Consider the following 115,343-nt stretch of genomic DNA (forward strand, 5'->3'; position numbering starts at 1 on the left):
TTATGGCCAAGATTTTTCCTAAACTTGAAAAGGCTGGACTTGTTGTAGCACAAGAAGGTGTTCGCGGCGGATATTTACTGGCCCAATCTGCTCACGAAATCAGTTTTTTAGATATTGTGAATGCAATTGAGGGTGAAAAACCACTTTTTGAGTGTCAAGAAGTTCGTGGTAAATGTGCAGTCTTTAACAATACCCCACCCGATTGGGCAACCAGTGGTGTGTGTGCAGTTCATGCAGTTATGCTACAGGCTGAAAAAGCCATGCGAGATGCTTTAGGTGCACATACACTTGGTGATATTGCAGATCGTTTTGGCCGTTATGCACCCGATGTATTTTTTAGTGATGTAAATGGCTGGATCAATGAACGCATTGAAGGAAGAACAGCAAAAATGCGGAAAAGTAAGATATCACGGGATACACCGCCAGACTAATGAGCTGAAAGGGTCTCAAATCCTAGAGCAATAACACCCCTTAATCGTTTTAAACGCCTTCTTAGATTTTTCGGACAGTCAGAGAAAGGATTCGCTCACCCAAAATTTGGGAGTGAGCTAGAACTTGTATGTCCGAAAAAATCGATCAAAAGGATAATCAAATGAGTAAGCGTATTATTATTGCAGGTTCTGGTTTTGCTGGTTTATGGGCTGCACTTGCCGCACAACGGGCAATTCACTTGGCTTCCCAACAACAAAACATTGAAGTGATAATGGTTTCCCCTAGTCCAAATGTGGATATTCGTCCTCGTCTTTATGAAGCTGTACTTGAAAATATGTACCCTGATATTTCAGAAGTATTAAGCGTAGTTGACGTTAAATATGTGGCTGGCTGGGTAAATGAAATTGATGCTGCTGCCCAAAATCTTGTAATTACCACAACTCAAGGCGATAAACAGACTTTAAGCTATGACCGTTTTATTCTGGCAACTGGAAGCACCACGTTTATGCCGCCTATACCAGGTCTTACCGAGTATGGATTTAGCGTAAGCACATTAGAAGATGCGGAAAAATTAGATCAACATCTTAAAAACTTAGCCCATAAACCTGCAAATGCAGCACGTAATACTGTAGTTGTTGCTGGTGGCGGCCTGACTGGGCTTGAAACCGTGACTGAAATGCCTGAACGTCTGCGTAGCATTTTAGGTGAAACTGATATTCGTGTGGTTTTAGTCGATTCATCAGCAGAAATTGGTGCAGCATTGGGTGATGAAGCTGCGGCTGTCATTCGTGAAGCTCTCGACGAACTCGGTGTGGAAGGTAAAGCTGAGCTACGCGTTACTGCACTTGATGCTTCTGGCGTAACACTTTCTAACGGCGAAAGAATTGAAGCAGAAACTGTTATTTGGACTGCAGGCATGCGAGCAAACTCACTTACCTCTCAAATTGCAGGTGAAAAAGATAATTTAGGTCGTATTTTAGGTGATGCTTATTTACATGCACCTGAAGCAAAAAATATTTTTGTGACTGGAGATACAGTCAAAGTTCCAACTGACGATTTAGGTAATTTTAACGTAATGTCGTGTCAGCATGCGATGAGCCTAGGCCGTGTAGCGGGTTATAATGCTGCCGCAGAACTGGTTGATTTACCATTACACGCTTATAGTCAGCCGAAGTATGTGACTTGTGTTGACTTAGGTCCATGGGGAGCGCTTTATACTGAAGGATGGGATCGAAAAGTTCAATTTGTGCGTCACGAGGCGAAAAAAATTAAACAAGAAATTAATACTGTATGGATTTATCCGCCAGTTGCAGATCGTGAAGCAATTTTTGCAATAGCAAACCCTGATTTTGTGATTGTTCCTTAATATTAGGTTTTCTAGAACAAACTCCTTGATTTACCCCCTAAAAGCAAAACCAGCGACGGCTTTGCTTTTAGGGGTTATTCTTTAGTCATTAGGTATGACTTTCTAACTCTTCTATTATCGTCAAAGCTATTTTTTAGCAGAAAACGAGATCTGTCCTGTAATTTCAGAATATAAGGAAATCATAATTCTGGTATGTAATACCACACTGATCTTATTAAACTTTTCTCTATTCTAAATTAGAAGCTTTAGTTCATAAACTTAATTTACGATTAGTGCTTTGCTTACTTCCCGATAAAATTTTGGTGTCACATTCGTCCAGCGTTTAAATGCACGTGAGAAATGAGAAATATCAGCATAGCCCAAACGATCCGCCACCTCTTGAATAGATAACTTTGGCTGTTTTAATAAATGCTCAGCATGTTGTCTACGCACCTCTGCCAATAATGTCTGAAACGTTGTTTGTTGCTGTCCTAGCTGCCTTTGTAATGATCTCTCTGAAATATGCAGTTTTCCTGCAATTTGTTTGATTGATAAAAAACCATCCTGTTCGTCATAAATCATGGCTTTAATCACAGCATCCAGACGATCCTTCCTCATTCTTTTTTGTGCCAGTTTCTGAGCATCTTGCTGGCATTGTTGTCTGCTTAAACGTGCAAGCAACGGATCTGAGGTTTTTAACGGTATACCCAAACATTCTTTCTTAAAAATCAGGCAATCTGCTTCCGCAGCAAAATCCACGCTTAAATACTTATTCGGATGGATATTTCTATAAAAATCAGGTTTATCTTGCTGAAACTTATAGCGAATCTCCAAATTAACTTGAGCCAGACTCTCCAGAATCTGTGCGAATCCAAATATCAAAAAGCAAATCGCGTGTGGATTCAATCGCTCTGGTCGTAATGGCTGAGAAAAATATAAGTACGCCATTTCGCCGTCAATCTTAAGTCTAGGCTTAAAAACGGCGCAATGTAGACCAATAAATTGCTCTAAAATCTCTATCGCTTCCGATAATGTCTGTGCTGCGGTTGCAGCGATTCCCACATTACCATAACAAGATGCTCGCATGTCCTGAGCAAGATATAAACTCATTGCAGGTTCCTTGGTTAAGGTCGCCGCTTTTTCGAGTAAATAATTGAAAATATTCATATCTACATACCAGAACGGAGCTTCAAGTTTTTGCACCTGAATACCTGTACCTGCCAGCATTTGCTCAGGAGAAATATTCCATTTTTTCACCACATCGATCAATAAGTTGACATAGCTTCCTGGTAATTCTGGGCTCATTCTTATGTTCTCATTACATGAATTTGGCGTGAAATGGTAAATATTGGCAGCTAATGAACTATGCCAGTTTTAAGCATTTCGGCATAGTTCATTTATCTAAAATATATTGATTAATGTGATATCCCAATGAATATACTGATTGTGCATGCTCATCCAGAAAACTTGTCATTTACCAGTGCACTCAAGGACAAGGCACAAGAAACTTTTGAAAAACTCGGCCACAACGTTGAAATCTCTGATCTGTATGAGATGAATTTTAATCCAGTTGCATCTCAAGATGATTTTCAAAGCTTAAACCAGCCTGATTACCTGAATTATGCTTTGGAACAACGCCATGCATTTAAACAGCAGCAATTTTCACAGGATATTCAGACTGAAATTGAAAAAGTACAACGTGCAGATCTACTCATTTTGAGCTTTCCCTTATACTGGACTTCGGTACCAGCCATTTTAAAGGGCTGGATTGATCGTGTATTTGTCTCTGGACTGTTTTATGGTGGCAAACGCTTTTACAACCACGGCGGCATGCGTGGCAAAAAAGCCATGCTTTGTTTAACTTTGGGTGGCCGTGATCACATGTTTGGTGAAAACACTATTCATGGGCCAATTGAGCATTATCTTTCATCCATCCAGCGTGGCACGTTGGCCTATGCGGGATTTGAAGTTCTACCGCCCTTCATTGCCTATCACGTACCTTATATCAGTCACGAAGCCCGACAAAAACTGTTAACTGATTTTGAAAGCCACATCACTCAGCTTGACCAGCTAAAAGCACTCGAATTTCCATTACTCGAAAATTTTGATGACAAGATGCATCCATTAAAATAAATAGGCCATAAAAAAAACTGCTATGCGTACCCCAACGTCATAGCAGTTTTTATCTATAGAATGGCTTTAGTTTTTGTGCTGTAGCTTATAACACTCATCTAAAGCCAATTCGTAATAGGCCAGACCTTCCTGAGCAGCCAGAAAAGCCTTTTGTTGTAGTACAGGATCTTTATCACATAAACGCTTAATCAGTTCCATCGCCTCATACGGATGCAAATCATCATAATGTGCATGTGCTCTTAACCACGCTAAAGAACGTTTATTGATATTCACTTCAGGATGCTGGGTATAAACCTGTATTCCTTTATACACCTGAATAGTCCAGTCGCCTGTTGCCCATTCAATTGCGAGATTGGTCGCAGCAATACTTTCAGCCAGCGTGCCTCGGAAGTTGACATCCCATAAAAAGTGATTTACTGCGTTCATGGCCACAGGCGGTTTGACATTGTTGAGCATCTCAACCGTCAGACCAAATCCCCCTGCCCAGTCCTGATACCAATTCAAATGCCGTTCTTCCACCTTGATATTCTGGATCAGCCAGTCTCGGGTTTCAGTTACTCCATCCAGTTCAAATGAGGTTGCTTTCGCCAATGATCCAGCCATATAAGACGGAAAATGAGCCACCAAGGGATAGAAATTCAATAAGGCTGAACGAAAACATTCCAGACTTAATGAACCATTTGCCATATCCATAAATAATGGATGTTTACTCACTCTTTCTTTCGAAGGTAACAGGTCATCCCAGAACTGTTGCGCCCATTCGGAGTGAGGTGTGATTTCTAGTTTTGTTCCATATTGATTCATAGCAGTCATTGCGATGCATCCTATTTCGTATGACTTAATTCAACCATTGACCATGATTGATGCTTTTTTATAAATTGTATCTCAATGCCACCAAGATACAATCGATTGCCGTTTAATTTGTAACAGCTTTTTATTTCTTGAATCTAATTTAAGCTTGAATCATTATATTAGGCAATGCTTATTATTTAAAAATTAATATTTTTTTTATAATCTAATACACATTCTATTTAAATCAGTGTAACGTAGTAAAAAAATAATCCCTATTTTGACATTTATAAGAACATTTTTGGGAGTGGTGAGAGATAAGATGAAGTTGAAAGCTTCCAATATATTGGGACAAGAACAAATCGACTTGTTAATTTCTCGCGGGCTAAATTTAGTTTGGTTTCCTAAAGAATTAGAAGTGATCTATCGTGATCAGTACAGAAATGAGGCTGCGCATGAGTTTCGTTATCGCGCCCCTATTATTTTAGGTTTATATCTATTTCTAAGCTTCGGTATCTATCAGGTTCTACCTACAGATCTGCGTATCACCTGGATGGCAACCTACGGATGGGTTGGGATCATTATTACCTTGGCATGGATGCTGTCTTTCCTGCCGATGATGAATAAATGGTTTGACCACTATGTCTGTATCGGCTCCATGGGCGCTGTCGCTATTTCGTTTACGATCATTAACGTACTGGAACAAGGACAAAATAACGTTCTGTTCCATGCCGCCATGATGTATGCCGTTGTGATCATTTACGGTTTCGTCGGTATGCGCTTCTATACAGCGATTATTGCGGGCTGGGTGGGCGGTTTGATCGGGATTATTGCCAGTACATGGCTCAGTGGTGCCATCGACTGGACATTCCTGAACCGTACCTATACCTTCAGCAGTTTTCTGGGGATGGCGCTTGCTTATGCAACTGATCGGCAACACCGTGAAAACTATCTGCAAAACTGCATGATCGAACTCAACCGTTTAGAACTGATGCGACAAGCCCAACAACTGTCGATTCTCTCTCAACAGGATGCTTTAACAGGTCTGGCAAATCGCCGTTATCTGGATGAGGTGCTTGAGAATGAATGGAAACGTGCGACACGGCATGGACTGCCAATCACCATCATGATGATCGATATCGATTTCTTTAAGCTCTATAACGATACCTTGGGGCATATTCAGGGTGATCAGTGCTTACGGCGCATCGCGATTATGCTTGGTTCTATCGCCTCACGCAGTGGCGATCTTGCTGCACGCTATGGTGGTGAAGAGTTTCTGTTACTGTTTGCCATGACGGATCGTGAACAGGCCTTGGTTCAGGTACGCAGACTCATGGAGCTCATCAGTAATATCGGGATTGCTCACCCAAGAAGCCATGTATCCAAGCAAGTCACTATTAGTGTGGGTGTTGCCACCATGACGCCAAGTCTAAATGACAGTCTATCCGAGTTTATTGCGCAGGCCGATCATGCGTTATATATTGCGAAAAGTAATGGTCGAAATCAGTATCATATTGCGACATCAGATAATATGATTTCTGAAACTTTATAATTGATTAACTATTATTGAATGAATGTTAAATTAATTTAATTTTATTCTATTTAAAATGTGATCTAAGCCACACATATAATAAATTATCCGTGTGGCTTAATCTTTTTTATATTAGGGTTCGATTGGCTTAAATGGTGCAACCACATCGGCATTTTGAGCACGATGTCTTAAAAAGTGATCCATTAACACAATCGCCAACATCGCTTCAGCAATCGGCGTTGCACGTACACCCACACACGGATCATGACGACCTTTGGTTAATACATCAGTATTTTCACGTTCAATCGTAATGGTTTTACCTGGTGTGGTAATACTTGCAGTCGGTTTCAATGCAATCGCAACACGAATCGTTTGACCACTCGAAATCCCACCTAAAATACCGCCTGCATGATTGGCAAGGAAACCGTCTGTTGTCAGCTCATCACGAGTTTCATGACCAAACTGCCCAGCAACAGCGAAACCATCACCAATCTCAACGCCTTTAACCGCATTGATGCTCATCATCGCATGGGCAATATCTGCATCTAAACGATCAAATACAGGTTCACCCCAGCCGACAGGTACTTTTTCAGCCACAATTTCAAGTTTTGCGCCACAACTGGTGCCTTGCTCACGTAAAGCAGTGACCAGCTGTTCAAAACGCGGAACAGCATCAACATCACCACAGAAAAATGGATTATTCGGTACTTCCGCCCAATCCAGTTTTTCTGCAACTTCATTACCAATTTGAGTAACATGGCCACGAATATCAATGCCAAATTTTTCAGCAAGATACTTCTTGGCAATCGCCCCCGCAGCAACACGCATTGCAGTTTCACGCGCGCTTGAACGACCACCACCACGATAGTCACGGAAGCCGTATTTTTGCGTATAGGTATAATCAGCATGGCCTGGACGGAATGTTTGAGCAATATTGCCGTAATCTTTTGATTTCTGATCTGTATTACGAATCAACAAACCAATCGATGTTCCTGTCGTTTTACCTTCAAAAACACCAGAAATGATTTCGACTTGATCTGGCTCTTTACGTTGCGTTGCAAACTTTGATGTCCCCGGTTTACGGCGATCAAGATCTTTTTGCAAATCAGCTTCACAAAGCTCAAGACCAGGTGGCACCCCATCGACAATTGCCATCAAGCCAACCCCATGTGACTCACCACATGTTGTCACTCGAAACAGTTGCCCAATACTATTCCCTGCCATGTTTCATCGCCTCTTAATTTTGAACGGATTGCTGAAATAATTCTTTATAACGACGGCATTGTTCAGCAGTTAAGGCAAAAATACCAGAACCACCTCTCTGGAAAGTCAACCAATGGAAATCAACCGTGTTGAAGTTCTGGCGCATTGCCCACTCAGAATTACCTACTTCAATCACGATTAGACCATCTTCAGTCAAATAATCAGCCGCTTGAGCTAACATTTTACGAACCAGATCCAGACCATCCTGACCAGCAGCCAACGCAAGCTCAGGCTCATGCAAGAATTCTTCTGGTAAATCCGCCATATCTTCAGCATCCACATACGGCGGATTGCTCACGATCAGGTCATATTGATTCTCAGCAGGAATTTTTGAGAATAAATCAGATTCAAGTAAAGCCACCTGATATTGCTTGTCATGATGCTCGGTATTAATTGAAGCGACTTCTAACGCTTCTTTTGAGATATCCGTTGCATCTACTTCTGCATCTGGATAAGCATAAGCCAATGCAATTGCGATACAACCTGAACCTGTACACATATCAAGAATGCGTTGCGGTGTTTTTGGATTATTATTTTCTGGTAAGTTGTTTAACGCTTCCAGCATACGACCATTCTCATCTAGGCAGTATGGTGCAAAACGCTGTTCAATCAACTCGGCAATGGGTGAACGAGGAATCAGTACACGCTCATCGACATAGAATGGCTTATTGAAGAAATAGGCCAAGTTCAATAAATACGAGGTTGGAATACGGTCATTGATACGACGTTCTAATAAACTTAAGAATTCTGCTTTTTCACTTGGCAGTAACTTCGCATCCAGAATCTCAGCGTCGGCTTTCCACTCAAGTGAAAGTGTTTGAAGTACCAATGCAGAGCTTTCTGCAAAATAATCTTGAGTCCCTTGACCTAAGTGTGCGTCATATTGACGAAGTGCGGTTACCCCAAAACGAACAAAATCTCGAATGGTTACTAAATTTTCAGCCGCTTCTTGTAAATGTTCAGGGCTGATTGTAGGTCGCTCCACTTAGGCGTCTCCAAAAGTGCTAATTGCAAAACGCTTTATTCTAACGGGATTAGGCAAGATTTAACAATAAAAAAACCGCCTCTCTACAAGAAGCGGTCTTTTAAAGCATTAACTTGGGTAAAAAGCTTATAGTCCTAATTTTTCAGCGACATAGTCTGAGTCTTTATCACCACGACCCGAAAGGTTGACCACGATCTTGGTATTCCTATCCATTTTAGGTGCTTCACGTAACGCCCAAGCCACCGCATGTGAACTTTCCAACGCAGGTACAATACCTTCCACCCGTGAAAGGGTCATAAATGCATCTAAACATTCTTGATCGGTCGCCGTTTCATATTGCACACGTCCCAGTTCTTTCAGGAAACTATGTTGTGGCCCCACACCGGGATAATCCAGTCCTGATGCAATCGAATGCACAGGTAAGGGTTCACCTTGCTCATCCTCTAGCACATAACACGCCATGCCATGAATCTGTCCCGGTTTACCCAAGGTCAGCGTTGCAGAGTGCTTATCGGTATCCAAGCCATGACCTGCTGGCTCTACACCCACCAGTTTGACATCAGTTTCGTTTAAAAATGCGGTAAATGCACCAATCGCATTCGATCCACCACCGACACAAGCCACCACATAATCTGGATTCTGTCCAAAACGTTCATTGGATTGAGCTTTGATTTCATTGCCAATAATTGACTGAAAATCTCGAACCATTTTCGGGAAAGGATGTGGACCAACGACTGAACCAATCGCATAGATATAGTTTTTCGGATCTTTTAAATATTCCTCAAAGGCACTATCGACTGCATCTTTTAAGGTTGCTGTGCCTTGAGTCACTGAAACCAGTTTTGCACCCAGAATTTTCATTTTAACGACATTGGGATGCTCTTTTTCGATATCCACTTGTCCCATATGAATTTCACACGGAATACCCACCAATGCACAAGCAGTTGCTAAAGCGACACCATGCTGTCCTGCACCTGTCTCAGCAATAACCTTCGTTTTACCCATGTATTTGGCAAGTAGCGCTTCGCCTAAGCAGTGATTGATCTTATGCGCACCAGTATGGTTCAGGTCTTCACGTTTTAAATAAATCTGTGCGCCACCCAATTGTTGAGATAAACGCTTGGCATGAAATAATGGACTTGGACGACCCACATAATTTTTAAATAAATCGTTCAGCTCATCTTGAAACTCGGCGGTATGGCGAATCTCTTCATAAGCCGCATTAATCTCATCCATCGCCTCTTTTAAGTGAGGAGGAATGAACTGACCGCCAAAATTTCCAAAGAAACCTGCTTCATTGGGTAAAGCTACCCCATTGATTTGATGTTCCATCATTATTCCTGTTTTTATAAAGTTGTTGTCTTCATATAAATATTAACGCGATAAGTAGCGCGTCATGTCTTCGATACCTTTCAGCGTCATCGGAAACATATGATTTTCAAAAATGTCTTTAATCCAGTTAATAGTTTGGGTGTAATGCCAATAGCCTTCCATTTCCGGATTCAGCCAAGCGGTTTTATCAAAATGCTGACGTAAACGTCTCAGCCACACTTCACCCGCCTCATCATTCATATACTCTACCGAGCCACCAACTGACTTTAACTCATACGGTGCCATACTGGCATCACCCACCACAATGACGCGATAATCACGTCCATACGTATGGAACAGATCCCACGTATTCATACGGGTTGCGCTACGGCGATGGTTGTCTTTCCAGACATAATCATACAGGCAATTATGGAAATAGAAGTATTCGAGGGTTTTAAACTCTGATTTGGCCGCACTGAATAGCTTTTCGCATTCAGCAATATAGGCATCCATCGAACCGCCAACATCAAACAGCATCAACACTTTAATGCGGTTACGACGCTCAGGCACCAGTTGTACATCCAGAATACCCTGTTTGGCTGTTTCACGGATAGTACCATCGACATCTAGCTCTTCAGCAGCTCCTTGACGGGCAAACTTACGTAAACGGCGTAAAGCGATTTGCATTTGGCGGGTTCCCAGAACCTGATCATCATCCAGATTCTGGTATTTACGCTGTTCCCATACTTTCACCGCAGAACGTTTACGCCCTGGGCCACCAATACGAACACCTTCAGGATGATCACCAAACGCACCAAAAGGCGAAGTACCACCTGTGCCAACCATACGATTGCCACCCTGATGTTTCTTATGCTGTTCACGTAAACGTTCTTCCAGCATTTTCATCAGTTCTTCGAGCGAACCCGCTTTTTGCAATTCCGCACGTTGCTCAGGCGTTAGATGCTTTTCCAACAGTTCAAGATCAAACCAGTCTTTGGGTAATTTGTGAACTTGTTTCAGCAATTCATCTAAATCAAAGGTTTCAATGCCATCAAAGTAATCTTTCATGGCACGATCGAACTTATCAAAGAAGCGTTCATCTTTGACTAAAACTGTTTTAGCCAATTGATAGAACTCTTCCTGATCTGCAAACACAAGACCTGAAGCTACTGCCTGATTAAGATCAATGAGCTCACGTGTTGTTACAGGTACGCCATATTTGCGTAAGGTGTAAAACAGTCGCACAAACATTGCTAAGTACTCTTAACGGCGTGACATAAAGGCTAAACGTTCAAGCAATTGCACATCTTGTTCATTTTTAATCAAGGCACCGTACAACGGTGGAATGGCTTTAGATTTATCATGATTACGCAATACATCTTCAGGCATATCATCTGCCATCAACAAGCTTAACCAGTCAATCAGTTCAGAGGTTGATGGTGGCTTCTTCAAATTCGGGATTTCACGTAATTTAAAGAACACCTGCAATGCTTCACTCACCAATGTATTGGAAATACTTGGAAAATGTACAGCAATGATATCGCGCATGGTCGCTTCATCAGGGAACTCGATATAGTGGAAGAAGCAACGGCGCAAAAAGGCATCTGGTAATTCTTTCTCATTATTCGAGGTAATAATCACGATTGGGCGTTGTGTCGCAGTAATGGTCTCGCCTGTCTCATACACATAGAACGACATTTTATCGAGTTCATGCAATAAGTCATTTGGGAACTCAATGTCTGCTTTGTCAATTTCATCAATCAACAGAACACAACGCTCCTCACTGGTAAATGCTTCCCACAATTTACCGGGCTTAATATAGTTTTTAATGTCGTAGACACGATCATCACCCAACTGACTATCACGCAAACGCGAAACCGCATCATATTCATACAAACCTTGCTGGGCTTTGGTGGTCGATTTGATATGCCAGGTAATCAGCTTTAAACCCAGACTTGCAGCCACTTGTTCTGCAAGCAAAGTTTTACCTGTACCCGGCTCACCTTTGACCAGCAATGGTTTTTGTAGAGCACGTGCAGCTTTCACTGCAAGTTTTAAGCTATCGGTCGCGATATATTGATCTGTACCAGCGAAGTGTTGTGTATCAGCAGACATTTAAAAACCTTATTTTTCTATATTTAACTTAGTATCTAAACTGAACGTGCAGTTTTATTTGCAGTGTATTTTGACCAGCAGAAGCCAATCAGTAGCCCTGTACCAATGACAAATAAAATCAATGATAGATTTGACCAGATCAAGACATGTTCTTTAGTGAGCACACCAAAAAGCAAGCCAAAAATTGCAGGTGCAAGGGCTGAATTTGGACCTTCTGAAATGGTTGGCGTTGCAAGAACTGCAAAAGCCACGATCCACAGGATTCCACCAATTGGATTTGGCAGGCGTGACATCAAACGATACCAGCACCACAATGCAATTAGCGTCCCCGTAACATAAACAATGATCGCTACATTTTCTTCAGGAAACTGATCCAGTACCGAAAGAATGTTCGACCAAATTGCTGTTAAAGTTTCAAGCACCGCGTAAGCCCTCTGGTTCTACCGCATTTGGATTGATCAACCCTTCTGGCGGCATTTGAATGAAGAAGCCTTTGGTATTTAATGAGTCTATAACATGTAAAACGTTTGCACGTGCAAGTTTTCGCTCATTATGAAGTTCTAAATGCATCACAAACGTGGCTTTGCCAAACGCATGTAAAACGCTTTCTGGAACACCTTCAAATGGGTTCTCTTGTTCCTTGTCATCAGGATAATTTGGACGAGCAATATACATATACATTTCATCTTTCTTGCTCGATCTATAAATATCGCAGTGCATGTTTACTCACATCTATTAACAATCAAAGACAGCATACATGAAAATAAAAATGGATACATTAAGGATTGTTAACGCCAGAGTCGTCTTTTCAATCCCTTGTACGCCAAGCAACTTCTAGTCATAAAATCAACGTGCCATAATTACAGCCTAAAGCTGATGTGAAATGTGATATGCAACAAAACAAATATGATGACCCGCACTTCTTCAACGAATATTCAAAAATGCCCCGCTCGCGCGATGGACTCAGTGCGGCTGGAGAATGGTCTGCCTTTAAAGCCCATCTTCCAGAACTCAAGAACAAGAGGATTCTGGATTTAGGCTGTGGTTACGGCTGGCATTGTCAATATGCCTCGGAACAAGGTGCATCCACAGTAGTCGGAATTGATCTCTCCGCCAAAATGCTAGAACAAGCGCAACGTTTGTGTGCAGCAGAAAATATTTGCTATCAACAAAGTGCTATTGAAACATTTGATGCCGAAGCCGCTTCATTTGACCTGATCATAAGTTCGTTGGCTTTGCACTATATACAAGATCTTGATGCTGTATTTGTGAAAGCGGCACACTTACTCGCGCCACAAGGTGAGCTGTATTATTCCGTCGAGCATCCAGTATTTACTGCCCGTGCTCAACAAGACTGGATTTATGATCATGAAAAACAGCCCCTTTACTGGCCTGTTGACCATTATTTTGAAGAAGGTCAAAGAGAAACACAGTTTCTAGGTGACCATGTGGTGAAATATCACCGTATCATCGAGACCCATGTCATGGCCTTACTCAAAGCAGGTTTCGAAATCACTGCCCTGATCGAGCCCGCACCAACCGCTGAAATGATTGAAAAAATGGGCTGGCAGGATGAACTAAGACGTCCCATGATGCTGATCGTCAAGGCCAAAAAAAAGAGCTAATCACTTAGCTCTTTCTTAAAATACTAACGGGCAATTTTCATTTGTGTTGCCAGATAATCAATATCTTCCCGCAGCAATGCAATCAATGGTTGAGTCAGAATGTCATAACGCCAGCCCATTAAATAATTCGGCAAGCTCTGCTCATCCAGATGAAAGACCACATGCTCATAGATCGCATTCATCCATTTCTTGCGTAACAACACTTCTTTCGGGATTCCAGTCTGAAGCACTACATTTGCAATTAAAGCATCTATCTTCGGGGCAACTTCTTTTGAATTATTCTTGATTGGCCGTGCCATACGTAAAGGCCATTCATTTTCAGGCGGCAAAAATTTCAGCAAGTCCAGAATGGTTTTACCATGCTCACGAACCACATTCGGACGTATATCTTTAATCTTGGCAAGTTGGAACGTATTACGTGGATTCTTTTCGACCAGATCAATCATGGTGCCATTACGGAGAATAAAGCTACGCGGCTGATTCAATGCCTTGGTAATCTGTTCTCGCCAGATACTCAACTGCTGGAGCTGCATCAACTCACGGCGTGAATGACGGTAATTACCAATATCCGTATAGAGTTCTGCCAATGGTGTTTCCATTGCAATCTCTTTAGTCAGATTCTGACAATCTTCCAATACGTATTGATAAAGCCCCTTCACTTTCAGATCATTTTTCAATGTATCCGCCAGCTTGGTGAGATACAAAACATCATTTGCCGCATAACTCATTTGCTCTTGCGACAATGGTCTTGCCAACCAGTCAGAACGGGTCTGATCTTTTTCAATATCGATATTGAGACAGGTTTTTAATGCATTCTGATAACTGACTTGTAAGCCATGTCCAAGAAATGCCATGGCAATCTGGGTATCAAACACATTATTTAACGGTTTTTGATCTGCATAATGATAGATCAGATCAATATCTTCACCGCAGGCATGAAAAATATTCTGTTGTGCCGCAAAAATCTTTGGCCAAAAACTTGTCAGGTCCAAAGCAGCGCCGTCGAGTAACAGAATCTGGCCATTTAAATTGATTTGGCAAACACCAAGTTTCGGATATAAGGTATCGACCTTGATAAATTCGGTATCAAGTGCATAGACAGAACACTGTTCCATCTGGCTTAGGAGAACAGCTAAATCTTGTTGCTGCTGGATAAACTGAAACATGTGTGCTCAAGTAAAATAATATAGAACCATACGCAATAGAACTGTCTAAGATCAGCTATTGCTTAACTAAAAACAAAATACAAAAAATAAATCTAATTGGTATTCCACATATAAAACATGAAATTACTCCTCTCTCCATTTCATCAAAAAACGAAAATCCTTTTCGCCAGCTCATAGTGCCACAAATCATCGCAAATAGATCTACGATAATGTTAGACAAAATGTAAAATTTAATTATTTGTTTAAATTAACAGCATGAATTTAAAATAAATATAAGAAAATGCCTAAGGAGGCTGTTATTTCATGCGCATACGGTTATGGACAGCCTGACTTAAAGTATGACTATCGACATATTCCAGCTCACCACCTTGTGGTACGCCTTGTGCAATTCGGGTCATATTAATCGGTAAATGTTTGGTCGCTTCAACCAGATAATGTGCGGTTGCTTGCCCTTCTACCGTCGCATTGGTTGCCAGAATCACTTCCTGAATCTGTCCTTCGCTCAAACGCTGAATCAGGTAAGGAATCCCGATTTCTTCTGGGCCAATTCCATCTAAAGGTGACAAATGCCCACCCAAAACGTGATATTTACCACGGAAGCTGCCACTTTGTTCAATCGCCATAACATCTGCTGGTGATTCAACCACACATAACAATTGCTCATCCCGTTCTACAGAGGCGCAAATATCACAGACATCATGTTCTGTTAAAGAGTGACAAATACGACATTCATGAATATGGCTGGATGCTTCATGTAAAGCATAAGACAGTGCAAAGGCACCTTCGCGATTTTTCATTAATAAATGCAATGCCATACGCTGTGCTGATTTTGGGCCAACACTCGGCAGAATACGTAATGCTTGAACCAGTTGTTCAAATCGTTCACTAAACACAAATTAACTCGATTATTTGTAGAAAAAAAGATTCCCCAAGCATTCCGATTGAGTGCTTGAGGAATACTCAATTAGAATAAGCCAGATAAACCTGGTGGTAAGCCCATACCTGAGTTTGCACCTTGAAGTTTTTCTTCTGAAATTGCTTCCGCCTGACGTGCAGCATCATTCATTGCCGCAGCAATCAAATCTTCAATCATGTCTGCTTCGTCTTGTAACAAGTCAGGGCTAATTTCGATACGCTTAACGACATTACGGCAAGTCATCGTTACTTTAACTAAACCACCGCCTGCTTCCGCATGAACTTCAGTATTTGCAAGCTCTTCTTTGGCTTTTTTAAGATTAGTTTCCATATCTTTTTGCATGCGCTGAGCTTGCTGCATGAGCATATTAATGTTCATAAGTTTCTCTCGTTAAATTAAATCTAAACCGCGTGATAAGTCGCGAATAATATCATCAATGTCTTCTAAACCAACAGACACACGAATTAAACCTTCTTCAATTCCTGCAGCTTGTTTAGCTTCTGCCGACATTCTACCATGTGAGGTGGTTGCTGGATGTGTAATTGTTGACTTAACGTCACCCAGATTACTGGTAATCGATAAGAAGCGCGTGTTATCGATTACTGTCCATGCGCCTTCACGTTCGCCTTTCACCACAAAGGATACGACACCGCCAAAACCTTTTTGTTGTTTTTTAGCGAGTTCATGTCCAGGATGATCAGGTAAACCTGCGTAATATACTTTTTCCACTTTTTCGTGCTGATGTAACCATTCAGCAAGTTTCTGTGCACTCTCACAATGGGCTTTCATACGAATGCTAAGCGTTTCAAGGCCTTTCAAGAAAATCCATGCATTAAACGGACTCATTGAATTACCTAGGGTACGAATGACACCATTTACTTCTTCAAGCAAGTCATGCTTACCAACCACCGCACCACCAAGCGCACGGCCCTGACCATCGATATATTTGGTTGCAGAGTAAAGGACTAAATCAGCACCAAACTTGATTGGCTGCTGTAATACAGGCGTACAGAAACAGTTATCAACGGCAAATAAAGCACCATTGGCATGCGCAATATCGGCAATCGCCTGCATATCACCGACTTGTGCCAATGGATTCGATGGCGTTTCGATAAATAAGATACGGGTATTTGGACGAATCGCCTGTTTCCAGCCCTCAAGATCACCAAGATCAACAAAGGTCACTTCAACCGCAAATTTCGCTACATATTTTTCAAATAAGGCAATGATTGAACCAAATACTGCGCGCGAACAAATGACATGATCGCCCGCTTTTAAGTAGGCCATACACATTGCATGAACTGCTGCCATACCTGAACTGGTCGCCACTGCACGTTCTGCACCATCCAAAACAGCTAAACGCTTTTCAAATGCCTGCACTGTTGGATTGGTATAACGTGAATAAGTATTGCCTGCGATCTGTCCTGAAAATTTTGCAGCGGCATCCGCGGCACTTTCACATACAAATGATGAGGTTAAAAAGATCGGCTCACTATGTTCACCTTCCGAGGTACGATCATGCCCTGTGCGAATTGCCAGTGTTTCTAGTTGGTATTCTAAATCATCGCTTGGATTCATCGTTTTGTATGCCTTATGATCATAATGAGGAAATATGCCAATATTTTGAGCGCCTAAGGTATTTAAGGTCAAGGCGTAAGATGAAATTATCGCTTAGACTTCGTGCAATCTTGACTCATGATGAGACTTTCTAAGATGAAATCGCTTGTGGAACAGCAAAAAATAAATTTTAAACATCTGGCTATGCGTGTATTCGATGCAGACAAACTGGTTTTGTCTCAATCAACGCCGTATCAAGTGATTGCGCAATTCAAACAAACCCGTGTCCGTTTCTATGCTGCAGAGAATAAGCGCTATAAAGAACCACTGGTTTTTGTTGCACCCCTAGCGATTAATATGGATATCTATGACCTCTATCCTTACCGTTCATTGGTCAAACATTTTCAGGAAAGCGGTTTTGATGTCTATCTGATTGACTGGGGCAAGCTTACTTATAAAAACTATCAGATTAACTTTCTATCTTTTATTGATAAGTTTATTCCAAAATGTATTGAAGCCATTCAACAACATGCACAATCTGAAAAAATTTCACTGCATGGCTGGAGTATGGCCGGCATTTTTGTCACGCTTTATACCGCACGCCATCAGCCAAGCGTTGTCAAAAACCTTGTGGTCTTAGGCAGTCCAATCGACAGTTACGCTTCGGGTTACATCGGCAAGCTTTATAAAACCTTGGCTTATCTCACCAACCGTAACCCAACCATCAAAGATTATATCTATAACCGTTTGCCCAAGTTAATGATCCATTCACCGGGCTTCCTCAATTCGTTGGGCTTTAAGCTGCTTGACCCTAAAGGCTGGATTGATGGCAATATTCAATTATTAAAAAATCTGGATAATTTAAAACTGGTACAAGAAGATGCCACCTTAAGCCACTTCTTAAATAATATGATTGATTACCCAGGCGGCGTAAACCAAGACATGCTATTTAATGTCTGGCTACAAAATCCTTTAAAACACGGTGCGATTCGCCTTAAGAACAAAACCATTGAACTTAAAAATATTAATTGTTCACTTCTTGTCGGTGCAGGTAAAGGCGATCAACTGGTAACTTCCGAGTCTGCATTTCCGCTGACCCAGTTGACAAGCAGTCAGGATGTCACGTTTACTCTTATCCCTGGTGGGCACTTAGGTTTAATGTCCAGTCAAAACAGTTCAATTGAGTTCTGGCCAACTTTAACCACATGGTTAGCCGAACGATCGACGCAAATAAAAAGGTAAAGTATGACTCAATCTGTTGCATTCATCGGTTTAGGCGCTATGGGCTATCGCATGGCGGCGCATCTTCCTAAATATTTTGAGAAAGTTCTGGTCTGGAACCGAAATTTTAGCAAAGCAGAACAACATGCAGCAGAATATGGCACCACGGCGGTTGAACTCTCTCAGGCAGTACAAGCCGATATTATTTTCTCATGTTTACCCACCAGCGATGATGTGGAAAAACTGATTGAAGGTATTGAAATTAAGTCAGGTTCAATCTGGATTGACTGTACCAGTGGCGTACCAGATGCAGCCCGCCGTCTCGTCGAAAAGCTGAAAGCACAAAATGTCGATTTTCTGGATGCTCCTGTAAGTGGTCAAACAGTAGGTGCTGAAAATGCAACCTTGACCTTTATGGTTGGTGGCGATGTGGATGCATTTGAACGTGCTTATCCCGCTATGGCGGCATTAGGTAAATTGATTCAGCATGTGGGTGAACCTGGTGCTGGCTTTGCTGTAAAAGCCATTAACAATATGCTGCTTGCAGTAAACTTATGGTCAGTGACCGAAGGTTTTAGTACCTTAAAAGCGCATGGTGTGAACTTGGATGCGGCCCTGAACTGTGTGAATGCCTCTAGTGGCAAAAGCTTTGTTACGGAAAATATTTTCCCGCAACGTGTACTGAGCCGTGAATTTCCAGTGACGTTTGGTCTGCCATTACTTGCAAAAGATACAGGTATTGCACTGGATCTCGTCAAGGATGCCAAATTACCAGCACCTCTACTCGCTCTAACACAGAGCCTGATTCAAACAGCAAATTTAACTGCGGAGCCAAATAGCGACTTCTCCGCAGCAGCAAAACTGTATGAATCATGGAGTAAAATTACGCTGAAATAATAGAATATTTAGAACCGCTCTAAAGAGCGGTTTTTTTAGACAAGTGTGTTGCTTAATATCAAAGCAAGCCTATTAAAAAATATTGATTTAATTATAATTTCTCATATTAACTTATAATATTCTTTTGAGGGGAAAATGGATTTTTTACCAATTGAAATAGACAATCACAAAGTCTATGCAGGATTCTGGAAACGTCTAGCCGCTGCTATTATGGACTCACTATTAATGATTCCTCTAATGTTTATCGTCCACCTTACTCAAAGTATATCGATAACCAGCTCAATGATCACATTAGTTGTTTCAAGCTTATTATTTTCTGCTTATGTCATTTACTTCCATTACCGATTTGGAGCTACTCTCGGAAAAATGGCGGTTGGTATAAAAATCACATGTCCTGATGGAACTCAGATTAACCTTAGACAAGCTTTATTAAGATCTTCCATCGAGATCTGTCTTTCTTTGATCGCAGTTATAGCTCAACTTATTGCATTAAAATATGCTGATCCAGAAATATACTTAAATGCAGGTTTTACTGATCGAGCTAAATACATTCTTCTTTTATATCCAGCTTGGTATAGCTTGGTGAGTACCCTAAGCCAAATCTGGTGGTGGAGTGAATTTATTGTTTTACTTTTTAATAAAAGGAAACGGGCTATTCATGACTTTATGGCAGGCACAGTAGTCATAAAAAAAGCATATGCAAAATAAGAATTTGTAAGCTATTGAGTAATGTTGACTTTAAAGAGTCAATAAATGGACGAATGATAATCAATTAATTTTTTTTCATCTGCTTATATTTAATAATCTTTACTTTTGATAAAACCCACTTCATCCACTGATGCACAAAGCATAATCTCATCACCTAGCGACCATTCTGCTGCTCTAGCCGCCATAGCGGCTGGTACAGCTTCCGACCCTGGTCCTGCGGGAACATCATATGTAGCATGAGCATCATGTGGTAATAACACCTCATAACCTCGTGTTAAGGCAGCACGCGCTGTTGCAGCCACACACATTTCTGATAAAACACCACAGATGACTAAAGACTGAACTCTAAGATCATCTAAAATGTGCTGGAGTGATGTTCCCTCAAAACCATTGTCCTCACTTTTCCGTACCACGAACTCATGAGGTTGAGGAGCAAAAAATAACTCCCAACCCACTTGATAAGGCTCATCTACCGTCCCAACTTCTCCGTCATTTTGCAGAAAAATTATTGGCGCGTGCACAGCCCTCGCCTTAGTAATTAAAGTACCAATTGAAACAATCAATTGCTCGGATGCAGGTACGGCATCTGCACCTGATACAAAAGCTTTTTGCATATCAACGATAATTAAAGCGTCTATAGAACTCTGTGGATTTGAAATAGCAATCACCTGTGAATAGAACTCGGTTTAGGCTTTGAGTTTATCTTATTTATTATTCACATCAATTCTAAAAATCTTCCCGTTACAGACCAGAACTGTATAAATTTGCATATCAATTTCATATACATACTCTGTTGCCTCACATGAGCGACGTCCTTCTCTGTGAATAAAATATCTCGGGTAAGATTTTCCCATTTTTCTCAGCAAGTCGCTTTCTCGATCCCCCACATTAACCAGCTCACCAGAGGATCGCATTGAGTTCGTTTCTCTAGCAGAACCCGTTGTTGATATTAGAATTGAAAGCATTGCAAGTATGATGTATTTCATTGTTATAAGCCTTTCTTATTAATCGATATAATTTACCAAATGGTTAAAATAAAGTCATTAGCAAACTATTTAACGGTTGCTTAGAGCAGCGGACTCATAATCCGTTAATCCAAAGGACACCTCAGCCTCTCCTCAAACTCTATGATTTAAGGAGATGGTAGATTTCGATCTTGAGTTACCTTGATTTAGAAACTAATGCTGTACTTGCTCTTATATTCCGCATGCTCTGGTACATTGTGTATGTCCTGATCTGTCATTATTCCGTGCTCAGGCACTTTGAAAGTGTTATGTGCCTCATTTTTAGGCACAATCGGTGGTTTGGTATTAGCGTCATAATCTATTGAGGTACACCCAGCCAGTCCTAGTCCCAATATTCCTGCAAGCAATAATTTTGTCATGAATCCCACCAATTACTATAAAAATCACATAATTTAGCAAATCGTTTAAATCATGTCTCAAGACTAATATTTATGAAGCGCTTTACCTAAAAGACCGAAATATTGAAAGCCAAGCAACTTTTAAAAGCAATTTTCTTGTGATTTTTTATTATCATTCTATTCCTAAAAAAGACTACTCACTCTTACATATCGAAGTATACAAACCCTTGTTTTTTCTATATAAGAGATATTCATCCCTTAAAAAATGAGCATATCAATCATGGAGTCTGTCAGACTTTTATACGTGAGTAAAATTAAGAACATTGACTCGAACTTAAAAACAAATTTGATTGAAATCCTTGATGAGGCTGTAGATTTTAATTATCGTCATGATATTACTGGTGTTTTATATTATGGTCATGGCTATTTTGTACAATGTCTAGAAGGCCCAAAGAGTCTCATTGATGATCTATTTTACAATAAAATTGTGAAAGATGAGCGCCATATCAATTGCGAAATCCTCTATTACATTGAATGTAAAGATAAATTCTTCTCGCAATGGTCTATGAAATTTTCACCAATCAATCAAAATATTACTGATTTTTTCATGAAATATCATTTAGAAGAGTTTAACCCGTACTTGTTAACAGCAGAAACTGTCGAGAAGTTTGTTGCTGTTCTAGCAGGTGAACCTGAGTATGATGTTCAGGCTTATGTTTCCTAAACAAATTTAATTTCTCCTCTATGGCATTCTTCCTCAAGAATGCCATTTAACTTATAAAAACAATTTTTTATTCAAAATAGATTGAAGCATTCGATGAGAAGTGCTTATATATACAGCAAAGAGGACGACCTCTTTTTTATTTTTTCAAGCTTTAGGACGACCTAAAAATATTATTAAAGAGGTGTCCGCAATGGCTTGGGCTTATCTAATTTTAGCTGGTATTTTTGAAATCATCTGGGCATATTCCATGAAAATGTCCGAAGGTTTTACTAAATTAACCCCTAGCATCATTACCATTATTTTTATGATCCTGAGTTTTGGCTTACTCGCCGTGGCAATGAAAACACTGCCTTTAGGCACAGCCTATACCGTATGGGTTGGAATTGGTGCAGTAGGTGCATTTCTGATTGGAATATTCTTTTTAAATGAGCCGATGGGTTTATTACGTCTTTTGGCAGCAGCCTCAATCGTTTTTGGTGTTGTATTGATGAAACTGACCACCGAGTAACGTTTATTTCATAAAGCCCTTTTCAGGGCTTTTTTTAATGTTATTAAATTGCATCTTTTCAAGCTATGCTAGGCTAACAAGTCTTTAAGCCTTTGATAAGGAGCGATACGTTGTACGAAATACGAAAAGCAACATCAAATGATTTTAATGAATTAACAAAAATATGGCTGCAAGCCTCAATCAAAGCACATCATTTTATTCCTGCAAGCTATTGGGAAAGCAATACAACCAAGATGCAAGAGATCTATTTACCCATGTCTGAAGTTTATATTGCGGAAGATGCAATCAATATTTATGGATTTATTGCCTTGGTAGAAGACACTGTTGCGGCTATTTTTGTATCTCTTGAACACCAAGCAAAAGGCATAGGCAAACAACTGATCTCATACGCACAGGAAATGAGAAGCCGTCTAGAGTTAAACGTCTATCAAGAAAATAAGAACAGTGTAAAATTTTATCTAGCCAGTGGCTTTAGGGTTATAAATGAAGGCCTCGATACAGCCACCAATGCAAAAGAATATGTCATGCTTTGGGAGAAATCGTAGAATCTACATCAAGGTTTCGTTTCGTTGCTATAAACTTTGATTTTATCATTTTAAGAAAAGTGTTCTTTCTACTTCACGACGGCGCACCAGTCCCTTTAGAATTTGCCCGCCACCTTTATTCCATACTAGAAACTGATCTGCCGCGGCTTGATAGTCTTCAGTATTTAAATACTTGAGCAGTGTTGAATTCTTAAACGCATTCTGGCCAATGTTATAGCTCAGGGAAACCAATGCATCAAATTGATTTTGAGATAGTGTTACTAACACTGCTTTATTAACGGCCTTCTGAAAACGCCTTAAGTCATGCTGAAAAAAGGATTTTGCCTGCTCTACGGTGCAGTGATCGCCTTGCTGCACCCGAATACCATCAGGATAAACTGTCGTACCAAAACCAATCGTCCATGTACCGGTACCATCATCATAGGCATCTAACTTCAAATCTTCGAAACTCGTAATCAGATTAATCCCAGCCTTACTTATAGACCTTTCATAATCATCTGAATCAACTGCTACACCAATGGCGTCATCTACATCAACAGCAGTTGCGATATTTGAATCTTTATTTTCACTACGATCCTGATATGAAAATAACTTAGAACCAATAATCCTATGTAAAAAATCAAAAAACGTCTTCATGATGCATTTTTGCTCTCTGTACTGATCCATCAACCCATTTCAATGATCTACTAAAAACTCACCCTATCATTCATTCAATAAAAAACCTGCTTTATTTATGTTATTTGCTCAATGAAAAACCCGCCGAAGCGGGCTTGTTTATTCTTCAATTTCGATTGGGTCACCATCTTCAGGTCGAATATGTCTTTCACCATCGTCAGCAGGATCTACACTCGAACCATCTTTGGTAATACTGTTGTATAACTCATCCTCTTTTTTATCATCAATGAATTCCTCATCGTCGAAATCCATCGCTTCATTATCATCATCAAAATTTAAAGGCTTATTTTCATCAATCATGATCTACATCCTTTATTTAAACATACCATTTCATGCTTAAATAATTGATAGAGATATTCAACAGTGAACAAACACCTTTTGTGTAACCAATGCTTCAAAATGTATGGATGAGTAATAAAAAAGGCGCCTAAGCGCCTAATTTGATTAATCGAAAGCTATTGTGGCTGGTTACATTGAATCGTTTTATTGAAAGTTTTATATGACCCTGTTGTGACCATACCAGGCATATAAATCTGCTCACTATGAGCCTGAGCTTTGCTTTCAAGTTCAGTAAAACCTTTGCCCTGACAAATACCTTCGGCTTTTTTATCTACCTTTTTCTTCATCGACTCATCTGATGCAAAGATATTGGCTGTGGTCTGAATCCTATAAGCACCAGAATCAAGCTTCGTCGCTTGCGCTGGAAACATCTGTGCGCAGCCTTGTAGGAGGAGTAATGGAATAATAATCCAAAAAAATTTCATAGATATTCTCTTTCACAAGATTAAACTTTGCTCGCCACATAAAAATATCATAAATAGCACAAGTTCCCTTTGAGTGAAGAAACCTGCAATTATTCAATCCTGATTATCACATATTGCAAACCGACATATTGATCAAGTTTGGCATGGTTCAAAGTATCATGAAACTCTACTGGCACTTCACGCTCTGTTTCTTCAAATATCCATTTGATATTTTTAATAATTTCAAATTTACCATCAGCATCAAATTTTACACTTGGATCGACAATAGCCTTAACCCTGATGTTTTTATTCGCTTCGATATCTCTTAATGTGATAATTGCCATATCAATCCCCTGATAAAGACCTTTTATATCACATTAGCCTAAAAATTACTGATAAATTAAATATTTATTTCACATTCGATTCATCTGCCTTTGTCTCCGAACCAGTCCAAGCACAGTTTTACGTGCCCGAATCTCTTCTTCCGAAAAAGGCAAATTTAAAATTAACAGTTCAATAGGCAAAGCGCTGTTCTCAATCAAAAAACAATCTTGTTCTGTACTCCAGTCTGGAGCAGGAAATTCAGGCTTAAGGCGGGATCTTTTCATGCCTATATTCTAATCTATTTTGATCAATAAAAAAGCCCACTCCATAGAGTGGGCTTACCCTTATATTCTTTTGCGCTGAATGAGGGTTATTGTTGTTTAGTTATAATGAAACAACAAAGCAAATATAGAGCAAAGTGTGACATACATCAACAAAAATATGTAATTTACAGAGTGACTTTAAAGTTCAACTACACAATATAACATTTGACCAATGAGTCAGATGTTAAGCCGTTTTATTTCTTTCGTCCTATCTTAGCCATCCATGCAAGTACCAAAAATATCAATAAAATAATAAATACAACATACATACAAGAAGTCCAATTAAAATAAATACTTAGCTTATGATAAAGCATCAAGAAAAAAAGTTCATCTCTTAACAGAGCGATTAAATTACTTGCTTATTTGTTTGATGCAGTATTGATACTTTTCCGCTTTGTTTTCAATCCCAACCGTATGAATACATGAACAAAAATGAAGTACCCTCGCGTGAGGTATAGCTTCGGGAACATCTACACCATAACATTGAAGATCCACCTCACCCAATCTTGGTGCCATAATCCATTGACCTGTGTAAAAAGGATAAGTAAATCCAATAATTACAATACTGATGAGTATAAAAATAGGAAAGTTATTTCTAATATATTTCAGCATTTTTTAAATTCTTGATAAAAGTAAATGTGTTGTTAAGCGTTAATTTTAATGATCGCCCGATAATTGTAACGGATAAACAGTCACAACAAATCCTTCTTTAGCGAATAAATAAACCTAGTCATTTTTAGAACTTTTAACTTATCTCCTCGTTCTGAAAATCCTTTCAAAATAGGACAAAACTTCACCGACAAGTTATGACGCATCACTGCTTTTAAATGCTGTAAATATGAACACTTCGACACCATATCAATAAGGTGAGTTCCGAAAATACATTTCTCTCTCCCATGATTTAATCTTCGACAAGGTACAACTTCGTCAACTCACATCTCTGAAAATTCATTTATGGAGCATGTGATGCAAAAGCAACGCTATACAACCCCTTTCGCACAATACATGGGCAAAGATATTAATGGGTTCTACCATGTGCGTTTAGGCCCTAAAATCTATCTGCTTAAAGTTTCATTGAATTACACACCTGAATTTGATACTGAATTTTTTGGTGGCGTTCAGGCTGCTCCTTTTGATTGGCATTCCGTTCTGGTCAAGGATACATCTGTCAGTGAACCTCGTCCGATTACTCCCGATGAACTAGCAATCAAATGGCTTAAAGGTAATTTGAAGAAAATTATTAATTATCAACGTGCCATAAAGCGAAATGCCAATAGCCAAACGATGCGCTATAGCAAAGAACAATGTATCGACTTTCGTAATGCGCAATACAATGGTGCTTAGCAGAAGAAATACCTCATTTATCAATCACATCAAAAGGCTGTAAAGCTACAGCCTTTTGATGAATAGAAATAAACGGAAGATAAATAGCGATCAAAAAATCACAGTAGATATTTCCCTGCGCTATTCAATATTAATCAATATCATTCTCTCAATATCTGATTGACATAAAGGTATATTTTTATTGACATCTCAGGCTTTTTTCTAAAATTCATTATTCTTTTTGACGCTTTATAATTTAAATTTTCATTAAAGATAAATCTATTATGCTCTGTTTTTGGCCTTTTACATTGATCGAAATAAATAAGTCATCGAATATTTACAATGAAATTTGTTAATACAATAATGATTAGACTAATCTCTAAAAAGTTTTATAAAAAGAGCGGCTTAGAAGTTAATCAAGTAAAATGGTGTACAATGAACTGCCTTATAATTATATGTTTTATTTAAAATTTATTAAAACATATTGATATAAAAGGATTTTTACAACTATAAGGATAAATTGTGGAGTAAAATTACACTCAAATAATAGAGTTTTATTGAAATTTTATTAAGAAACCTTATATTGGTATATACGTAGCGACCAACAGCCATATGGATCTATCTTCATAAAGCGTCGGTTTATACCTTTTTGATTAGAGGAACACCTCATGAATAAGTTAACAGTTGCAGTTTTTGCAGGCTTAATGACCTTAACCGGTTTTAGCGTACAAGCGGCAACCCCAGAACAAGAATGTAAAAAGTTACAGGATGACTATAACCTCATCTATGCATCTAAAGGATTCTGTTTTAAAGATGCTGATGCTAAAGCAAAATTTGGTAATGAAAACTGCCACACCACTAAGCCAAAGTTCTCTGACAAAGAGCAACAACGTCTTGATGACATTAAAGCTCGCCAAAAAGAGCTAAACTGCAAATAAGCAAATCCTTGCGGAGTGTTTAGCGCTCCGCTTTAGGCTATTTTATTTAATGCCCAAGTTTTCAATGTTAAAGCACATACTCCCTATTTAAGGATGAATCATGGCATACGATGACCAAAATATTTTCGCACGTATCTTACGTGGTGAATTACCTGCAATCAAAATCTATGAAGATGATCAGGTACTCGCTTTCATGGATATCATGCCTCAAGCTGATGGTCATGCTTTAGTTATCCCAAAAACACCAGCGGTAACTTTACTTGATTTGCCTGCAGATGCAGCGGCTTACACGATTCAAATCGTACAAAAAGTTGCCCAAGCGATGGAAAAAGCGCTGGATGTTAAAGGCATTGTCTTGATGCAACTTTCTGGTGCTGCGGCAGGCCAAACCGTACCACACGTCCACTTTCACCTGATTCCAAGTTCAATACATGAGCTTGGTCGCCATGCTGCACAAATGGGTGATCAGGAAAAAATTAAAGCATTTGCTGAAAAGATCAAAGCTGCTCTTTAAACGTCAGCTTTGTCAAAAACGGAGTTGTTACTCCGTTTTTTTATTTTCTAAGCCATTAAAAATAAATAAGAAATATAATTATTACCAAATATGAATCGTCATCAAACTGTCATTTTTCTTTCACTTCTCTGTCACAAAGTTTACCGATACTGCATACAAGTCAGTGAGCTGTGTAACTTTATGTACACAAGCAAGCTTATAACAGTAACTAAGGCATCGGCCATTTACAAAAAAGTGTTTTGGAGAAATCTCAATGAAAAAATTGCTTCTTGCTGCTACTGTAGCAACTTTAGCCATGAATGCAGCGCAAGCAGCACCAACATTGTATGGTAAGCTCAATGTGACTTTGGATCAAATTGATAAAAATGGCTTTAAAGACGAAAGCGTAACTAAAGTAAACTCAAACGCTTCTCGTATCGGTGTAAAAGGTGAAGAAAAACTGACTGAAAAATTATCAGCAGTTTATTTAGCAGAATGGGGTGTTTCAGCTGACGGTTCTGGTTCAGATACTGACTGGGGTATGCGTAACCGTTTTGTAGGTCTTAAGTCTGACGGTATTGGTACTTTGAAAGTAGGTCAATTCGACTCTTACCTTAAAACTGCTGCGGGTAACAACCAAGATATTTTTAACGATCACACTGAACTAGATATGACCAAAGTTCTTGCTGGTGAAGATCGTTTAAGCAACGTAGTTGGTTTTGAAACAGACAAGAAGTTACTAGGTGGTCTAGCATTCAACATCATGTTCCAGCAAGGTGAAGAATCTTCAGCTGTTAAAAATGATGCGAAAGGTCAAAAAGGCAGCCGTGATGGTTTTGGTGACGGTGTTTCAACATCTCTTACCTATGAAAATAAAGACTATGGCCTAGCAGCAGCTGTTGCAGGTAACTTTGGTGTAGCATCAACTTATAATGCTTATAACAAAGAACTTGGTGGCAAAATCTATTCTGATGCAATCCGTGTAACAGGTTCTTTAGACTTGGCTCCAGCTGGTGTTAACGGTTTAGTATTAGGTGCTTTATGGCAAACGGCTCAACCAACTGACGATACAGTTGTTGTTGCTGGTACACCAGCTGTTTCATACAAAGGCTTAAAAGAAGATGCATTTGGCGTAACAGCTGCATATGCGATCCCTTCTACACCTGTGAAATTAAAAGCAGAATACATCTCTGCAAAAACAGAAGTTGATGGTCGTGAAGATCGTAAAAATGACTTGTATGGTATCGGTGCAGACTACAACATCAATAAACAAGCTCGCTTCTACGGTGTTGTTGCTCAACAAAAAATTGACTGGCAGAAAGATAATAACAAGAAAACTGTTATCGGTTTGGGTATGGAATATAACTTCTAATTTGAAGTTAGCTTCTTAAACAAAAATAAAAGGGCTAACTGCCCTTTTATTTTTTTCATTTATTATTTTTAATTAAAAAAGCTTTTTACCGTTTTACGAAAATTTTGAATCACCAGCTCCCTTGTTCTGCCACGCCTAAAAATAAGAGAAAATGGTGCGCAATAACCAAACATTGCGGGTAATAAGACTTTTAAACGTTTTTGCTCCACCCAAAACTGTGCAAAATGTTCGGGTAAATAACCAATGTATTGCCCAGATAAAATTAGAATGAGTTGTGCTTCCATTGAGTCAACTGTCGCAAATGAATGCTTAAATCCCTGTTTTGCCAGTTCAGTGTGACTCCAGTAACCACGACTCACCATTTTTCCTTGTCGAATAACGTCAGCAGTCAAATTCTGGTGTGCGAACATAGGATGTTTATCACTACAAAATAGCCACTGTTGTTCTTTATGGAGAGGCTGATACATCACCCCATTCATTTTCATAAAGAATGAACCAATCGCGACATCAAAACGATTTTCCAAAATTCCCATTTGCAACTCATACGGCGACTGCACCTGAATTTTGATATAAATATGAGGGTTTTGTTTTGAAAACTCACGAATCATTTGATCCAGAGGAATATTCTGATCCGTCACCATAGAATCTAACATACCGATTCTCAACGTACCGGTTAATTCACCTTTAATCTGGGCAGTATGCCTAGAAAAGTTTTCCAGTTCATGCAAAATCCGTTTGGCCTCCTGTAGAAACATCTCTCCTTTTTGGGTTAAAGAAAAACCACCACGCCCTCGTTCACATAACTTAAAACCCACAATTTGTTCTAGTTGAGTCATGTAGGTACTAATTGCAGAGGTTGATAGATTCAACTCCTGTTGAGCATTTGCAAAGCCTTTATTCCTTACAACGCTGACAAAAATTCGAATCAATTTAATATCAGAATAGGCCACTTCTTCCATCATATTTTCCTTATTTCCTCTGCATTATTTTAAAACATCCAACATCAGATTAGTTTAGAAAAATCTGAACTAAGTTTTTAAAAAAAAGGATTTATTACCACCTGAGGCTGGTTGATAAATAAATAAAAGGAGAAATAAATGAACAAGATGTTAAATCAACCACTCGGTGGGAATGAAATGCCACGCTTTGGTGGTATTGCCTCAATGCTACGCCTTCCAGTGGTAGAACATGATGCTGGGCTTTCTAATCTAGATGCGGCTTTTATTGGCATTCCTTTAGATATTGGTACCTCCTTACGTTCGGGAACTCGTTTTGGACCCCGTCAAATCCGTGCTGAATCAGTCATGATACGCCCTTATAACATGGCAACAGGTGCTGCACCCTTTGAATCTTTGAATGTTGCAGATCTTGGTGATGTTCCTATTAACACCTTTAACCTAGCTGAAGCGGTACGTATTATTGAAGAACATTATGACCGTATTCTGGCACATCCTATTATTCCGCTCACACTTGGTGGCGATCACACACTAACCCTCCCCATCCTCAGATCTATCTATAAAAAACATGGTCCAGTTGGCCTCATTCATATTGATGCTCATGCCGATGTCAATGATGAAATGTTTGGTGAAAAAGTCGCACATGGCACCACTTTTCGCCGGGCAGCAGAAGAAGGCTTACTCGATTGTCAGCGTGTTGTTCAGATTGGCTTACGTGCTCAGGGCTATAGTGCAGACGATTTTAACTGGAGCCGTCGTCAGGGTTTTCGTGTCGTTCAGGCCGAAGAATGTTGGCACAAATCGCTTGCCCCTTTAATGGAAGAAGTAAAACAGCAAGTCGATGGTGGGCCTGTTTATCTCTCCTTTGATATTGATGGTATCGATCCTGCATGGGCACCCGGTACAGGTACACCGGAAATTGGGGGCTTAACCACAATTCAAGCAATGGAAATTGTCCGTGGTTGTCAGGGTTTAAATCTTGTTGGATGTGATCTGGTCGAAGTATCGCCACCATACGACACCACGGGCAATACATCCTTATTAGGTGCCAATTTACTTTATGAAATGTTATGCGTTTTGCCTGGAGTAAAGATACATAAATAATTGTATTTGCAAATGATAATAATGAAATAAGGGAATATTCAAGGATCTTACCGGATGAAGATAGAACAATCACAACGGGCTGCTGCGGCAGCATTTATTGGCACAACCGTAGAGTTTTATGATTTCTATGTATATGCCACCGCCGCAGCCTTAGTACTCGGTATCGTATTTTTTCCTCAAACTGATCCTGTCACTGGCACATTGGCTGCCTTTGCAACCTTTGCAGTGGGTTTTATTGCACGCCCTGTTGCAGCACTTATTTTTGGACATTTGGGGGATAAATTCGGCCGCAAAAAAATGTTGCTATTCACAATGCTATTGATGGGTGTTGCCACAACAGGAATTGGACTCATACCAAGTTATAACAGTATCGGAATTTGGGCACCTGTACTGCTGATTGTTCTACGATTTATGCAAGGTCTATCTGTCGGAGGTGAATGGGGCGGCGCCGTGTTAATGGCAAGCGAACATGCCCCCGCTCATAAGAAAACCTTTTTTGCTTCTTTTGCTCAAATGGGCAGTCCTGCTGGCCTGATTCTTTGTTTACTCGTTTTCAGAGCCATTACCTCATTGGATGAAAAAGACTTATTCACTTGGGGCTGGCGTATTCCGTTCCTGTTGAGCTTTGTCTTTATGCTGATTGGTCTTGCAATACGTCTAGGGGTTGAAGAATCTCCTGAATTTAAACAAATGCAGGAGAAACAGGAAATCGTCAAATTTCCAATTAAAGAATTGCTCAAAAATTACTGGCCTCAAGTACTTTTTGCGGGACTCTCTATCACAATCGGTACAGCAGGTTTCTTTTTTACCAATACATTTATGATTACCTACGTCACCCAATATGTCGGGATCAGTCGCCCAACTATTCTGGATGCATTATTTTGGGTAACTGTATTTGAATTTATCGCGATGCCAGTTGCTGCATGGTATGCCAGTAAAATTGGTTCTCATCGTTTTTTATTCTGGGCTGCCATTTTATGTATCGCTGTTCCTTATCCAATGTTTATGCTGGTCAGCACTAAAAATATTTATTTAATTGTTTTAGGCATTACATTGGCTGTGATTGCGCTGTCTTCACTGTATTCAGTCGTCGCTGGTTTTATGGCCGAAGCTTTTCCTGCCAAAGTTCGTTATTCAGGGATTTCCATTTCCTATCAAATGATTGCGGCGATCACAAGCGGTACTACTCCAATCATTGGGACTTTGCTTGCACAGCACTACGCTGGTGAATGGTTACCTTTAGCGCTTTTATTCAGCTTCCTATCTTTGCTTTCTTTGATTGGTATCTGTGGCATTACTCGGCTCAGAAGACAACAACTCCAAACACCGCAACCTACTCAGAAACAGGAAGCTTCAAGAGAGGCCGCTTAAAATTACAAACTTTAGAGACAAGGATGTCTCTTATAAATAAACAAGGAAAATCAAAATGAAGAAAGATCATTCTAAATCCATTACACACATTGAAAGTTATGGTATTGAAGAAATACCAACTTACGCGCGTACAGCAACGCCATTTGATCTATTCCGCCTGAGTTTTGGTGGCGCCAATACCTTTTCAACCTGTGTCTTGGGAAGTTTTCCCATTGTATTTGGTCTTTCTTTTCAAGCAGGTTTATGGGCGATTTTGTGTGGTGTTCTATTCGGTGCATGTATTTTAGCGCCTATGGGAGTTTTTGGTGCGCGCACAGGAACCAATAACGCCGTGGCTTCAGGAGCACATTTTGGCATACACGGCAGAATTGTAGGCTCATTCCTATCCCTACTTACAGCCATTGCATTTTTTTCTCTATCGGTTTGGAGTTCTGGTGATGCACTCATTGGTGCAACTCAACGTTTGTTTGATCGTTCCTATCAAAATAATTGGGTTTATGGATTGGTGTATAGCGGCTTTGCCTTGCTGGTACTGATTATTTGTATCTATGGTTTCCGTTTTATGCTATTGGTCAATCGAATTGCGGTGATTACCTCAAGCCTACTCTTCTTTTTAGGCCTTTTTGCTTTTGCTCAACAATTCGATTCAGCTTATGCAGGACAGATTCAATTCGGTGAAACTGGTTTTTGGGCTGCTTTTACAGGCGCTGCGCTGATTGCATTTAGTAATCCAATCTCCTTTGGAACTTTCTTAGGTGGCTGGTCACGTTATATTCCCAAAGAGACCTCATCCTATAAAATCATACTGGCAGTTTTTACTTCCCAGCTTGCAACCTTGATTCCCTTCCTATTTGGTCTTATGACAGCGACGATTGTTGCAAATCATGTACCTATCTTTATGCAACAGAATAATTATATTGGTGGGCTAATTCACATAGCACCTACCTGGTATTTTTTTCCGCTGTGTTTAATTGCGCTTATTGGTGGTTTATCTACTGGAACTACCGCCTTATATGGTACAGGATTAGATATGTCGAGTATTTTTCCGAAGCTGCTTAGCCGTGTTAAAGCAACAATATGCGTTGGTGTCCTCTCTATCCTATTTATTTTTATCGGTCGTTTTCTGGCAAATTTGACGCAAAGTGTCACGACCTTTGCTACCCTCATTGTCGTGTGTACCAGCCCATGGATCATTATTATGATTATTGGTTTCGTATCTCGTAGAGGCTATTATAAAAATGATGATTTACAAGTATTTGCAACTGGAATAAAAGGTGGCGTGTATTGGTTTCATCATGGTTGGAACTGGCGTGGTCTCATTGCATGGATTCCAAGTGCATTCATCGGCCTATGCTTTGTGCACTTACCTCATCAGTTCGTCGGGATCTGGGGAAATTTTTTTAATGGCCTCGATCTGAGCTTACCTATTAGTATCATACTGGCGGCACTGCTTTATACTCTACTACTCAAATTCTTTCCTGAACCAAGCTCAGTGTATAGTCCAACATTAACTGCTCAAAGTGCAAAACAGCAAACTAATCCATCACTGGTTTCAGACTAAGTATAATAAAGCAGATAGAGAGCTTAACCCATAAACATTCAGCCAGAAAAAAGCCTGCTCATGTGAACAGGCTTTTCATTGAGATTAATTTATTTCTTTAAAAAACCACTCACAAGATTCAACACTTGCTGAATATCCTGATTGGCTTCTTGAGGATTGGTACTGCTGCCTTGAGGCGTCAATGAATCAATCACTTGTGGTAAAACCGAAGCAATGGCACCATAAATTGCCTGTTTAGGCGCTTGGGTTTGCTGAGCAACCTGTTCTACGTCCTGATCATCAAATAAGCTTTGAATATTTTGTGCAGGCACATCTTCAGCATTTTGCTGTTGTGGATCAACCCAACTTTGTACCTGATTGCTTAGACCAGCATTTTTCAATTTATCCAAAGCACCTTGTAAACCGCCTTGTTTTTGAATCCACGCCAAAACTAAAGGTAAAACTGCAATCAACAACGTTTGTGCCGTGTTTCCACCCGTTGCATTACTTTGAGTTGAACCTGCACCACCGCCTAATTGACCCAACACAGAACCTAAGATTCCGCCTAGACCACCTTGCTGGTTTTGAGTATTTTGCTGTTGCCCACCCAACTGACCAAGAACCGAACCTAAAATCCCACCTAAACCGCCAGCTTGACCTGACTGTTGTTGACCGCCGCCTAAAGCTTGCTTCGCTAAAATTTCAACAATATTGGTTAAATTTGTCATAACCTAAACTTTCCTTTTGGAATTATTTATCCCAAAAGCATACGCTGCTTTGAAAACACAGCACAAAGATAAATTGTTAAATTTTGCAAGGCTTTGCTGCGAATCTCCGACCGAAATCTCAATCAGATTTAAATCGCAGCATTCATCGTTTACCAGCGGAATTTATCCCAGTTTTCAGGATTGGCCCAGAACTTAGAGTTAAACCAATCTGGTACATGTTTATAAGTTAAAATATTAAATTGCCATAATGCAAAATCGCTGTCATGTGTGGTTTTATCAATTAGTTGAGTGAAACCCAGTGAACGCAATAGCTTTTCATCTTCACGCTTACTCACTACCACAATCCGCTTCGCCATCAGGTCACGCAACTTCACCAAAAGCTGCGCTTTTTGTGTTTCGGTAATATTTTGCATTTCTTCGGTATCAAATAATACAAAACCTAAATCATAACGCTGCGTAAATGGCAGACTTAAAAAGCCAGTTACGTTAAAATAATGCCATTGAATTGAAGCATTTTGGTCAATCTGCTGACCTATACAAAGTGCAGTATGAATGGGCTGTTCTTGAGATAAATCGTCTAGCATAGAAGTGATGACATTTTGTTCAGCCATAACTGCAACCCTTGATTGAGAAAGATGAGAGTTTATTAATGGAACTACAAGGCATTTGTCATAAAATGCATGCAGCGCTCAAAACGCATAGTGTAACTGATCAATCAACAAGCAAGGCAAATGTTGAATATAAATTTATATTAGATCGTACAGAAACTGACCTACCTTTTGTTTTAGGGCAGGAAATCGAGATCGAATGGACTGGTAATATTTTTTGTACCTCTTGCGGCTCAAAAACACCGAAGTCTTATTCACAAGGTCATTGTTTCAAATGCTTTAAAACAAAAGCAGAATGCGACCTGTGTATTATGAAGCCTGAAACCTGCCATTATCATTTAGGCACTTGCCGTGAAGACCAGTTCGCTCATGATGTCTGCTTCCAGCCGCATATTGTTTATTTAGCCAATTCAAGTGCCTTGAAAATCGGGATTACCCGTATCGTGAATATGCCAACCCGTTGGCTGGATCAAGGTGCGACTCAGGCTTTACCCATCATGAAAGTGGGCTCACGTCGTTTGTCAGGCCATCTGGAAACTTTAATTGGTACACAAATCGCAGATAAAACTGATTGGCGTAAACTTCTTAAAGGCGAAGCTGAGCCATTAGATCTGATTGAAAAACGTGATCAGATTCTGGAAGAATTTGCGCCTAAGATTCAAAGTATTCGTGAAGAATTTAATCAAAACCTTGAATTTAACGAGAATCTGGAATTTCTAGAGGACGAAAAACCAAGAGAGTTTATCTATCCTGTTGAACATTATCCTGAAAAGATTAAATCACTGAATCTGGATAAAACACCTAAAATTCGTGGTGTGTTGCAAGGCATTAAAGGCCAGTATTTGTTAATGGATATTGGTGTAATCAATATCCGCAAGTATACGGGTTATGAACTGATCCTTCGCGCCTAATCCGCAGTATAAAAAAGGTGGCTTTCAATGCCACCTTTTTTATTTATCCCGTTTTTAAACAATTCAAAATTGCCTTTACTGGATCCTCGGTATTGCCTGAGATCAATTGTTTATGCATGCTTAAATGTTGCATCATTTGAATATGCGCCGTTTCATGATCCATTAAACGCTCAATTTCAGTGGCTAAATGCTGTGGTGTTGCATCGGCCTGAATCAGTTCCTCAATGACTTTTTTACCTGCAATAATATTAGGTAAAGAATAATACGGAATCTTGACCAAGAATTTGGCAATGATATAGGTCAGCCAATTCAACTTATAGAAGGTTACCATTGGACGATGCAATAACATTGCCTCGAGTGTCGCGGTACCAGAAGCCAAAGCCACAATATCACTGGCATTCATGACCATACGGCCAATCTTCGATTCTGCATCGCTATTTTCCAGCACATGAATTTTCGACTTTAAACCAGCATCCAAGTGTTGAATGCCCTGTTCAATCTGATGCTTACGTGCATCATTGATCGCAGGAATTAAAAACTCGACTTCAGGATGTTTGCGATGCAGGATGTCAGCAGCACCTGTCAACAACGGCAGTAAACGTTCGATTTCACCACGGCGACTGCCGGGTAATAAAGCGATGTGAGTCTTATGTGCGGATAGACCCAGTTGATGCTTGGCTTCGGCAATTGGATTTTTTAACGGTAACTGCTTTGCCAAAGGATGGCCGACGAACGCCGCAGCAACCTCATAATTTTCATAGAAGGTTTTTTCAAATGGAAATAAACAAAGGACCAGATCGATACTGCGTTTAATGCCATGCACACGGCCTTGACGCCATGCCCATACCGATGGACTGACATATTGCACGGTTTTTATTGGTAAATTCTTTTCTTTAATGGTTTTGGACAAACGCAAATTAAAATCTGGCGCATCAATACCAATAAATATATCCACCGGATGCTCGGTCCAGCGCTCGACTAAACCATCACGGACAGCAAATAACTTTTTCAGGTCTTTTAAAACTTCCACGATTCCCATGACGGATAAGATTTCCATTGGATAATAGCTATGGAAACCTTCGGCTATCATTTGTGGCCCACCAATACCTTCAAATTCGACATCGATGCCTTGTTCACGAAAACTGCGCATGAGTTTCACCCCTAGCGTATCTCCAGAAACTTCTCCTACCACGATGCCAATTCTTAGTTTTTGCTTTGACAAGACCCACGCCCCACAGAAAGATTTAAATGATTCTAACAAAATGATTTTACACTGAATCAAACATGATCTGGCAATTTGTTCACGATTGGTGAACATCATTTCTCATCTAAGATGTCATTGTTTTCTAGAAAACCTATCTAGATTTACGATGAAATGACAATTGATTGAGATTGCAGGAATAGCTAATATGAACAAGAATCATTCCCATATGTGATTTATTTCTCCCTTCCTCCGTATCAAGACCCGTGATGGCTAAATCAACCTCGCTTACCTTTGTCTATCGACTGAGTATTTTCTATCGCTTTGCGTTGACCTTTGTATTGGGTTACCTCTGTATGATGTATTTAAGCCTTAGCCTGACCTCATTATTTGTCCGTGTACTTGATAAAGCAGAGGCGATTTATCTAGCTGCTTTTATCGCGATTCTCTTTTATCTCATTTTTATCATTATTAGTTTCTGCTCACATTCATTATTGAAACTCACGTTGATCAGTCTGGGCTTAACAGGCGTATTGTTTGGCATATCTGTAGGTTTAAATTAAAAATGCAAAATAAAGGTGTTCGCCAATCAATGGCATGGTTACATGCATGGACAGGTCTGATTTTTGGCTGGCTTTTGTTTGCTATTTTCTTAATGGGAACAAGTTCGTACTATCGTCATCAGATTAATTTGTGGATGCAGCCGCAACTGGCTCAGGTTCAAGTGAATCAGGATACAGCCATCACAACTGCTGTCGATTATCTACAAAAGCATGCTGGCGATGCCAAGTCATGGTATCTTAAAGTGGCAAATCACGAAGAACCCGTCAATAAAATGTATTGGCAACAAGCCAACGGCAGTTATGAAAGCCGTAGTCTGGATGCCAATACTGGTCAGGAATTAAAACTGTCAGCAACTCAAGGCGGAGAGTTCTTTTATAACTTCCATTTTCAGTTGTATGGATTCCCGATCATGATTGGGCGTTTGATTGCCTGTCTTGCCGCTTTCATTATGCTGGTGGCCTTAGTCTCAGGCATCATTACCCATAAAAAGATTTTTACCGATTTCTTTACCCTAAGAACCTTTAAATCCCAGCGTTCTTGGCTGGATTTTCATAATGTTTCTTCGGTACTCGCACTTCCCTTTTTCCTGACCATTACCTTTACAGGCTTGGCGATTTTCTTCTATCTCTATTTACCCTGGGGAATGCAAAAACTTTATCCAGAGAATCCTTATCAGTTTTTCACTGAAATTAGAACGACTGAAAAGAGTGCCACAGATCAAACCGAGCCTCAAAAAGCTGAGATGCTACCGATCAGCACCCTGCTGGAAAAAGTAAGGCAACAATGGGGCGAACAAGCTTTGGCTTCAATTGAAGTTAAAAATCCCAATACTGATCAAGCAGTAATTACCTTTAAGCAATTAGAAGATCGATCAATCACCTTAAATCAGGCGCAAATCACCTTTGACGGCAAAGGCAAAATTCTCGGCAATACCCGTAATAATAGTGCTGTCGCAACCTTACATTCGGGTGTTTATGGCTTACATATGGCGACCTTCGCCCAACCTGTATTGCGCTTCGCATTCTTTTGTTCAGGTATTTTGGGTTGTTTAATGATTGCTTCAGGCCTATTGCTGTGGAGCTTAAAACGTCAGATCCAAAACAAATCTGCTCAATTTCATTTCGGTTACTATCTGGTTGATCGTTTGAATGTCTCTGCATTTATTGGTCTGCCCACTGCAATGCTCAGCTATTTATTCGCCAATCGATTTGTACATGTGACCGAAACCACGCCCAATTATGAAATCTATACCTTTTTCAGCGTTTGGGGATTAAGTTTTATCATCGCCTTATTGACGAAAAAGCAATATTTATGGAAATCACAGGTACTAATTTTTGGATTAGTGGCTTTGATTCTGCCTCTTTATAACTTGCTCTATCTCATCAATCATCAGTTCATCATAGATCTGCAAAGTTATTGGCTATTCTTACGGATTGATTTATTCCTACTGGCCTGTGCCCTGTTTGCTGTATTTATTTTTAGAAATATCCAGCCGATTCAAGAAAAATCTGCTCAAAAAATCAAAGCGAAGTTAGCCAAAAATGAGGTGAAAGCATGATTCTTTTAAGCCTCGTATTGATACTTGTTGGAATGATGCTGCTCTATAAATGTAGTTCTAAGCAGATTACTAAATCAAAACAACAATTTGTCATTCGCTATCAAATACAGCTCAAGGTACTGGCTTATCTGTGCTTTTTGCTTGCAGGTAGCCTGCTTTGTTTAGAATATGGCAGTTCGATTGGGTTTGTAAGCTGGTGGATTTTTGCAACGCCCGTGACTTTCTTATTGGTACTCTGGGTTAATGAACTTAACCCCGTAAAAAAATAAAATGTACTTGGATACAACAGCTATCCTTAACTTCTGCCAAGGATAGCCGCACAACTTAAAAATTAATGCCCGTGATGGCTATGATCTTCCTGAGTTGCTTTTTTATCCTTGTCATCACAACATTTCATCTTTTTTTCACAGCACTCTTTCTTGCTGGCTGTATCTTTTTCCTTACAACAATCACCTGCTGCAAATGCAGGTACGGTTGTTGCGAGTAAGATTGTTGAAAGTAATAAAGTTTTAAAATTTAACATGATTGTATCCTTTAAATAAAAATAAGAAATTTGAATTTATAAAAACAGGATACGATTTGGAGGACGGTAAGGTAACTGATAGACCCCTAAAGTGAGTTCATCCAGATATTCTGAATCCATCGTCGTTGTGAATTGTAGAATTCGTTGAAGCGGTCGATCACGCTGGGCAAAAGTCACCGCCACACAGCAAAGACTTTTTTGACAATGAGAAGAATCCATTTTCTCAGAGCTTATAGATGTATGCTTGCCCATATCTGACATTCCGCAATCCATCACTGGACTATGGCCTTGTGTGGTTTGATGTAAATTACTTTGATCAACCTCATTCATAGACACAGCCATTGCATAGCTATTGGTGATAAAACACATAGCAATCAGCAATGAAATGATGGTTCGGATAAGAATAGACATAAGTATGTAAATAATCAGCAATACAGTCCTTATACAGCCTTCAAAATAAACCAAGCATGCTAACTAAAGCAAGATAATCGTGATGAGTAAAAAGAAAAGCGACTGTTTCAGATTTCTTTAGCGTTTTTTTGCATAAGTAAATCACTATTCATCACAACGAGTTATCTAAAAAAAGAATAAGATATGCTGATTTTTGCATATTTAGGCATATTGTCGATGTTTGGTCCTATTGAATTTATTATGGCTGGGGTATTGGTTGGCTTCTGTGTTGGTATCACAGGCGTCGGCGGTGGTTCTTTAATGACCCCAATCCTGATCAGTCTATTTAAAATCGAACCTCATATCGCGATTGGTACAGACTTGTTATATGCCTCAATCTCTAAATTTTGCGGCTCTATTGTCCATGCTAAAAAACTCAATATTGTCTGGCCGATCGTACTCTGGCTAGCATTAGGCAGTATTCCAGCATCATTTGCGACCTCTTGGGCACTCGAACATTACCTAAGTCAATCCACGCATTATAAAGCTGTGCTGACTATGGTTTTAGGCTTTATGTTGACCTTGACGGGTATTTCAATTGTCTTTCGTGCACAGATTGAAAAATTCTTTGACCGTTTCCGTAACCGTGAACAAGCGAATATGGAAAGCGAACAACATGCTTTGCAACACAAACGTCATTACATTGTCATCATGGGAATCGTATTAGGTATCTTTGTTACCCTTTCATCTGTGGGTGCGGGTGCCTTTGGTATCATGGCTTTAGTTCTAATGTTTCCTAACTTGCCGATGATCCGTATTATTGGTTCAGACGTAGTGCATGCCGTTTTACTTACAGCAGTTGCAGGCCTTAGCCATATGTCTTCAGGGAATGTCGACTTTAGCCTGTTGATGTGGTTATTGGTCGGTTCTATCCCTGCCATTATTGTCGGGACCCTAATTAGCTCACGTATGCCAGAAAGACTGATTCGTAAAATTTTAGGGATTACCTTATTTGCTTTGGGCGTGAACTTTATTGTGAACCCTGTGAAAGCCAAACCGAAGCCAGTTGAGACTCATCAGGCTGTCGTTGTACAGCAGACAAGTCATTCAACAACAATTGTTTAAGCCAACAAATGCCGCTGCTTTCTGCATAAATTATCGTTATTGCTAGTTAATCAGACGGCATTTCATGCTATATTCGCAGACAAAATAACCTCTTTTTTCGATTGAATTTGTGACAGCAATGAATACTCTACAGTCAAATCCAGTTTCTCAGCCCGATATCGATGATGTAAACATTAAAAGCATTCAAACGCTGATTACACCAGCAGAATTGAAAGCTGATCTTCCATTATCTGAGGCTGCGTCTCAAACTGTGTTACAAGGACGTGCAACTGTACGTAATATTTTAGATGGCAATGACAAACGATTGTTTGTCGTGATTGGCCCGTGCTCAATCCACGATCCTAAAGCTGCACATGAATATGCTGATCGCCTGAAAGTCCTGAGCGAAAAAGTAAAAGATACTTTATATCTGGTGATGCGTGTTTATTTTGAAAAACCGCGTACCACTGTGGGCTGGAAAGGTTTAATCAACGATCCAGACATGAATGACTCATTCAATATTGAAAAAGGCTTGCACATTGGTCGTGGCTTATTGATTGATTTGAATGAAAAAGGTTTACCTTGTGCGACTGAAGCACTTGATCCGAACTCACCGCAATATTATCAAGATTTAATTTCATGGTCTGCGATTGGCGCACGTACCACTGAAAGTCAGACTCACCGTGAAATGTCTTCTGGTCTTTCATCACCTGTTGGCTTCAAAAATGGTACTGATGGCGGCTTAACCGTTGCAACTAATGCGATGCAATCGGTTAAACATGGTCACAGCTTTTTGGGCCTGAATGAAAATGGTCAGGTTGCGATTATCAATACCAAAGGTAACCCGTATGCACACGTGGTATTACGTGGTGGTAATGGCAAGCCAAACTATGATGCAACATCTGTTGCAGAAGCAGAAGCTGCTCTAGCAAAAGCGAAAGTGAGCAACAAGATCATGATTGATACCAGTCATGCCAACTCAAACAAAGACCCGTACTTACAGCCTCTGGTTTTGAAAAATATCACAGAACAAATTCTGGATGGTAATAAATCAATCGTTGGGATTATGGTTGAGAGTCACTTAAAAGGTGGTCGCCAGGATATTCCAGAAAATCTGTGTGATCTTGAATACGGCAAGTCAGTGACTGATGGCTGTATTGACTGGGAAACAACTGAAAAAGCATTGCTAGAAATGCATGAAGCGTTAAAAGACGTTTTACCAAATCGTTAATCTTTAAATAGATGTAAAACAGGCTCTTATGAGCCTGTTTTTGTTTGGCAATTCGACAAACTTGCACAAACGTACAATACAGCTCATAGCACTTTGCCCTATGTTAATCATCCTTTGTTATTGATTCATTTAGGTTGGTTATGGAAATTTTTCTTTATACCTTAAGTGTGATGTACAGCCCAGGCCCTGTGAATTTTATGGGGTTAAATGCGGGTCTGAGAGGACAATTCTCCCAAACATTAGGCTTTTTTGCTGGTGTGGGTTGTTCCATGCTGATGCTATTTGTTGTATTTGGTTATGCGGGCGCAGCATTGATTCCCCATCGTTATCTACATTTTATTGCATTGATTGGTGCGCTCTATACCTTTTATTTAGCCTATAAAATTATGACGGCACATACCGAATTAAAAACAGATAAAACCCAGCACAAAAACCTCAATTTTTGGAATGGTTTCTGGATTCAAAGTCTGAACCCTAAAGCAATTTTGGTGATTTTACCTGTGACCACCATTATGTATCCGACGGCGCATATCACTGGTAGCTTGATCCTCATTGTTTCACTATTTATTTCTCTCGGTGCGGCAGGTGCTCCCTTCATTTATTCATTTGCAGGATCAGTCATTGGCAAAAAATTAAACAATCCAATTTGGTTCAATTATCTGAATAAAATTCTGGGAATCTTCTTGATCCTTTCAGGTCTATTTATGTTGTCTGATTTCTTAAAAGGTATGAATTTTATTTAAACGCAGCCTTTATTCTCATTCATAGTTTATTGCTGAGCAGAATAAATCAGTTTCCATCTTGCTGGAGTGATCCCGAAAGCTTTGGTGAAATGCCGAGTCATATGGCTTTGATCGAAAAAACCAGCAATGATGGCTGCCTGTGTCAGCGACTCACCATATATCAAGCATCTTTTTACGATATCAAGTCGACGCATAGTCATATAACGATGCGGACTAGTACCAAATAACAGTCTAAAATCACGCGAAAGACTCCAGCGATCACGTTGTATATTCTGTTCTAAATCTTCTAAACTAATATTCTGATCGAGTGAAGCGTGAATAAACTCTCTGGCGCGTTCCGCAGCAATATAATCATAGGACTGCCGTGTGCGTGATGGCTGACCTGCAACTTCGTACAAAGTTGTCGCCAAGTCATACAAGGCATCTTCTTCTTCTAAAACATCTAATTGATCATACATGTTTTGTAATAGTGTATGAGTGACGCGATAAAGACGTGGATCATCACTCAGCCCATGTTTGAAAAAAGGTAAAGGTTTACCTTTCATGATCTTTTGAATCAATGCAGGTTCAACATACATCATTCGGTAATGAAAACCTTCTTGAGTCCCAGCACTGCCATCATGCTTTTCATCGGGATGCAACACCATGGTCATACCATGCTGACTATGTCTGACTTCACCACGATAATGAAAACTTTGCACACCTGACAAAGTTCGGCCAATCGCAAAAGTATCATGTTGGTGTGATTCATACGCATGATTTGAAAAGAAAGCTTCGATTCTTTCTAGGCGATCACCATCCGAAGCTCGGACAATCCAATCAGAATGATTTGCTGTTTTTGACATGCTGATCTGCCCATAAGATATTGAATTCAGCAGTCTCAGAATACCTTATTTTTACTTTGATCCATAAGACTTTCTGATTGTAATACTGCGACATCTTTTAGCAATAATCAGGCAAGCTTCACACCTGCCGCACCACGAACCTATTTATTAGGTTTGCGCTATCATTTTGGAAAATAAAAACGACTGAATAAAAGATATGGCTTCAACTGAGGCCATATCTTGAGGCTTAAATATAAAATGAGGCAATCACAAAGCTCAGCATCAAACCCGTCTCACTCAGCTCAATTGCAGCACCCACCGTATCACCCGTAATCCCGCCAATACGCTTGATAAAAAGCCCACGTAAATAAAAAATAATGATCAAAAAACTGAACAAGCTGACTAAACCTGTCCATTTGAATGCACAAAGCAATGCTATTGTAATGACAAAAACCATCCATATTGCTAGTCGTGGTATATTCTCAAGCATTGAACTTGCCAGTCCCTGCGCACGTACATAGCGTGTCGTGAGAAATAAAAATAGTGGCACACTACGTCCAAGCATGGGCAATACAATAAGAAATGCTTCAAGCTTTTGTTCAAGCAACACATAGAGTGCGACAAATTTAAGCAGACATACCGCAATCAGGCTCAATACCCCGATCGGGCCGCATGCTGGATCCTTCATAATTTTCAGGGTTCGTTCTGGATCACCAAAGCCACCCACCCATGCATCTGCGGTATCCGCGAGTCCATCAAGATGTAGGCCACCAGTCAACCAGATCCATAACACCAGAATGAGCGCTGCACTGAACACAATAGGAAGTTTTGCTAATATAAGCGCGAACGCAAATAACATCAGTCCAATCAATAAGCCAACTACAGGATAAAACAGCAAGGCCTGACTATTTTGCTTTGCACTTGGCATATTTTTTAGTTCGATCGGCAAAACCGTCAAAAATTGCAAGGCAATCCAGAAAGGTGTCATGCGAAACAGCCCAATTCAAAAGATTTATCATGAAATGATTATGAAGAAATAAAATTGGGAATAGCAAGCTATTCCCAAATGAAAATATAGAATAAGTCAGCTTATTGAATTTGATAACATTGTTTCAGCTTTAAATAGTCATAATAGAAGCTGTTAGTGCTATAACGCGCATAGTTACAATCTGGCTTAAACAAGGTCTCTTTTTCGTTATAGAACATCTTCACCAAAGTTGTTCCTTGTGTATTTTGGTAGATATCCCATTGTAAGTTTGCAGCCATCGGCGACACAAACTCACCACGCCATTTACTATGGGTATAATTATAAGTTTGACGTAAAGGTAGCGGCTGCATCATGTCATGCAATTCTAGACTGGTTGCCAAAGGAATGATGATTTCTGCATGTGCAAAACGTAATACCGCACGATGCGTTTGCTGCTTATCAACTATCGCATCGACCTGTTTAAATAAATCCTGTTTTAGGCCTTGGGCAATTGCACTGGTGACATTCTTCGATTCACTAAAGCTTGGCCCTTTGCTATAAAAATCATTGGCATCGTTAAATTCAGCATAAAATTTTGCAGCTTCTAGTGGCATATATTTATCAAAATCAATATTTTTTAGCTCTGTTTGCATGCCGCCTGCAATTGAATACAACTCATACACATACGCAGCGGCATCCACAGCACTGGCAATGGTATTTTTGCCTTTACCTTTTTCAGTAATGCTTTCACCATTTGGCGCTGTCACCGTATAGGAACCCGTATTGCTAAAGCGATATCCTGCTGAACCTAATTTTTGAATAAATTCTGGCTTGAAAATAGGAGTAAGCACACTCATGGCAATCTGTTCAGCTTTGCTATTTTTAGCAAGTTCACTTAATTTATTTGCCAAATCAGCATCATCTTCCTCAAACTGCTGATAAGCCTGACTTGCATCATAGATTGCCTGTTGCTGTGTAGATAAGGGTTCAGTTAAATCACTGTCCTTATTCAAGCTGTGAAAATACAGTTTAAAACGATCTACGCCTCCATCTTCAACTGAGGGCACACTGCTGCTGGCCAAACTGGTATATGACACTGGCGTAATCTGGTTTTTAAGTTGTGGTTGCTGCTGAATCAGTTCAGCTGTAAAGAATTTCGCACTATCCACAGCGCGATCAACACCTGAACTTTGCACTAAAATTGAGGCAGGCTGTGTCGAAGCGGTTTTAAACAGATCTGGTAAGCGCTGTAATAGACGATCTGCAATACCGCGGTGCTCCTGTATACCTTGCATGCTTTCATTGCCATATCCGAACTGACGAATCCCTTCCACGCCATAGCCCAGCAGGATATTGGCCTTCATCATACTTTCCAGATCAGCCCCCAATTGTTCCCCCAACGGCGTTAAGGCGTTTTCTGCTTTGGCCTGTTTCCACAAGTTATAAAGTGCCAAATCATATTTGATACTCGACAAACCTCTAGAGCCATGACGTGCAACCAGCTCTGTAAAAACGGGTTGAAAACCTTGTGGAACAGCTTCGTATTTTTTCAGATCTTGCTGCGGTTGATACGGTGTTTTGGTTTGATAATATTTTGATTGTGGCGTGGTTTCAGGTGATGACTGATTTTGTTGATGATCATCGTTATTACAGGCTGCCAATAAAATGCTTGCGCATAACACACTGCTTTTAAATAATATATTCATGAAGGATTTGATTATAGGTCAAGAAATTGACCTGTATCATAGGCAGTGGCAATGACAGTTCGATTACAGCTTTCTACTCAGTTATAGAATAATCGACAAGGTCATTTTCCCATTCATTTATTTTCTACAAAATGAATCTCATTGTCGCGATGGATCAATTCGAGTGAGTATAGCTTTCCAAGCTCGGCTGGCATTTTTAATAAATCATCTAGCGCCTGTTGACGTGCTAAGCAGGTCAATAATTTAATTACCCCGCCATGTGTTACAACCAAGGCCCTATGCCAATGATTCTGCTGCATTTCGTTATAAATACGATTCACCCCATGCATGACTCGCTGCTGGAACTGGGCAAAGCTTTCCCCATTCGGTGCATGATATTGCGTGGGAAATTGCCAGAAATTTGCCAATAACTCAGGTTCTGTTTCATAAATAGTTTGGGTTGAAACACCTTCCCAATCTCCAAAGAACATTTCCTTCATATCGGAATGAAGCAAAAGTGGTCGTTCTAACTGCTGGGCCAATGCAACCGCAAACTTTTGGCAACGCTGTAAAGGTGAACTGATAATCACATCCCAATACATCTGCGCATTCAGCGCTTGCTGAATGGTCGCTTGCATCTGCAACCAACCCTGTTCTGTCAGTTCATCATCCAAATGACCACGCAATGTATGACTGAATGTCGTTTCACCATGGCGTAGTAAATCAAGGTGCAACTTTGTCACCTGTCACGGCTGCTTCGGCAAAAGTCGCCATTTGATTATGTAAAACACAAGCAAGCTGGATCATGGATAATGCAGCACCTGCACCGCTGCCTTCCCCCAGACGCAAGTTCATTTTCAAAATAGGCTGCGCATTCAGTTCTTGTAAAACACGTTGATGCCCGTACTCAGCTGACTGGTGTCCGAATAGCATCCATGCCCGACTCTGGGGTTGAATACGGACTGCGCATAAAGCAGCAACCGAACTGATAAAACCATCCACCACGACTGGTAAGCCAATTTGCGCACAACGGATGTAAGCACCTGTCATCGCGGCAATTTCCAGACCGCCGACCGCTGCCAGAGTGTTTAAGGCATCATTTTTAACTTCTGTTTGGTGAAGCTTTATCGCTTGATCAATCACATTGATTTTATGTTGTAGTTGCTGATTGGTAATGCCAGTTCCAACACCTGTGAGTTGTGCAGCATCTTCATTTAACAATAAACCGGCCAAGGCTGAAGCAGAACAGGTATTGCCAATTCCCATCTCACCTGCAATAAAAATATCAGCAGCTTGTGCTTTGGCGCGCTCCACGCTGGCCTTACCCAACTGTAAAGCCGCTAAACATTCCTGCTCTGTCATTGCAGCTTGTTCAGCAAAATTGGCGGTGCCTGCACGAATACAATGACGCTCCACACCTGCATATTCATAAGCATCACCGACCGTACCACAATCAATGACTTGTAAATGTGCTAGATGATGCTTGGCAATGACGCTAATCGCTGCACCACCAGTCGCAAAGTTTTGTAGCATTTGGCGGGTCACGGCTTGCGGATAAGCCGAGATATTTTCAGCAACTACACCGTGATCACCCGCAAAAATCGTGATCCAGGGCTGCTGAATCTGAGGATGAACTGTTCCTTGCAAAGCAGCCAGATCAATTGCGATTCGTTCCAGATCGCCTAAAGCTCCTGTAGGCTTGGTCAGTTGAAGCTGACGTTTTTCAGCTTGCTGTTTTGCATCCAAGTCAGGTTGTTGAATCGCCGCTAAAAACCATTGCTCATGTTCAGTCATATTATTTCTCATCTTTTAAAATCATTGGAAAGCCTGCGACACAAAACGTGACCTTATGGGCGAGTTGGCCCAGTGCCTGATGCAAACGACCCGCTTCATCCACAAAACGGCGGCTGATTTCTCCCATAGGAACCACACCAAGTCCAGTTTCGTTACTGACCAGAATGACCTGAGCTTGCAGTTGAGCTAAGACTGCCAAGAGTTTTTCTGTTTGTTGTTGCAGTAGTGTCGTATCTTCAGACAATAATAAATTGGTCAGCCATAAAGTCAGGCAATCCACCAGAATCAGTTGATTGGGTTGGTCACATTGCAAAAGTCGATCAGCCAGATAAATCGGTTCTTCACACACTTGCCAATGTTCAGGACGTTGCTGCCGATGATGCTCGATACGCTGCTGCATTTCGTCATCCAGCGCCTGCGCTGTGGCAATATATACAACCGACAAGCCAGAATCCTTGGCGATTTGTTCTGCCAAACGACTTTTCCCAGAACGTGCGCCGCCTAAAATCAGTTGCAACATATCTAACCCAATTCAATTTTCTGATAAGGATACAGGAATCCTTGTAAAATCTGTGCCTTATAATAGCCGAAAGTGAGTTGCTTCACTTGAACTTTCCACTTTTTAACGGGCAATTGCTGAATCCGCTCTAGCACCCGATCACTCTGCCATGCTTCGCGATACAGGCCTAAAGTAATATGCGGACAATACCCAAGCGCAGCAATTTCATCTGACACTGAAGCCAGTTGCCGACGAATTTTTTCCAGAATTTGATCCGTATCTTTCACTTGCAAAAATAAGGCACTGCTAAAGCTATCTAATTGAGCAATCTCTAACTCGAACGAAGCTAGCTCCAGATTTTGCAATTGCTTCATGTGTTGTTGTAATTGTTGAATCTGAAAATCATCATTGTATTGCTTCTCTGCGGATGTCAGAAACCCACATACAAATAAGGTAATGTGATATTGACGTTGATTGGCAGGAATCAGCAAATCCGAAAAATCTGCCCGAATCTGGTCTAAGTATTCAATTAGTTCAGGCTGATCAATTTCAAGATACCATAACCCATAGTCTGAACGGCCACGATGCCACTCAGAATAGTCCCGAACGACGGTCGGACACAGTTGGGTTAATGGTTTCAATAACACAAAATATAGATTCAACAAAATATGGAATATGCCATTAAAACATAAGCATAGACTGAATTAAAATAATTGTTTACCTCTCAGCCTTGTCAATCTTTCGAATATAAAATTAGGAAATATCAAATGATATGAGCAAATAGCTTTATTAAATTGTGGCTTGATCAACACTAAAACCATCTAAACACAAGCTGATGCGATAATGACCTCAAATCAGAACTATGCCAAAAACTCGGCTTATCCAGCGCATCATTCAGGCCTAAATCTATATCAGAGATAACACAACTTTATCGATTTAAAGCTGTGTTATTCAATGCTGATAAGATCTACACCATCTCAGATGGGGCTTTAAGTCCATCCAAATGGTAAGTGAAGGTTTCTCCATGCATTTCCGACTGGATGCCCTGATAAAGCATATCCAATAAAGCTTTCTTTTGAGTTGAAGTGAGATCCATCATTTCCACGTTCTTACGGATATGCTGAACAATCTCCAGCTCCTCAATTTCAAGCTGTCTTAATGCATAGACATAGCCATAAATCGCGCCTTGCAGGATCTTTTGATAAGGCAATTGCTGCTGAATATGATTTTCCAGACTGCCAAATACGCGCTCATTGAAGCCTAGTTTTCTCAGCGGATCGCGAGCCACCCGTTCACAAGTGTCTTTATAGGCCGAGCGGCAAGAATGTAGAAAACTCTCTGCCATTCGGTCTAGCTCTTTGGCCTGATTCGGTACAATATTCGCCAAACCTAGTTTTACTTCCTCAACCACCTGCTCCACATATTTCTTGATCTTGGCATCCGCTAATGCAATCCCAATCATGTCATGGCCATGCATACTGGCATACCAAGCCGTCATGGCATGGCAGCCATTCCACAAACGGTTTTTAATGATCTGAATATCAGAAATCTGCTCAACCAGAATCATTTGGCGCATTTTATTGAGGATCGGGCTACGATTTTCCACATAAATCGGCATATCTGTTTCACTATGGAACAGGATCAAATCCATATTCTGCAAAAACTGGCCCGCCTGAAATTGACCACGCATATCCGCCAAACAGTTGGTGATTTGCTGTTCTTGTTTCTCGGTCAACGCGGTTTCATCTGAAAGCTCAATCGCTTCATCATTCAGATCGGATTGATATTGTTTGAATAAACGGTGCTTGATATTCAACTGGCGATATAAGGCTTGATCGGTCAGCTTTGCCACCATCCGGTTAACGACGGTATCGCAAAAATAGTGTTCACTTAGAATATGCTCTGCAATATCCTCATCGGTGATCTCAAGCAAGGCTTCACGGATATTTTTCAGTACCAGATATTTTGCACAGACTTTATTCAGGATAATCAAGAAGGTAATCGGCTCATGCTGTTCCGTATCTTGCGACATAAAACGCGCCAATAGTCCTCTTGCAATTGTTTTTGCTTCCGATGCAATGGCCTGTTCAGGCAAACACAGCGCAATCAGACTTGAATGCATATACATATCGAGCATCTGCTGTTCATTGTCTGCATCGATTACGGTCAGATTCTCAATCCGTTCATCATACGAGGATTGTCCATAACGGATACTGTAGCTGCCAAAACTATTGACTGATTCCAAGTACAAGCGATTTCTGGTTGAAGCGAGAATGCGCTTGGGTCTGGTAAAACCATCCCAATGTGACAACACCTGTGCGATATAACCACCACCGATGGCACCAAAACCATGAATCCCGACGGTCAGTTGATTGATACTTTGCGGAAATGGTTCTTGTAACTGCGGCATCCCCATTTCAGGAATATATTGATCCAGCGCATTCAAGCACTCATACATATCCTGATAATAGAAATTTGCTTTGGTAAGCATGCTGTCATTGGGTTCTTTTATATCTTTAAATAAAATGGTGATCCCGCCCGCATCACAGGCTGAGCAGATCCCATTTTCAGAATCCTCAAACATCAAACATTGTTGAGGCTGCAAATTTAATTTTTGTGCCGCTTTAATAAAAATTTCAGGATGTGGTTTACCTTTTTCGACTTCGTCACCACACACCAGAAGATCAAAAAATTTATAGACATTAGCATTGATCAGGTATTCTTCGGCAATTGCCCGACGACTTGATGTCGCGACAGCCATTCTTAAGCCAGACTTGCGTAAACGTTCCAGTACCTGAATTAGGCCTTTTTTAATCGGAACACCATTATGACGAACTGATTCCAGTTCAAGTTCATCAGCACGTTTTCGGATTGCTTGATAAGGAACATCTTCACCATAAAAAGTTTGGGCAAGCTGTTCAGCAGTTTTTGCACTGAGTCCAAGACACTGCATTAAATATTCATCTGAAAATTCCTGTCCAATGAGTTCTTGGGACGCCTGTTTTAATGTTTGAAAGCGTAATCGCTCAGTATCAAACATTGTGCCATCCATATCAAAAAGCGCTCCCTGAACAGGATAATCATGAAAAATCAGCATCTTTACTCCTTTGTTTTGTTATTACGCTTATTAGATTAACTAAAAAATCATGACAAAATTTAGACTGTAAATAAATGAAATAAATTTGATTAAAAAATAACCTTAAGTTGTTTTTTTCAGCTTATAGTTGACTAAATTTGTAAAGATTACTTGCATCCCCAACAAAACAATGATTGTTTTTTAGTCAACAACTTTGATGATATAGAATAAACCCGACTTATAATTAAGCAGAAAATAGACAAATAAAGTAGAAAAATAGAATATTTTTTAACTATTTATGAAGATAAAACCGAATTCCCGTCTCGGTAATAGGACGAAGTAGCAAATAAAAAGCCGCAGAACGCGGCCTTGAAATTTAAATATCTACTCTATATTTGGCCTGCACCAGCAACATAAAAATCACACATAGAGATGGAATGGCTGCAATCACAAATAAATGGGTAATGATCAAAGATTTAGCCAGATATCCACCGAATAATGGCCCAATCACTGAACCCAAACGGGCAATCCCAATACTCCAGCCCACGCCCGTTGTACGCAATGAAACTGGATAATAACTTGCAGAGAGTGCATTAATAGCAGGTTGCCCACCAACAATCGCAAAGCCCGCAATAAAGATAACCACAAATAACAAGGTAATATGACTGACCGAATATCCAATCAAGGCAACACTAACAGCAGCCACCATAAAAACAGGAACTAAAACCTTATAAAAACCAATCTTGTCAATTTTTAAACCCATCACGATACTGCCAATCGTACCGCCCAACTGTAGCGTTGAACCAATCATCAGCGCCTGATTCAAAGACAGGCCGGACTCTTTCGATAAGGTCGGTAACCAGTTGGCAAGAAAATACAGACTGATCATATTTAAGATACTAATCACCCAGATCGAGTAGGTAAAAAAAGCTCGCTTATTTTTAAATAACTCCAATGGTGACTTTTTGATTTTAGGGCCGATATTGCCAATGATTTGAGTTGCTGTGTTGAGTTCCAATGCTGGATAAAATTTCTTCAGCCAGAATAGAATCGTTTTCTCATTCTTTTTGTGTTCGCCTAAGAAATACAATGACTCTGGTAGTTTAAACAGCATAATAAAGAAAATGATCAGAGGAATAATGCCACCAAAATAAAAAATTGCCTGCCATCCGCCTATGGGCGTAAGTAATGCAGAAATTCCTCCCCCCAGCATGGCACCGACTGTATAACCACAAGAAATCACCATCATGGTCAAAATACGATATTTGTTGGGTACAATTTCAGAGCTATAGGCCATGGCATTCGGCATGATACCGCCTAAGAAAATTCCCGTGATAAAACGTATAACAGCGAGTTGTTCAATATTAGCGACATGCGGTGTCCACAACATCAGTACAGAAAATATCAACGTTGAGATCAATAAGATTGGACGTCGACCAAACCGATCAGACAGTGAACTTAAAACAAATGAACCAACAAACAATCCAAATAAACTGGCGCTAAACACCACGCCTAACATGGTTTTTTCGACACCCCACGCTTCTATAATCATCGGCGCGGCATAAGCCATTGCCTGAATATCATAGCCATCCATGATCATCAGCAATAAGCAGGTAAATAGAATAAATTTTTGATAACGCCCAACGCGCTGCTGGTCGATTAAATCATTTAATGCAACTTCTTTCATGGTGATTCCTTCTCCATGTTGCTTTACATATAATTTTGCAATCCATAATTACTTTATTCGTAATCGATTTATGATATTCGTAAATTAAGCAAATAACAATATGTTGTTTTGTTAATCAAAAACCCTTTTTAAATTTTACATATAAATATATTATTTATTTTTAAAATGATGTTTTATATATAAAAAAACCTCAACACAAGTTGAGGCTTATCTTCAATCTAAATCTTAAATTCAGTTTAAGTCAGGCTTAAATCTTGAGATAGCTGCTGGGTAGATTGCTGTTGTGAAGCAGCATAATATTCGCCAAATTTGTCGTAAAATGTTTCTCTAAAACAGTAATACAACATCGCCGTTTTTTCAGGCATTGGAATTAAACGCTGGCTCTCATAGCACAGATCTGCCACCACTGCTGCATAAGGTTTTACAGTATGGTCTGGCTCCCCTACAATTTTTTTCGCTTCAGAATTCTCAAAAATATAAAAACTCAATAAACGGATGGTCGGTCTTAAAAAACCTTTACCAAAAACGGATTTATCTCCAAAAAGCAAATGCCAGCCAAGATCGTGCTCATCACCGTCGTAATAACGCCCTAAGCGATCACGTTTCCCTTCATAAATTTCGGTATATCCCACATCCTTGCCATCAACACCCACAATCATTAAACGTTGATGGTCATCGGCCAGCATTTTGTCGAAATAAACTTGTAGTTCAAGTTCAGACTTATTCAGTTGCCATTGGGGAATTACGTGTGGTTCATGCATCCATTGATGCAATAAAGGAATATCCTGAGGATATTGGACTTGGCGGACATAATATTGTGTCCCATCTTCATAATACTCAAAATAATCAGGGAGTTTTTGTGACAGTGTAAGCATTAAGATATTCCTTGCCTTTAATATTAGATGATAATGATAATCAATTTTATTAAGGCAAAAAGCGTTCTTTTTCTTGTTTTTTGTTAATGAACTGCATCTGGCAAAGATCACTAAACAGCAAACAGCCGTCAAATGCCTTATGAATTTAATCCACCAACCAAAGTAAAGATAAGTGCGGCTAACATTGCGCTCCACCAGATCTGTATAAAATATTTTCTAAACAGATAAAAACCAAGCACTTGTAAAAAGAAGGCCGCTGGCAAGATGACAAATAACCAGCTCAGTGGACCAACTGAGCTGCCTTCATACAGATAATTCAACACAAAAGAGAATGCTAAAAATATTAGGCCAGAAAAAGATAAAAGCTTTTTCCAAGTAGCATTTAGCCAAGTATATTGTAGTTGTTTCTGTCCATATTGGCTGATCATGCAAGCTTGTATAAATGCGACGAAGGCCCAGAATAATGCTGCAAGACTCATTTTAAAGCTCCTGCAAGCTTGAACTTATTCAGATAAAAATGAATTACGCCGAGATAAAGCATCCCAATCGATAGCAGTGCCAAATCCACCCCAGCCAATGACCAGCGCGAATGGATGATGCTCTGCCACAAAGATGCCTCAGGCACCACAACAAAACTACTCAATGGAATGAGGAATAAAATCAAAGCGGTACTTGCCAGTAATAGCAATACAGCTGCTCGGATATTCAGTGTCAAACTGATCAGTAAACTTAATAGCCAAGTGAGGTAAAAGGCCGAAACTTCATAAGTAGTTCTTGGCTCGAATGCTGAAGGTAACAGACGCCCTGCCAATAAATAACCAGCACAGGCAAAAGGTAACCCGAGAAAAGTAAAAAAGTTGAGATGCTGTACCAGTTTATAGCTGAAACGATGTTGCGCTTTAATACGTTTTTTCTGCCAGAGCAACGCCCCTGCGGCCAACATCACACATCCAATAATTCCCATGATAGACAAGACCAAACGCATCCAGTAAGAGGCAAAATAGCCCAGATGAATACCATAAGAAGATGAAGCCAATTGGGCAATTGCGCTTAAATTTCGAGGTTGATCCAGCTGCTCGGCGGTATTGGCAGCAAAAATATATTGTGGGGTATTTAAGGTAATAATATTTTTATAATTATAGTCAAAGGTGATCATCGCATCTGGTGTATTCGGTTTTTGTACTTCAAATTTATCGAGTATTGCGCCTGTTTGTGCCTGCGCTGGTAATTGTTGAATAAAGCGTTCCAATGGCTGCATATTGCTCTGAGATGAGGATGGTTGCGGTTTTGCCATCTTTAGAAACTGCATCTCATTATAAAATTGGGGTATACCGTCTTGGGCATAATGCTTGGATAGTCCCCACGGCAACACCAGATAAAATAAAATCAGTAGTCCTGTAAAAGCCATCACCAGATAAAAAGGAAATGTAATCACTCCCGTTATATGATGCAGATCGAGCAAGGAACGCTGGCCTTTAAAGGAACGAAATACAAAAAACTCTTTAATGATCTTTTTATGCGTGATCACACCTGTAATCAAACTGATTAATAAGATCAGGGCAACAATGGCAACGATGAAACTACCAATCTTGCCAGGGAGTGGATAGAGGGTGTAATGCAATTTAAAAAAGAAATCACCTGCCAGAGTCTGTCGTGCAGGATTAAGCAATTCCCCTGTCATGGGATTCTGTAATTGTTGATGTTTTCCTGTCTGATCCTGCCATTGCAGCAAATTGACTGGCATGCGTTCATTTGCAACCGTCACACGCCATCTTTTTGCATCTGCGGCGTGCTGGTTTAAATAATTAAACGCGGTTTGAGCTGAGGTTTGGGCAGTTGGTAGCGTTTGAATTTGACTCATCGCCTCGGGTTGCGCCCAGACATTAATTTCAGTACGGAAATACGCAATCGATCCTGTTAAGAAAATAAAGAAGATGATCCATAAGACAATAATGCCAAACCAGCTATGCAGAATGGCCTGAATTTGACGAAAGTTCATCTTAACTCATCCCCCACTTATGCATGAGCCCGTAGCCAGCCAGTAATAACACGCCTAAGCCATGGATGATCCAGAACCAGCGTTTAGAGATAATTGCACTGGTCAATATCACGTAAAAGATAAAAAAGATGAAACTCAGAAAGACGGCGAAATAGACATTTTCAGCTTTAGCAAAAGGTAACCAATCCGCCAAAACCAAACTGAGCCAGGAACTATAACAATAAGCCGCCAAACAGATAAAAAATACTCTGCGATAGCTTAACTGAAAGGTTTCTTGTTTTTCTGAGGGGCTCATCCGTATTGCCTTAGCCTGTAAAATCCAGCATAAAAATGAAGAAATATCTGCATCTTCACAGACATTTCTTCCTCTGTTTTAATTAATAGCTAATGGTATAACTTAAACCATAGGTACGACCTTCCGCAGGGATCGCCAATAATGGGTTACCATTTGAAACGGCTGCTTGCTGAGCAAATACTGTCTCGTATTGAAGTCCCCAAACATTATATACACCAAAATCTACACGACCTTTCCAAGCTGGAACATGCCCTAACACATCCATAGTTGCATAACCTTTAATTTTTGCAGCGGTATTGGCATCTGCTTTCACAGCCGCTTTAAATTCAGCATCCTGACTAGCGTTGGCACGCGCAGCTAAGTCACGATCATCATTATAGGCTTTATTGGTCCCTTTAATTGCCTGCATCTGTACGCGAAGACCATAGCCTTCATCATTTTCCCACTCAGCAAATAAGGTACCTTTTACTGGTGCGACAGCAAGTGAATTGAGCTCATGCCATTGGTTTGCAGCGTCTTTATATTGACCACGGGTATAGCCTAAAGTACCACCAACCTTGTAATGATCCATAAATGGATAACTGGCCGTTGCTTCCGCACCATAGACACGTTGGTCGGTATCTACAATCTGAGCTGCTCGGTTATTAAACTGAACAGTTTTATCAGAAGTATTATAGAAACCTGTTAAACCAAGGTTCAAACCATCATCCTGATTTAAACGCCAGCCCAATTCATAGCTGTTTACAGTAATCGGTTGCAAGTTCGAGGTTGAAACCGTAAAAGTCGATACATCACGAAGCATGCGCTGCACATCTGGGAAGCTGAAACCTTGTGAAAAGTTCGCATAGACTTGCTGTGCATCATTCAGCTTATATACAGCCCCTAAATTAAACAGGGGTTTATCATCATGGGTTGAACCCGCAGGTACCATGGTTGATTCACGACTCGGAATATAGGCATCAGTATCCGCTTGGATATATTGATAGCGAACACCCGCCTGAATATTCAACTGATCATTAATGGCATAATCGCCCTGAGCAAAAGCACCAATATTCTGGATTTCAGTGTTTGGCCCATAGCCTTTACGCTGGCCTGTCGGTGTGTAGACTAAATAAGGGTATTCAGTTGCGAGAATATCAATATATTGCTTGTCTTTTTCCCAATCATAATCAAGACCATAGGTTAATTTCAGATCTCGGTCTGCAATATTAAAGTCAGATTGCATGGTTGAACGTAAACCTGCAACTTCGATTTCAGATTGCGACTGGTTTACAGTTTTGACTGTTTTAGTGGTTAAACCATAAGGGAAAAATCTTGATTTTTCATTACGATAATAGGCTTCCACATTCAATATCTGGCCTAAGAAATCTTGATTTTGGTATTGCGAATTCACTGCATAGCGTTCAGTAAATAATGGATTGCTCAGCTTCAAACCTTTAACGGCTTTATAGCTTGGCGTCCCCATATCATTACTTGTTGCTGTAGTCGGTAAATATGAATAATCTGGGCCGTAATCTGTATCTTGCTTATCTTTATAGTATTGCGCACCAAAGCTCAGACTTTGTTGATCTGTGAGATTGAAGTTCAAACGACCATTGACATCAATCGTATCGCTGTCCATGGTACTGCCTTGCCAAGGACTTAGAGAAATACGATCGCCGTCACCATCAAACTGCGAACCGCGACTGGTAAAGTTCGCCCCAAGGAAACCATCGACATTTCCCTGACTAAATGAAACCGATTGTCCAACTTCATAAGCCAATCCGTCCCCACGGAAGGTGTCTGAAGATGTGATACCGACTTTACTTTCAAAGCTGAGTGGTTTTGACGTATCAGCACGTTTGGTAATGATATTGATAATGCCACCTGTCGCACCAGAACCATAAATACTGGTTGCGCCAGATATAATCTCAATACGCTCAATCATACCTGGGCTAATGCTATTGAGCTGACGTGATACATCACGCGAACCCGTTTGTGATACCCCATCAATCATAACCAGTACATTTCGGCCCCGCATGGTCTGACCATAGTTACTGGTCGTTCCACTGCTTGGTGCCAATGACGGAACCAGTTGCGCCAAAACATCCGCAACCTTACGCCCCGCGGTTGCTTGCTGTGCAATTTGATTACGGTCAATGGTCTGCACAGTCCCTGCAATTTCTGCAATATTTTTTGGTGTACGCGTCGCTGTCACCACAATTTTCTCTAATTGTGCAACAGGTTTCTGCGTAGGCTCTGCCGTTACAGCCGCATTTGCTGAAACAGTTTCTTCTGCATAAACATGTTGAGCGAACATTGCCAGTACCGCAAGGCAGCATGGCGTCATTTTAAACAGTACTTGTTTTGCCCTAAACTCATTATTGACTTTCATTTTCTCTTTCTCCAGAGCCCTTATATCACTCAAAAAATATCCAAAAGGCAGGCCATCATACTAAATTTAATTTTTAATGAGAATGATTTTTATTAAAAATAGTATTCATCTCGACGCTGCTGTTTAAAAAAATCGTCTTTTTTCAATTTTTCCGCTTGTTCGAGCTGCTGGAACTGTTCCAGATAGTCATGGGCGGTCTCTGGTTTTAAGATAAAAACACCATCTGCATCACCAATCAGCAGATCACCTGATTGCACTGTAAACTGGTTCAATTCAATGCCAATATCCATTTCGACGCGGCTTTCGCCTTCATTTCGTGTGGTTAAACAACTGACTGACTGAGCAAAAATAGGCAATTTGAGTTTAAGTAAAGCCTGTCGATCGGTAACTGCTCCTAGCACCACGACTCCCGCCAAACCGCAATGAATCGCGGCAACACTTCTCTGCTCGCCCCAACATGCACGTTGCAAATCATATCTAGCGTCGATGAGCAATACTTCATTGGGTTGGCAACTGAGCAACACCTGTCGTAACTGACTGGCATTCTTTGATTGCAGCCGAACAGTTCTAACCAGACCGACCAATTGTTGCTCAGGTGACATGGGGAAAATCTGTGGGACATGCCCTAAATCCAAGAGATGACCAATGGTCGAGGTTGCAATTTTTTTATAGGCTTCGACCAGCAATTCTGACTGGATAACTTGACTCATGATTTTATCTCTGTTGATTTTTTTAGCTGTAATGGGCAATTTCGACACAGCTCCTGTCCTGCTTCCTCTAGTTGAAAATAGAAGCAGCACTTTTGTCGCATATAGGTATTGAATTCGGGATGCCAATTATTCCACAGCTTTAAAAAAGGGTTTTCCTGCAAGTTAAAACTTTTTGCCGATTTTGCTTTTAGCAACTGTCGTTGCTGTTGGAGTCGGGTATGCATGTCTTTGCTTAGATTTTGCTGAGCCAAAGCATGATAAAACTGCACCACACGCACAGCGACATTTTCCCAAAGTAATGCATAAGAAACGCGCCCAACGCGGGCAATCTGCTGCAATAGTTCATTGAACTGTAGCAATATGACGTCAATTTCTTTTAGAGACATCACCTGAAAAGAATACATTGCCGAATCAGCTAGTTGCAGTCGTCTTTCCCAGTTCCATGTTTCAGGTAGCTCTACGATAAAGATCGAAGGTTGCCATTTTACAAAAGGAAGCGATGCCGCCTGACAGTACAAAAAAGGCAGCATCCACAGCGTGGCCCAATATTTAATAAAAAGTGAAGTGGCACATCTCTGACTCTTCGCATGAATACGTGTCGCAAAATCCTGTAGCACCTGCCGACAAATCGAGTCATCGAATATATCTGCCAGCGTGATTGCCTGCTGGTTGGAACCATATATTTCCAGTTTCAGATGCTGTTGCAGCACTGAACAAGAAGTTTCCAACTCTGCTTGAAAATGGCCACACATATTCATTGCAATTTACACAGATTGAGCTAAAACATGCCAAAGTGGATTTTGGGTTTCCCCGATTCCTGACGGCATGCTGCCAATACGGGTATCCTGTTCTAGCAAAGGTCGAATTAGCTGTTTATAAGGCCAGTTGGGTGACTCAAACAGTAAGGCTTGTAACTGAGTTTGAATTTCAGGCTGAAAGTCCAGTTTTTCCAGAACGTGTTGTAATTGTTCAGCCAGTACTTGCCACAGTTGATCTGTTGGGATCTGGTAATATCTTGCCAGCGTTTCGACAATACAACCTAAATTGACCTGAATTCCTAGGGTCTGGATATAAAACAGTAAAGCCTCGGCTGAATCATGATAAAGCGTATTTCTGAAATCATGCGGGCTTAAATAATCTGGATCATCCAGACCATTTTGCAGCACCCACGGCAAATAAATACGCAGTGAATCATGATCTCTAAACATCAGACCATCAAATTGACCATTCTTAAGCACCAGACATAGGTTTTGTCCATGAATTTCTCCCATCAGCCCCAAACGGAACAGACGTAAATTCACCTCAAAGAAACATGCACATAATTTGGCAAACTGATCCAAAACCTGTGCAGTATCATTCTGTAGCTGTTGAAGCTGTAAAATATAGTCAAAAACCGCAGGTTGACCTGAAATGGTATGTCCTAGACTGGCCATCGGAATCAGTTGATAAGGCTGCTGCAATAATTCAACTGGAATATGGCGTCGTTGGGCTGCCAGATGGGTTGGCTTCTCTACAAATAGCCATTCATTGTCCGCACTTCGATCCTGTTGTTTTTCGGGTAAGTAAGACCACCATTGTGTTTCCTCACATAACCATAATTTTTGCTGCAAAATAGGATCTTTTTGCTGGGCTTGGCGTAACAACTTCTGGTTTTTTTCTCCATTGATCATTTTCACGATCGGAAGAAAACGCAATGAACCCAGCGCCTTAATGCCAATCGGCAATTTTAGGCTTTCTTGTGGAATTTCCTTAGACAAAAGACTGCGCATCGAGGCACTGGCATACATGCCTTTTGAAACAAAATTCAAGGGCTGACAAATTCCCGCCGCGATATCTTCCGCAAAGAATTGCTGAAATAAATGCTGGAATTGCCACGGATGCACAGGCATGGCGATATGCGTTTCACTCAATCCGCGCTGGAACATTTCCTGTTTCAATTGGTAGCGTTCAGCACGATTAATGAAAATCTGGCTAGGTTGTTGCCTAAAAATATCCTCAACACCTGCACCAAACATCATTTTATCTTTATGCACCGCAACCCAATGAATACTCAGTTCTTGAGCAAATTCAGGACAATATTGCATATACTCTTGCTGACTCAATCCTTCCTTTAACTTGGATAAAGGATGATAAGGACGATCCCGATAACCCGCATATTGCTCTAAAATGCGGAACACCTGTGCTGAGCTTTGATGAATCAGATCATGGGCATTGACTTGATGCTGTTGTAGCAGACGATATTGCTGCAAACATTTCTGGATTTGCTCTGAAAAGATTTGAAGCTTGTCGGCCTGACAGTGTTGAAATAACCCAATCTGTTGCAGACATTCAAACAGCTCAAATAATTCAATCGAGTGGATTTGTGTTTGCTGATTGCTTGTTTCAACTCGCACAATTCCCGACTCGGCCGCAAAAGACCACGGTTGTGCAATACCTTGCTGGACTGGAAAAATAACAACATATTGTGAATGTTGCTCAGGCAACAGTACAAAGTACTGCTGCTCAAGCATGTTGTTAAATTGCTGTTTCAAGTCAAAACCGAATCCATCCAGCTTGGCCTGTGCTGTTGAAGAATTCACAACAGAGTGCTCAGGAATCAGTGCCTCTACCAGTAAGGCATTTACAAAGTCTTGTAAAATGGTTCTGTCCGTCAGTTGATAGACAGGTTGAAGTGCATTCATAAATAATCTCACTTCCCCTGCGCTTTAAACGGCGCCAATGGGTTATCAACAAACTTGATCTGAATACGACCATCACCAAACAAACGGCGTTTGGTCAATGACTCAATACGTAACTTTTCCGCAAAAACATCAAAAATTTGATAGCGCTGATGATGTTCAGGATGTTGTTGTTGATATTCCTGAATGACTTCTGCAGCCCATTGCCAGAAATCCTGTTCTGCAACTGAATAAGTCTGATTGAGGAAAATCGCAATATCAGTCAAAGCCACAAAGAACAGGCAGGCACAGCTAAAGTCTCGAATCCCATCCAGATCATCCGTCAAGATAAAAGACATGCTATTGGTTTTGGCATGTTCAGGCGGCAACTGATCCAGTTCAGGCGCCAGCTCTGGATGAGCCAGATGTGCTGGACTGTAACGTACGCCGTCATGGAAATCTTTAAGCAATACACGGGTTGGCCAACCTTGTTGATGCACCAGAATAATATTCTGCCCATGCGATTCAGTCGCGATGCCTTCGGCAAACAGCAAATGAATCAATGGGGTAATGACCACTTTCAACAGTTGACGTGTCCATTGTTCAACTCCATAGTGTTGTAACCACGGCGCAATCAGGGCCTGACCATCTTTTTGAATATGGCTTACCCCATTCAGTGGAATCGCATCTTCACCTTCACGTAAATATTGATGGACACTTTCACGCCATAAGCATCCGATCGTGCCATAAGCCTGCTGCGCATGCGAAGCAGGCAAACGGGTAAAATCAACGCTCAGACCATACACCTCACGCAATACCGCAAAATCAAGTTGTTGAGCAGTTTCACTTTGATCAATCAGGCGTTGCAACCAGTCGGTAATAATCGGCCCGTTCATGACCGTATGTTTTGCCAATACCCGCGAACTAGAAGTATTGGTCAAACTCATTGATAGCTTGATATAGGGTTTTTCTGGGTGCTGTAAATTGGTGACTGTACGCAAGGACTGCTGTGCCAGATAACGGTCTTGGCTATGACCTAAATAAATAATGTCCTGATCTGCAATTTCTTCTGCAAAAATCGAAATCAAGTGATTTTCCCATTGCCAAGGATGAACGGGAATCCAGACATATTCAGCGGCGTTTTGAGTTTGCTTGTCCAGTTGTTGCTGAAACTGGATCAAATCCTGTGCATTGAGTTGTTCTTTAAAAAATGCTTCTGTTTCAATATGACTCGAATGGTTTTCTGCAACAAGCTTCTGATGTATAGCCAACCAGACCAAAGCCATCGGCTGGGCAAATTCCACCCCATAACGGACATTGTCTTGCAGACTAAAGCCGACACGCGATTTATAACAAGGATGATATGGATGCCCATCCATCAAATAAGATTCCAGAATATCGTATGGATATTGAATTGCTGGCAAGGCGTAGTTTTCAAAACAGACTTGTGATTGCAGGTCGTGAATATAAGTCCGCTTTAATTCAAAAATAAAATCTTCAACTTTGGTCGCGTCGGCAATCGAGCGCAGGATTTCATCAATAACCTGATTCAGACGAGCCGGTTGCAGGTTACCTTCAGCATCCTGACGGAGCACATCCTGATCACGTGCCAGACGTACCAACTTATAACTGTATTGGCGTTGCCCTTTGGCAATATAATGAACCGCTTGCTGTTGGCGATCCTGTACCTGAACAATAAAGTTTTCACCATCATGATCAGCCGCAATAATTTCTTCGAAAATCAGGGCTTGTAATAATTGCTTGATGACACGTTGTTCAACGTGTTTGGCCTGATCAGATTGTGGTTGTTGCCAGGCTTGAAAAGTATTTTGAATCACATGTGTATTTGCTAAAACTGGATGTAATTGTCCCATGTTGATCTTCCTAATTATTTAATTCATTCATTTTGTGTTGATCTGGAAAACGCCATGCATAAGGCAAAGCGCACAAGATAAGAGCCGTACAAAAAATAAAGATTTCCTGAATGCCCTTAAATGAATCCAGTGTTGTATAAGGACTGACCTGAAAAAGATCCTGACGTAATTGCAGATATAGCGCAGCAAGCACCACTGCAACTGCGGCAAAAAGCCGACGGAACAGATTGTTCAAGGCAGCCGCCTGAGTGACCAAATGCTGTTGTTGCTGACGTAAGCTGTTAAGCCCTGCTGTGGTCGATGGCATATAGGACAATCCCATGCCCAGACCATGCAACATCATGCAGAAGATGATGAACCAGACATTTTTCACAGGCGCCCATGCCAGCAAGGCGAAGGACAATGCAGTAATCAGCAACCCCAAACTCATAATTTTTGCGGCGCCGTAACGATCAAGATATTTGCCAGCAGGTTGGCTGCATAAACCTGTGACTAAGGCACTACTCATCAAGGCAAACCCTGTCCAGAGTGGGCTAAGTTGCAAACGCTGTTGAATCCACAACGGCACCAGCAACATGCCAATAAATAAGCCTACCGTTTGCGCCACACAGATCATCAAACTGAATCGAAAACCTTTTGCAGCGAACAAGGCTGGCTCAATCAATGGACTGGTCTGATTTTTTTGTCTTCTAGCAAACTGCCAGAATGTGAAAGCACTTAATGCAAGCAATAGCCAATAGACAGGTTGTGCGATATCTTCAAGTTGATGAATCTGACTCAAGGTGCCTAATAGCAAAATAATGCTCAGGCTCAGGCAACTAAAACCGATCCAGTCAAAGGATTGATTACTATCGCCTTGTTCTTTAGGCAGATAGAGATATCCCAACACCAGAGCGATACAGGCAATTGGCAAGTTAATGAAGAATAAAGCCTGCCAATCAAGCCACACCAAGACCAGCGCACCTAACATCGGCCCAACAGCCAAAGTCAGCATAATCATCGCGCCCCACAAACCTGTGGTACTACCCCGTTGTTCGCTCGGCGTGACTGAAAAAATCAGACCAAGTGACAATGGAATCATCAAGCCACTACAAAACCCTTGCAAGGCTCTTGCGATCAGGACGGACTCAAACTGATTGAATAAACCACCCACTGTTGAAGCCAAAGCAAAACACAACAATGCGGTTAAATAAGTTTGTCGTTTGCCAAAACGCTGGCTGAAATAACCTGCTAGTGGCAAGCTGATACTCATTGCCAGTAAAAACGCGACCACCACCCAACTTGCCCAGATTTCACCAATCTGGAAATATTGCATCAGCTGGGGGATGGCAGGATTAAAACTACTGTTGTTTAAACTGACGGTCCCTGTACCTAACATGACCGTGAGTAAAACATAACGCTGCAAACCGACTTGTGCCGCTTGATTGATGGGTACAGAAGACCGTTCCATACGTGCGATTCCTCTGGTGACCTTAGTCAATGTGCTCTGACAACTTTACTTGTGCATAAAAAGCGGGAGAAGTATGCCGAAGCTGTCCAGATTTATGCGTCACACGGGATAATCCTGAATCGGCCAGTTGCACATGGTTTCGCGCAGGTTGTTCTGACGATACAGAGGGTGCCACGCCAAATTGTTGATAGGACTGGGCCTGATCCAGCTTAAACAGTTCTTTGCCTAATAACTGATTGGCAATGGTGGCTGCCCGATGAGCACCTAAACCCAGATCTGGCGTGCCGACACCATGATGGAAAACTTCCATATTTTGCAGGAAAATTCGCCCATCGCCTTGATAGTTCACTTCAAAATCTGCACTGACTTGCCAGCGTTGTGTCTGATCAAGCGGAATCAAAGTTTGCAGATTTTCCAAGAAAGCGGGTTTTGGATAACGATAGCCAGTAGCCGCAATTACACTATCTGCATCCAGCACATAACGTTCACCTTGCTGCTGATGCTCGAAACGCAAACGAATTTTCTGATTTTCCAGCACTTCGGCATGCTGTAACTGATGGTGTCCTGCGAGTGTGACCTCTGTGTTATGCCCAGCGATACTACGGTGATACAGTCGCTCGTAAATATCACGAATGGTCTTGCTACTAATCCCCTTATAGAGATTGGCCTGTTGTGCTGGTAATTCAGCCTTTAATCCAGCTGGCAAATGATAGAAATACTGCATATAGTCAGGACTAAAATGCTCGAGTCCCAACGGTGTATTCTCCATCGGGAAAAAACCCGCAGAGCGTGTCAGCCAATGCAAATGAAAATCAGGTGTTGTTTTTCCTTGCGTATATTGACGGTCAAATAAATCGATAAAAATTTCCGCAGCTGATTGGCCTGAACCAATCAACACTACATTCCCTTTTAACTGCGCAGGACATTGCTTTAAATATTCAGCCGAATGTAAGCATTGCTTTGTTTTCGGATATGCCTGTTGCAAACTTTCAGGTAAGTGCGGAACTGTACCAATCCCCAAAACCAATTGACGCGTTTGATAGCGCTGTTTCGTGCCATTTGCCAGAACTTCAACCTCAAAACCACCTTTAATCGGCTGAACATCCAAAACACGGCTATTGAATTGAATATGCTCTAACTGCTGCACCACCCACTGACAATAGTGGTTATATTCCTGACGTGGAATATATAAATTTTCACGGAAGTAAAACTTATATAAACGCTGCTGATGCTTTAAATAATTGAGAAAGCTATAGGGACTAGTCGGCTCAACCAGACTAACCAGATCCGCCATAAACGGAACTTGCAGCAAGGCATTGGGCAATTGCATGCCCGCATGCCAGTCAAAACCATCTTTTTGTTCAAAGAACTGATAGTTAAGATCACTTTTATTTTGCAGCAAACTGGCTAGACTTAAATTAAAAGGCCCTAACCCAATGCCAATAAAATCAAGCATAGCTCACATCCTTCTGTTCAATAAACAGAGGATTTTGCAATTGCACATAGACCGACTGATGCTCAACTGGAGCAATCAACTCATCCAGCTCATGCAAGCGTGTCAGCAAGTTACCTTTATATGGCAAGGTTTCATTAAACAATAAACCCTGTAGCAAGGTACTGTCAGGATACTGCTGCAATAGGTCTTGCAAGAAGACTTTTAAATGCTCAAGCAGAATATCTTCGCTAATGTAGCCCGTTGCACCAATTGCATTGATAATGCCGAACAAGGTATTTCCAAAGAAATAATAACTGAAACGCTCATCAACGAAATCTTTCGGCCCGACTGCAAATGCCTTTTCTTTCAGCTCAGGTAAGGCCTTTAGAATTTCGGTGGCAAATTCTTCGATATAGTAAAAGCCTTGATTGTCACGTAACCACAAGGTCTTTGGAAAATAATTCTCCATTTCCAGCAAGACATTTTGCTGATGAGATTCGAATGCCATCCCATAACGATGATAGAGATACATTAACGGCTGCAGACTCACTTCAAGGAAGCGGTTAAACCAGTCCAGTGCAATATCTGAATGATCTAGGTCAGGATGTGCTTTGGCAATTTTTGCGAAGAGCGCATTAAAACGATTTAAATCCTTGCTCGGATGATCCTGACATAATGAAGCAATACAGGTGACTTGCTGTTGTGGACTAAAGGGCTGATCACGGAAAATACAGATACTTTCATTGACCACTTCACCATCAATTTGCAAAGCCATCCATGCAGGATCATTAACAGCTTTTAAACTTGGACAATGTTTTAAAATATTCTGACCAAATTCACTATGCCATAAGCGATGGGTCAGTTCACCACGATGACACTCTTTTGCCAGATTGACCCGAATTGAATTGGTAATCATCACAGAAAGCGAGGGTTTAACCATCCATGGCGCATTAAAACTTGCCAGTGTACGAATCGAAGTCGTCGGTGAAAATTGCCAGCCACGTAAGCCCAGATCAATCAGTTGTCCAGTTTGCTTCAAACGTTCAAACCACGGCTTGCTTTGTAAATAACGTGCCTGCCAAGGATGTAAAGGTAGCAATTTATACTCGCTATGCGTGTTGAGCAGCTTGAGGTCATTTTCAGATAAATACCATTGCAATGCGCTTTTAAGCTGGGCTGAAATTGCTTCATCGGTCGCACTGCCCTCAGCAATATAATCCCGATGCACAAACCAGTAATGTAGTTGAGTCTGGCCTTTATGTTCAGGAGAAAACTTGAGCCAGTCCTCATGCACAAAACCCGTTCTGCTCTTTGGTGCAGGGTGCATACTGTGCCCGAGCACCAAAGCCTGTTCAGATTCAATAAAATTCTGACCTGCTTTGACCAGATCATCAAAATCATGTTTACGCTGTACTAAAAACTGCTGTAAAGCATCACGGCTCTGAATCCATTTTTCGACCAAAGAAGCAGCATCTAAAGGAATATCAGATTCAAAAACCAGTTCTTCCAGCAAAAGACCAACGATTGCAACGGGGCTGAATGTTCTTACTTGTCCTTGAATAATAATTTGCGGGAGACTGGCTAAGCGATGTCGCCCGACTCGACTGACATACGCTAACGGGAAATAGCACTGTGCTTGAATGGAATGGATCGGAATGGTTAACAGCGTCAAACCTTGGCTAAACGCGTGTTGTTGTGGACTTTGCTGATTTTTATTAAGCAAGTGACCTTTGCCTGTTTCTTGCGTATAGGCGTTGACGAAGTGTTGTATCGCCAACCGATTGGCAAGTGATTGCATCCGATTGTATCCTCTATTCAGAGATCTGATTTATTTTTCGAAATGTTTTAGGCCATAAACATATCCTAAGCGGAACTACGTTACGTTTAAGACGAAGCTAATGATAATTATTATCATTTATATTTTCAATTCAGCACTGCCCGCAAAAATTACAATCTAATCGATTGAATTAACTTACTTTAGAGATGCTTTAAGCAAAATGAGATACAAAAAGATAATAATAGTTCTTATTTGATAAAATGATAATTTACTCATCGGCAATAGTTTTTTGTGATTTTAAAATCCTATAAATAACAGTGCACTAAAACAAAAACAGCCCAAAATGATGACTTTAATTGCACAAAACATCAAAAATTAGCTCAGTTATGCCTTTCTAGAATGCTTCATCTGACTTATTGCCCTTCTCTTGCATCACTTTATAAAAATGATCACTTTTCGCCGTTGTACTGTTCCCTATTTTCTCCACTATAATGCCGAAAATTTAAAAATCCTTCTCAGGGCGAGATCACAGGAACAATGATGAAAAGCAATAAAAGACGGCATCACACATCAGATGCAAAAAATATTATTCCACTTTTATCCATGAGTGGATTTATTTTATTTTCAAACGCTTCTTTTGCCGCAGCTTCAACCGAAGCAACACTTTCAGACAATAAGACTGAACAATTACCAACAATTACAATTACTGCTTCACGCTCAGATGAACTCTCCTCTTCTGCCAAGCAAGTCACTCGACTCGATGAACAGCAAATTGAACTTTTGAAAAATGCCTCATCGGGCAACATTGCCACTGTACTCGCCAAAGTCGTGCCTGGCTTATCCGATTCCAGTCGCACCATTACCGATTATGGGCAAACCTTACGCGGCCGTAATGCACTGATTCTGGTCGATGGCGTCCCGATGACTCTCACCCGTGATACTTCAAGAGGGCTTTCTGCAATAGATCCTGAGAGTATCAGCAATATTGAAGTGATACGTGGAAGTAATGCGATCTATGGTAGTGGAGCTGCGGGCGGAACCATTTCGATTACGACAAAAGCGGCAGGCGGTGAGCCGAGCGCCAAGACCGTAATTGGGTTACAAAGTTCACTGACCAATCCTCGTTCGGATGCCTTAAGTGGAGACATTCATCAATATTTTTCAGGTAGTTTGAACGATTTCGACTATGCACTGGATTTTGGTTATCAACACATTGGCAGCCCTTACGATGCGCGAGGTAAACGGGTTGCACCAGAACCAAGTCAGGGCGATCTTTTCGATGCGGATGCCTATAGCATTGGCGCTAAACTTGGATATCACATTGATGATAATCAGTACCTGCAACTTGCCGCGAATTATTATAATGCGGAACAAGATTCTGACTATGCTTCTGATCCAAGCGTTGCCCAATTACCCCCAGGCAGTGTCCCTGCAAAGGCAATCAAAGGATTGAAATTAAAAGAACAGAATAAAAATGAAAACCAGATTTATAATCTGACTTATAGCCATAAAGATTTGTTCGGCAATAAGGTAGATGCTCAAATCTATTATCGAGACTTTTTCACCCGCTTTTCGCCATTTGATGCCCGTAAAGTCCCTACCCGAGGTGGACAGGTCGATCAGGTTTATCAAGGAAATAGTGTATTGGGCAGCCGCTTGACTGTAAGTACTCCGCTTGAGTTTCTTGGAGATAGCTCTCTCGTGTGGGGTGGCGACTTTAGCCGTGAAAAGAGCGAAATGCCGCTGGATACTTTCGATCAGAATATCTATGACCAATCTGGTGGCCTAGAATTCGTGAAAAATGGAAAGCTGATTTATTTACCTGAGCTCACCACTCAAAGTATGGGTGCATTCGCTCAATTAAAACATCGATTTAACGATCAATGGTCAGCTGAGGTCGGCACGCGCTATGAAGACAGCTATGCAAAAATTGATAGTTTTGTGCCTTTGTCCCAGCTCAAAGAACCTGATCCCGATACCGTCCAAGGTGGTAAAGTAAAGGCTGATGCATGGTTGTACAATGCCAACCTTACTTTCTCACCAAATGACGAACATTCGATTTATGCCTCATTTAACCAAGGTTTTCAGTTACCTGATGTGGGTGTGGTTATTCGTAATGCAGGAAAAGATTTTGACTTAGGCTCGTCATTCTTAGAACCTATCAAAGTAGATAATTATGAACTGGGCTGGAATGGCCATTTCAATAATTTTAGCTCAAGTTTAGCCGTATTCCATTCCACGTCCGATCTGGGTGGCGTGCAATCCTTTGGCAATGGATTAATTTTGACCCGAACCAAGGAAAAAGCGACTGGTGTAGAAGCTACTCTGGATTATCTTGAAGATGCCAAAGTCTGGGGCGCTGGCGGTAGCATTACCTGGATGAAAGGTCGTGAAACCCCGCAAAATAGTCATACTGAACAGCATATGACAGGTTTCCGTATCCCGCCGTTAAAAGTTACTGCCTATATTTCCTATAGCCCGACCAATACGTGGACCAACCGTATTCAGGCGACATATTTCGGTGCAGAAGATTATCGTCTCAATGGTAACAATGGCTTCGGTCGCTATGATGTCAAATCCTATACCACAGCGGATTTAATCAGCAGTTTTGCCATCAATAAACAGGATACGGTAACAATTGGAATCGAAAATATGTTCAACCGTGAATACTATCCGCTTTATAGCCAGCTGATGCGAAATAGTAATAATACCAGTCACTTACTCGCGAGTGGCATAACTACTAAAATATCTTATACACATAAATGGTAATTCAGAAGCTCAAATACGATAGATATCTTCTGATATCTATCGTTGTTCCAATCTTTAGCTTTTAATTATCGCAGTTGAATTAACAAGAACTTTAAAACTCAATATCAATATTTTTATAAATCAAGTACATCAACAAATTGAGCACCCAATAATTTCGCCAGATCCTGAGGATTTAATCCAATATCCAGTCCTCTTTTGCCCCCACTGACATAAATTTTGGCAAAATTTTGCGCCGTAGCATCAATCACGGTTTTCAGTCGTTTCTTTTGTCCTAAAGGACTAATCCCCCCAACCAGATAGCCAGTTAAGCGTTCAGCGTCTTTTGGATTGGCCATTTGTAATTTCTTACAGCTCACTGCTGCTGCAACCTTTTTCAGATTGAGTTGATGATTCACGGGTAAAATTGCAATAAAGTAATTTTTTTCATCTGTGACCATTAAGGTTTTGAACACTTCTTCAACCTTTAGATTCAACTTTTCTGCGGCTTCCAGCCCAAAACTTTTTGCATTGGCATCATGTTCATATTCATGAATTGAAAAGGGTATTTTATTTTTTTCTAACAACTTACAAGCGGGTGTCATATCTATTCAGTATTTTTGCTTTAAGGATAAAGTGAGATAAGTGTAGCACTTTAAAAATAAAAGATTAAATTTGCTTAGGCTATTTTGATCATAAATCTATTCTTGATAAATCATCAAACAACCTCATATATTTGCTAAAGATGAAATGCACAGGCTCAAACAATTCATGAGTTATAAACATAATAATTTGATGGCAATGCGCCAGAATTATTGGGACGATGAAAGCTCTTCTACAGTCCAAGCGGAAAAACAGTTTTTAAAAGACCTCCTCGTTGAAGAAAACGTTTTTAAAGATGCGACTTTAGACGACACCAAGTATTTTTTCTTTACGCTGCCCAGTATTATTATCGTGAAAGCTTATGCGCTCGGCTTTCATCACAGTCAGGTCAAACGAATGTTGATTAAACATATTCATACCCATCGAGCCGCACTCATGAAACGGGCAGCATTAAAAATTCAGTTTAAAATTTAGGACATATGTATACAAAAGCCAAAAGATAGATCTAAATTCTACTTAGGCTATTTGTGGACAATTCCCCTATTGCACAAATTTAGACTGATAATTCAAGAGATTGAACTATTTTAATACGTTCAAAAGCGGTAATATCCGCTACAATTCATCTCTCGGCTTTCAACCCTCCGATTTCAGCATAGGATTTTTCTTTCATGTCAGATCAGAACGATAAGCTTAAGAATCTAAAAACCTCCTCGGTGGATCGTCGCTTATCTATCGCAAAAGCGTCTTTACTTGCTGGAACACGTTGGGCAACTGCAAGTGCAACTTCTCTTTTCTCAAGTGAAGAAGAAAAAGAGAAGAAACGTAAAAAAGCCATGGCTGAACAGGCGCATTATTTAGTTTCTGAAATTGGCAAACTTAAAGGTTCAATCGTCAAAATTGGTCAGATGATGGCTCTATACGGCGAACATTTTTTGCCTGAAGAAATTACACAAGCATTAAATACCCTGAACAATCAAACCGTGGCCCTCGCCTGGCCTGCAATCAAGGCACATTTGCAAGATCAGTTAGGTTCAAAACTTGATGATTTAACCATCGATCATGAGCCGATTGGCACAGCTTCACTTGCTCAGGTTCATCGCGCGACCCGTAAATCTGATGGTCAGGAACTGGTACTTAAAATCCAATATCCTGGTGTGGCAGAAGCAATCGACTCAGACATGAATCTGTTCAAGAATATGCTAAAACTGACTCGGATGGTGCCGCAAACCCGTGAGTTTGATCAATGGTTTGACGAAGTTCGCGACATGATGCATCGCGAAGTGGATTATGCGATTGAAGCAGCGACTACACGTCGCTTCGCTGAACGTTTGAAAGATGATCCGCGTTATATCGTCCCACAGATTGTGGATGAATTCTGCGCTGAAAAAGTACTGTGTATGACGTTTGAACGCGGTGTCCCTGTGAATAGTCCAGTGATGCTTTCTCTGCCGCAAGAACGCCGCAACCAGTTGGGCGAAGCTTCTTTAGAGATTGCAGTGCGTGAGTTGTTTGAATGGGGCGAAATGCAGACCGATCCAAACTTTGGTAATTATCTGGTTCGTTTGGGTGATGGCAGTGAAGTCAACGATAAAATCGTTTTACTCGACTTCGGTGCAATTCGTCAGTTCGATAATAACTTGCTGACAGTCGCACGTAACCTGATTCAAGCTGGCTATGATCATGACAAAACTGCGATGGTCAAAGCCATGAAAGGTTATGAATTCTTTGATGGTATGCCAGAAAGCGTCAAACCGGGTATGGCAGATGTGTTCCTGATTGCAACGGAAGCCTTTAGCTGTCCAGAAAATAATCCAGATATGCCTGCGGGGATTATGGATGATCAAGACCGTTATGACTGGAAAAAAAGCCAGCTCCATAGTCGTGTGATGCAACAGGCTGGACAATCAATGGCTTCCCGTTATTTCTCGGTTCCACCAAAAGAATTTATGTTTATTAGTCGTAAATTCATTGGTGCCTACACCTTTATGACCGTAATTGATGCAAAAACCAATGTCCGCAAAATGATTCGTCAATTTGCTTAATCAATCATTTCCTGTGAAATGAGAAAAAGCCTGTCCATTCATATGCACAGGCTTTTTTAATCTCTATTAATCAGAAAGTTATGCTGTTAAGCACAGGTTTCTGGCATTTTTTTAATTTCATATGGCAGTCCAACATAGTTTTCTGCCAAAGTCGTTCTACCTGCTGTCGAGCCTAAAATATAACTTAATTCTGCCTGCTTAATTTTATGGTCAAACTCGCTTTCCGTTTCGAAACGATGGAGCAAGTGTGTCATCCACCAAGAAAAACGTTCAGCTTTCCAGACGCGTTGTAAACATTTCTCAGAATATTCCTCAATGCCCTGACTCGAACCCTCAGTGTAATACTCAATCAACGCACTTGATAGATAAGCAATATCCGAAGCCGCCAGATTAAGACCTTTCGCGCCTGTTGGTGGAACAATATGTGCTGCATCTCCAGCTAAGAACATGTTTCCAAAACGCATTGGCTCGGTCACAAAACTACGTAATGGCGCAATACTCTTTTCGATAGATGCACCAGTGACTAAATGTTCACGGCTTTCAGGATCAAGACGACATTTCAATTCTTCCCAGAATCTATCATCTGACCAGTCTTCAACATGATCCGTCAATGGCACCTGTAAATAATAACGGCTACGGGTTTCTGAACGCATACTACACAATGCAAAACCACGTTCTGACTGTACATAGATCAACTCATCCGCAACGGGTGGTACATCAGCCAATACGCCTAACCAGCCAAATGGATAGACTTTCTCAAAGGTTTTAATTTTGTCCTCAGGCACACTGGCTCGACAAATACCGTGATAGCCATCGCAACCTGCAATAAAATCACACTGAATTTGAAAGGCTTTACCCTGATAGTCAAAATGTACCTGCGGTGCGTCATAAAAATCTTTGACTTGCACATTTTCCGCTTCATAGAACGATGTCAATTGTGCAGCTTCACGAGCAGCCATTAAATCTTTGGTGACTTCAGTCTGTCCATACACAGTGACTTGTTTACCGCCTGTGAGTGCAGACAAATCAACACGATGTTTCTGCCCGTTGGTTAATATTTCAATCCCTGAATGCGGTAATCCTTTCTCTTTTAAATGTTGATCTACACCAGCCTGTTTGAGTAAATCAACCGATACCTGCTCTAGTATTCCTGCACGGATACGCGAAGCCACATACTCAGCACTGCGTTGTTCAATAATGATGTGTTCAATGCCAGCTTTATATAGCAATTGACCCAGTAATAAACCCGCTGGGCCAGAACCGATAATTGCAACTTGTGTCTTTAAAATATCCATCACGTCATCCTTGTTATATGTCCTGACTTTTAAACTACTGCTTTTAAGTTTTGTATACGATGTATTCAAATCGAAAATAACCGTTTATCATTCCATGTATCCGAATAGCGGACAAAACATGCAAAATAACAAGGAAGGAAGGATGTCCTCTACCGATGCTTTTTTAGAGCACCCAAGTTCACACGAACGTATTCGTCAGGAAGACTATATTGCAGGTTTAGCCAAAGGTCTGGCCTTACTTGAAGCTTTTGGAATTGATCGCCAACGTTTGAACGTTACTCAAGTGGCTGAACGTACTGGCATTAGCCGAACAGCAGCACGTAGACATTTAAAAACTTTAAAATACTTAGGCTATTTGGAAACAGATGAGCATTATTTCTGGCTAACCCATCGAGTGTTACGTCTTTCTAGCTCTTATCTAAGTTCTGCCCATCTCCCTAAAATCGCCCAATCTTTTCTGAATCTTTTGTGTGCCCAAACCTCTTTAACCTTTTCTCTGGTGGTCTTGGATGACAATGAAGTAGTCCCGATTGCCCGAAGCTATCTTCCTCAACACGACAATTTGAGGGTCAGCCCTTATGGCATGCATTTAGGCAATCGCCTACCTGCACATGCCACATCGACAGGAAAGGTTTTATTGGCGGCGCTACCTGAACAGGCTCAACACGATTGGGTGAAAAGTTATGGCTTAAAGCGCTTAACACCTTTTACGATTATCGATGAAGCTACGTTTATTGACGTGCTGAAAAGCATCTCATTTTCGGACTATTGTCTATCAAAAGAAGAACATGAGTTGGGCGTGATTGCGATTGCAGTTCCTGTGCTGAATGCACAAGGTAAAGCCATTGCGGCGCTTAACTGTATGTCGCAAACCAATCGTGTACAAGAAGATTATTTAGTCCAGCAAATTTTGCCTTTACTGCGTAATACTGCTAATGAGCTACGCAATGTAATATAAAAATTAAATCCTTACGGCCCTTCTTTCTTTACTCATAAAGAACCCAATAAAGTTTATTGGGGGCATCAATCTTGTCTAAATATTCCTCACACATCAAATAAAGCCTTTTTAAGCAAAATGGGAAAGCGTCCATTTTTAGTAAAAAATCCCCAAGCCAGATTTAAATAAATATCAGCTGCTTAGCATTCTCATTTTTAAAAATCTCAATCTTTGCTCAAATTCCATGCAGAAAAAAAATTGACATAAATTTTAAAACATAATACATATAGTTTTATATGTTATATTTTAAAACCTAAAGACAAGGAACGACAGATGTCTAAAATTCAACTAAAACATTTTATTAACGGCGAATATGTAGAAGCAAAAGGAACGGATTATTTCGATCTGGTCAGTCCAGTAACAGGTCAAGTTTATGCTGCATCACCCAACGCAACAGATGCAGAAGTAGATGCCGCTTATGCAGCAGCAAAACAGGCCTTTAAAATCTGGGGGCGCAGTACTCCCGCTGTTCGTCAAAAGGCTTTACTTGATTTAGCAGATGCAGTGGAAGCAAATGCAGAACGTCTAATCGAAGCACAAAGCCGTAATACTGGACAATTAAAGCATTTAATCGCCTCTGAAGAAGTGGCGATTTGTGCAAATCAGATTCGTTTCTTTGCGGGTGCAGCTCGCCTACTCAATGGTTCAGCAACAGGTGAATATTTAGAAGGTTTGACCTCAAGCATCCGTCGTGAACCTGTCGGTGTGGTTGGTCAAGTGACGCCTTGGAATTATCCATTAATGATGGCGGTCTGGAAAATCGCGCCTGCTTTGGCGGCTGGTAATACTGTGGTTTTGAAACCAAGCGACACCACACCTGAAAGTACCCTGCTTCTGGCAGAAATTGCAGCACCGTTTTTTCCTAAAGGCGCGTTCAACGTACTCTTAGGTCAAGCCAATGTTGGCTCTAAAGTGGTTTCACATAAAACCCCTGCACTCGTTTCAATTACAGGCTCGGTACGTGCTGGTTTACAAGTTGCCGCTTCTGCCGCTGCCAACTTAGCCAAAGCGCATCTTGAACTGGGCGGGAAAGCGCCAGTCCTCGTATTTGCCGATGCAGATATTGATAAAGCAGTAGAAATGATTGCCATGACAGGTTTCTTTAATGCCGGTCAAGACTGCACCGCAGCGACACGTGTGATCGTGGAAGAATCTGTGCATGATGAGTTTTTAGCAAAACTGGTGGAAGCAGCAAAAAATACACGTTTCGGTGAGCCAGATGACCAAGATGCACTTTATGGCCCATTAAATAACGCCAATCAACTTAAAAATGTGCAGTCGTTTATTGAAAACCTACCCGCACACGCAAAAGTCGAAACTGGCGGTAAACATGCCAATCGTCCAGGTTTCTATTTCGAAGCAACCGTAATTAGCGGTTTACAACAACAAGATGAAGCCATTCAAAATGAAATCTTTGGCCCTGTCATCACGGTTCAGAAATTTAAAGATGAAGCGGATGCCATTGAAAAAGCCAATGATGTTGACTATGGCCTTGCTTCAAGTGTCTGGACCACCAACCATGCCCGCGCAACCCGTCTATCACGCGAGTTAGATTTTGGTACAGTCTGGATCAATACCCATATTCCATTAACTGCTGAAATGCCACACGGTGGTTTCAAGAAATCTGGCTATGGCAAAGACTTATCAGGTTATGGGTTTGAAGAGTACACGCGTATCAAACATGTTATGAGTTCAAATGACTAAGGCACAAGATACAGATAGGAGCATAGAATGGATATTCAGGAAGCCAAACGCTTTGTTAGTCAGGCTCATCATGTCTTGTTTAATTTACATGATCCTCGTGCTTTAGACCGTTATTTTTCTAAAGACTTTATTGAGCATTCACCACTGGTTGCAGATGGCCTTTCTGGTCTTCGTCAACTGATTCAGGATTGTCCAGACATTCGCCACGAACCGATTCGTGTACTGGGTGACGGTGACTTAGTGGCAATCCACGGTCGTTTTCATGGTTTAGATGAAACGCCTTTGGTCGGTTTTGACATCTATCGGGTTAAAGATGGCAAGATCGTTGAGCATTGGGATGGTTTGGTGCCTGAAGCCCACCCAAATATCAGTGGACGTACCCAACTGGATGGCCCGACCCAGATTGATCATCATGCCGATCGAGAAGCAAACCGTAAAATCATCCGAGATTTTTTTCAAAAGGCCTTGATTGACGGGGATTATGAAGCGTTCAGAACCTATACGGACGGCGATCATTTTCTGCAACATAGTCCTGATATTGGTGACGGGGTAAATTCCGTCATTGATTTCCTGAACAAAATCCGTAATCAAGGTGAAGGTTTGGTATACTCCAAAACGCACCGAAGCATTGCCGATGGTCAGTTTGTGCTGACCCATTCAGAAGGAAGTATTGCTGGAAACAGACATGCCTATTTTGAATTGTGGCGTCTGGAAAATGGCAAAATTGCGGAACTTTGGGATGCAATCCCTGCTGTTCCAGAAGATGAAAAGGCAATACACAGCTTTGGCGTGTTTTAATCCATGATCCGTATCATTAAGCGAAGTCATTCAGCTTCGCTTTTAGAGAACTAGCTATGTCAGCATATACGATAATCTTTGCACCGATCACACAATCGACCCGTTCTGAACAGGTGGTTGAACGTTTGGAGAATGCGATTATCTCAGGACTGCTCAAAAGTCAGGAACAGCTTCCGAATGAAGCTGACCTAGCTCGTTTAATGGGTGTTTCGCCGATCACCGTGCGTGAAGCGCTCACAACCTTGCGGGTGAAAGGCTTAATTGATACACGACGTGGCCGAAATGGCGGAAGTTTTGTATGTGAATTACCTGCAGATTTACGCCTAAGCCTGCATCCTTTACGTCAGGCATCCAGTGAATATCTGGCTGATCTTGGTGAGTTTCATAGTGCAATTTTAAGTCATAGTGCTTATTTGGCCTCACAAAGAACCACCGAAGATGAGCTAGGTAAAATCAAGGAAATGGTTGAACAATTTCATCAGGCCAGTGAAGCGGACATACGAGCGCAACTGGATTTACGCTGTCTGCTCACCTTGACCTCATTTGCCCAATCAGCGCGACTGGCCAATCAGGAACTCTCGATACAGGCAGAATGGGCCCCCCTTATTGCTGTTTTGTACCAAGATGATGTCTTTCATCAAGCAGTTGTAGATCAATACCATAAAATTTTGTCATCATTTACTCAAGGAAATGAGGATGAAGCAGTTCTCCAGACGAGAAAAATCATCACTATGCAAACGGATCAAATGCTCCAATACAAGTTATCAATCAATTAAAAACAGTAACAAAGGGATATCTAAAAAGTATAGATCTCAAAAATATGGAATTTTAGGAGTTATCGGAATGACCCAACAGACACCAATAGAAGAGCTTCAAAAGCTGCTTGAGCAAGTCACTCAAGAGACTTCTACTCTGGCAGAACTTCTTGCCAACAAAGCGAGTCAGATTCTAGCCAAAGATAAAACAGGAAAGCTTAAAGACATCAAACTGTCTACCGCTGAACGTAAACAACTCCAGCAGGAAATCAAGCTTGCCTTGCATCAAAGCCAGTATAGTCAAGGTATGGGCTTTGCCAGCTATAGTCCTGCAACAAGCACGGAGCAAGAATACTGGACACTGGAATGGTGGTATAAAAAAGAAAATCAATTACAGCAAGCACAGCTTGAAAACTACCAGAATGCACAACGCTTTCTGGATTTCCGTACTTTTGAATGGTTCCAGCAACCTGCGAAAAATAAACAACCCTGTACTTATGGGCCTTATGTCGACTATATCTGCAATGGCGCTTATACCATTACTATGGCCCATCCTGTGATGATACAGGATCAATTCGTTGGTGTTATTGCTATTGATGTACTGGTCTCTGCACTAGAGAAAGTGTTGCTTCCGAAGCTAAAAAATATCAAACAAAAAGCCGTCATTACCAATAATATTGCCCGCGTCATCACCTCGAATGACATTAGCATCCGAACTGGGACACTTCTCAAGAACTTGACTCATAAGTCTTTGAATAGCTTACCGAGTCAGACGCTCCAGTTAGTCATGATTTAGCGTTAATCAGACCTCAATTCAACGTTTAACGCCTACGCTCCTCTAAATCTCTAATTTTTTGGCTTGCTACAACGAGCCAAGGGATTTTTTTGCCTAAAAATTACATGTGCTTTTCTAGATAGAAAACAACAATAGATCAGGTTGCAACAATATGGAACAACAATCTGCTTCATTTAAAAAACTCTCATTATGGCAAGTGACTGTGATCGGCATTGCTTATATGACCCCGATGACAGTATTTGATACCTTTGGCATTGTGTCAGGCATCACTCATGGTCATGTGCCCTTGGCTTACTTATTGGCTCTCACCACAATGCTGCTGACGGCTTTTAGTTATGCACGATTTAGCAAACATTCTGAAAAAGCTGGTTCTGCCTATACCTACACCGCGGAAAGCATTGGGCCTAAAAGTGGTTTATTTGTGGGCTGGTGTACCTTACTCGACTATTTATTATTGCCTTTAATCAATGTCTTGCTGGCAGCTATTTATTTAACCGCCCTCATTCCCAGTGTTCCGTACTGGTGTTGGGTCATTGTCTCGGCTGGACTGGTCACGTTAGTCAATTGCTTCAGGATTCGTCTACTCGCCAACTTAAGTCTGATTTTTGTGTTTGCACCCATTATCCTCATGATCATTTTTGTGTATCTGGTGATTCAAGGCATTGGAAGCACGCAAGGTTATGAATATGTGCTCACCTTGAATCCTTTATGGACAGACCCACAGGAGTTATTGCCGCTGGTTGCAGGCGCATCGGTACTATGTTTTTCTTTTCTCGGTTTTGATGCGGTTACCACGCTGTCGAATGAAAGCAAGAATCCGACTAAGACGATTCCTTATGCGGTTCTTCTGACTACGCTTTTTGGTGGCTTGATCTTCTTTACCGCATCTTGGTTCATTCAACTGTATTATCCTACCAATGCGCGTTTCCAACATCCGTCAGAAGCATTGCCAGAAATCGTTCTGTATGTCGGCGGCGCATTATTTCAGTCAATTTTCCTGTGCGGACAAATTATGAATACGGTGGCTTCTGGTCTTGCCTCACATGCCAGTGCCTCTCGCTTACTCTATATCATGGGCAAAGATAATATTTTCCCTAAAAAGTATTTTGGCACGCTACATGCCTCACTTGGCACTCCATTTTTCTCGGTGTTATTTGTTGGATTTATTTCTTTAAGTGCCATGTTTTTGAATCTGGCTCAAGTGATTAGCCTGATCAGCTTTGGTGCTCTGGTTGCATTTACCGCTGTTAATTTTTCAGTCTTTGTCCGCTTTTATATCAAGGAAAAACAACGTTCAGGATTTAGAAATAAATTTTTTAATCTTTTCTTACCACTACTTTCGGTCATTAGCATTGCTTGTCTATGGATTAATCTTGATTCATCTGCTTTAAAATTTGGCAGTTTCTGGTTAGCGATGGGCGTTTTTCTGTTTATTTACAAGGTTCTCAGAAAACAAAAGATTCACTTAACCAATGCATATTGAGCAGGAATTTCAAATACGTCTATTTTGTTCCAACTCTTTAAATTATATTGATGACTTAAAAAAGTTACTGAGCAGCCCAGTAACTTTTTTGCTTAGATCCCATTAATATATGCACAAATTTTATCTATAAAGGCACTCCTTTAAAATAATCAATAATATAATCCGAGATAAGATCAGGTTCCTCTGAGCTGAGGGCATGTCCTGTATTTGGAATTTCAACATAAGTGACTTGATCTCCAAGTTCCTCTTTCAGCTTCTGCCCATTCAGTTCAGGAGGGGCAATAAAATCTTCCATCGCTTGAATAATGAGAAAGTTTTTTCCACCTGCCTTCTTGAAGAAATCACCATTCATCATTTGACCAGCGTTAATTTGTGCTAACGCCAGTTTAGGATACCAACCTGTATACCAAATACTTGGATCATTTCCAGGTGCGAAGAAAGCACACCGAATTGCATCTAATCGCTCTTGTCTTGGTAAACTCAAATCAAAGGATTTTAAAAGACAGGTTCTCTGTTCTTGATTTAAATCCTCATCTCCCCCTGAAGCCATCAGAACCAGTTTATCCACTGATTCTGGATATAAAGTAGCAATTGTTCGAGCTAAACGATTGCCAAAGGCATGTCCAATAAAGCTTGCTTTTTCAATGCCTAACTTATTAAATGTTTTAATAATATCCTGTGCAAACATACTCATAGAAGCATTTGCCGGTGTTAAGTCACCTTTACTATGCCCAATGCCTCTTGGCTGAATCAAAATAACTTGATAACCACTCTTTACCAGTCGAGTGGTAATGGTAGATTGATATTCTTCGGTGAAATCTTCAATACCTCTTCCCAGCGAAGGTAGAATTGTAACGTAATCCCCTTGTCCTTTGACCAGACTATAAATCCGTACATGACTTTCAGCATCACCATGTGCGACTAAAGTGTTGGTTTGAAGATATTTATTGACTTCAAACTTGTCCTGATTGGGGATTGAAGGTGAGTTTTCAACAACAGGAGTTCTTTCCCTATTGTCATTATTATCGCTGTCATTACAGCCTGTCAGACCGAAAGTAAAAACGAATGCACTGGCAATAAGTGTCTTCTTTAACATCTTGTATCCTTACAAATTGTTTATCATTTTTATCTTCCTCCATGTTTTGCTTTCTCAGCAAATACCGATCTAGGAGAAGATTCAAACTATAATTTTAATTAAAAAAGACTCTTTTAAAATCACTTAAACAGGACAAGTGATATCTTATTTAGGGCATATCTTTTATCTGTTTTGTTGTGATAATTCATTATTATTTTATATGTTAATGGTTAACATCAGAGGTTCATTCTTATATATCAAGAATTCCTCTCTTCTGAACTTTAAAATAAAATGCCCCATTATAAAAAGAGGTGGATTATTTATATGCTGGGTTTAATTTGGTGCTCTGACTGAAAATCCTGATAGGTCTTACGTTCAGCAGATTCTTCTGCCAAAGGTACAACTTCCTTCATCGTACTTAAACAACGCTGCACCAACTGAATATATTCCTGCGTACCTTTAATTTTCCAGTGTCTTTCTTTTTCAGAAAGTTCTCTGGCCACTTTTGCTGGACTGCCTAAAGCCAGAACATTGGCAGGGATTTGATCTTTAGTTTTCACCAAGCTATTGGCACCAATAATGGTATTTTCACCAATTTCCGCATAATCCAGAATGACACTGTTCATGCCAATCAAGACATTTTTACCGATACGACAACCATGCAACGTCGCAGCATGACCGATATGTCCCATTTCCTCAACCAGAGTGACACTTTGCGGAAAACCATGGATGATACAGTTGTCCTGTACATTGGCATTTTCCTTGATATGAATACGGCCAAAATCAGCCCGTAATGAAGCAAAAGGGCCAATATATACTCCAGCTTCAATAATCACATCGCCAATTAAAACAGCAGTGGGATGCACGAATGCGCTGGGATGGACAACGGGAATCACTCCATCAATACTGTAACAAGGCATCACTCACTCTCTCATTATTTTGGCTCAGACCGCCAAAGCGACGCCAGAAATGTGCGCTTGCATTTGGCATAGGCCCTTCCGATGTTGCAGCAATCGACAAAAAATAGTCATCCGCAGCTTCAAAGACTTTTTTATAGATATTCATGGATAAAGTACGGGCCTTGACTGCAGGCCAGTCTGCTGACAAAAGCTCTAATGGCAAAGCAGGATCTTTAAGTAAAATCCGACGGTAATAATGAATCAGTAAAGTCCGGATCTGAAAGGCTTGAACAGGTTCAATGCGCTCATCGTCCTGCATCAAGATTACTCCGATTTCCCGAAACATATCCAGAAATTGCAGGTAACGTTGACGCAACTCATCAATCGGCCAGTTGGTCTCTAACATACGGCTAATGGTATCGGTGGAGTTATTAAACAGCTGTAAAGTCTCCGCCTTAAATACCACCACCTGTTCACTCATATTCAGATCAACCAGCAACTTTTGTAACTGCAAGCGGTTAGATCCTGGATAAGCCATCAGATTGGTCGAAATATTGGCAAAACCTAGCCATTCCAGTTCTTTCTTCAAAAATGCTTTATTGTCTGTATCCAGACTCGACATCAAGATCAGATCCCAAGAATGATCCCATTCCTTCATCTGATCATTATAAATACGTTGCTCTGCTTGCAAATATTTTGATCTGCTGGCATCGGTAATACGATAAAAACTGGTTCTGCCAATCTTGTCTGAATCTAGCCAGTCATTTTTCACCAAGCGAAACACGGAAGTCCGTACAGCACGATCATTAAAATCAAACAGCTCCAGCAACTGAATCAAGCTGGCAAGACTAATATTACCGCCACGATGCAGCACCGAATCACCAAAAATGGTTGAAATGAGCGATGTACCGCTTAAGGTTTCATTCTGAATAATCGAATCAATAATTTGCTGTAGCTTTGCACTCATACTTTTATCTTGGCGTTTAAGATTCAGGATATAGATTCTATACCCTGAATGATCATAATGTTAAGCAATCTGGCGCATATCGATAACGCGTTTTGCTTTCCCCTCAGAGCGCGGCAAAGTCAGTTCATTCACCACCTCTACCGTTACTGAAATCCCGATCATGGTTTTAATACGTTGCATTAACTGCTGAGCCAGTTGCTGCGCCTGCATGTCACAGTTATGGCACATTTCGGTACGGATATGCAAAGTGTCCATGTGTCCTTTTTTCGCCACCAGAATTTCATAATTTGGCACCAGACTTGGAACCTGTAAAATCTGTTCTTCGATCTGGGTCGGGAAAACATTGACCCCACGAATGATGAGCATATCATCACTACGTCCTACGATCTTATCCATACGGCGCATGACGAGATTCTGGCCCGCCAATAAACGGGTTAAATCACGGGTACGATAACGGATGATTGGCAAACCTTCTTTGGTAATGGTAGTGAACACCAGTTCACCCAGCTCACCGTCCTTGCACACTTCACCAGTTTCAGGATTAATAATTTCAGGATAGAAATGATCTTCCCAAATGGTTAGTCCGTCACCTTCATTGAGGCATTGCATAGCAACACCAGGGCCCATAATTTCAGATAGACCATAAATATCCAGTGCTTTGATATTCAGGCGCTCTTCGATCTCACGGCGCAACTCTTTCGACCACGGCTCTGCACCAAAAATACCAACTTTTAATGAGGTATTACGCGCACTGCCCAACTGTTGCTCGAGTTTTTCAATAATGCTGACGCAATACGATGGCGTGACCATAATTGCCGTGGGTTTAAAGTCCTGAATCAGTTGTACCTGCTTCTCAGTCTGACCGCCTGACATCGGAATCACGGTGGCACCTAGACGTTCAGCACCATAATGCGCACCTAAACCGCCCGTAAACAGGCCATAACCATACGCCACCTGAATCATATCTTTGGCACTAAGACCAGCCATACGCAAGCAACGCGCAACAATATCCGACCAAGTATTGATGTCTTTTTGGGTATAGCCAACGACGGTTGGTTTACCTGTGGTGCCTGACGAGGCATGTAAACGCACAATCTGCTCTTGCGGAACGGCAAACATGCCAAATGGATAGTTGTCGCGTAAATCCTGTTTGGTGGTAAATGGAAATTTGGCCAAATCATCCAGTGTGACGAAATCATCTGGATGCACACCTGCATCATCAAACTTTTTCTTATAAACGGGACTATTGGCGTAAACATTACTCAATGTTTCTTTTAACCGTTTGGTTTGAAGCGCTCGTAACTCAGCAAGCGTCATTTTTTCTACGTCTTCTGTAATGAGGCTATCCACTGCCGTCTCTCCTATTTCGTTATATTATTCGAACCGTTTCGTTTCAATTAAATTAAGCTACATTTTCTAAAATCAGGGCGACACCTTGGCCTACACCGACACACATGGTGCAAAGTGCATACTTCCCTTTGCGTCTTTTCAATTCTCTGGTTGCGGTAATCACCAAACGCGTACCACTCATCCCAAGAGGATGACCCAATGCAATTGCACCACCATTGGGGTTTACACGCGTATCATCATCCTTGAGGCCTAATTCACGCATACACGCCAGCGACTGGGCAGCAAACGCTTCATTCAGCTCAATTACATCCATTTGATCCAGACTCAGACCCGTTTGTTTCAATAATTTTTGTACCGCAGGCACTGGACCGATGCCCATATATTTCGGTTCAACTCCTGCACTGGCAATCGCCACCACACGAGCTAACGGTGTTAAACCATGCGTATCTGCAAATTGGCGATTGGTCAGCAAAACACAAGCTGAGCCATCGTTTACACCTGATGCATTGCCTGCTGTAACTGAACCACCTTCTTTACGGAATGGTGCTTTTAATTTCGCCAAACTGTCCAGACTGGTATCCGCACGTGGATGCTCGTCTTGGGCAAACATTGTGATGTTCTTTTTACGATCTACTAATTCAACTGGCAAAATTTCTTCATCAAAAAAACCTGCCTGTTGTGCCGTAGCCACTTTTTGTTGACTACGAATTGCAAAGGCATCTTGATCCTGTCGGCTGATTTGATATTTTTCAGCCACATGTTCAGCCGTTTCTGGCATGCTATCTGTACCATATTGTGCTTTCATTTTTTTATTGATGAAGCGCCAGCCAATGGTCGTATCAAAAATCTCAGGACTACGCCCAAAAGCTTCGGTTTGCTTGGCTTGTACAAAAGGCGCACGACTCATCGACTCGACACCACCCGCCAGTACAAATTGTGATTCACCCGATTTAATCGACCGTGCTGCCAAACCCACTGCATCCAGTCCTGAAGCACAAAGCCGATTCACGGTCATGGCAGGAACCGCTTCTGGTAATCCTGCCAATAAGGTTGCCATACGTGCAACATTACGATTGTCTTCGCCCGCCTGATTGGCACAACCTAAAAATACTTCATCTAAATCCTGCCAAGGTAAATGTGCATGTTTTTCTTTTAAATGCTTGATAGGTAATGCAGCAAGATCATCGGTACGTACTGAACTCAATGAACCCGCATAGCGTCCAATCGGGGTACGAATAAAATCACAAATAAAAACGTCTTCCATGATCACTCCTGCTTATGCAAATGCGGTTAAATCTTTTGAATCGTTGGCCGTTACGCTTTGCTGCTGTGCCACGTATTGTTTGAGATAAAGACTTGCACGATATTTTTCTTCGCCATAAATGACATATAAATTATTGAGCGTTTGCAGCACATACTGCGCGCCCAATTGCATCATCCATTGATACGGCCCCTTAGGATAATTGACACCATATCTCATGGCATTATCAATATCTTCCATACTGGCAATACCGTGAAGACTGGCTTCACAGGCTTCATTGATCAGCAAGACAAGGGTACGTAAAGTTAATAATGCAGGATGGTCTGTAATCCAAATCACATGAATCTGATATTGAGCAAAAAATGCCTCAACTTTTGCCAGATCATCGGCTTGACACAACTGGTTGTGGCTCAGCACTACGGCTTGCGCCTTAGAAAAATCATGATGCCAATCCATCAATATCGTTTTACGACTTAGATAGTTCAGGTTGACAGATTCACCCTGACTTAACCGTAGATCAATATCATCCATCTGAATGATATTTTCTTCATTTTCAGTCCCACCATTCAGCGCTAGACGTGTTAATAGTTCAGGTAATTGAGACCATGCGCCTTTGACCTGAACATGTGCCTGAAAGGCTGTCGCTGTAATGGCTTGAGGCTGAAAAGTCGGATACTGATTTTTTTCATTGTAGTGATAGAAACCTTGCTTTGATTTACGCCCCCATGTACCCGCATCAACCAACTCTTTCTGAATCAAACTTGGACGATAACGCGGCTCATAAAAGAACGCTTCATAGACACTTTGGGTCACAGAAAAATTCACATCCTGCCCAATCAAATCGGTGAGTTCACATGGCCCCATCGCAAAACCACCACACTGCTTTAAGGCATAATCCAGCTGGTCATAAGTTGTGACCTGTTCCTGTAAAGCACGAAATGCTTCTGCGTAGAATGGACGGGCGATACGATTCACGATAAAACCCGGTGTTGATTTGGTCAGCACTGGAATCTTCTTCCAGTTCAGCATCAAAGTTTTTAATGCGTGACATAATCCTGCTGGTGTTTTTAAACCTTGCACAATCTCGACCAGTTTCATCACTGGCGCAGGATTGAAGAAATGCAGGCCCACGACACGTTCAGGTTGTGGAATCCCAGCCGCAATCGCAGTCACTGAAATTGAAGATGTATTGGTGGCAAAAATAGTGTGTTCGTTACAAATAGCTGCAAGCTGTTGAAACAAAGACTGTTTTACTTGCAGTTTTTCAACCACAGCCTCGATCACCAAATTCACATTAGCTAAATCATCTATACCATCAGCAATGCTTAAATGTGAACATGCCTGTTGAGCCTGTTCGTCCGTTATCTTGCCTTTTTCAACCAGTTTGGCAAAAGTCTGATGCAATCCATCAACCGCCTGATGGGTCTTTTCACGATCAAGATCGTAGAGAACAGTTGAATGACCATTCATGATCGCCAGTTGGGCAATACCGATGCCCATGGTTCCAGAGCCAATAACGGCGATGCGGGCATCAGATAAATCCAGATGAGTCATGCTTAAAGCCCCTGAAAGTTTGGCTCACGCTTATTCATAAAGGCTTGTACGCCTTCACGATAATCTTCTGAACGACCAGCAATACGCTGTAGGTCTCGTTCTAGATGCATTTGCTCATCAAAGCTATGATTAGGGGATTGATGAATGGCTTTTTTAATCAATGAAAGACCAAAAGTCGGCTGTTTCGCGAGACATTCAGCCAGCTCAGTGACTTTTGTTTTTAATTCTGCATCTTCAGCAACATCCCAGATCATGCCCCATTCTTTGGCAGTTTCAGCTGGTAATTTATCACCGAGTAAAGTAAGGCCCATGGCACGTGCGTGACCGACTGCGCGTGGCAGGAACCATGTTCCACCCGAATCAGGTACCAGACCTAAACGGCAGAACGCCTGTACAAAGTTGGCAGATTTAGCTGCAATCACCAGATCACAGGCCAAAGCGATATTTGCACCTGCACCTGCCGCCACGCCATTCACTGCACAGATGACAGGTTTTGGCATATTCACAATGGTTCTAATCAGCGGGTTATAGTAAGTTTCAATTGAATACCCTAAATCTGGTGCAGCGGCATTCGGATCAACCACTCGATCGCCTAAATCTTGTCCTGCACAAAAACCACGACCTTCACCACTGATTACGATGCAGCGAACGTCCTGTTTTTTTGCCCAAAGATTCAAAACCTCAGCCACCTCACGGTGCATGTCCACGTTAAAGCTATTCAATGCTTGTGGACGATTGAAGGTTAAATAACCCACACCATTTTTTTCTTCAATAATAATATTTTTATAGTCCATCACTCACCTCTAAAGATTGGTTTTCTTTTTTCAAAAAATGCGCTAATACCTTCATTCCGATCCTTGGTTGCTGCCAACCAGACAAAGTTTTGTCGTTCGGATTTCAGTCCCTGACTTAATGTTGTCTCATGAATACTTTTGATCGATTGCTTGATTACCCGAATCGCTAAAGGTGCTTGTTTGGCAATCTTACTTGCCAATTGAATGGCATATTCCACCGTGAGGGCGGTGGGTACCACCTCGCTACAGATACCATGCTGCTGTGCTTGCTTGACTGAGATCATTTCCCCTGTCATTGCCCAGCGCATGGTCAGTTGCTGGCCGACCAAACGTGCTAAACGTTGTGTGCCACCTGCACCAGGTAACATCCCTAAACCAATCTCAGGCAGAGCAAATTTGGTATTGTCACCACAAATCACGATATCCGAATGTAGAACCAGTTCAAATCCAGCACCCAAGGCATAACCATTCACTGCTGCGATGATTGGCTTAGTAAATGCATCGATCTTCTGCCATAACTTTGGACGAATATCGAGTTGTAAGGACACCGCATCCATTGCCGCCAATTCGCTCAGATCGGCACCCGCAGCAAAGCAATTGTGATTGCCCGTTAACACAACCACTTTTACTTGAGGATCGTGTTCAGCCTGTTCCAACAAATCACATAAATACTGTAAGGTGGCATTATTTAAGGCATTACGTTTTTCTGGACGGTTTAAGCTCAGTAGCATGACGCCCTCAAGTGGTGTTTCAACCTGAATCAATGTTTGCATCGCTGTTTCTCTACTCATCAAAGCTCAAACGCACATTCGCGCCTTTCGGTAAAGTCTGGCAGCTCAGTACATAGCCTTTTTCCACCTCATCCTCTTCAAGGCTATAATTCAGGAACATATCCACTTCACCTGAAAGTACCTTGCAGCGACAGGTGGCACATACGCCACCTTTACAGGCATAAGGCAAATCCGCACCTGCACGTAATGCAGCATCGAGAATACTTTCGTCCTCTTGTCCAACCGCAACAATCAACTCTCGTCCATCTAGCACGATGTTGACTTTTTCTTCCTTACGATTGGCATCAGCTTCTGCTGGACGTTTACGAATATGACCTGTGTTAAAACGTTCCGTATGAATGCGCTCTTTCGTAATCCCCAAATCAGGTAACAGGCTTTCGACGGTATCCATCATTTCATCAGGGCCACAAGCAAACACATGGTCAAAGTCTGACTCTAATACGTCATGTTCAAATAACTGCTTGAGCTTCTTTTCATCAATACGACCATTCAGCAGCTCACTGTCGTTAAACTCCCGCGAAAAGATATTGATGAGCTGGAAACGTTCTTTAAACTGGTCTTTCAAATCCATAATCTGCTCGGAAAACATAGTCTGTTTCCACGAACGATTGCCATATAACAAGGTAAAATTTGCTGACTCTTGCTCAAATAACACTTGTTTAATGATGGAAAGAATTGGGGTAATTCCACTGCCCGCAGCAATCCCTAAATAGGCTTGACCGCCCGTACGTGCCGCTTTCTGAAAAAACACACCTTGTGGTGGCATGACTTCCAGTACATCACCCACTTTTAAATGCTCATTGGCCCAATTGGAAAATTGGCCCTGCTCAATCTTTTTGACTGCAATGCTGATGTCTTCTTTTGGCGCATAACTACAGATTGAATAGCAACGGCGAATTTCCCCCGCTTCGGTTAAATGGCGAATAGTGAGATGCTGGCCTGGCTGAAATTGAAACTGTTGCTGTTGTTCTGCGGCCAGATCAAAGGCAATGCAAATCGCCTGATCCGTCTGTGGTGTAATTGTTTTTACTTTTAATGGAATAAATTGGCTCATGGCTGATTTCCTTATCCAAGACTTTAAATACATTTAAAATAATCAAAGGGTTCAAGGCAGTCCTGACATTTGTACAAGGCTTTGCAAGCGGTGGAGCTGAACTCGGTTAACAATCGGGTTTTACGACTTTTACAATGGGGACACACCACGCCATCGCTCAGATGTACATGCGTTCCGCATTGCTGTGCCGTACCTTCTGGTGGGGCAATGCCATAGGCTTGCAGTTTCTGCTTACCTGCATCCGACATCCAGTCCGTGGTCCATGCTTCTGATAGATCAATGATGACTTTTGCGGGAATCAAATCTTCTGCTGTCAGTGCTTCGACAATCTGTGCTTTTAACAAGTCAGTGGCTGGACAACCGCTGTAAGTGGGCGTTAATCGAACAATAATTTCTTGCTGTTCATTCAACTCCACACCACGGATCATGCCCAAATCCACCACCGACAGCACTGGAATCTCTGGATCGCTGACGTTTTGTAAAACATCCCAACATTGATCAATACAATGACGAATCATGTGCATAGCGATACTCCTTGCCTTACCAAGTCATCTCAGGATAACTGCGTTGAATGGATTGCATTTCAGCCAACAGAAAACCCAGATGCTCGGTATGCAAACCTTGTTTGGCACCACGACGGTAGGCACCATTTGCAGGAATGCTCAATTCAAAACGCTTGAGTTCGGCAGCTACGACCTGATCCCATTGTGCTTTTTCGCGAGATAAATCAGGAATGATGCCTTGCTCAACCAGTGTTTTTTCTTCCGCAGTCAACTCGAACAGTTCAGCGCTAAAACGCCACAAATTGTCTAATGCCTGTTGTACACGTTGATGTGCCTCTGCCGTGCTGAGGCTTAAACGTTCCATCCAGCTGGTTGAGAAACGAATGTGATACTTGGCTTCTTTTAAAGATTTCACCGCCAATGCCGCGACTTCTGGCGTTGCGGATTGGGTTAACGCCGTTAATAACAACACATGGTAATGATCCATCAGCCATTGACGTACAATGGTTTGCGCAAAATCACCATTCGGTTGTTCACACAACAATAAGTTCAAAAACTCACGTTCATTACGGAAATAAGCCAATTGGTCTTCATCACGTTTTTCAGCTTCGTATTGTCCTGCCAAAGTCAGAAAATTTCGGGATTGGCCTAGTAAATCCAGACCAATATTGGCTAAAGCAATATCAATTTCCAGTTCAGGCGCATGACCACACCACTCGGCCAGACGTTGTGCCAACACCAGTTGACTGTCACCGATATGTAATAAAAACTTCGATAAAACCGTGTTATTCATTTTCATACTCCCTTACATGTGCTCAATGCCATCAGGGATATGATAGAAAGTCGGATGACGATAGACTTTGTCCAATGCAGGTTCAAAAAACTCGGCTTTTTCATCTGGCTGTGAAGATTTAATCAGTTCCGAACGCACCACCCAGATACTGATACCTTCATTGCGGCGGGTATATACATCACGTGCATTTTGCAGGGCGATCTCATCATCAGGCGCGCGTAAACTGCCAACATGACGGTGACTTAAACCCTGCTTACTCCGCACGAACACTTCATAAAGTGACCAATTGTTCTTATTTTCCATTGCGATATCCTTAAATTTTTCCATCAATTCTTTTTTAAGCAACTTTACCGACTTGGTTTTGCTGTTTTTTGGCGTAGACAACGGCTGCATCACGCACCCACTTGCCATTTTCCCAAGCCTTGCGGCGTGCTTCGATCCGTTCGTGATTGCAAGGCCCACGACCTGCAATCACCTCATTAAATTCTTGCCAGTTAATTTCGCCATAGCTGTAATGACCAGTTTCCTCATTCCATTTCAAATCCGCATCAGGCACAGTCAAGCCAAGCTGTAAGATTTGCGGTACGGTGTTATCGACAAACTTCTGGCGCAATTCATCATTACTAAAGCGCTTGATTCCCCATGCCATACTTTGTGCACTGTTTGGAGAATGCTCATCACTTGGGCCAAACATCATCAATGCAGGCCACCAGAAACGGTTCACTGCATCTTGCGCCATCTGTATTTGTTCAGGAGATCCAGCAGCCAATGCCATCATGGCTTCAAAACCCTGACGCTGATGGAAACTTTCTTCTTTACAGATTCGCACCATGGCACGCGCATACGGGCCATAAGAGGTACGGCATAAAGCCACCTGATTGACAATCGCAGCACCATCCACCAGCCAGCCAATCGCCGCCACATCGGCCCAGCTCACCGTTGGATAATTAAAGATCGATGAATATTTCATTTTTCCATCAATCAATTTTTCCATCATCTCATCACGGTCTGCACCTAAGGTTTCAGCCGCACTGTAAAGATAGAGACCATGCCCTGCTTCATCCTGAACTTTTGCCAGCAATACAGCTTTACGTTTCAACGTTGGTGCACGGGTAATCCAGTTACCTTCTGGCAGCATCCCGACAATTTCCGAATGACCGTGTTGTCCAATCTGACGAATCAAGGTTTTACGATAAGCCTCAGGCATCTCATCTTTGGCTTCAATGGTGATGTCATTGGCAATGTTGTGCTCAAATTTCTGATAATTATTTTCCATGTTTCAATTCCTTGAGGATTTCATCCATGAATCTATTTTTCGATACACATAAAACAAAGTCAATCAATATTTTTGTATCAAATTAAAATCAACCATAAAATCAAATTCAAACAATTGATTTAGTTAATATTAATTAAATTAATAAAAATTTTATTCAAGCTTAAAAACAAAATAAGGTTGACTTTTAGCTCAATCAATATGAAATTATGAATCATATTTTAAGTATTTCTATAATTGATGTATCACATAAAAATGGAGTTTGATCATGCTTGAACAAGCACATCTAGAAGAAGCAACCACGGATATTAAAGAACAAAGCTCAAGCCAGCAGTTAAGCAAACTGGCGTCTTATGTCTATGGAATCTGGCATTCAAGTCATGAAGAGACACGTACCGTTGTACATGCAATTACTGGTGCCCCAATCTATAGCGTCAGCAGTCATGGCATCGATATGCAACAGGTCGTGCAATATGCCAAGCAAAATGGTACTGAACTGGCAAACTGGACTTTTCATCAACGTGCCAATGCCCTAAAGCAAATTGCCCAACATTTACTTGAGCAAAAAGAACAGTTCTATAGCTTGGCTCATGCCACTGGTGCGACACGTAAAGATGCCTGGATTGATATCGAAGGCGGGATTCAGACCTTATTCGCCTATTCAAGTCTGGTACGCCGTGAACTGAATGATGAAAAAATTATTACCGAAGATAGCTGGATTCAGCTCTCTAAAAACGGCACCTTTGGCGCGAAACACATTTTAAGTCCTAAAGCTGGTGTTGCTGTGCATATCGATGCCTTTAACTTCCCAATCTGGGGCATGCTGGAAAAAATTGCGCCAACGCTCTTGGCTGGTGTCCCTTGTATTGTTAAACCTGCAACTGAAGGCGCTCAACTGACTCAAGCCGTGGTTAAGGCGATTGTTGCAACGGGTATTTTACCCAAAGGTTCGCTACAACTGATCTGTGGTCAAATTTATGATCTTTTTGATTATTTAGGCCCTCAAGACTGCGTCACCTTTACAGGTTCAGCATATACAGGCCAAAAGCTTCGCAATCATCCGCACTTAAATAAATACTCCATTCCATTCAGTATGGAAGCAGATTCAGTCAATAGCGCGATTCTCAGTCCAGAAGCGAATGAAGCAACGCTAGATCTGTTTGTACGCGAAGTGTTTCGTGAAATGACCACCAAAGCTGGACAAAAATGTACCGCCATTCGCCGTGCCTTTGTTCCTCATGCTCTACTTGAACAAGTCCAGCAAAAGCTGAGCGCCAAACTGGCAAAAGTTGTGGTTGGAGATCCACAAAAACCTGACACAACGATGGGCGCCCTAGCCAGCCCTAAACAAAAACTGGATGTAGCAGCCAAAGTTGCTGAACTGGCAAAAGAAGCCCAAATTGTGTTTGGTGGCGATAGCGCATTTAAATTTAATGCAGATCATCCAGACAAAGGCGCCTTCTTTCCACCGACCCTCTTGCGCTGCGAAAAACCATTAGAAGCCATCTCAGTGCATACCACTGAAGCATTCGGCCCGGTATGTACCTTGATGCCTTATCAATCAATCGACGAACTTGCCGATCTGGTGGCTCGTGGTGAAGGCAGTCTGGTGGCCTCCGTGGTAAAAAATGCGGATGAAAATATTGAGCAGATTATTCAAAAAATTGCACCGTGGCACGGTCGTGTTCATATTCTGGATGAAGAGTCAGCCAAAGAAAGTACAGGACATGGTTCTCCACTGCCTCATCTTGTACACGGCGGCCCAGGCCGTGCGGGTGGCGGTGAAGAACTTGGCGGCATTCGTGCAGTCAAACACTATATGCAACGCACAGCGATTCAAGGTTCACCGAATAGCCTGACGCAAGTCACCCATTCATGGACGGCGGGTTCAAATATTAATGAAGACCGAGTTCATCCATTTAAAAAATCATTTGATGAACTGGTGATTGGTGAACGTTTACTGACTGCACGCCGTACCGTGACTGAAGCAGATATTGTCAATTTTGCTTGCCTCAGTGGTGACTATTTCTATGCCCATACCGACAAAATCGCTGCGGCAGATTCTTTCTTCGGTGAACGTGTTGCGCATGGCTACTTCATTGTTTCAGCAGCAGCAGGCTTATTTGTTGATGCTGCTCAAGGCCCTGTGATTGCCAATTATGGTATGGATAATTTACGTTTTGTTGAACCAGTCAAAATTGGCGATTCGATTCGAGTAGAACTGACCTGCAAACAGAAAACACCAAAACCGCAAAAAGATCCATCTCAACCCGAACATGGTGTGGTGGTTTGGGATATCAAAGTGAAAAATCAACATGATGAACTAGTGGCGACTTATGATATTTTAACTTTGGTTGCCCGCGCAGCTTAAATTACCCAGATTGATGGATACCATCAGGTGTCCATCAATCATTTAAAAATTCATAATCTTAAAAATAAGTTCAATTCAGGAAAATCCATGAGTGCCTATATCATTCTGATTCGTAAAGAATTAAAAAACCAAGATGAAATGAAGACCTATACCACGTTGGCACGTCAAGCCAGCCAAGGCTTCGATGCTGAACCCATCGTTTTTTATGGGCAATCGATTGCTTTGGAAAATATCGAAACTGATGGCGTTGCAATTATCAAATTTAGCACGATGCAGGAAGCACAGAACTGGTATCACAGTGATGCCTATCAACAGGCCAAAATACATCGTGATTTGGCAGGTGAATATATTGTGATTTTGACAGAAGGTTTAAGCTGATTTAATTATCAAACTAAAAAATTATATAAAACTTAGAAATAGAGTCATATTTTTAATTATCCTTCTTTTATTATAGACGGGAGGAATTATATTGTATGCATCATAATAAAAATATAGCGCAATTCATAATACAGTTATTTTAAAACTCATAATAACAACGGCGTATTAAATTAACAAAATCCACGATAAATCTTTAATAAATAAGTCCTATTTTGTATGAAAAAATTTCCTCAACCTTCCTGTTTATAAAAAATTTATCCATTTTCTTTATTCTTTCGAGTAATTTTCACTTTTATTTTAATTGTGTATTGCTTGATCAATTAAAACTTTATATAAATAAACATACGATACCAAAAAACAAATAATTTAATAAAAAAGTATCAATTTAAAATCCCAGTCATCACAGGAAGATGCAAATGAATGATAACAACCTAGAAAATGTGCTCGGCAGGAATGAGCACGAAACCAACCACTCACCCGAGCATACGGTACAGAAAGAGCAAGAACTTCATACTCAAGAAAGCTTCGGCTATCAATGGTATGTCGTCGTGATCTGTATGGTGGCTTATATTCTTTCTTTTGTAGATCGCCAGATTCTGTCCTTGATGATCGAACCGATTAAACAAGATCTCATGTTAACTGACACGCAGTTCAGCTTATTACAAGGCCTGGCTTTCTCTTTATTTTATGCCTTTATGGGCATTCCGATTGCTGCGCTTGCAGACAAAAAATCACGAATCAAGATTATTTCTATAGGCATCGCCTTCTGGAGTCTTGCTACAGCAGCATGTGGCTTGAGTAAAAACTTTATCCAGATGTTTATTGCCCGATTAAGTGTCGGTGCGGGCGAAGCCGCTTTATCACCAGCATTTTATTCGATCGTTACAGACCTATTCCCCAAGGAAAAACTGGGACGTGCTTTAGGTTTATATGCGATTGGGGCATTCATTGGTTCAGGTCTGGCCTTTCTGATTGGCGGTTATGTGATTAGCCTGTTAAAAAATATGGATATGGTCGTTTTGCCTGTGATCGGACAATTAAAAACATGGCAACTCACCTTCTTTATCGTAGGATTACCAGGTGTTTTGCTGGCTTTAGTCATGATTCTGACGGTGAAAGAACCTAAACGTAAAGGTTTAAAGCTGGATCAGAATGGACAGGTCATACAGGCATCGTTTAAAAACTCCATTGCATTTATCAAAACCCACAAAAAAACCTTCTTTTGTCATTTTATTGGTTTTTCTTTCTATACCATGATGCTTTACTCACTGCTGGGCTGGGCACCTGCATTCTATATGCGTCACTTTGGTTTAGATGCCAGCCAAACAGGTTATATCCTCGGAAGTATCATTTTAATTGCCAATACCGCAGGCGCATTATTTTGTGGATGGCTAATCGATTACTTTTCTAAAAAAGGATATAGCGATGTTGCCATTCGGGCAGGTATGATCGGCTGTGCCGCGCTTGTACTACCAAGTGTTCTATTCACTCAAGTTGACAATATGTATCTATCCTTTGGCCTAATTTTTATAGCCATGTTCTTCTCAACTTTTCCAATTCCAGCCTCAGCAGCGGCCACCCAAATGCTCACTCCAAATCAATTACGCGCTCAGGTTTCAGCCAAATTTTTGCTTATCTCTAATCTAATTGCATTAGGTGTCGGTACAACAGCAGTCGCGTTATTAACTGATAAATATTTTGAAAATACACTGATGGTTGGTAACTCCATTTCGATTGTAAATGCGATTGCAGGAATAATTGGTGTTTTCTTGCTGTTTAAGGGATGCAAATATTATCGGGAAAGCATCCTTCTTGAAAAACTGAATTAAAACAGTCTACTTTAAGCCTTTCTTATTTGTAGTTTAAGGAAGGCTTGAATCTAAGTGCTCAAATAAAAACGCTATCTGGAATGACGTATTTCTAAAGCTGAATAAAAATTTGACTGGCGAATCCATCTAACTAAATGATTCCAGACTGGATCTTTTGCCAATCTTCAATGAGCTAAACTTAAACTTTGTCATTTTGGTCAATTTTTTTAAAAATTATTTTTATGATATTTTTTAAAATACATAAAAAACAAAAACCTATAAAACTTTAAATAGGCATTTTACCCTTTATCTTTCTCCAGTCTGCATGTCAAACAAGACATAGTCTTTTGATCAGGAGCATGTCAGCATAATTTTACAACCATCCTTCAGGATATAACCATGTCGAATATGATGAATAAGGCTCAAGGGTTTGGGCTATCTTTGATCACCAAAATCGCAGGAAGCGAAGTGCTTGATCAACTCAAATTAAGAAAATTTGTAGAAAAATCATTATATCAAGGTTCAAAAACAGGCTTTAAGGTACTTAATAAAACTCAAAAAGCATTTAAGCCTCAACCCATCGATAAACAACGTCTCCCGAATCAGACCAACAAAAATCTGTTTGATCTCAGCCTGACCGAAGAGCAGCAAATGACCGTTGACGCGATGTCACAATTTGCAGAAGAAGTTTTATATACGCTGGCACACGATGCAGATCACCACGCGCAGTTTCCAGAACAACTCTGGCAACATCTGGTCGATCTGGGTTTAAACTACTACGCGCTTCCAGAAGCCTTGGGTGGCGTTGCAGCAGAAAAAAATATTGTTAGCAATATCCTGATTGCAGAAAATCTGGCAAAAGGCGATTTCAGCCTGACTGCGGGTTTACTCAGTACATTCAGCGTGATCAATGCCATAACCCGTTGGGGATCTACTCAAGTACAGTCCATGTATTTACCTGTATTTGCTGAAGATACCGATGTCACTGCAAGTTTTGCCTTCCAAGAAGCAACACCCGCATTTAACCCATTTCAGTTAAAGACCAAAGCCACAGAAGCCAATGGACAATTCTATATTACTGGTGAAAAAACCTTAGTAATTTTAGGCGATACCGCGGATGTCTTTCTGGTTAGTGCAGAATTTAACGGTCAGCCCGATATTTTCGTGGTGCAATCCAATGAAAGTATTGCCATCAAAGCCAATCCAGCGATGGGTTTAAAAGCTGCTGAAACCGCAACACTGCAATTCAACCACACCCCCGCTTTACGTTTAGGTGACAGCGATTTTGATTACACCGCTTTTGTCGATCTAGGCAACCTGATATGGTGTGCCATGGCTGTTGGAACCTGTGAAGCCATCAAAGCCTACTGTATTAAATATGCCAATGAGCGTACAGCCTTCGGTGAGCCTATTTCACATCGTCAAAGTGTAGCCTTCATGATTGCGGACATGGCTATTGAAATCGATGCCATGCGTATGCTGGTACTCAATGCTGCAAGCTTGGCAGAAGCCGGACAACCGTTCCATCGTGAAGCTTATCTTGCTCGCCTGCTCTGTGCTGAAAAATCAATGAAAATAGGTACGGATGGCGTACAAATTCTGGGTGGTCATGGCTTTACCAAGGAGCATCCTGTTGAACGCTGGTATCGCGACCTTCGTGCAACTGCAATCCTGCATTCTGGCCTGCACGCTTAATTTTGGAGAACTATAATGAACTTACAAAATCCGAAAAAATTCAAAATGCTGGTGGATCAGGCACACGAAACTGCGCTGAATGTTTTACGACCTATTTCCCGTAAATATGACAAAGCCGAACATGCTTACCCGAAAGAACTAGACATGCTTGCTGCCTTACTGGATGGCATGAATGAAAGTGGCGAAGGTGTCGGTGCAGCCAATGCCAGTAAACGCGGCACGGTAAACCCAGATACAGTTGTAAATGGCGGCAATATGTCAGCAGCGCTGGGCATTATTGAAATGTGTTACGGTGATACAGGCTTATTACTGAGCATGCCTCGTCAAGGTTTAGGTAACTCTGCCATTGCAGCGGTTGCCAATGATGAACAGTTAGAACGCTTCAAAGGCACTTGGGCCGCGATGGCGATCACAGAACCCGGTTGTGGTTCTGACTCGGCAGCAATTCGCACTACAGCAACCAAAGATGGTGATGACTATATCCTGAATGGTGAAAAAATCTTTGTCACCTCAGGTGAACGTGCCGACTCGGTGGTGGTGTGGGCAACATTAGATAAAAAGCTAGGTCGTGCTGCGATTAAATCATTCGTGGTACCCAAAGGCACATCTGGAATGAAGGTTGAGCGTCTGGAACATAAACTCGGAATTAAAGCTTCAGATACCGCGGTGATTAGCTTTATTGACTGTCGTGTGCCTGCTGCCAATCTGTTAGGTAATCCTGAGATTGACGTGGCAAAAGGCTTTGCTGGCGTGATGGAAACCTTTGACAATACCCGTCCACTGGTTGCAGCAATGGCAATTGGTTGTGCCAAAGCCTCGTTAGAGCGAATTAAAGAAATCTTTAAAGATCAGCTTGATCCAGACTACAAAACACCCTACTTACAAACTTCAAATTTAGCTGCGCAAATCTATCGAATGGAAGCTGAATGGGAAGCCGCCCGTTTGTTAATGATTAAAGCAACGTGGATGGCCGACAATAAAAAGCCGAATTCAAAAGAAGCATCGATTGCCAAAGCGAAAGCTGGACGGGTTGGCAATGAAATTACACTAAAATGTGTCGAGCTGGCTGCCAGTGTCGGTTATGGCGAAGATGAATTACTGGAAAAATGGGCACGTGATTCAAAAATTCTGGATATTTTTGAAGGGACACAGCAAATTCAGCAATTGATCATTGCCCGTCGTGAATTGGGTAAATCATCCAGTGAATTGAAATAATTGTTGCTTTACTTATTCAATGCGAAGAAAAAGGACGTGTTCAGCACGTCCTTTCTATTTTAATAAATAATGTTTTATCTCATCGTCACAAACTCTTCTGCTGAGGTCGGATGAATGGCAACGGTATTATCAAAATCTTGCTTGGTCGCGCCCATTTTCAAGGCCACTGCAAAGCCTTGTAAAATTTCATCCATGCCAAAACCGATACCGTGGATACCGACAATTTTTTCATTTTCACCCACACAAACCAATTTCATTTTGGTCGGCTGACGATGTTGTGTAATGGCGCTGTACATCGCAGTAAAGGATGAGTTATACACTTTTACCGCTTGTTGCCCGTATTGCTCTATGGCTTCTTTTTCAGTAATCCCCACTGTACCAATCGGCGGATGACTAAATACCACGGTCGGAATATTGTCATAGTCCAGATGTTCATCTGGTTTATGATTAAATAATCGCTCAGAGAGTCTCCGTCCAGCAGCCACAGCAACCGGTGTCAGTTCCATTTTCCCGGCAATATCACCCACCGCATACACGCCTTGCTGTGAGGTATTCTGGAATTTATCGACTTGAATATAGCCTCGCTCATCCAGTTGGACATTGGCTTTATCTAGATTCAAACTCGCAGTATTTGGCTCTCGTCCCGTTGCCCAGATTAAGCAATCAACCGTATAGGTTTCGCCATTTTCTAAATGTAAAGTAACGGAATCATCGTCATTTTTTGTGATTTTCTTTGGCACTGCTTGGTTATGGACGCTGATACCATCAGTTTGCATGATCTCCACCAAGGTTTCACTAACAAATGAATCAAAGCGTCTTACGGGTAAATCTTTACGAATAAACAATCCAACTTGCGAACCCAAAGCATTGAGTACACCCGCCAACTCAACAGCGATATAGCCTGAACCAATCACGGCAGTTGTTTTAGGTAAAGCTGTAAGCTCAAAGAAACCGTTCGAATCAATACCATATTCAGCCCCTTCAATATGTGGTAATGACGGCTGTGTCCCAGTTGCAATCAGAATATGATCTGCTGTGAATTTCTCACCGTTGACTTCGATAGTATTTTTATCAATAAAATGAGCCGCGCCATGAATTAAATCAACTTTATTCTTGCTTAGGCTATTTTGATAGGACTGATGAATCCGATCGATATAAGCCTGTCTATTCTTAATTAAAGTCTGCCAATCGAAAGATTCAACTTTACTGTTAAAGCCATAATCTGGACCATATTTATGGATGGCCTCAGCCACATGAGCCGCATACCACATCACCTTTTTAGGCACACAACCTACGTTGACACAGGTTCCACCGAGCTCGGCTTTTTCAATTAAGGCACATTTTTTCCCGTACATGGCAGCACGATTCACTGATGCAATGCCACCACTACCAGCACCAATCGCAATATAATCATAATGTTTTGTCATCTTTGCCTCATAAATTGCTTATAAAATTATTCTTAAGTTATACATAGATATACAGCAAGAAGATGCAAAATCTGTACTTGGTTAAAGTTTTAATACAAGAAAATAAAAAGGCACTGATAATGATTCACCAGTGCCCTGCTTTTGCAATGTTTTTTAGATTATGCAGTTGCTACCTGTTCTGTAGAAACTTCATTTAATGATTGGTCAACTACACCAAATTTCTTAAATAGTTTGGCACGACGTTTTGGATAAATATTGGCTTTATTCAAGTCACCTTTATAGTGATCAAAAACACGCTTATCCATCATTTTTGACCATAGTGGTGGAATCAAAGCAGGTAATAACATACTTGCATAACCACTCGGTAATTCTGGCGCTTCATCAAAATGACGCAATGCCTGGAATGGACGGGTTGGATAAGCGTGATGGTCTGAATGGCGCTGTAATTGATATAAGAACAAATTGGTCACAATATTATTATTGTTCCAGCTATGCTCAGGCATGGTGCGCTCATATTTACCATTCTTGTCTTTTTGGCGTTTTAAACCATAGTGTTCGATATAGTTAATAATTTCAAACAAACTAATGCCATAGAAAGCCTGCGTTGCTAAATAAGGAATTACGCCCTTACCAAACAGACCGACCATTGAGCCATGAAACGCGGCACTCATGCCCCAACCTTGTAGCAATTCATTGTCCCTTGACCAGAACTCTTTGCCTTTACGTTTTAAACGCGTCGTTTCGATTTCAATTGCTGATTTGAAAGAGCCAATGACGGTACGTGGCCAAAACTCATAGAACGTTTCACCCATTTGTGAAGATGCTGGATCTTCAGGTGTCGCAGCACGTTTATGGTGACCATAAGGATGTTCAACACGGAAATGGTTATACCCTGTTGGTACCAACGCCAAATGTGAAAGAATATGGTCAATACGATCAGATTTATGACTTAGCTCATGTGCAGTATTAATGGCAATCCCATTAATTGCGCCCATTGAAATACCTAGAAAAATCTTATCAATGAAAGAGGTTTCTTTACGGCTTGATAAATAACATGCATAAACATTGGCTGCATATTGTAGTGGAATAAAGCTTTTTACCAATCGAGAATAATATGGGTCTTTTTCTAACAGCTTAATATCTTCATCGGTTGGATTATTGGCATCTTTCCCAATAATCGTATCAATTGTTGGAATCACAATGTGTAAAACAATTGGACCACCTAAAGCAAAGATTTTTTTCAATGGGCGTGGTGCAAATTGATAACCTGCCAAAATACCAATTCCGATTACAGGTAAAGCTGGGCTAATGGCCCATAAATAACGTTTCCGATCCAACTGAGTTTTTGACTTTGGAATGCTTACTGGCGTAAGTTCTTGCTCAACATTTACTGGCGCATTCATCATCGAATCCATGTCTTTGTATATATAAGTATATTTTGAGGAATTATGGAATTCATGACAGTTGCAAGCGTCCAAAAAAGCTATGTCAAAGTCTTTGGCATCATCCTCCCTGTTTTTGTCCTATAAACACATATTGAGTTATTGGCACAGCTCTCTATAATTTAAATGAATACATCGTTAAAAAATCATATGGATGCTTTAAGTAAAATATTTGCTGATATTCATTTAAATCACACTGAATATATCTACTTGAAAACTCAGGGAGAATGGAGTTTTATCTGCCAAGATCAAAGCGCCTTAATTGTTCATATTGTTTTAGTTGGTTCTGTTTTTATTCAAATTGATGCGCAAAATAGTTTAACTGCACATGCTGGCGAAATTGTGGTGATTTCTTCAGGGAAAGCTCATACAGGTGCAGATAATGCGATTACCAAACTGGTCGATGCCGTTGATATTTCAAAATTGTTCGATGGTCATAAAGAAGAAGCCATCGAATTCGGCACACAGTCATCCGAAAAAAATCTCATTCTGACGGTACGCTGCCAGATTGACACTATTATGGCTCGTCCTTTTATTCAGGCCTTACCACCCATTATTCACCTCCAGCACGGAGATACCAATGCACCAGAATGGCTACAAATTGGCTTACATTTCCTTGCCTTAGAAACACAAAATATTCAGGCAGGCCGCGATATCATTATTGATCATCTCGTGAATATCTTATTAATCAAATGTATTCGAGATCATATTCAACAAATCTCAACTCAACATGGTTGGCTCAGTGCCTTAAATCATCCAGAACTCAGCAATAGTCTAGCTGCAATCCATAACCATCCCGAAGATGCATGGACGGTTGAATCATTGGCAGAACAATGCTGTATGTCACGCTCCAAGTTTGCCAGCCTCTTCCATGAAGTGATTGGTGAATCACCTCTCGCCTATTTACAGCAGCATCGCATGCGTCTGGCAAGTCAATATCTGCGTAAAAGCAATCACTCAATACAACAGATTGCCAATAAAGTGGGTTACTCCTCAGAAACGGCTTTTAGCCAAGCCTTTAAACGCACGTTTGAGCATTCACCTAAACAATATCGACAACAATTTGTAGAAGAAGAAAATTGAGCATAAAAAAAGACACTATCGTGTCTTTTTTGCTTTGCATTATCGATTAACGCACAATACCACGTGTGGACTGTTCCAATGAATCGATGAATAGCTGAGCCTCAGGTGTTTTGACCAGAATTTCGTTGCGAATCTGTTCAATCGCCTGTTCAGTGGTTAAACCAGATTTATAGATCAGCTTGTAAGCTTCTCGTAAACCCTGAATGGTATCACGAGACCATCCTTTACGACGCATCCCTTCAATATTCATACCATAAGCACGCGCTGGATTACCAGAGGCCATGATATAGGCAGGTACGTCTTTAAGGATAAGCGCTGCACCACCGATCATACTATATGAGTCGATTTTGCAGAATTGATGAATACCCGCATTACCACCGACAATCACGTGATCGCCGACATGGACATGCCCTGCAACACCAACATTATTAGCAAAAATATTATGGTTACCAATAACACAGTCATGGGCAATATGCGTATTCACCATTAACAGGTTATGGTTACCGATTTTGGTCAGGCTGTGATCCTGAACCGTGCCACGATGCAAAGTACAATGCTCGCGAATCGAATTATGGTCACCGATTTCTAACCAGGTTTCTTCGCCTTGATATTTTAAATCCTGACAAATTTCCCCAATACTCGAGAACTGGAAAATATCATTATTTTTACCAATTCTCGTAAAACCACCAATGACAACATGTGAATGTAATTTTGTACCAGAGTCAATACTTACATTTGGACCCACAACACAATACGGACCAATTTGCACATCATTTGCAATTTCTGCAGACGGGTCAATAATTGCTGTGGGATGTATTAAATTCTGACTACTCATGTCTGCTCAATTTTCTGGTGTGAAATAATAATCTCTGCCGTTGCAGCAACAATGCCATCAACGCTAGCAGTACAATTGTACTTGTAAATGCCACGTTTTTGCATCACAAGTTCAGATTTTAAGACAAGCTGGTCACCTGCAACAACTTGTTTTTTAAATCTGATCTTTTCTGCGCCTGCAAATAAAAACAATGAACCTGCTTTCGGCTTTTGATTAGTTAAGACAAAACCCAAAATTCCAGAAACCTGCGCTAATGCTTCAATCATTAGTACGCCAGGCATAATTGGATAAGTCGGGAAATGCCCTTGGAAAAACTCTTCATTAATCGAGACGTTTTTATAACCGACAATACTGTTCTCAGTTATTTCCGTAACGCGATCAACTAATAAAAATGGATAACGATGGGGTAAATATTCACGAATGGTAAGAATATCCATTGGTAATTCAGGCATCGTAAATGCTGGAGATGTAGACTCAGTCATAATAAATTATTTACGTAACTTAAAGGTTGATTCAAGGGACTCTAATTGAGCTTGCATATGATCAAGCCTTTTAGTGATTTGGGTCAATGGCACATCTGCTAATTGTCTGAGACGTACAATCGTCTTTTTCCAGTGACTATTTTCAAAAAGTCCCATGCCAGAAGAATACGTTCCAGCCTCAGAAATATTTCTTGTGACCATTGACATTGCAGTAAGTGTCACATTATCTGCAATTGTAAGGTGTCCAACCACCCCTGACGCACCACCTAGAATACAGTTTTTGCCAATCCGGGCACTCCCTGCGATCCCACAATTTGCAGCGATGGCCGTATTTTCACCAATGTGCACATTGTGAGCAACTTGCACAAGGTTATCAATAATGACACCATCTTCTAGAATTGTGTCATCCAGTGCACCGCGATCAATACTACAATTTGATCCAATTCGAACATCATTTCCGATACGAACCGAGCCCAGTTGTGCAATACGGTGCCACTTACCCTGATACGGTGCAAAACCAAAACCTTCTGTACCAATAACAGTATTGGCATGAATACGCACACGATCTTTCAGTTTTGCAGCACCTGTAATCGTCACATGCGCATCAATAAAACAGTCTTTACCAATTTCGACTTCATCATCAACAAAAGCATGTGCCTGAATAATTGTATTATTACCAACAACACAATTTTCACCAATCACGACATAATGTCCAATATACACATCATCGGCAATCATGGCAGATGGATGAATTTTGGCAGTACTTTCAATGCCGCGTTGAGTAATCTTTTTTTCAAATAAATGCGTTAAAGTCGCAAAAGCTAAATAAGGATTATCGACAACAATAAAATTTTGTTTATTGATCAGTTGTGATTTAAGTGAAGCTGTGACGATATATACACCCGCATGGCTTGCTTCTGCCTGCGCGAGATATTTGTCGCCATTCACAAAACAGATCTGATTTTCTTGTGCATGTTCTAAACTTGCCAAGCCCGAGATCTGAAAATCTTGTGCACCGAAATACTCACCTTTTACAAGGTGAGCAATCTCTTCTAAACGATAAGTACGTCTATTCATTGATTATTTAATTGAATTAACCTTTTGAATCATTTTATCAGTTAAATCATACTGAGCGTCAGAGGCAATCGTAGAATTTTTATTCAAAATGAAGTCTAAGTTGTTCTCTTTACGCAATTGTTCAGCAGCTTGCTTCACACGTGTTTCAAAAGTTGTATTCATTGCCTGCAAACTAGACTGAACTTTGGTTTGTAAACCTTGCTGAGTTGAGTTGAATTCACTCAGTTTTGACTGATATTGAGCAGTTAACTTTTGAATATCAGCCTGATTCATTTTCTGGCCTTCAGTCTGTGCTTTTTGTTGCAAAGACTCTAACTCTTTACCCAATTGCTCAAGACGAGTTGAAGTCGGTTTTACTGACTGGCTCAAGCTTGCATTTTGTTGCTTGAGATAAGTACTGCTTTCTACAACTTTAGCCAAATCTACTACAGCCAAGCCAGCAGCATTTACTGTTGCAGAAACCGTTAAACCCAAACCCAACATCAGCTTTGTTAATGTTTTCATTATTGCATCCTTTATATATCTTACAGCGCTAAGCAAGGCCGTACTTAGAAAGTACGACCGATTTCGAATTGGATAGATTTAGTATCATCGCCTGGCTTATCATTTAACGGATATGCATAGCTCAGTGACAATGGACCAATCATGGTAATCCATGTAAAGCCGACACCCACGCTATAGCGCATATTGCCAAAATCAAACTTGTAGTTGTCATTACAGTATTGCTTGATGTCGATATCCGCACCATTCATTCGCATTTTTCCAGTTGGGACATCACATTTGGTATCAAATACTTGTGCGCCTTCTGCGAACAACACTGGACGAACCTGACGTGTCCAGTCGCCTTTAAATGGTAAAGGTAAAGCCAGTTCTGTACCAAACTGAACTAAAGCATTACCACCGACTTCCTCTGGATCTGGATCGTTCTTATTAGTTTCCTGGAAAATAACACTTGGATATTTTGGTCCAAGAGTACTGTTGTCATAACCACGTACCGAACCATAACCACCTGCATAGAAGTTTTTATAGAACGGTAAATCGTTACCGTAACCTAATTTACCATAACCACGAAGTACGAATCCGGCACCTAAAGATTTAAAGGCTTGCGCATCATAAGTCATCTTTTGATAGTCAACATCACTACCCGGTAAACCAATTTCTAGACCCACACGATGAGACATACCCGAGGTAGGGAAAATTGGTCGATTGAGTGTGTTATAAGACCAACCAAGATTTAACATATAGGTTAAGAAAGTACCTTCGAAAGCACTTTCATAAGTATCGTAACCACCTTTACATTTCGGCAAACCATTTTCGTCTAGTATTAACTCACCAGTCTCTGGATTTTTTTCATATTCGTCACTTAAACAACGCTGAGCAGAACTTGTCGCTTTACCACCATTCGCTTTTAAATAGTCACGAATATAAGTTGAAACGCTTGGACCTGTACGAACCTTAGTCTGGTCAATACCCAAAGATGCACTTAAACTCTGATTTTCATCAATTGGATAACCAAAACTTAAACTACCACCAATACTATCCGTCACATAGTTGTTAACGTTATAGTCTTTATTTAACTTGGTTTTACGGTAGTAAACGTTATAACCACGACTTACACCATCAATGGTGAAGTATGGATCTGTCACACTTAAGTTATAGTAATCTTGAGTTTCTGAACGAGACAAATCAATCGCTACACGATTACCTGTACCCATAAAGTTGGTTTGACTTAAACCTGCTTGGAAAGTTACACCACCATTTTGTGAGTAACCCACCGCAAGTGTCGTTGTACCTGAATGCTGCTCTTCAACATTCACGTTCAAATCGACTTCGTCTGGAGAGTTTGGTACCCGAACAGGTTTTACATCAACCGTTTTAAAGAAACCGGTACGCTCTAAACGAACTTTAGAAAGATCGATTTTCTCATTACTTGCTAATGCACCTTCCATCTGACGCATTTCACGACGTAAAACTTCATCTGCAGTTTTACTGTTACCTGTAAAGTTGATACGACGTACAGTCACTTGCTGACCTGGATTAATATAATAATTCAGGTTAACAATGCCAGTTTCATTGTTGATTTCAGGTACGACATTTACTTCAGCGTAGTAATAACCTGCATTACCATATTTACGAAGCAAAAGTTGTTTAACTGCATTTACTTTTTCTTGCGAATAAGTTTCACCATCTTTATAAAGCTTAAGCGCTGTTAGCTCTTCTGGTTTATAAAGTGCATCACCCAAGAATTTGGTTTCACCAAACTTGAACTGGCTACCTTCATCTACTGAAACTTCGATAAAGATGTGCTTTTTATCTTCACTGATGTTCAGTTGTGAATTGATAATATTAAAGTTGATATAACCTTTGTTTAAGTACAAAGCACGTAAAGCTTCCAGACTGGCCGCCATTTTTTCACGTGCATAGCGGTCATTACGGGTAACGACAGATGCCCAGCCGCTTTCTTTCACTGCAAAAGCTTGCTTGATATCGCTATCACTAAAGACTGTATTACCGATGATATTAATATCAAATACTTTAGCAGCCGTACCTTCGTTGAAGTTTAGCTTTAATTCAACACGGTTATTTGGACGCGCAACTGTTTCAACCGAAACATCAGCATCATAACGACCTTGCTGGGTGTATTGTTGCTCAAGCTCAGTTTCAATAATCTGTAATGCAGATTTTTTGAAAACTTCGCCTTCCGCAATACCCATTTTCTTTAAGCCTTGCTCTAAGGCTTCTTTTGGAATCAGTTTATTACCTTTGAATTCCAGCTTTGAAATGACTGGACGTTCAACAACTTTAAAGACCAAAACATTATTTTCTTTATAGGTTTTGATGTCATCAAATAAGCCAGAAGCATATAAAGTACGGATTGCCTCAGCAATCATAGGATCACTTACTCTATCGCCACTATTTATTGGTAACATAGAATAGATACTTGCAGGTGTTAAACGCACTAAGCCATCAATTCGTATATCTTGTGCAAGAAACTCATCTGCAGCGTATGCTTGTTGTACCACTGCCATCGCACTAACCAGTGCCAAAGGCATTAATAAATGTGTGTGACGCATGCCCATATATTTTCCAGTAAGTTAAATTCCATTTGCGTTGTTATAAACGCATGAAGTCGTTAAATAAAGCCAAAAGCATCATGCTACCGAGCAGTACCATACCAACTTTTAGACCAAACATCTGTATTTGTTCAGAAACAGGTTTACCACGAATTGCTTCGATAAAGTAATACACCAAGTGACCACCATCAAGCATCGGAATCGGTAATAAATTCAAAATCCCTAAGCTGACACTCATCAAAGCCATGAAGGAGATAAACGTTTGCCACCCCATTTCAGCACTTTGACCAGCCACTTTCGCAATCGTGATTGGGCCAGATAAGTTATCCAGTCCAATTAAACCGCGCACCATCTTGATAATAGAGTTAAAAATCATGCTTGAGAGCTGAGTGGTCTTATCCACCGCGACACCCAAAGCTTCAATCGGTGAATATTGAATGGTTTGTTTGTATTCATTTGGAATCGTGATTTTACCTGCATCACTCTTCACCCCAAGCACGCCCGTGGTATTGCCCATATTGTCGCGTTGACCTTGAGGCATGACTTGCAAATGCACAACCTGACCTTCGCGTAATACATCAATATTCAGCAACTTTTCTGGAGAGCTTTGAACCACATCAACCACATCAAACCAGTCTTTCATTGCAACATTATCAATTGCAATGATCTGATCGCCCACTTTCACGCCTTGACGCACTGCCGCACCATCTGCACTGAGTTCTTTCACTTTAGCAGGAATCACTGGACGGTAAGGCAAGAAACCCAATACATCCAATGGAGACTGACTTTGATCTTTAAGGAAATCTTTAATCGGTAAAGTAAATTGTTTCTCAGTCCCCGCACGATCAACAATAATCGAGACTTTCCCTGTTTCACCAACACGATTTACCAGAGCATAATTCAATTTTTCCCATGTTGGCGTTGTTTGTCCGTCAACATTGATAATCTTGTCACCCACTTTCAAGTCAACTTGTGCAGCAGGTGTATTTGGCATCACTTTACCAATACGTGTATTCAGTTGTTCTTGCGCAGGAAGGAACAAAATCCAGAACAGAAATACTGCAAAAAACAGGTTAATCAATGGTCCCGCAGCAACAATTGCAATACGTTTCCATGGAGATTGTCGGTTAAATGCATAAGGTAAATCTTGCTCTGCAACATTGCCTTCACGCTCGTCCAGCATCTTGACATAGCCACCCAGTGGCAAAGCAGAAAGCTGATATTGGATACCTGATTTTTTAGACTGCCATTTCAATAATGTTGGCCCAAAACCAATCGAATAAACCAGAACTTTAACGCCTAATCTACGCGCGACCCAATAATGACCAAATTCATGAATTGCGATCAGAGGACCAAGCAATAAAATCGCTGCAACAATCATAAATAGTGCATTCATACGATTTAGCCTCCTTTTCTCACAATATACTTTTCTGCAATCTGTCTAGCGATCATATCAGTCTGTAAAATGATGTCTATGTTTTCTGCTTTAGCATTTTGTACAGCTTGCAAAGTATGATCGACCACTTGAGGAATCTCGGTGAATCGGATTTTTTGCTTCAAAAACGCAGCAACTGCAATTTCATTTGCTGCATTTAATACTGTAGGTGCCAAACCACCTGCACGCATTGCCTGACGCGCCAAGTCCAATGCTGGAAACTTAACAATATCTGGTTGCTGAAAATTCAATTGAGCTGTCTCAAATAAATCAAGTGCAGGAACATCTGTTGCCAACCGTTTAGGCCAAGCTAATGCATGCGCAATTGGCGTACACATATCTGGGTTACCCATTTGTGCCAAAGTTGATCCATCCACATATTGCACCATGGAATGAATGATACTTTGTGGGTGAACAACAACTGTAACAAAATGTTCTGATATTGAAAACAAATGGCAAGCTTCGATCAATTCCAGACCTTTATTCATTAAGGTCGCCGAATCAACCGAGATTTTTTGTCCCATTGACCAGTTTGGGTGCTTGCATGCCTGTTGCGGTGTAACATCATGCAATTGTGCCAAGGAATGGTTGAGAAAAGGCCCACCTGATGCAGTCAGCAAAATACGAGACACACCCAATTGTGGCTGCCCTGTTCTTTCTGCATTGAGATAGTCGTGTGGTAGAGACTGGAAAATCGCATTATGTTCAGAATCAACTGGCAACAATAATGCATTATGCTCGCGTGCCGCCTGCATCATGATGTCGCCCGACATCACTAATGATTCTTTGTTGGCTAATAAAACACGCTTACCTGCTTTTACTGCTGCAAGCGTGGGTAACAAACCTGCCGCACCAACAATGGCCGCCATGACGATATCAACGTCAGCATGCTCAGCAATTGCAATTAAGCCAGCCTCATCTGTGAGGATTTCAATATTTTTTAAATTTTCTTGATTTAAACGTTGTTGTAACTCAAATGCTTTTTCATTCGGCACAACAACTACTTTTGGATGATGTTTTTTACAAATTTCTAAAAGTTCATCTAAACGACTATATGCAGAGACTGCAAATACGGTGTATTGGTCTGGGTGTTGTTCCAATACTTTTAAAGTACTTTGACCAATTGAACCAGTAACACCCAATATACAAACAGCTTGAGTCATTTAAAGATCTACACCAATAAGTTTTAATATATACATACCTGTTGCAAAAATCGGTGCAGCAGCAAGTAAAGAATCAATACGATCTAGCACACCACCATGTCCCGGCAGTACACGTCCAGAATCTTTAATTCCAGCACGGCGCTTAATCATGGATTCAAACAAGTCACCCAGCACTGATGCAAACACAGTAATGATCGAAAGAATTAAGAATAAGATTAGCTGTATTGTGGTTAAGTTTAAATAGAAATATTGCACAACCAGCATAATGATAACCGTTGTCGCAATACCGCCATATAAACCTTCCACTGATTTATTCGGGCTAACAGAAGGTGCAAGTTTTTTCTTACCAAACTTACGACCAACAAAATAAGCACCACTATCCGCTCCCCAAACCAGCAGGAACAAATACATCAGCCACCACGGTGAGCTATGCCAAACGGCATAAAGTGAAGTTACCGCAGCAGAAATCAGGATAAATCCGATGATATAGA

At 41.0% G+C, this 115,343-nt stretch carries 113 protein-coding genes (2 of these 113 cut by a window edge); 40 read left to right on the forward strand and 73 right to left on the reverse strand.

Features of this window, described 5'->3' with window-relative positions:
* Together EC846_RS04575 and EC846_RS04580 are read left to right on the forward strand one after the other, a co-directional pair.
* On the forward strand, positions 1-431 hold the 3' portion of the coding sequence (locus EC846_RS04575) for an RrF2 family transcriptional regulator (RefSeq protein WP_123774359.1). Its footprint begins 121 nt before the window's first position; only the last 431 of its 552 coding nucleotides appear in the window; its start codon lies beyond the left edge, outside the window; it ends in the stop codon at positions 429-431.
* 161 nt (positions 432-592) lie between these two features.
* Positions 593-1,798, forward strand: a complete 1,206-nt coding sequence (locus tag EC846_RS04580; RefSeq protein ID WP_123774360.1) for an NAD(P)/FAD-dependent oxidoreductase — start codon at positions 593-595, stop codon at positions 1,796-1,798.
* Between the two features lie 258 nt (positions 1,799-2,056).
* On the opposite strand, the gene EC846_RS04585 is transcribed toward EC846_RS04580, so the two are convergent.
* The gene (locus EC846_RS04585; RefSeq protein ID WP_123774361.1) at positions 2,057-3,082 is read right to left on the reverse strand and encodes an AraC family transcriptional regulator; all 1,026 of its coding nucleotides are present in this window, start codon (positions 3,080-3,082) and stop codon (positions 2,057-2,059) included.
* A gap of 126 nt (positions 3,083-3,208) precedes the next feature.
* Here EC846_RS04585 and EC846_RS04590 point away from each other — a divergent pair, with 126 nt between their 5' ends.
* Complete coding sequence (locus EC846_RS04590; protein ID WP_123774362.1) at positions 3,209-3,910, forward strand: NAD(P)H-dependent oxidoreductase; 702 nt, start codon at positions 3,209-3,211, stop codon at positions 3,908-3,910.
* 66 nt (positions 3,911-3,976) lie between these two features.
* Here EC846_RS04590 and EC846_RS04595 read toward each other — a convergent pair whose 3' ends face one another.
* Positions 3,977-4,723, reverse strand: coding sequence for a TenA family transcriptional regulator (locus EC846_RS04595; RefSeq protein ID WP_004772138.1), 747 nt, complete (start codon positions 4,721-4,723; stop codon positions 3,977-3,979).
* 298 nt (positions 4,724-5,021) lie between these two features.
* Here EC846_RS04595 and EC846_RS04600 point away from each other — a divergent pair, with 298 nt between their 5' ends.
* A complete protein-coding gene (locus EC846_RS04600; protein ID WP_004772135.1) occupies positions 5,022-6,251 on the forward strand; it encodes a GGDEF domain-containing protein in 1,230 nt (409 codons plus the stop codon).
* A 111-nt stretch (positions 6,252-6,362) separates the two neighbouring features.
* On the opposite strand, the gene aroC is transcribed toward EC846_RS04600, so the two are convergent.
* From aroC to EC846_RS04635, 7 genes are all read right to left on the reverse strand, one after another.
* A complete protein-coding gene (aroC, locus tag EC846_RS04605) occupies positions 6,363-7,454 on the reverse strand; it encodes a chorismate synthase (protein WP_005257576.1) in 1,092 nt (363 codons plus the stop codon).
* A 13-nt stretch (positions 7,455-7,467) separates the two neighbouring features.
* Entirely contained in the window at positions 7,468-8,478 is a 1,011-nt protein-coding gene (prmB, locus tag EC846_RS04610; RefSeq protein WP_004772132.1) for a 50S ribosomal protein L3 N(5)-glutamine methyltransferase, read from the reverse strand.
* Between the two features lie 126 nt (positions 8,479-8,604).
* The gene (gene trpB, locus EC846_RS04615) at positions 8,605-9,810 is read right to left on the reverse strand and encodes a tryptophan synthase subunit beta (RefSeq protein WP_123774363.1); all 1,206 of its coding nucleotides are present in this window, start codon (positions 9,808-9,810) and stop codon (positions 8,605-8,607) included.
* A gap of 42 nt (positions 9,811-9,852) precedes the next feature.
* Positions 9,853-11,040: a vWA domain-containing protein gene (locus EC846_RS04620; RefSeq protein ID WP_004772130.1), complete on the reverse strand. Its 1,188-nt coding sequence runs from the start codon at positions 11,038-11,040 to the stop codon at positions 9,853-9,855.
* A 12-nt stretch (positions 11,041-11,052) separates the two neighbouring features.
* Positions 11,053-11,904, reverse strand: coding sequence for an AAA family ATPase (locus tag EC846_RS04625; protein ID WP_004772128.1), 852 nt, complete (start codon positions 11,902-11,904; stop codon positions 11,053-11,055).
* A gap of 35 nt (positions 11,905-11,939) precedes the next feature.
* Positions 11,940-12,326 carry a hypothetical protein gene (locus EC846_RS04630; protein WP_004772126.1) on the reverse strand — a complete coding sequence of 129 codons (387 nt, stop codon included), beginning with the start codon at positions 12,324-12,326 and terminating at the stop codon, positions 11,940-11,942.
* Positions 12,319-12,624: a YcgL domain-containing protein gene (locus tag EC846_RS04635; protein ID WP_005257572.1), complete on the reverse strand. Its 306-nt coding sequence runs from the start codon at positions 12,622-12,624 to the stop codon at positions 12,319-12,321. Before EC846_RS04635 ends, EC846_RS04630 begins: the two co-directional genes overlap by 8 nt.
* 170 nt (positions 12,625-12,794) lie before the next feature.
* Here EC846_RS04635 and EC846_RS04640 point away from each other — a divergent pair, with 170 nt between their 5' ends.
* Positions 12,795-13,529 carry a class I SAM-dependent methyltransferase gene (locus EC846_RS04640; RefSeq protein WP_123774364.1) on the forward strand — a complete coding sequence of 245 codons (735 nt, stop codon included), beginning with the start codon at positions 12,795-12,797 and terminating at the stop codon, positions 13,527-13,529.
* A gap of 23 nt (positions 13,530-13,552) precedes the next feature.
* On the opposite strand, the gene EC846_RS04645 is transcribed toward EC846_RS04640, so the two are convergent.
* The 4 genes from EC846_RS04645 to EC846_RS04660 form a co-directional block, all read right to left on the reverse strand.
* Positions 13,553-14,695 (reverse strand): ribonuclease D, encoded by a 1,143-nt coding sequence (locus EC846_RS04645; protein ID WP_123774365.1) that lies wholly within the window; start codon positions 14,693-14,695, stop codon positions 13,553-13,555.
* A gap of 296 nt (positions 14,696-14,991) precedes the next feature.
* A complete protein-coding gene (recR, locus tag EC846_RS04650) occupies positions 14,992-15,588 on the reverse strand; it encodes a recombination mediator RecR (protein WP_004772120.1) in 597 nt (198 codons plus the stop codon).
* Positions 15,589-15,659: 71 nt separating this feature from the next.
* A complete protein-coding gene (locus tag EC846_RS04655; RefSeq protein ID WP_004772118.1) occupies positions 15,660-15,989 on the reverse strand; it encodes a YbaB/EbfC family nucleoid-associated protein in 330 nt (109 codons plus the stop codon).
* A gap of 12 nt (positions 15,990-16,001) precedes the next feature.
* Positions 16,002-17,189, reverse strand: a complete 1,188-nt coding sequence (locus EC846_RS04660) for an O-succinylhomoserine sulfhydrylase (RefSeq protein ID WP_004772116.1) — start codon at positions 17,187-17,189, stop codon at positions 16,002-16,004.
* Between the two features lie 135 nt (positions 17,190-17,324).
* On the opposite strand from EC846_RS04660, the gene EC846_RS04665 reads away from it, so the two are divergent.
* The 3 genes from EC846_RS04665 (at position 17,325) to EC846_RS04675 (ending at position 19,994) form a co-directional block, all read left to right on the forward strand.
* A complete protein-coding gene (locus EC846_RS04665) occupies positions 17,325-18,410 on the forward strand; it encodes an alpha/beta fold hydrolase (protein WP_123774366.1) in 1,086 nt (361 codons plus the stop codon).
* A gap of 3 nt (positions 18,411-18,413) precedes the next feature.
* Positions 18,414-19,286, forward strand: coding sequence for an NAD(P)-dependent oxidoreductase (locus tag EC846_RS04670; protein ID WP_123774367.1), 873 nt, complete (start codon positions 18,414-18,416; stop codon positions 19,284-19,286).
* A 135-nt stretch (positions 19,287-19,421) separates the two neighbouring features.
* Entirely contained in the window at positions 19,422-19,994 is a 573-nt protein-coding gene (locus EC846_RS04675; protein WP_123774368.1) for an RDD family protein, read from the forward strand.
* An 89-nt stretch (positions 19,995-20,083) separates the two neighbouring features.
* Here EC846_RS04675 and EC846_RS04680 read toward each other — a convergent pair whose 3' ends face one another.
* From EC846_RS04680 to EC846_RS04690, 3 genes are all read right to left on the reverse strand, one after another.
* On the reverse strand, positions 20,084-20,662 hold the full coding sequence (locus EC846_RS04680) for an isochorismatase family protein (protein WP_123774369.1): 579 nt from the start codon (positions 20,660-20,662) through the stop codon (positions 20,084-20,086).
* 36 nt (positions 20,663-20,698) lie between these two features.
* Positions 20,699-20,980, reverse strand: a complete 282-nt coding sequence (locus EC846_RS04685; protein ID WP_171409975.1) for a hypothetical protein — start codon at positions 20,978-20,980, stop codon at positions 20,699-20,701.
* Between the two features lie 185 nt (positions 20,981-21,165).
* Positions 21,166-21,378 carry a hypothetical protein gene (locus tag EC846_RS04690; RefSeq protein WP_123774370.1) on the reverse strand — a complete coding sequence of 71 codons (213 nt, stop codon included), beginning with the start codon at positions 21,376-21,378 and terminating at the stop codon, positions 21,166-21,168.
* A gap of 259 nt (positions 21,379-21,637) precedes the next feature.
* On the opposite strand from EC846_RS04690, the gene EC846_RS04695 reads away from it, so the two are divergent.
* The 3 genes from EC846_RS04695 to EC846_RS04705 all read left to right on the forward strand — a co-directional run bounded on the left by EC846_RS04695 (position 21,638) and on the right by EC846_RS04705 (position 23,134).
* Positions 21,638-22,081, forward strand: coding sequence for a BLUF domain-containing protein (locus tag EC846_RS04695; protein WP_005257454.1), 444 nt, complete (start codon positions 21,638-21,640; stop codon positions 22,079-22,081).
* Between the two features lie 190 nt (positions 22,082-22,271).
* Complete coding sequence (locus tag EC846_RS04700; protein WP_004772104.1) at positions 22,272-22,589, forward strand: DMT family transporter; 318 nt, start codon at positions 22,272-22,274, stop codon at positions 22,587-22,589.
* Positions 22,590-22,699: 110 nt separating this feature from the next.
* Positions 22,700-23,134 carry a GNAT family N-acetyltransferase gene (locus tag EC846_RS04705; RefSeq protein WP_123774371.1) on the forward strand — a complete coding sequence of 145 codons (435 nt, stop codon included), beginning with the start codon at positions 22,700-22,702 and terminating at the stop codon, positions 23,132-23,134.
* 45 nt (positions 23,135-23,179) lie between these two features.
* Here EC846_RS04705 and EC846_RS04710 read toward each other — a convergent pair whose 3' ends face one another.
* The 5 genes from EC846_RS04710 to EC846_RS04730 all read right to left on the reverse strand — a co-directional run bounded on the left by EC846_RS04710 (position 23,180) and on the right by EC846_RS04730 (position 25,160).
* Entirely contained in the window at positions 23,180-23,770 is a 591-nt protein-coding gene (locus EC846_RS04710; RefSeq protein WP_123774567.1) for a lysozyme, read from the reverse strand.
* Between the two features lie 138 nt (positions 23,771-23,908).
* Positions 23,909-24,109, reverse strand: coding sequence for a hypothetical protein (locus EC846_RS04715; RefSeq protein ID WP_047427331.1), 201 nt, complete (start codon positions 24,107-24,109; stop codon positions 23,909-23,911).
* Positions 24,110-24,264: 155 nt separating this feature from the next.
* Positions 24,265-24,519 (reverse strand): hypothetical protein, encoded by a 255-nt coding sequence (locus EC846_RS04720; protein ID WP_171409986.1) that lies wholly within the window; start codon positions 24,517-24,519, stop codon positions 24,265-24,267.
* Between the two features lie 143 nt (positions 24,520-24,662).
* Positions 24,663-24,896, reverse strand: a complete 234-nt coding sequence (locus EC846_RS04725; RefSeq protein ID WP_004772094.1) for a hypothetical protein — start codon at positions 24,894-24,896, stop codon at positions 24,663-24,665.
* 69 nt (positions 24,897-24,965) lie between these two features.
* A complete protein-coding gene (locus EC846_RS04730) occupies positions 24,966-25,160 on the reverse strand; it encodes a hypothetical protein (protein WP_069576468.1) in 195 nt (64 codons plus the stop codon).
* 1,005 nt (positions 25,161-26,165) lie between these two features.
* Between EC846_RS04730 and EC846_RS04740 the strand changes: the two genes are divergently transcribed.
* The 4 genes from EC846_RS04740 (at position 26,166) to EC846_RS04755 (ending at position 29,325) form a co-directional block, all read left to right on the forward strand.
* On the forward strand, positions 26,166-26,543 hold the full coding sequence (locus EC846_RS04740) for a hypothetical protein (protein ID WP_123774374.1): 378 nt from the start codon (positions 26,166-26,168) through the stop codon (positions 26,541-26,543).
* A 647-nt stretch (positions 26,544-27,190) separates the two neighbouring features.
* A complete protein-coding gene (locus EC846_RS04745) occupies positions 27,191-27,460 on the forward strand; it encodes a YARHG domain-containing protein (RefSeq protein WP_004772091.1) in 270 nt (89 codons plus the stop codon).
* Positions 27,461-27,560: 100 nt separating this feature from the next.
* Complete coding sequence (locus tag EC846_RS04750) at positions 27,561-27,974, forward strand: HIT family protein (protein WP_004772089.1); 414 nt, start codon at positions 27,561-27,563, stop codon at positions 27,972-27,974.
* Positions 27,975-28,227: 253 nt separating this feature from the next.
* Positions 28,228-29,325 (forward strand): porin, encoded by a 1,098-nt coding sequence (locus tag EC846_RS04755; protein WP_123774375.1) that lies wholly within the window; start codon positions 28,228-28,230, stop codon positions 29,323-29,325.
* A gap of 68 nt (positions 29,326-29,393) precedes the next feature.
* Here the strand turns inward: EC846_RS04755 and EC846_RS04760 are convergent, their stop codons facing one another.
* Complete coding sequence (locus tag EC846_RS04760) at positions 29,394-30,284, reverse strand: LysR family transcriptional regulator (RefSeq protein ID WP_069576482.1); 891 nt, start codon at positions 30,282-30,284, stop codon at positions 29,394-29,396.
* 138 nt (positions 30,285-30,422) lie between these two features.
* On the opposite strand from EC846_RS04760, the gene speB reads away from it, so the two are divergent.
* Genes speB through EC846_RS04775 form a run of 3 tightly spaced genes read left to right on the forward strand, consistent with a single transcriptional unit; the run spans position 30,423 to position 34,317 of the window.
* Positions 30,423-31,385, forward strand: a complete 963-nt coding sequence (gene speB, locus EC846_RS04765) for an agmatinase (RefSeq protein ID WP_123774376.1) — start codon at positions 30,423-30,425, stop codon at positions 31,383-31,385.
* Positions 31,386-31,439: 54 nt separating this feature from the next.
* On the forward strand, positions 31,440-32,756 hold the full coding sequence (locus EC846_RS04770; protein WP_062847371.1) for an MFS transporter: 1,317 nt from the start codon (positions 31,440-31,442) through the stop codon (positions 32,754-32,756).
* Positions 32,757-32,811: 55 nt separating this feature from the next.
* On the forward strand, positions 32,812-34,317 hold the full coding sequence (locus tag EC846_RS04775; protein ID WP_123774377.1) for a purine-cytosine permease family protein: 1,506 nt from the start codon (positions 32,812-32,814) through the stop codon (positions 34,315-34,317).
* Positions 34,318-34,406: 89 nt separating this feature from the next.
* On the opposite strand, the gene EC846_RS04780 is transcribed toward EC846_RS04775, so the two are convergent.
* Entirely contained in the window at positions 34,407-35,024 is a 618-nt protein-coding gene (locus tag EC846_RS04780) for a YidB family protein (RefSeq protein ID WP_062847369.1), read from the reverse strand.
* A 149-nt stretch (positions 35,025-35,173) separates the two neighbouring features.
* On the reverse strand, positions 35,174-35,635 hold the full coding sequence (locus tag EC846_RS04785; RefSeq protein ID WP_123774378.1) for a DUF6231 family protein: 462 nt from the start codon (positions 35,633-35,635) through the stop codon (positions 35,174-35,176).
* 38 nt (positions 35,636-35,673) lie between these two features.
* On the opposite strand from EC846_RS04785, the gene EC846_RS04790 reads away from it, so the two are divergent.
* Positions 35,674-36,543 carry a DUF2797 domain-containing protein gene (locus EC846_RS04790; RefSeq protein WP_005257426.1) on the forward strand — a complete coding sequence of 290 codons (870 nt, stop codon included), beginning with the start codon at positions 35,674-35,676 and terminating at the stop codon, positions 36,541-36,543.
* 43 nt (positions 36,544-36,586) lie between these two features.
* Here the strand turns inward: EC846_RS04790 and lpxB are convergent, their stop codons facing one another.
* Complete coding sequence (lpxB, locus tag EC846_RS04795) at positions 36,587-37,861, reverse strand: lipid-A-disaccharide synthase (protein ID WP_416332312.1); 1,275 nt, start codon at positions 37,859-37,861, stop codon at positions 36,587-36,589.
* 152 nt (positions 37,862-38,013) lie between these two features.
* Here lpxB and EC846_RS04800 point away from each other — a divergent pair, with 152 nt between their 5' ends.
* From EC846_RS04800 to EC846_RS04810, 3 genes are read left to right on the forward strand one after another with little or no spacing between them, the layout of a single operon-like run.
* Positions 38,014-38,307 carry a hypothetical protein gene (locus tag EC846_RS04800; protein ID WP_123774380.1) on the forward strand — a complete coding sequence of 98 codons (294 nt, stop codon included), beginning with the start codon at positions 38,014-38,016 and terminating at the stop codon, positions 38,305-38,307.
* 2 nt (positions 38,308-38,309) lie between these two features.
* Entirely contained in the window at positions 38,310-39,866 is a 1,557-nt protein-coding gene (locus EC846_RS04805) for a PepSY-associated TM helix domain-containing protein (protein ID WP_123774381.1), read from the forward strand.
* Entirely contained in the window at positions 39,863-40,135 is a 273-nt protein-coding gene (locus tag EC846_RS04810) for a DUF1634 domain-containing protein (protein WP_123774382.1), read from the forward strand. The genes EC846_RS04805 and EC846_RS04810 overlap by 4 nt, the downstream gene beginning before the upstream one ends.
* Positions 40,136-40,197: 62 nt before the next feature.
* Here the strand turns inward: EC846_RS04810 and EC846_RS04815 are convergent, their stop codons facing one another.
* Both EC846_RS04815 and EC846_RS04820 read right to left on the reverse strand, forming a co-directional pair.
* Positions 40,198-40,389, reverse strand: a complete 192-nt coding sequence (locus EC846_RS04815; RefSeq protein WP_123774383.1) for a hypothetical protein — start codon at positions 40,387-40,389, stop codon at positions 40,198-40,200.
* Between the two features lie 36 nt (positions 40,390-40,425).
* Positions 40,426-40,800, reverse strand: coding sequence for a hypothetical protein (locus tag EC846_RS04820; RefSeq protein WP_123774384.1), 375 nt, complete (start codon positions 40,798-40,800; stop codon positions 40,426-40,428).
* Between the two features lie 216 nt (positions 40,801-41,016).
* Between EC846_RS04820 and EC846_RS04825 the strand changes: the two genes are divergently transcribed.
* From EC846_RS04825 to EC846_RS04835, 3 genes are all read left to right on the forward strand, one after another.
* Positions 41,017-41,904, forward strand: a complete 888-nt coding sequence (locus EC846_RS04825) for a sulfite exporter TauE/SafE family protein (RefSeq protein ID WP_004772078.1) — start codon at positions 41,017-41,019, stop codon at positions 41,902-41,904.
* A 118-nt stretch (positions 41,905-42,022) separates the two neighbouring features.
* Positions 42,023-43,114: a 3-deoxy-7-phosphoheptulonate synthase gene (locus EC846_RS04830; RefSeq protein WP_004772077.1), complete on the forward strand. Its 1,092-nt coding sequence runs from the start codon at positions 42,023-42,025 to the stop codon at positions 43,112-43,114.
* A 140-nt stretch (positions 43,115-43,254) separates the two neighbouring features.
* Positions 43,255-43,857 carry a LysE family translocator gene (locus EC846_RS04835; RefSeq protein WP_123774385.1) on the forward strand — a complete coding sequence of 201 codons (603 nt, stop codon included), beginning with the start codon at positions 43,255-43,257 and terminating at the stop codon, positions 43,855-43,857.
* A gap of 26 nt (positions 43,858-43,883) precedes the next feature.
* On the opposite strand, the gene EC846_RS04840 is transcribed toward EC846_RS04835, so the two are convergent.
* The 21 genes from EC846_RS04840 to EC846_RS04940 form a co-directional block, all read right to left on the reverse strand.
* A complete protein-coding gene (locus EC846_RS04840) occupies positions 43,884-44,702 on the reverse strand; it encodes an AraC family transcriptional regulator (RefSeq protein WP_123774386.1) in 819 nt (272 codons plus the stop codon).
* A 226-nt stretch (positions 44,703-44,928) separates the two neighbouring features.
* On the reverse strand, positions 44,929-45,669 hold the full coding sequence (locus tag EC846_RS04845; protein ID WP_123774387.1) for an adenosylcobinamide-GDP ribazoletransferase: 741 nt from the start codon (positions 45,667-45,669) through the stop codon (positions 44,929-44,931).
* A 101-nt stretch (positions 45,670-45,770) separates the two neighbouring features.
* Positions 45,771-47,354: a histidine phosphatase family protein gene (locus EC846_RS04850; RefSeq protein ID WP_123774388.1), complete on the reverse strand. Its 1,584-nt coding sequence runs from the start codon at positions 47,352-47,354 to the stop codon at positions 45,771-45,773.
* Positions 47,355-47,467: 113 nt separating this feature from the next.
* Positions 47,468-48,067 (reverse strand): histidine phosphatase family protein, encoded by a 600-nt coding sequence (locus EC846_RS04855; RefSeq protein ID WP_123774568.1) that lies wholly within the window; start codon positions 48,065-48,067, stop codon positions 47,468-47,470.
* Entirely contained in the window at positions 48,057-49,127 is a 1,071-nt protein-coding gene (gene cobT / locus EC846_RS04860; protein WP_123774389.1) for a nicotinate-nucleotide--dimethylbenzimidazole phosphoribosyltransferase, read from the reverse strand. Before cobT ends, EC846_RS04855 begins: the two co-directional genes overlap by 11 nt.
* Position 49,128: 1 nt before the next feature.
* Positions 49,129-49,647 (reverse strand): bifunctional adenosylcobinamide kinase/adenosylcobinamide-phosphate guanylyltransferase, encoded by a 519-nt coding sequence (gene cobU / locus EC846_RS04865; RefSeq protein ID WP_123774390.1) that lies wholly within the window; start codon positions 49,645-49,647, stop codon positions 49,129-49,131.
* A 2-nt stretch (positions 49,648-49,649) separates the two neighbouring features.
* Positions 49,650-50,273, reverse strand: coding sequence for a 2'-5' RNA ligase family protein (locus EC846_RS04870; protein WP_123774391.1), 624 nt, complete (start codon positions 50,271-50,273; stop codon positions 49,650-49,652).
* A 320-nt stretch (positions 50,274-50,593) separates the two neighbouring features.
* Positions 50,594-52,723: a bifunctional mannitol-1-phosphate dehydrogenase/phosphatase gene (mtlD, locus tag EC846_RS04875; protein ID WP_123774392.1), complete on the reverse strand. Its 2,130-nt coding sequence runs from the start codon at positions 52,721-52,723 to the stop codon at positions 50,594-50,596.
* Positions 52,724-53,078: 355 nt separating this feature from the next.
* Positions 53,079-54,389 (reverse strand): MFS transporter, encoded by a 1,311-nt coding sequence (locus EC846_RS04880; protein WP_123774393.1) that lies wholly within the window; start codon positions 54,387-54,389, stop codon positions 53,079-53,081.
* A 236-nt stretch (positions 54,390-54,625) separates the two neighbouring features.
* A complete protein-coding gene (locus tag EC846_RS04885; protein ID WP_123774394.1) occupies positions 54,626-55,264 on the reverse strand; it encodes a GNAT family N-acetyltransferase in 639 nt (212 codons plus the stop codon).
* Positions 55,265-55,401: 137 nt separating this feature from the next.
* Positions 55,402-55,743, reverse strand: coding sequence for a hypothetical protein (locus EC846_RS04890; RefSeq protein ID WP_123774395.1), 342 nt, complete (start codon positions 55,741-55,743; stop codon positions 55,402-55,404).
* Positions 55,740-57,263 (reverse strand): PepSY-associated TM helix domain-containing protein, encoded by a 1,524-nt coding sequence (locus EC846_RS04895; RefSeq protein ID WP_123774396.1) that lies wholly within the window; start codon positions 57,261-57,263, stop codon positions 55,740-55,742. The genes EC846_RS04890 and EC846_RS04895 overlap by 4 nt, the downstream gene beginning before the upstream one ends.
* Before the next feature lies 1 nt (position 57,264).
* Positions 57,265-57,558, reverse strand: coding sequence for a hypothetical protein (locus tag EC846_RS04900; RefSeq protein ID WP_123774397.1), 294 nt, complete (start codon positions 57,556-57,558; stop codon positions 57,265-57,267).
* Positions 57,559-57,640: 82 nt separating this feature from the next.
* Positions 57,641-59,932, reverse strand: coding sequence for a TonB-dependent receptor (locus EC846_RS04905; RefSeq protein ID WP_123774398.1), 2,292 nt, complete (start codon positions 59,930-59,932; stop codon positions 57,641-57,643).
* A gap of 92 nt (positions 59,933-60,024) precedes the next feature.
* Positions 60,025-60,642, reverse strand: coding sequence for an RraA family protein (locus tag EC846_RS04910; protein ID WP_123774399.1), 618 nt, complete (start codon positions 60,640-60,642; stop codon positions 60,025-60,027).
* Positions 60,639-61,400 (reverse strand): (2Fe-2S)-binding protein, encoded by a 762-nt coding sequence (locus EC846_RS04915; RefSeq protein ID WP_123774400.1) that lies wholly within the window; start codon positions 61,398-61,400, stop codon positions 60,639-60,641. The genes EC846_RS04910 and EC846_RS04915 overlap by 4 nt, the downstream gene beginning before the upstream one ends.
* A gap of 6 nt (positions 61,401-61,406) precedes the next feature.
* Positions 61,407-63,323 carry an IucA/IucC family protein gene (locus EC846_RS04920; protein WP_123774401.1) on the reverse strand — a complete coding sequence of 639 codons (1,917 nt, stop codon included), beginning with the start codon at positions 63,321-63,323 and terminating at the stop codon, positions 61,407-61,409.
* 8 nt (positions 63,324-63,331) lie between these two features.
* Positions 63,332-65,173, reverse strand: a complete 1,842-nt coding sequence (locus EC846_RS04925) for an IucA/IucC family protein (protein WP_123774402.1) — start codon at positions 65,171-65,173, stop codon at positions 63,332-63,334.
* Between the two features lie 10 nt (positions 65,174-65,183).
* Complete coding sequence (locus EC846_RS04930) at positions 65,184-66,623, reverse strand: DHA2 family efflux MFS transporter permease subunit (protein ID WP_123774403.1); 1,440 nt, start codon at positions 66,621-66,623, stop codon at positions 65,184-65,186.
* Between the two features lie 22 nt (positions 66,624-66,645).
* Entirely contained in the window at positions 66,646-68,079 is a 1,434-nt protein-coding gene (locus tag EC846_RS04935; protein WP_123774404.1) for a lysine N(6)-hydroxylase/L-ornithine N(5)-oxygenase family protein, read from the reverse strand.
* Positions 68,072-69,856, reverse strand: a complete 1,785-nt coding sequence (locus EC846_RS04940) for an IucA/IucC family protein (protein ID WP_123774405.1) — start codon at positions 69,854-69,856, stop codon at positions 68,072-68,074. Before EC846_RS04940 ends, EC846_RS04935 begins: the two co-directional genes overlap by 8 nt.
* A 519-nt stretch (positions 69,857-70,375) precedes the next feature.
* On the opposite strand from EC846_RS04940, the gene EC846_RS04945 reads away from it, so the two are divergent.
* Positions 70,376-72,604 (forward strand): TonB-dependent receptor, encoded by a 2,229-nt coding sequence (locus EC846_RS04945; RefSeq protein ID WP_123774406.1) that lies wholly within the window; start codon positions 70,376-70,378, stop codon positions 72,602-72,604.
* Between the two features lie 113 nt (positions 72,605-72,717).
* Here the strand turns inward: EC846_RS04945 and ybaK are convergent, their stop codons facing one another.
* On the reverse strand, positions 72,718-73,185 hold the full coding sequence (gene ybaK, locus EC846_RS04950; RefSeq protein ID WP_123774407.1) for a Cys-tRNA(Pro) deacylase: 468 nt from the start codon (positions 73,183-73,185) through the stop codon (positions 72,718-72,720).
* Positions 73,186-73,351: 166 nt separating this feature from the next.
* Between ybaK and EC846_RS04955 the strand changes: the two genes are divergently transcribed.
* The gene (locus EC846_RS04955) at positions 73,352-73,657 is read left to right on the forward strand and encodes a hypothetical protein (protein ID WP_123774408.1); all 306 of its coding nucleotides are present in this window, start codon (positions 73,352-73,354) and stop codon (positions 73,655-73,657) included.
* A gap of 194 nt (positions 73,658-73,851) precedes the next feature.
* Positions 73,852-75,225: an ABC1 kinase family protein gene (locus EC846_RS04960; protein ID WP_005257374.1), complete on the forward strand. Its 1,374-nt coding sequence runs from the start codon at positions 73,852-73,854 to the stop codon at positions 75,223-75,225.
* A gap of 86 nt (positions 75,226-75,311) precedes the next feature.
* Here the strand turns inward: EC846_RS04960 and pobA are convergent, their stop codons facing one another.
* On the reverse strand, positions 75,312-76,520 hold the full coding sequence (pobA, locus tag EC846_RS04965) for a 4-hydroxybenzoate 3-monooxygenase (RefSeq protein WP_123774409.1): 1,209 nt from the start codon (positions 76,518-76,520) through the stop codon (positions 75,312-75,314).
* A gap of 142 nt (positions 76,521-76,662) precedes the next feature.
* On the opposite strand from pobA, the gene pobR reads away from it, so the two are divergent.
* From pobR to EC846_RS04995, 6 genes are all read left to right on the forward strand, one after another.
* Positions 76,663-77,478: an IclR family transcriptional regulator PobR gene (pobR, locus tag EC846_RS04970; protein ID WP_004772043.1), complete on the forward strand. Its 816-nt coding sequence runs from the start codon at positions 76,663-76,665 to the stop codon at positions 77,476-77,478.
* Between the two features lie 312 nt (positions 77,479-77,790).
* Positions 77,791-79,221, forward strand: coding sequence for a gamma-aminobutyraldehyde dehydrogenase (locus EC846_RS04975; protein ID WP_123774410.1), 1,431 nt, complete (start codon positions 77,791-77,793; stop codon positions 79,219-79,221).
* A 27-nt stretch (positions 79,222-79,248) separates the two neighbouring features.
* Positions 79,249-80,019 (forward strand): nuclear transport factor 2 family protein, encoded by a 771-nt coding sequence (locus EC846_RS04980; protein ID WP_123774411.1) that lies wholly within the window; start codon positions 79,249-79,251, stop codon positions 80,017-80,019.
* A gap of 56 nt (positions 80,020-80,075) precedes the next feature.
* The gene (locus tag EC846_RS04985; RefSeq protein WP_004772040.1) at positions 80,076-80,795 is read left to right on the forward strand and encodes a FadR/GntR family transcriptional regulator; all 720 of its coding nucleotides are present in this window, start codon (positions 80,076-80,078) and stop codon (positions 80,793-80,795) included.
* A 67-nt stretch (positions 80,796-80,862) separates the two neighbouring features.
* Positions 80,863-81,570 (forward strand): cache domain-containing protein, encoded by a 708-nt coding sequence (locus EC846_RS04990; protein WP_123774412.1) that lies wholly within the window; start codon positions 80,863-80,865, stop codon positions 81,568-81,570.
* A 151-nt stretch (positions 81,571-81,721) separates the two neighbouring features.
* Positions 81,722-83,053, forward strand: coding sequence for an APC family permease (locus EC846_RS04995; protein WP_123774413.1), 1,332 nt, complete (start codon positions 81,722-81,724; stop codon positions 83,051-83,053).
* A 124-nt stretch (positions 83,054-83,177) separates the two neighbouring features.
* On the opposite strand, the gene EC846_RS05000 is transcribed toward EC846_RS04995, so the two are convergent.
* The 13 genes from EC846_RS05000 to paaA all read right to left on the reverse strand — a co-directional run bounded on the left by EC846_RS05000 (position 83,178) and on the right by paaA (position 95,370).
* Positions 83,178-84,149: an alpha/beta fold hydrolase gene (locus EC846_RS05000; protein ID WP_123774414.1), complete on the reverse strand. Its 972-nt coding sequence runs from the start codon at positions 84,147-84,149 to the stop codon at positions 83,178-83,180.
* 299 nt (positions 84,150-84,448) lie between these two features.
* Entirely contained in the window at positions 84,449-85,048 is a 600-nt protein-coding gene (locus EC846_RS05005; RefSeq protein WP_123774415.1) for a gamma carbonic anhydrase family protein, read from the reverse strand.
* Entirely contained in the window at positions 85,029-85,994 is a 966-nt protein-coding gene (gene paaX, locus EC846_RS05010; RefSeq protein ID WP_123774416.1) for a phenylacetic acid degradation operon negative regulatory protein PaaX, read from the reverse strand. The genes EC846_RS05005 and paaX overlap by 20 nt, the downstream gene beginning before the upstream one ends.
* A 60-nt stretch (positions 85,995-86,054) precedes the next feature.
* Positions 86,055-87,344, reverse strand: coding sequence for a phenylacetate--CoA ligase PaaK (gene paaK, locus EC846_RS05015; RefSeq protein WP_062847335.1), 1,290 nt, complete (start codon positions 87,342-87,344; stop codon positions 86,055-86,057).
* 52 nt (positions 87,345-87,396) lie between these two features.
* Positions 87,397-88,608: a 3-oxoadipyl-CoA thiolase gene (gene pcaF, locus EC846_RS05020; RefSeq protein WP_123774417.1), complete on the reverse strand. Its 1,212-nt coding sequence runs from the start codon at positions 88,606-88,608 to the stop codon at positions 87,397-87,399.
* Positions 88,609-88,620: 12 nt separating this feature from the next.
* Positions 88,621-90,159, reverse strand: a complete 1,539-nt coding sequence (locus tag EC846_RS05025; protein WP_123774418.1) for a 3-hydroxyacyl-CoA dehydrogenase — start codon at positions 90,157-90,159, stop codon at positions 88,621-88,623.
* Between the two features lie 2 nt (positions 90,160-90,161).
* Positions 90,162-90,953: a 2-(1,2-epoxy-1,2-dihydrophenyl)acetyl-CoA isomerase PaaG gene (gene paaG / locus EC846_RS05030; RefSeq protein WP_123774419.1), complete on the reverse strand. Its 792-nt coding sequence runs from the start codon at positions 90,951-90,953 to the stop codon at positions 90,162-90,164.
* A complete protein-coding gene (locus EC846_RS05035) occupies positions 90,953-91,726 on the reverse strand; it encodes an enoyl-CoA hydratase-related protein (RefSeq protein WP_123774569.1) in 774 nt (257 codons plus the stop codon). The genes paaG and EC846_RS05035 overlap by 1 nt, the downstream gene beginning before the upstream one ends.
* Before the next feature lie 10 nt (positions 91,727-91,736).
* Positions 91,737-92,798 (reverse strand): 1,2-phenylacetyl-CoA epoxidase subunit PaaE, encoded by a 1,062-nt coding sequence (gene paaE / locus EC846_RS05040; RefSeq protein ID WP_123774420.1) that lies wholly within the window; start codon positions 92,796-92,798, stop codon positions 91,737-91,739.
* A 23-nt stretch (positions 92,799-92,821) separates the two neighbouring features.
* Positions 92,822-93,322, reverse strand: a complete 501-nt coding sequence (gene paaD, locus EC846_RS05045; protein WP_123774421.1) for a 1,2-phenylacetyl-CoA epoxidase subunit PaaD — start codon at positions 93,320-93,322, stop codon at positions 92,822-92,824.
* A gap of 16 nt (positions 93,323-93,338) precedes the next feature.
* Entirely contained in the window at positions 93,339-94,094 is a 756-nt protein-coding gene (paaC, locus tag EC846_RS05050) for a 1,2-phenylacetyl-CoA epoxidase subunit PaaC (protein ID WP_123774422.1), read from the reverse strand.
* A 12-nt stretch (positions 94,095-94,106) separates the two neighbouring features.
* The gene (paaB, locus tag EC846_RS05055; RefSeq protein WP_004772025.1) at positions 94,107-94,397 is read right to left on the reverse strand and encodes a 1,2-phenylacetyl-CoA epoxidase subunit PaaB; all 291 of its coding nucleotides are present in this window, start codon (positions 94,395-94,397) and stop codon (positions 94,107-94,109) included.
* Positions 94,398-94,431: 34 nt separating this feature from the next.
* On the reverse strand, positions 94,432-95,370 hold the full coding sequence (gene paaA, locus EC846_RS05060) for a 1,2-phenylacetyl-CoA epoxidase subunit PaaA (protein ID WP_123774423.1): 939 nt from the start codon (positions 95,368-95,370) through the stop codon (positions 94,432-94,434).
* A gap of 265 nt (positions 95,371-95,635) precedes the next feature.
* Between paaA and paaZ the strand changes: the two genes are divergently transcribed.
* The 5 genes from paaZ (at position 95,636) to EC846_RS05085 (ending at position 102,834) form a co-directional block, all read left to right on the forward strand.
* Positions 95,636-97,738: a phenylacetic acid degradation bifunctional protein PaaZ gene (gene paaZ, locus EC846_RS05065; RefSeq protein WP_123774424.1), complete on the forward strand. Its 2,103-nt coding sequence runs from the start codon at positions 95,636-95,638 to the stop codon at positions 97,736-97,738.
* A gap of 87 nt (positions 97,739-97,825) precedes the next feature.
* Positions 97,826-98,116 (forward strand): DUF1330 domain-containing protein, encoded by a 291-nt coding sequence (locus tag EC846_RS05070; protein ID WP_123774425.1) that lies wholly within the window; start codon positions 97,826-97,828, stop codon positions 98,114-98,116.
* Positions 98,117-98,532: 416 nt separating this feature from the next.
* Complete coding sequence (locus tag EC846_RS05075; protein WP_123774426.1) at positions 98,533-99,945, forward strand: spinster family MFS transporter; 1,413 nt, start codon at positions 98,533-98,535, stop codon at positions 99,943-99,945.
* A 387-nt stretch (positions 99,946-100,332) separates the two neighbouring features.
* Positions 100,333-101,619, forward strand: coding sequence for an acyl-CoA dehydrogenase family protein (locus EC846_RS05080; protein ID WP_171409987.1), 1,287 nt, complete (start codon positions 100,333-100,335; stop codon positions 101,617-101,619).
* 15 nt (positions 101,620-101,634) lie between these two features.
* Positions 101,635-102,834: an acyl-CoA dehydrogenase family protein gene (locus EC846_RS05085; protein WP_062847872.1), complete on the forward strand. Its 1,200-nt coding sequence runs from the start codon at positions 101,635-101,637 to the stop codon at positions 102,832-102,834.
* Between the two features lie 74 nt (positions 102,835-102,908).
* On the opposite strand, the gene gorA is transcribed toward EC846_RS05085, so the two are convergent.
* Positions 102,909-104,261: a glutathione-disulfide reductase gene (gene gorA / locus EC846_RS05090; protein ID WP_123774428.1), complete on the reverse strand. Its 1,353-nt coding sequence runs from the start codon at positions 104,259-104,261 to the stop codon at positions 102,909-102,911.
* Between the two features lie 158 nt (positions 104,262-104,419).
* Entirely contained in the window at positions 104,420-105,664 is a 1,245-nt protein-coding gene (locus tag EC846_RS05095) for an alkane 1-monooxygenase (RefSeq protein ID WP_047427165.1), read from the reverse strand.
* A gap of 189 nt (positions 105,665-105,853) precedes the next feature.
* Here EC846_RS05095 and EC846_RS05100 point away from each other — a divergent pair, with 189 nt between their 5' ends.
* A complete protein-coding gene (locus EC846_RS05100) occupies positions 105,854-106,786 on the forward strand; it encodes an AraC family transcriptional regulator (RefSeq protein ID WP_123774571.1) in 933 nt (310 codons plus the stop codon).
* Positions 106,787-106,832: 46 nt separating this feature from the next.
* On the opposite strand, the gene lpxA is transcribed toward EC846_RS05100, so the two are convergent.
* The 8 genes in view from lpxA to EC846_RS05140 are tightly spaced (at most 44 nt apart) and all read right to left on the reverse strand, a layout consistent with a single transcriptional unit that may run on beyond the window.
* Positions 106,833-107,621, reverse strand: coding sequence for an acyl-ACP--UDP-N-acetylglucosamine O-acyltransferase (gene lpxA / locus EC846_RS05105; RefSeq protein ID WP_123774429.1), 789 nt, complete (start codon positions 107,619-107,621; stop codon positions 106,833-106,835).
* Positions 107,618-108,103 carry a 3-hydroxyacyl-ACP dehydratase FabZ gene (fabZ, locus tag EC846_RS05110; protein WP_004772011.1) on the reverse strand — a complete coding sequence of 162 codons (486 nt, stop codon included), beginning with the start codon at positions 108,101-108,103 and terminating at the stop codon, positions 107,618-107,620. The genes lpxA and fabZ overlap by 4 nt, the downstream gene beginning before the upstream one ends.
* Before the next feature lie 6 nt (positions 108,104-108,109).
* On the reverse strand, positions 108,110-109,180 hold the full coding sequence (gene lpxD, locus EC846_RS05115; protein ID WP_069579684.1) for a UDP-3-O-(3-hydroxymyristoyl)glucosamine N-acyltransferase: 1,071 nt from the start codon (positions 109,178-109,180) through the stop codon (positions 108,110-108,112).
* 3 nt (positions 109,181-109,183) lie between these two features.
* Complete coding sequence (locus tag EC846_RS05120; RefSeq protein WP_004772009.1) at positions 109,184-109,684, reverse strand: OmpH family outer membrane protein; 501 nt, start codon at positions 109,682-109,684, stop codon at positions 109,184-109,186.
* 44 nt (positions 109,685-109,728) lie between these two features.
* Positions 109,729-112,260 (reverse strand): outer membrane protein assembly factor BamA, encoded by a 2,532-nt coding sequence (gene bamA / locus EC846_RS05125; protein WP_123774430.1) that lies wholly within the window; start codon positions 112,258-112,260, stop codon positions 109,729-109,731.
* A gap of 34 nt (positions 112,261-112,294) precedes the next feature.
* Positions 112,295-113,650 (reverse strand): RIP metalloprotease RseP, encoded by a 1,356-nt coding sequence (rseP, locus tag EC846_RS05130; protein WP_123774431.1) that lies wholly within the window; start codon positions 113,648-113,650, stop codon positions 112,295-112,297.
* 5 nt (positions 113,651-113,655) lie between these two features.
* Positions 113,656-114,852 (reverse strand): 1-deoxy-D-xylulose-5-phosphate reductoisomerase, encoded by a 1,197-nt coding sequence (gene ispC, locus EC846_RS05135; RefSeq protein ID WP_123774432.1) that lies wholly within the window; start codon positions 114,850-114,852, stop codon positions 113,656-113,658.
* Positions 114,853-115,343: the 3' portion of a phosphatidate cytidylyltransferase gene (locus tag EC846_RS05140; RefSeq protein ID WP_123774433.1), read on the reverse strand. 334 nt of this gene lie beyond the right edge of the window; the window shows 491 of its 825 coding nt (coding positions 335-825); the start codon falls outside the window, past its right edge; the stop codon is at positions 114,853-114,855.

Source organism: Acinetobacter sp. BIGb0102, from assembly GCF_003815055.1.
GTDB classification, from domain to species: Bacteria; Pseudomonadota; Gammaproteobacteria; order Pseudomonadales; family Moraxellaceae; genus Acinetobacter; species Acinetobacter vivianii.

Bases quoted from the DNA above. Each gene is read 5' to 3' on its own strand.
- rseP (WP_123774431.1), bottom strand. From the start codon at position 113,650: ATGAATGCACTATTTATGATTGTTGCAGCGATTTTATTGCTTGGTCCT.
- aroC (WP_005257576.1), bottom strand. From the start codon at position 7,454: ATGGCAGGGAATAGTATTGGGCAACTGTTTCGAGTGACAACATGTGGT.
- EC846_RS04810 (WP_123774382.1), top strand. From the start codon at position 39,863: ATGATTCTTTTAAGCCTCGTATTGATACTTGTTGGAATGATGCTGCTC.
- pobR (WP_004772043.1), top strand. From the start codon at position 76,663: ATGTCCTCTACCGATGCTTTTTTAGAGCACCCAAGTTCACACGAACGT.
- EC846_RS05070 (WP_123774425.1), top strand. From the start codon at position 97,826: ATGAGTGCCTATATCATTCTGATTCGTAAAGAATTAAAAAACCAAGAT.
- lpxA (WP_123774429.1), bottom strand. From the start codon at position 107,621: ATGAGTAGTCAGAATTTAATACATCCCACAGCAATTATTGACCCGTCT.
- EC846_RS04755 (WP_123774375.1), top strand. From the start codon at position 28,228: ATGAAAAAATTGCTTCTTGCTGCTACTGTAGCAACTTTAGCCATGAAT.
- EC846_RS04595 (WP_004772138.1), bottom strand. From the start codon at position 4,723: ATGACTGCTATGAATCAATATGGAACAAAACTAGAAATCACACCTCAC.
- EC846_RS04920 (WP_123774401.1), bottom strand. From the start codon at position 63,323: ATGAATGCACTTCAACCTGTCTATCAACTGACGGACAGAACCATTTTA.
- EC846_RS05100 (WP_123774571.1), top strand. From the start codon at position 105,854: ATGGATGCTTTAAGTAAAATATTTGCTGATATTCATTTAAATCACACT.
- lpxB (WP_416332312.1), bottom strand. From the start codon at position 37,861: ATGTTCACCAATCGTGAACAAATTGCCAGATCATGTTTGATTCAGTGT.
- EC846_RS04780 (WP_062847369.1), bottom strand. From the start codon at position 35,024: ATGACAAATTTAACCAATATTGTTGAAATTTTAGCGAAGCAAGCTTTA.
- EC846_RS04830 (WP_004772077.1), top strand. From the start codon at position 42,023: ATGAATACTCTACAGTCAAATCCAGTTTCTCAGCCCGATATCGATGAT.
- paaZ (WP_123774424.1), top strand. From the start codon at position 95,636: ATGCTTGAACAAGCACATCTAGAAGAAGCAACCACGGATATTAAAGAA.
- EC846_RS04805 (WP_123774381.1), top strand. From the start codon at position 38,310: ATGCAAAATAAAGGTGTTCGCCAATCAATGGCATGGTTACATGCATGG.
- speB (WP_123774376.1), top strand. From the start codon at position 30,423: ATGAACAAGATGTTAAATCAACCACTCGGTGGGAATGAAATGCCACGC.
- EC846_RS04620 (WP_004772130.1), bottom strand. From the start codon at position 11,040: ATGTTTGTGCGACTGTTTTACACCTTACGCAAATATGGCGTACCTGTA.
- EC846_RS04910 (WP_123774399.1), bottom strand. From the start codon at position 60,642: ATGAGTCAAGTTATCCAGTCAGAATTGCTGGTCGAAGCCTATAAAAAA.
- EC846_RS04835 (WP_123774385.1), top strand. From the start codon at position 43,255: ATGGAAATTTTTCTTTATACCTTAAGTGTGATGTACAGCCCAGGCCCT.
- EC846_RS05025 (WP_123774418.1), bottom strand. From the start codon at position 90,159: ATGACTCATCTGGATTTATCTGATGCCCGCATCGCCGTTATTGGCTCT.
- EC846_RS05035 (WP_123774569.1), bottom strand. From the start codon at position 91,726: ATGCAAACATTGATTCAGGTTGAAACACCACTTGAGGGCGTCATGCTA.
- EC846_RS04840 (WP_123774386.1), bottom strand. From the start codon at position 44,702: ATGTCAAAAACAGCAAATCATTCTGATTGGATTGTCCGAGCTTCGGAT.
- EC846_RS04980 (WP_123774411.1), top strand. From the start codon at position 79,249: ATGGATATTCAGGAAGCCAAACGCTTTGTTAGTCAGGCTCATCATGTC.
- EC846_RS04665 (WP_123774366.1), top strand. From the start codon at position 17,325: ATGAAATCGCTTGTGGAACAGCAAAAAATAAATTTTAAACATCTGGCT.
- paaE (WP_123774420.1), bottom strand. From the start codon at position 92,798: ATGAGCCAATTTATTCCATTAAAAGTAAAAACAATTACACCACAGACG.
- EC846_RS04580 (WP_123774360.1), top strand. From the start codon at position 593: ATGAGTAAGCGTATTATTATTGCAGGTTCTGGTTTTGCTGGTTTATGG.
- cobT (WP_123774389.1), bottom strand. From the start codon at position 49,127: ATGACTGAACATGAGCAATGGTTTTTAGCGGCGATTCAACAACCTGAC.
- EC846_RS04885 (WP_123774394.1), bottom strand. From the start codon at position 55,264: ATGCTTACACTGTCACAAAAACTCCCTGATTATTTTGAGTATTATGAA.
- pcaF (WP_123774417.1), bottom strand. From the start codon at position 88,608: ATGGAAGACGTTTTTATTTGTGATTTTATTCGTACCCCGATTGGACGC.
- EC846_RS04785 (WP_123774378.1), bottom strand. From the start codon at position 35,635: ATGGCTGAACAAAATGTCATCACTTCTATGCTAGACGATTTATCTCAA.
- cobU (WP_123774390.1), bottom strand. From the start codon at position 49,647: ATGTTGCAACTGATTTTAGGCGGCGCACGTTCTGGGAAAAGTCGTTTG.
- ybaK (WP_123774407.1), bottom strand. From the start codon at position 73,185: ATGACACCCGCTTGTAAGTTGTTAGAAAAAAATAAAATACCCTTTTCA.
- EC846_RS04925 (WP_123774402.1), bottom strand. From the start codon at position 65,173: ATGGGACAATTACATCCAGTTTTAGCAAATACACATGTGATTCAAAAT.
- paaD (WP_123774421.1), bottom strand. From the start codon at position 93,322: ATGCACATGATTCGTCATTGTATTGATCAATGTTGGGATGTTTTACAA.
- EC846_RS04675 (WP_123774368.1), top strand. From the start codon at position 19,422: ATGGATTTTTTACCAATTGAAATAGACAATCACAAAGTCTATGCAGGA.
- mtlD (WP_123774392.1), bottom strand. From the start codon at position 52,723: ATGCTGATTTTTCATGATTATCCTGTTCAGGGAGCGCTTTTTGATATG.
- EC846_RS04820 (WP_123774384.1), bottom strand. From the start codon at position 40,800: ATGTCTATTCTTATCCGAACCATCATTTCATTGCTGATTGCTATGTGT.
- EC846_RS04670 (WP_123774367.1), top strand. From the start codon at position 18,414: ATGACTCAATCTGTTGCATTCATCGGTTTAGGCGCTATGGGCTATCGC.
- EC846_RS04815 (WP_123774383.1), bottom strand. From the start codon at position 40,389: ATGTTAAATTTTAAAACTTTATTACTTTCAACAATCTTACTCGCAACA.
- EC846_RS04940 (WP_123774405.1), bottom strand. From the start codon at position 69,856: ATGCAATCACTTGCCAATCGGTTGGCGATACAACACTTCGTCAACGCC.
- EC846_RS04730 (WP_069576468.1), bottom strand. From the start codon at position 25,160: ATGAAAAGATCCCGCCTTAAGCCTGAATTTCCTGCTCCAGACTGGAGT.
- EC846_RS04955 (WP_123774408.1), top strand. From the start codon at position 73,352: ATGAGTTATAAACATAATAATTTGATGGCAATGCGCCAGAATTATTGG.
- EC846_RS04800 (WP_123774380.1), top strand. From the start codon at position 38,014: ATGGCTAAATCAACCTCGCTTACCTTTGTCTATCGACTGAGTATTTTC.
- paaA (WP_123774423.1), bottom strand. From the start codon at position 95,370: ATGGAAAATAATTATCAGAAATTTGAGCACAACATTGCCAATGACATC.
- EC846_RS04775 (WP_123774377.1), top strand. From the start codon at position 32,812: ATGAAGAAAGATCATTCTAAATCCATTACACACATTGAAAGTTATGGT.
- EC846_RS04900 (WP_123774397.1), bottom strand. From the start codon at position 57,558: ATGAGCCCCTCAGAAAAACAAGAAACCTTTCAGTTAAGCTATCGCAGA.
- EC846_RS04945 (WP_123774406.1), top strand. From the start codon at position 70,376: ATGAAAAGCAATAAAAGACGGCATCACACATCAGATGCAAAAAATATT.
- EC846_RS04720 (WP_171409986.1), bottom strand. From the start codon at position 24,519: ATGTTTCCAGCGCAAGCGACGAAGCTTGATTCTGGTGCTTATAGGATT.
- EC846_RS04640 (WP_123774364.1), top strand. From the start codon at position 12,795: ATGCAACAAAACAAATATGATGACCCGCACTTCTTCAACGAATATTCA.
- EC846_RS04905 (WP_123774398.1), bottom strand. From the start codon at position 59,932: ATGAAAGTCAATAATGAGTTTAGGGCAAAACAAGTACTGTTTAAAATG.
- EC846_RS05085 (WP_062847872.1), top strand. From the start codon at position 101,635: ATGAACTTACAAAATCCGAAAAAATTCAAAATGCTGGTGGATCAGGCA.
- EC846_RS04590 (WP_123774362.1), top strand. From the start codon at position 3,209: ATGAATATACTGATTGTGCATGCTCATCCAGAAAACTTGTCATTTACC.
- EC846_RS04995 (WP_123774413.1), top strand. From the start codon at position 81,722: ATGGAACAACAATCTGCTTCATTTAAAAAACTCTCATTATGGCAAGTG.
- EC846_RS04600 (WP_004772135.1), top strand. From the start codon at position 5,022: ATGAAGTTGAAAGCTTCCAATATATTGGGACAAGAACAAATCGACTTG.
- paaX (WP_123774416.1), bottom strand. From the start codon at position 85,994: ATGAGTGCAAAGCTACAGCAAATTATTGATTCGATTATTCAGAATGAA.
- fabZ (WP_004772011.1), bottom strand. From the start codon at position 108,103: ATGACTGAGTCTACATCTCCAGCATTTACGATGCCTGAATTACCAATG.
- EC846_RS05005 (WP_123774415.1), bottom strand. From the start codon at position 85,048: ATGCCTTGTTACAGTATTGATGGAGTGATTCCCGTTGTCCATCCCAGC.
- EC846_RS04645 (WP_123774365.1), bottom strand. From the start codon at position 14,695: ATGTTTCAGTTTATCCAGCAGCAACAAGATTTAGCTGTTCTCCTAAGC.
- EC846_RS04635 (WP_005257572.1), bottom strand. From the start codon at position 12,624: ATGCACTGCGATATTTATAGATCGAGCAAGAAAGATGAAATGTATATG.
- EC846_RS04930 (WP_123774403.1), bottom strand. From the start codon at position 66,623: ATGGAACGGTCTTCTGTACCCATCAATCAAGCGGCACAAGTCGGTTTG.
- ispC (WP_123774432.1), bottom strand. From the start codon at position 114,852: ATGACTCAAGCTGTTTGTATATTGGGTGTTACTGGTTCAATTGGTCAA.
- trpB (WP_123774363.1), bottom strand. From the start codon at position 9,810: ATGGAACATCAAATCAATGGGGTAGCTTTACCCAATGAAGCAGGTTTC.
- EC846_RS04750 (WP_004772089.1), top strand. From the start codon at position 27,561: ATGGCATACGATGACCAAAATATTTTCGCACGTATCTTACGTGGTGAA.
- EC846_RS04740 (WP_123774374.1), top strand. From the start codon at position 26,166: ATGCAAAAGCAACGCTATACAACCCCTTTCGCACAATACATGGGCAAA.
- EC846_RS05120 (WP_004772009.1), bottom strand. From the start codon at position 109,684: ATGAAAACATTAACAAAGCTGATGTTGGGTTTGGGTTTAACGGTTTCT.
- EC846_RS04660 (WP_004772116.1), bottom strand. From the start codon at position 17,189: ATGAATCCAAGCGATGATTTAGAATACCAACTAGAAACACTGGCAATT.
- lpxD (WP_069579684.1), bottom strand. From the start codon at position 109,180: ATGAATAGACGTACTTATCGTTTAGAAGAGATTGCTCACCTTGTAAAA.
- EC846_RS04725 (WP_004772094.1), bottom strand. From the start codon at position 24,896: ATGGCAATTATCACATTAAGAGATATCGAAGCGAATAAAAACATCAGG.
- EC846_RS04685 (WP_171409975.1), bottom strand. From the start codon at position 20,980: ATGAAATACATCATACTTGCAATGCTTTCAATTCTAATATCAACAACG.
- EC846_RS04700 (WP_004772104.1), top strand. From the start codon at position 22,272: ATGGCTTGGGCTTATCTAATTTTAGCTGGTATTTTTGAAATCATCTGG.
- EC846_RS04975 (WP_123774410.1), top strand. From the start codon at position 77,791: ATGTCTAAAATTCAACTAAAACATTTTATTAACGGCGAATATGTAGAA.
- EC846_RS04690 (WP_123774370.1), bottom strand. From the start codon at position 21,378: ATGACAAAATTATTGCTTGCAGGAATATTGGGACTAGGACTGGCTGGG.
- EC846_RS04850 (WP_123774388.1), bottom strand. From the start codon at position 47,354: ATGAATATATTATTTAAAAGCAGTGTGTTATGCGCAAGCATTTTATTG.
- bamA (WP_123774430.1), bottom strand. From the start codon at position 112,260: ATGGGCATGCGTCACACACATTTATTAATGCCTTTGGCACTGGTTAGT.
- EC846_RS05095 (WP_047427165.1), bottom strand. From the start codon at position 105,664: ATGAATGCGCCAGTAAATGTTGAGCAAGAACTTACGCCAGTAAGCATT.
- EC846_RS04960 (WP_005257374.1), top strand. From the start codon at position 73,852: ATGTCAGATCAGAACGATAAGCTTAAGAATCTAAAAACCTCCTCGGTG.
- EC846_RS05080 (WP_171409987.1), top strand. From the start codon at position 100,333: ATGATGAATAAGGCTCAAGGGTTTGGGCTATCTTTGATCACCAAAATC.
- EC846_RS04770 (WP_062847371.1), top strand. From the start codon at position 31,440: ATGAAGATAGAACAATCACAACGGGCTGCTGCGGCAGCATTTATTGGC.
- EC846_RS05000 (WP_123774414.1), bottom strand. From the start codon at position 84,149: ATGTTAAAGAAGACACTTATTGCCAGTGCATTCGTTTTTACTTTCGGT.
- EC846_RS04895 (WP_123774396.1), bottom strand. From the start codon at position 57,263: ATGAACTTTCGTCAAATTCAGGCCATTCTGCATAGCTGGTTTGGCATT.
- EC846_RS04695 (WP_005257454.1), top strand. From the start codon at position 21,638: ATGGAGTCTGTCAGACTTTTATACGTGAGTAAAATTAAGAACATTGAC.
- EC846_RS04625 (WP_004772128.1), bottom strand. From the start codon at position 11,904: ATGTCTGCTGATACACAACACTTCGCTGGTACAGATCAATATATCGCG.
- EC846_RS04915 (WP_123774400.1), bottom strand. From the start codon at position 61,400: ATGAATATGTGTGGCCATTTTCAAGCAGAGTTGGAAACTTCTTGTTCA.
- EC846_RS05075 (WP_123774426.1), top strand. From the start codon at position 98,533: ATGAATGATAACAACCTAGAAAATGTGCTCGGCAGGAATGAGCACGAA.
- EC846_RS04710 (WP_123774567.1), bottom strand. From the start codon at position 23,770: ATGAAGACGTTTTTTGATTTTTTACATAGGATTATTGGTTCTAAGTTA.
- EC846_RS04845 (WP_123774387.1), bottom strand. From the start codon at position 45,669: ATGACACCTTTCTGGATTGCCTTGCAATTTTTGACGGTTTTGCCGATC.
- paaB (WP_004772025.1), bottom strand. From the start codon at position 94,397: ATGGAAAATAAGAACAATTGGTCACTTTATGAAGTGTTCGTGCGGAGT.
- EC846_RS04985 (WP_004772040.1), top strand. From the start codon at position 80,076: ATGTCAGCATATACGATAATCTTTGCACCGATCACACAATCGACCCGT.
- EC846_RS04825 (WP_004772078.1), top strand. From the start codon at position 41,017: ATGTTTGGTCCTATTGAATTTATTATGGCTGGGGTATTGGTTGGCTTC.
- EC846_RS04880 (WP_123774393.1), bottom strand. From the start codon at position 54,389: ATGAAAGAAGTTGCATTAAATGATTTAATCGACCAGCAGCGCGTTGGG.
- EC846_RS04890 (WP_123774395.1), bottom strand. From the start codon at position 55,743: ATGAGTCTTGCAGCATTATTCTGGGCCTTCGTCGCATTTATACAAGCT.
- paaG (WP_123774419.1), bottom strand. From the start codon at position 90,953: ATGGACTATAAAAATATTATTATTGAAGAAAAAAATGGTGTGGGTTAT.
- pobA (WP_123774409.1), bottom strand. From the start codon at position 76,520: ATGGATATTTTAAAGACACAAGTTGCAATTATCGGTTCTGGCCCAGCG.
- EC846_RS04655 (WP_004772118.1), bottom strand. From the start codon at position 15,989: ATGAACATTAATATGCTCATGCAGCAAGCTCAGCGCATGCAAAAAGAT.
- EC846_RS04585 (WP_123774361.1), bottom strand. From the start codon at position 3,082: ATGAGCCCAGAATTACCAGGAAGCTATGTCAACTTATTGATCGATGTG.
- EC846_RS04745 (WP_004772091.1), top strand. From the start codon at position 27,191: ATGAATAAGTTAACAGTTGCAGTTTTTGCAGGCTTAATGACCTTAACC.
- EC846_RS04790 (WP_005257426.1), top strand. From the start codon at position 35,674: ATGGAACTACAAGGCATTTGTCATAAAATGCATGCAGCGCTCAAAACG.
- gorA (WP_123774428.1), bottom strand. From the start codon at position 104,261: ATGACAAAACATTATGATTATATTGCGATTGGTGCTGGTAGTGGTGGC.
- EC846_RS04715 (WP_047427331.1), bottom strand. From the start codon at position 24,109: ATGATTGATGAAAATAAGCCTTTAAATTTTGATGATGATAATGAAGCG.
- paaC (WP_123774422.1), bottom strand. From the start codon at position 94,094: ATGAATAACACGGTTTTATCGAAGTTTTTATTACATATCGGTGACAGT.
- EC846_RS04760 (WP_069576482.1), bottom strand. From the start codon at position 30,284: ATGGAAGAAGTGGCCTATTCTGATATTAAATTGATTCGAATTTTTGTC.
- EC846_RS04935 (WP_123774404.1), bottom strand. From the start codon at position 68,079: ATGCTTGATTTTATTGGCATTGGGTTAGGGCCTTTTAATTTAAGTCTA.
- EC846_RS04990 (WP_123774412.1), top strand. From the start codon at position 80,863: ATGACCCAACAGACACCAATAGAAGAGCTTCAAAAGCTGCTTGAGCAA.